The organism is Suipraeoptans intestinalis, from assembly GCF_009696485.1.
In the GTDB taxonomy this organism is placed as follows: domain Bacteria; phylum Bacillota; class Clostridia; order Lachnospirales; family Lachnospiraceae; genus Suipraeoptans; species Suipraeoptans intestinalis.
Map to the genome: position 1 here is coordinate 230,685 of NZ_VULY01000018.1, position 115,343 is coordinate 346,027.

A 115,343-nucleotide genomic window follows, 5' to 3' on the forward strand; every position below is an offset into this window, starting at 1 on the left:
AGCAACCGCAACAGCTATTTCAGAAAAGACTGTGCGGTTGCATTCTCCCTACAATGTTTTAAGGCTCAAGGGATCGTTTTTTCGTGATCACAACGGTTTCCTCATAGCAGCTGAATATGGCGTCCACCTGACTTTTTTCCGGCTTCTTTGTCAAAAGACTGACTGCCGGAACCAGGACCAATCCCAGTATCATGGCGAAAGCGCCTGCATTAATGGGGGAAGGGATGACCGGAACAAACAAATTTCCCACGGTAAATCCTACTCCGGAAAGGAAGCCTGCCCAGACGCCCTGTACCGTCACTCTCTTCCAGTACAACCCATAGAGGAACGGAGCCAGAAATGCTCCCGCCAGCGCCCCCCAGGAAATTCCCATCATCTGCGCGATAAACGCCGGAGGATGCAAAGCAAAAACCACCGATATTCCGATGAACAGAACGATGCAGATCTGCATGGTCAATACCTGTTTCTTTTCGCTCATTTCTTTCCAGATACTCTCCTTCAGAAAATCCAGCGTCAGTGTAGAACTGGAGGTCAGTACCAGAGAAGCCAGTGTGGACATGGACGCCGATAAAACCAGCACCACCACGATCCCGATCAGAACATCCGGCAGAGAAGAAAGCATATGAGGGATCACGCTGTCAAATATCACTTCTCCCGTTTTGCTTCGAATCTCCGATCCGTCAAACAACCTTCCGAATCCACCCAAAAAGTAGCAACCTCCCGCTACTATAACGGCAAATAAAGTAGAGATCACGGTTCCTGTATTAATAGATTTTTCGTCCTTAATGGCATAAAATTTCCCCACCATCTGAGGAAGTCCCCAGGTTCCAAGAGAAGTAAGGATTACAACTCCCGCCAGATTAACCGGATCCGGTCCGAAAAATGAAGCAAAGGCTCCCTTCTGTCCCAGGGTAACCGGAATATCACTGGACAGTTCCGACAGCTGTTTTACCGCTTCCAAAAATCCTCCCTGTCCTTTCAATACCGCCAGGATCACTGCCACAATTCCTGCCAGCATAATGATCCCCTGGATCAGGTCATTGATCGCCGTCGCCATGTATCCGCCCAGGATCACATACACTCCGGTAAATACTGCCATGGCCACCACACAGTAGGTGTAGGGGATGTGAAAAGCCATTCCAAACAGCCTGGACAGTCCGTTATAGATCGATGCTGTGTAAGGGATCAAAAAGCAAAAGACGATAGCGGAAGCCGCAAGCTTTAAGCCCTTATTTCCGTATCTCTTCTCAAAAAATTCCGGCATGGTCCGGGTTTTCAGATGCTGGCTCATAACCCGGGTCCTTCTTCCCAGGATCACCCAGGCCAAAAGGCTGCCGATCAAAGCGTTTCCTATTCCGATCCAGGTGGAAGACAATCCGTACTTCCATCCAAACTGGCCTGCATATCCAACGAAGACAACAGCGGAAAAATAAGAGGTGCCGTAAGCAAAGGCTGTCAGCCAGGGGCCTGCTTTCCTTCCTCCCAGCACAAAACCGTCCACACTGCTGCTATGCTTTCTTGCATAGACTCCAACCACCGTCATACTGGCAAAAAACAGAACAAGCATTATTATCTTAATTTCCACACTCTCATCTCCCTTCTTTCCTGTTCTTCTTCCTTCTTGTTACGTTTCATTCCTGTTCCCTTTAGCTTGATTTTCACTTGAAAGCGTTACGCTTTAAACCGTTGCGCTTTAAACTATTAAAGTAAGCTTGTATCAATTTACCACACATTTTTCTGTCTGTCAACACAGAAACTCTTTTTATGTGAGAAAAATTCTGTGTGGAAAAATTCTGTGAAAAGGATTCTGCACTACAGAATTCCTGCTGTTCTCTGAAATAAAACAACAGAGGAGGCAGCCTTCTCGGCACTCTTCCCCCTCTGTCTTTCTGTGTTTGACCGGTCCGGCCACTTAGGATCCCACCCGTTATTTCATACTCTGCACTCTGTCCTGCACCTTTTTCTGGAAATTCTCCACTCTTCGACTATAGCCTTCTTCCATATACCTGGAATGCAGCATAAAATCAGCAGTAGCCAGATTATTGGCGATGGGAATGTCGTACACCACCGCGATCCGCAGCAAGGCTTTTACATCCGGGTCATGGGGCTGTGCCTCCAACGGGTCCCACAAAAAGATCATAAAGTCAATCTGTCCTTCTACGATCTTGGCGCCGATCTGCTGATCTCCTCCCAGCGGTCCGCTGTTATACCCCTTTACCGGCAGTCCTGTCCTCTCTGCGATCAGCCTGGCCGTCGTTCCTGTTCCACACAAAAAATGTGCCTTTAATATTTCTTTGTTATGGTCGCACCATTCCACCAGTTCTTTTTTCTTCCCATCATGGGCTACCAGAGCAATGTGCTTCGTCTTTCCGATCTCAAATGTTACATAGTCTTCCTGCAGCATAAAAGTCCCTCCTTTTTTCACCGCTTTGGCACAGTCTTCTGCTTTGATGGATCTTTATCACTTTTTTATGACGCATCTGTTACTTCCCTAACGCTTTTGGGCCACTTCTCCCTGTTTTTTGTAAATACTGCCAGCCGGAACACATCCTCTCACACTGGACAGGGGATAAATATTCGTTCCTTTTCCCACTACGCTTCCCGGATTCAGCACCGTTCCGCATCCCACTTCCACATTATCTCCCAGCATCGCTCCAAACTTTTTCAGTCCGGTCTCCATCTGTTCTTCCCCGTTTTTTACTACCACAAGACTTTTATCGGATTTTACATTGGAAGTAATGGATCCTGCCCCCATATGGGCGCGGTATCCCAAAATAGAGTCTCCCACATAGTTATAATGGGGAACCTGAACCCGGTTAAACAAAATCACATTTTTCAGCTCCGTAGAATTTCCCACTACGGCTCCTTCTCCCACCAAAACTTTTCCTCTGATAAAAGCACAGTGACGGATCTCCGCCTCTTTTCCTATAATGGCGGGACCTGTAATACTTGCCGTCGGCGCCACCTTCGCCGATCTGGCGATCCAAACGTCCTCTTTGACCCTTTCATACTCTTCTGCAGAAAGAGTCTCTCCCAAACGGCAGATAAACTCTCCGATCCCCGGAAGGGCTTCCCACGGATACGTCACCGTTTCCAGAAACGTCCTTGCCAGCGTCTCCTCTAGGTTGTACATCTCTCTTATCTGAAATTCTTTCATAATGATCCCCTTTCTTCTGTCTTCGGAGGCAGCCTGCTTTCCTAAAGCCTGTACCTCTTATGCATCTGCTGCCGCCTGTTTCTCTTCTGCTTCTTTTCCAGACGCCCTTTTCCGGGCGCTTCTTTTATGGCTGGCGCCGTTTTCCTGATAGATCTTCTGTACCTGCGCGTATTGTCTCTGAAGCTGAGCCCCATTGTGCAACTGCTTTACCACATTGGTCCGCCGACTGATAAATTCCTTCAGCTTTCTGTCGTATTCCTCCGCTGAGATCTCCCCGTTTGCCACATAGTTCAGTCCCTTCTCCCAACTGGCCGTCAGATCCGGATTCAGCATGGGCGGAATCGACATCCTCACGACGTCATGGATCATCTCTCCCATCATGGTGGGTGTTACGATCTGTGTCTTTTTGTTGAGAGCAAGATATTTGATGTGGAACAGCTTTTTTAAGATCTCTCCTCTGGTAGCGCTGGTGCCGATTCCACTCCCTTTGATCTGTGCCCGAAGCTCCTCATCCTCGATCAATTGTCCTGCATTCTCCATCGCAAGGATCAAAGAACCGGAACTATATCGCTTGGGAGGAGACGTCTTTCCTTCTTTCAGATAGATATCCTCCACCGGCAGTCTGCTTCCTTTTTTCAGGCTGTTCCATTTTGCAAAACGACCGGCCTGTTCCTGCTGGGCATCTTCCGTCTCTTTGCTTCCCACCTTCAGATATCCCTCTTTTTCCAGGACTTTCACAGAAGCCGAAAACTGCTCTTTCCCCACCGCAAAAGCAACTGACAGTTTGTTGTATACTGCTGCCGGATAGAAAATGCTTAGAAAACGAAAAACGATCAGTCTGTAAATATCCCTGGTGATCCCGGAGGTCCGTCCCAGGGCAGAAAGTCCCTGTCCTGTGGGAATGATGGCGTAGTGGTCTGTGATCTGCTTATCGTTGACATATCTGGTTTTCGCCAGGTTTTTATGGGAATTCATGGCAACGATCTCCTGCAGGAAAGGAACTGCTTCCTCATATCCCATCAACCCGTTCAGATTCTTGTGGATCTCCTTGGCTACGGCTGCAGACAATACTCTTGCATCCGTCCTCGGATAGGTGATCAGTTTCTTTTCGTACAGCTCCTGCGCCACCTTCAGCGTCTCATCCGGACTGATCTTGAACCTTTTGGAGCATTCGTTTTGAAGCTCCGCCAGATTATACAGCAGGGGCGGGTTCTTTTTTTCCTTCTTTTTTTCTATTCTTGTGATCGCCGCTTCCAGCGGCTCTGTCTTTTTCAGGATCCGGCAAAATTCCAGGCCGTCTTCTTCCTTTAAAAATCCAATCTCCTTGTAAAGACCCGGCGCTTCGTACCAGTCGGATCCTTCCGACACCTTCCACTCTCCCTCCAGATCCAGATCCTGCAGCTTTGCCAGTGGTTTGTAAAAAATGGTTTCCTGAAACTCTCGGATCTCTCTTTCCCTTCTGACTACCATCCCCAATACGCAGGTCATGACCCTTCCCACAGAAATGACCGTATATTTCCGATTCAGGTATCCGGAGATCCCACGGCCGTACTCCAGCGTTAAAAGCCGCGAAAAATTGATCCCCATCAGATAATCTTCTTTGGCTCTCAGATAGGCGGAAGCCGACAGATTGTCATATTCTGACAGATCTTTCGCCTCCCGGATCCCTCTTCGGATCTCTTCTTCCGTCTGGGAATCGATCCACACCCGCTTTCTGGTTTTGCCCCTGACATCTGCCTGCTGTTCTACCAGGCGGTAAATATATTCCCCTTCCCGTCCCGAGTCCGTACAGACGTAGATACAGTCTACATCCGCCCGGTTCAAAAGTCCGGAAACGACGCGAAACTGCTTGGAAACAGCCGGAATCACCTCATACAAGAAAGTATCCGGTAAAAAGGGAAGCGTTTCCATACTCCATTTTTTGTATTGCTCTCCGTAGGCCTCCGGATAGCTCATGGTCACCAGATGACCTACGCACCAGGTAACGATCGCCTCTTCTGATTCCAGATATCCGTCCTGCTTTCTTGCTTTTATGTGCAGCACCTTTGCAAACTCCTGCGCCACACTGGGCTTCTCCGCAATATAGAGTGCCTTCCCCATTCAGATCCCCCTATCTTTTCCAAAACCTCTTCCACCACGGCAGTTTCTTTTTTTGTGGCCGTTCTTCCATCGCACGATCCATAAATACCTGCTGAGAATCCACCAGAGCGGCCGCCTCCTGCTTTTTCTTCAGGCTTCCGTCCATCTGCATCACCCGCGCTTTGACATTGTCCGACAGCATCACTTTCAGATACCCGCCGATCTGCTGTCTGATCTCCTGATCCAGGATCGGGCAGGTGACCTCCACCCGCTTCTGCGTATTTCTGGTCATCATATCTCCCGATCCGATATAGATCCTCTGGCAATCCCCTTCTCCAAAGGAATAGATCCGGGGATGTTCCAAAAACCGGCCCACGATGGACGTTACCCGTATATTGTCCGTATGTCCCGGAACGCCGGGCAGGATACAGCAGATCCCTCTCACCAGCAGGTCCACACTGACTCCGGCCCGGGAAGCTTTTTCCAGCTTTTTCATACAATCTACATCCGTCAGAGAATTCATCTTCATAATGATCCTTCCCCGACTGCCCTTTTCGATCTCCCGGTCCATCTCATCCAGGATCCTGTTTTTAAAGCCAAAGGGCGCTACTAAGAGTTCCCGGTAATCCCCCTTCAGGTTTCCCGTCGCCATGTTATTGAAAAACTCCGCCCCGTCCCGTCCGATCCGGGAATCTGCCGTCATCAGAGACAGATCCGTATACATGGCGGCTGTTTTCTCATTATAATTTCCCGTTCCGATCTGCGTGATGTACTGTATCTCTCCCTTGTTTCTGTATGTGATCAGACAGATCTTGGAATGCACTTTAAAGTCCTCAAATCCGTAGATTACCCGACACCCTGCCTCCTCCAGGCGTTCTGACCAGTCAATATTGTTCTGCTCGTCAAACCTGGCACGAAGCTCGATCAGCGTCGTCACTTCCTTGCCATTTTCCGCCGCCGCACACAGATATTCTACCAGCTTCGCCTTTTTTGCCAGACGATAGATGGTGATCTTTATGGTCATAACGCTGGGGTCATAGGCCGCCTCCTTGATCAGACGGAGAAACGGCTCCATACTGTCATAAGGATAAAACAGCAACACGTCTTTTTTTCTGATCTGACACATCATGCTGCCCGGTTCTACCTGCTTGCTGGGCTGCGGAGAAAAAGGCGGATATACAAAGGTCTTTCTCATCTCCTCCGGCAGTTTCTCACTTAGGGCAAATACATAGTCCAGCTTCATGGGCATCTTAGTCCGGAAGATCTGCCTGGGTGTGATCTTAAATTTCTGGCAGAAGAACTGCTCCATCTCCGGCTGCAGCTTTTCTGCCGTCTCCAGCCGCACCACAGCCATCCGCTTTCTTTTCGGCAGGGCTTTTCTCATCTGTTTCCGGAAATCCTCCGTTACGTCCATCGCTTCGTCTTCCGGCGAGATATCCGCATTTCTGGTGACGCAGATATAATTGGCTTCCGACACCTCATATGGCTCGAACACGGTGTCCAGATATTCCATGATCACCTTCTCTACCCGGATGTACCGCAGATCCTGCCCCGGAAGGTAGAGGATCTCCGATACGAAAGCAGGAACGGGAACGATCCCCTTCAAAAGCTTTTCCTTTCCGCCTTTCGTCATCTTCAAACTGGCGATCACATACAGCTCCTTATTGACCAAATGTGGGAACGGATGGTTGGCATCAATGATTTGGGGAGACAGCAGGGGAAGAATCTGTTCTTTAAACTGTTTTTTTACATATTTTCTTTCCTGCTGCTTCAATTCTTTAATATCCAGGCCACAAATCCCAAACGGATTTAATTCTTTTTTGATCTCTGCATATACCCTGTCTCTTTCTTTATAGAGAGGCGCTGCTTCCTCAAAAATCCTTTCCAGCTGCTGGGATGCCGTCAGCCCGGATCTGATATCCCGATTCTTTTTGTCTGTCTGGGCCACATCAAACAGGCTACCCACCCGGATCATAAAAAACTCATCGAAATTGCTGGTAAAGATCGCCACAAACTTTAATCGTTCCAAAAGAGGCACCCTCGTATCTTTTGCCTCTTCCAGCACTCTTTGATTGAATCGCAGCCAAGATAGTTCTCTGTTTTGTGCGTACAGCTGAATTTCTTCTGCCATGTTATCCCATCCCCATTTATCCTGCTTGTTGTCTGTATCGTGTGTTTCCGCCTGTTCTTCCCAGATCCGTATTTCTCTCTCTTATCTGCTTCCCACTCTATTTTCTGCCGATGTATCCTTTTGCCGTCAGCGCTTCGGCGCAAAGGACTGCACCGCCTGCCGCTCCGCGTACCGTATTATGGGACAGTCCGATAAACTTAAAGTCATACACAGAATCTTCCCGCAGTCTTCCGACGGATACTCCCATTCCCTTTTCATAATCCACGTCGGCTTTGACCTGGGGACGATTTTCGTCCTCCAAATACTGGATAAACTGCCCCGGTGCGCTGGGGAGCTTTGCTTCCTGTGGAAATCCCTTAAAATTCACCAGACGATCGATCAGCTCTTCCTTGGTTGGTTTCTTTTTAAAACGCACAAATACTGCCGCCGTATGCCCGTTCAGCACCGGTACCCGAACGCACTGGCAGGAGATTTTGGGAAGCGCTGCCTTCTCCACCTCTCCTTTCTTTACCGTTCCCAGAACGCGAAGAGGTTCTTCTTCACTTTTTTCTTCCTCTCCTCCGATGAAAGGAATGATATTTTCCACCATCTCCGGCCAGTCTGCAAACGTCTTTCCGGCTCCCGAGATCGCCTGATAGGTCGTAGCTATCACTTCCTCCGGTTCAAACTCCTTCCAGGCTGCGAGACAGGGGGTATAGCTTTGGATGGAACAGTTAGGTTTTACTGCAATAAAGCCTCTGGTCGTCTGCAGGCGCTGCTTTTGTGCTTCGATCAATTCAAAATGACTGCTGTTGATCTCCGGAATCACCATGGGAACGTCCTTCGTCCAGCGATGCGCGCTGTTGTTGGAGACCACCGGTGTCTCTGTCTGTGCATAGGCTTCTTCGATCTTTTTGATCTCCTCTTTGCTCATGTCTACCGCACTGAACACAAAATCCACTGTCTGGGCCACTTCTTCTATCCGGTTGACATCCAGAACCACCAGTTTCTTTACAGATTCCGGCATGGGAGTTTCCATCTTCCATCTGTCTCCCACCGCTTCTTCATAGGTCTTGCCGGCAGACCTGGGGCTTGCCGCCACCGTTACCACTTCATACCAGGGGTGCTGGTCCAGCAGGGCAATAAACCTCTGTCCTACCATCCCTGTCGCTCCCAGAATCCCTACTCTTAACTTCTGCTCCATTCCTTCTCCTCCTTTGCCGTCTGCTCTTTCTCATAGGTTCCAATAAAGGCTGCATAGTTTTTGATACTCTCTTCCATCGCTTCCTTTGCAGGACCGCCCGTCGTCAGCCTCTTGTTGATACAAGTGTCCATGGAGATCGCCTCATAGATGTCTTCGGCAAATACGGACGAGATCTTTTGGTACTCCGAAAGCTCCAGCTGATCCAGGCTGATTCCTTTTTCTACGCACAGCAGCACCAACGCTCCGATGATCCCGTGAGCATCCCTAAAGGGAACTCCTTTGTTTACCAGATAGTCTGCCGCGTCAGTAGCATTGGTAAACCCATGTCTGGCACTTTCTTCCATTTTCTCCTTCCTGAAACGGATGGTGTCCATCATCCCGGTAAAAAGTTTCAGGCACATACGCGTGGTATCTATGGCGTCAAAGACCTGCTCCTTATCTTCCTGCATGTCTTTGTTATATGCCAGGGGCAGTCCCTTCATCGTAGTCAGAAGACTCTGCAGCGCCCCGTACACCCGACCACATTTTCCGCGGACCAACTCTGCAATATCCGGATTTTTTTTCTGCGGCATGATGCTGCTTCCGGTACTGTAGGCATCATCGATCTCCACAAACTGATACTCGTTGGAATTCCAAAGAATGATCTCCTCGGAAAACCGGCTAAGATGCATCATCAAAACAGACAGATCTGACAACAGCTCCAGAAGATAATCTCTGTCCGATACTCCATCTATACTGTTTCCCGAAGGCTCCTGAAATCCCAGAAGTCTGGCCGTATACATCCTGTCCAGCGGATAGGTGGTCCCCGCCAGCGCTCCCGATCCCAGCGGGCAGGTGGTCATGGTTTCCTCCAAATGCTTCATCCGAAAAAAATCTCTCCGGAACATTTCAAAGTAGGCTCCCATGTGATGGGCCAGGGTAATGGGCTGAGCCTTCTGTAAATGGGTAAATCCCGGCATGACCGTCTCTGTATGCTCCTCCATAATAGAAAGCAGCACCTGCAAAAACCGCAGTAAAAGCTGCTGAAACTTACCGACTTCTTCCCGGACGTAAAGCTTCATATCCAGTGCCACCTGATCATTGCGGCTTCTTCCCGTATGCAGCTTCTTCCCTGCCTCACCGATCCTTTCTGTCAGATTTGCCTCAATAAAACTGTGGATATCTTCATAGGATCCTGAAATTTCAAGGCTTCCCTCTTCTATTTCCAGCAGAAGCTGCCGCAACCCGGAAACGATCATCTCCCGCTCCTTCTCTGTCAGGATCTGCTGTTTTCCCAGCATCTCCACGTGGGCAATGCTGCCTTTGATATCCTGTCTGTACAGCCGTTTGTCAAATCTGATCGAGTCGTTAAATTCTTTTACAAGCTGATCGGTTTCTTTGGTAAACCGACCTCCCCACAATTGTGCCATTATCTCTTCTCCTTCTCGCTGTTTGCTGGTTTCGTGCGGACTGAAAACCTGCACCCGCAATAGTCCTGCCGGTACAGATGATACTGCTTGGAAAGCTCAATGGAACGTTTGTAACCGTTCTTTTTCTTAAAGTCAGACGGCAGATACTGCACTCCATATTCCTCCGCCAGCTTTTTTCCGATGGCATTGAGCTTCTCCGCCGACTTCATAGGACTGACAGTAAGCGTGGTGGTCACAAAATCAAACCCTCCTTTTCTGGCCATATCCACGGCTTCCCGCAGCCGAAGCTCGTAGCAGGCAAAGCATCTTTCCCCGCCTTCTTTCATCTCCTCTTTTCCCCGGGCCAGTTCTTCAAACCTTTCGTTGTCATAGGTCCCCGCGCAAAAGGAAATCGGATGCAAAACCTCCAGCTTATCGATCAGCATCTGCTGCTCTACGATCCTTCTGCTGTATTCCTCCTCCGGAAAAATATTCGGATTGTAAAAAAACAAAGTAACCTGAAAATAACGGCTTAGATATTCCAGAACGGAACTGCTGCAGGGACCGCAGCAGCTATGAAGCAGCAGGGTGGGAACCTTTCCCTCTTTTTTCAGTGTTTCAATGATCTTTTCCATCTCTTTTTGATAATTCATGGTGACTCCTTCCCCAGAAAGTCTCTGCCTTCTGTTTCCATAAAGCAAAAGATACCGGGAATCCCCTCTCCTGGACTCCGGTATCCCCTCTTTTATAAGCTGGAAATCGGACTTGAACCGACGACCCCTTCATTACGAGTGAAGTGCTCTACCGACTGAGCTATTCCAGCATAGATCACATGAAAATCATGTCACAACAACCATTATACCTGATTTTGAGAGATTTGCAAGCATTTTTTCTACAGAAGATCTACGGAAGATCTACGGACAAAACTCTTCCGGATTCGCTCCCGCATACACCTGACACACACTCTCTTATCAACGTGTTTCCTGTACTAAAAAGCTTTTTCTGCAGCAGAAATCTTAACGGAACCCTTTGGCACAAAAAAGGGTGTTTCCCTGCGCTGTGGGATGTATCTCCATCCCGAAGCGTAGTCTGAAACACCCATCTGTATCCTTTTACCAGTATCTGCGGTACCACGGAGAACCGTACACTGCCTGTATCCTGACAACGTCTCCCGGCTGTGGTGCATGGATCATCTGCCCGCCGCCGATATAAATTCCTACATGTCCGCCATAGCAGACCAGGTCTCCCGGCTGCGGATCGCTGACTGCCATACCGCCGCCTCCCTGCGGTCCCGACGTCCTTGGGATGCTGATCCCTGCCACTCTGTGGCAATACTGCGTCAGTCCCGAACAATCCAGTCCTACCCCCGGAGAGGTCCCGCCCCATACATAAGGAACGCCCAACTGTCCGTAGGCTGCATTGAGGATCATCTGAGCCACCGCCGTATTTCCCTGTGCAACCGTTGTTGTCTGCTGCGCCGGCTGATAACTCGTCGTATTGGCAGATGCAGTATTGGTATTAGCTGTACTGGCTGTATTGCTTGAAGCTGCCGGTTGGCTGTTCTGAGCTGCCTGGCTGGCTGCCGCTTCTTCTGCCGCCTTTCTCTCCTGCTCTTCCCTTGCACGTGCCTCTGCTGCCGCCGCTTCTGCTGCCGCCTGAATCTGCTGATCCAGATCCGCCACCTCTGCCTTCTTGCTTTCAATGGTAGCTGCAAGCTGTTCTTCCTGTGCCTGATACTCTTCCTGCATGGATTCCAGCTTACTCTGTTCCTCTTTCAGCGTATCCTTCAAGGTTGTAATCTTATCTTTCGTGGCAACATATTCCTCCAGCTGATCCCTGTCATAATCGTGAACATTCTGGACATACTCCGCCTTGTTCACCAGATCGGAAAAGCTTTCGGCAGATACCAGCGTCTCCAGTACGGTGGCATTGCCTTCCTCGTACATGTACTTGATACGCTTTTTCATCGCCTTGTACTGTTTTTTCTCTTTCTTTTCAGCTGCTGCCAGATCCACCTCCGCCTGTGCGATCGCTTCTCCCTTTTCTACCAGCTGTGCTTCCAGAGAGTTCAGTTTGGTCATCAGATCCGTCAACTGCTGCTGAAGACTGCTGACCTCCTGCTCCTTTGCCGCTTTATTACTTTTCAATTCATCTGCTGACGGTGCTGCCATAACCGGTGTCACGATCAAAGACGCCGCTGCAACTGCCGCCAGAACGCGTACTCCTACCTTATTCATACCTACCACCCTTTTATATTATTTACCTTGTTTCCCTCTCACAAGTTTCCTAACGGTATTGATTATACCTTAAGATTATTGATTTTGCAATATTTTTTAATATTTTTGTAACATTTAGTGCTTTCACATCGGTCTGCGGCTTCCTTCTTATCCGTCGTTTTCTACTCTTTGAAGCAGCACAAACAGGGTTGCTGCTACCGCTGCACAGCCAACCGTCACCCCTCCTATGTACCTGTAGTCCCGCAATAAAAATTCAAACCAGTTGTACCTTGTTCCAACCACAGAAAAAAGATTCATGGCAGAGTGAGCCAGCACCGGAGCCAGCACAGAGCCCTGCTTCTCGTAGAGATATGCCAGCAGTCCTCCCAGGCAGAATCCATACAGCATCTGTACCAGATTGATGTGCATCACCCCAAACACAGCCGCCGATAATCCGGCCGCATACAAAAACCCGTACTGTCCTCGCAAGCGTTTATACAGCAGGCCCCGGAATACCAGCTCCTCACAAATGGGGATCAAAATTCCCAGAGACAGGATCTGGATCACAAAGGAGGAAGCGTACATTGCCTCCATGGTAGTTTTGTAGCTTTCACTGTACTGGGACAGATTCCCGATCAGGATCAGTCCGTTTAAGGCAATCGACGCGGCAAGCGCCATCAAAACCCCCAGACAGCAGACTCCCCCGGATCCTTTTCCTGTCCTCCGGATCCCCTGCTCCTGTTCTCTCCACCTGTCCTGTCTCATGAAAAGCAGCATAATAGGAATCGTGATCAGCGCTGCGATTCCCTCCAGTAATGTGGTGTATTTCACAAATTCCTTCAGAAGTCCGCTGGCAAACAGATTCATCTTCTGCACATCCATCATATAGGAAGCCGCTTCTTCGTAATGTTCTGAAACATACAGAAGATAGAACACAAACATCCCTATGGTGGAAACTCCCGCTGCGATCGCCCACTTGATCAGGATCGGCCCCGCCAGATACCAGATATTCCCTTTTCCGCCTCTGCGAGGTGCATTTTTTTTGTCATCTTTCCATTCCATAACCTGTTCTCCCGCCCTATAAACGTATTTTCACCACGTCCACATCCAGATTCCATAAAAATTTATCCAGATCCTTAAAGGAAAGAAAAACCGTGGCCGTGTTGGTAAGCGGGTGGATTCCCATGCTCTTACAGGAGGACAGATCCTTGTCGATAAAAAACTCTACCCCGTGCTCCTTATCGTTCATCAATCCAAAGGGAGAAACGCTTCCCTGTTTCAGTCCCAGATATTTTTCCAGCCGTTCCTCTGATGCAAAACTTAAGTTTCCTGCCCCTAGAGTTTTACTCAGTTTTTTCAGGTCTACCGTCTTCTTTTCCTCACAGGTGATCAAAAAATGTCGTTTCCCTTTGCTGTCTCTCAAAAAAGATTCTTGCACAAAACTCCCTTTTTATCCAGTCCTTCCCTTTCCATATCTTCCATCGTGTAGACTGGATCATGATCCACCGCCTCATAGCTGATCTTCATTTTTTGTAAAGCGTCATATACCCGCTGTTTTTCCTGCTCCATACCTTTCTCCTTTCATTGCTTTTATCCCTCTATTATAGAAAGACAGGTTTCTCTTGTCAAAACCATTCCGCTCAAAATCCTCTATTTAAAATCCTCTATTCCAAAATCTTCTGTCAGAGTTCTCTATCAAACTCTTTTGGGCAAGTCCTCTGTGTCCAAAGCTTTCTGGGAAACACGTTTCAGATCATATGCGCTTCCGGCTGCTCGTCTTCATATTCAAAAATGCAGTGCCGGTAAGCGTTGATAATGTGCGTCTCCTGATATTTCTGATATCTTTTGTGTTTTCTGCCATAAGAAAAATGCACATGCCCATGGATGAAAAAACGGGGTCGATATTTCTGCATCAGTGTATCAAACACTTTGTATCCCTGGTGGGGAAGATCCTCCCCGTCATTGATCCCATAGGCGGGAGCATGGGTCACCAGAATGTCTATCCCTTTTTTCATACACAAACTGGGCCAAAGCTTCCGGACTCTGCGTTTCATTTCTCCTTCTGTATACTGATGATCTCCTTTGCTGTATCTCATGGATCCTCCCAGCCCCAGGATTCGGACTCCCTGATGAACATAGATACGGTCTTCTATACAGATGCACCCTTCCGGAGGCGTTTCCGCATATTTTGTATCATGGTTGCCGTGTACATAAAGAACCGGTGCGGAAGTGAAGGTGGCCAGAAAGGACAGATAATTTGGATTCAGATCCCCGCAGGAAATGATCAGGTCGATCCCTTCCAGTTTGCTTTTTTCAAAATAGTCCCAGAAATATTTGGATTCTACATCTGCCATTGCAAGTATTTTCATGATTTGTCCTCTTTCTTTTTTCTGGGAAGCCCCTGCTGCAATACCACTGGCCGGAAGCTCTCTTCCAGTTCTTCCAGATCCGGGATCTCTCCCTCAATATTTTCCGCCAGCCAGTCCATGGTGATAATCTCCTCCGGAGATAGGCTATCTCCTTCTCTTCCCCGGAGCACCCCCTCCTGATCGTAAAAAGTTCCGGTAAACGGGTGAAAAATGCCAAGCCGTATGGTTTCCTTCAAAAGTTCCGTCAGCTGTCTCGTTCCTTCCGGAAGGCTTCCGGAGCAGATCACATCCACCACTTCCGCCGACATCCCCCACCAGTAATTGATGGCTTTCGTTCCCTCCGGCGCATCATCATATTTCCAGGTTCCGTCAAAGATCGTCTGGATCAACTGTTCATAAAACCGTCCCCAGTGCCATACAGGCATGGCCAGATTGGCAAAATCCGTCCCCTCTTTTCTGTAAACTCCAAACATCCGGGAATTCGCCTCCGGTATCACCATATCTTTTCCGGATACATAGTCCGCCTCCGACTGCCGGATATATCCGTCCGGATCCGCCCCTTTTCTCGTAAACCACTCCAGGTACACCTTTGCCTTGGGGTTGACCATCCTGACTCCCAATGCAAAGGCGTTGATATTGGCAATTTCCCCATAAATAGGATAGTCTGCCAGATATACGATCCTGTCTTTTTCCGTACTGAGTCCCGCCAGCGCTCCCATGAGAAACTTTGCCTCATACATCCTGGCATAGTAGGTTCTGATATATCTGTGGGAGGTGTTCAAAGAACAGCTTAAAATACGGACATCCGGATTGGCAATGGCAGCTTTTACACTGGCCGTCACAAACACCGGCGTAGTGGTAAAAATCAGGTTGCACCCTGCCCGGATGGCTTCCTCCATCACTTCTTCCACCGTCTGTTCCGTCACATTTTCAAAGACCAGTGTCTCCACCGCATCCGCAAAGCATTCCTCCAGATGCTGTCTGCCCAGTTCATGGGCATATGTCCAGGCGGAAGAGGCCGGCGTCTTATCATACAGGAAGGCGATCTTTAGTTTCGTCTCGTTCAAGGGAAGGAACCGGCTGAAAATAGACGGCTTCTCTTTCGCCGGATCCATCTTCAGATCGATTTCCTTTTCTTCTTCCAGCAATTCAAATTCTTCCCAGCTGTCCGCAATCAGTTTCTTTAATTCACTGATCCCGATATCCCGGATCTCTGCGTATCCATAAAGAGAGAGCAAGGCCAAAAAGGCGTCTCCCGGCAGGACGGACAGCTGATTTTTATTCTGGCTTTGAAACGCTGTCGTAAACCGGGTGTAGGCCGAATTAAAATCCCGCCGCTCTTCTTCCGTCCACGGCTCCTTTTCCTGTTTTCCCACCATCTTCTGCAGTTTGGGAAAACTTCCCACCTTTGAGAACCAGATATTGTTCATGTGAGCCGCCTCATAAAAGTCCAAAAATTCAAAATAGATCCTGTTCTCTGTTTCTTCCGTCTTCTTCGGTATAATACGGACAACAGTTCCCGGAGTATACGCCACATTATAATGTTTCATGACGCTGACTCTCTTATTGCCTTCCTCCACATAAAACCGGTTCATATACTCGTATGCTTTGATAGGCTCACGGATCCCCTCCTGCTCATGGCTGTCGCTCAATCTGGACCACTTGTATGCAAACTCGGTATTTTCCCGCAGGATCGGCATAAAATTGTGGGCAAAAGCACTGCTCCTGCTTTTTGTCTTGGTTCCTACGATCTGATCCATTGGGATCTGCACAAGGCCAAGGGGGACTTCCGACAAGGTTCCTCTGGTGGGAAGCAGTTCATCCAGTACTTCCACCGTCGGGTGCAGTCCTTTCAAAAGTCTTGTCTGATACTCCTTTTTTCCTGATTTGTAAGCCTTCATATATTCAGAAAGTGACATCGTTGCCTCCTTATGCTTCTGTTTTTTGAAACATCCTTATTATACACGATTTTTTTCATGAAAAAAAGCAGAACGCATTTGTATCGAATTTTCATCGAAAAACACTTTCTGCTCTCCTTCATATAGCGACCTCTCCTAGATGTAATACATCAGTTCCTCGCCTTTTTGGTGCCTCAGATAATCTTTTGCCAGATCCTCCAGCGTGATCTCTTCCAGTATCTTCGTTAATCCATCGTTTACCGGATCTACTACCATACTTTGAATCGTCCGGGAAATCGGGGAATCCCCCGTCTCCTCTGCCAGCCTGTACTCTCCCTCCAGCACCTCCAAAATCTGTGAAACCCGGATTTCCTGTGCCTTTTGGGACAAGCGATATCCGCCCTGCGGACCCTTTACACTGTTTACAACCCCCGCCCTTCTCAGACTTCCGAATATCTGCTCCAAATACTGTGTGGAAATCTCATTTCTTTCCGCGATGGTATTCAGCGCAACATACTCTGTTTCCGGCTGGACCGCCAGGTCAATCAACGCTACCAGTCCATACCTGCTCTTTTTTGAAAACTTCATGATCAGCCCCCATATCCTTTATTCTTCAAACAGCGGTGTAGAATAATATCTATCTCCACTGTCAGGAAGTACTGCTACTATAGTCTTCCCCTTATTTTCCGGCCGTTTTGCCAGCTGGATCGCCGCGCTTAACGCCGCTCCGGATGAGATCCCTACCAGGATTCCTTCCTGCTTTCCGAATGCTTTCGATGTTTCAAACGCATCCTCATTTTCTACCGGGATCACCTCCCCATACAATGCTGTATTTAAATTGGTCGGAATAAACCCGGCGCCGATTCCCTGGATCTTGTGTGGTCCTGCCGTTCCCTGGGATAACACCGGAGACGCCTTCGGCTCAACGGCTACCACTTCTACGCTTGGATTCTGTGCCTTCAGGAATTCTCCTGTTCCGGTAAGCGTACCTCCGGTACCCACTCCCGCCACAAAAATATCCACCTTTCCTTCGGTATCTTCCCAGATCTCCGGTCCTGTCGTCCTGCGGTGCACTTCAGGGTTCGCCGGATTATCAAACTGAGCCGGGATATAACCGCCCGGAATTTCCTGTTTCAGTTCTTCCGCCTTCTCAATGGCACCTTTCATTCCCTTTGCCCCATCGGTCAGAACCAGTTCTGCTCCGTATGCTTTGAGGATGTTTCTTCTTTCCACACTCATGGTATCCGGCATCACCAGGATAATGCGATATCCCTTGGCTGCGGCAAGGGACGCAAGCCCGATCCCCGTATTGCCGGAGGTAGGCTCTATGATCACAGATCCTTTCCTTAACAGCCCCTTTTCTTCTGCATCTTCGATCATGGCCTTTGCGATCCTGTCCTTCACACTTCCCGCCGGATTCAGATACTCCAGCTTCACCAGGATCCTGGCTTCCAGTCCAAGAGATGCCTCAAGGTTTTTTGCCTCCAACAAGGGAGTCTTTCCAATCAATTCTATTACGCTTTCATAGACTTTACTCATATTATACCTACCTTTCCTGTCAACTTACTATGTTTTGTTGAAGCCCATTATAAAAGTCATTTTCCTATTTGTCAAGTAGGTTTTTAATTTATTTTACATTTCTTTTCATCTTTTTGCAATCTGTATTTTTATTTTTTGCAGAGATTTTACACGTTTTTCTACCTTCTTGATCCGTTTTCCTTCCGCCGGTTTTCTGATCCTGTATCATGTCTTTTTCTTCCCTGCTGTTCTTGCCTGTCTTTGTCTCCTGATCTCTCTGTTTTTCAAAAAATGTTCTTCCTATTTCCAAAAAACCATAGAATAACCCGTGTAATGATGTTATAATCAGAATAATAAAAGGTTGCAACTCTTCATGCCGAATGTGGCATACACAGTGTTTCCTTTCTTTTTCGCAGATGTACACATCTTGCCTGAGGCCTTTGTGTAAGAGGAGGTTCAGCCGATTCCTACTGCACAGGAAAACTTACCACAGAAGGGGGAATGAACATGAGCAAACGTATCATTACAATTGGACGACAATTCGGAAGTAACGGGCGTCATCTGGGTATCGCGCTCGCCAAACGGCTGGGAATCAACTGTTACGACAGAGAACTGATCGAACTGGCTGCCCAGAAAATGGACATTCCGTTTGACCAGCTGTCCCTCGTTGACGAAAAGCGCGAAAAACCCTGGTCTTATCAGGCTGATGTGGATGCAGCGCTGGATCGGCGGTACCGCTACGAGCATATTGACGAGCAGTTGTTTCATGTACAGTCGGAAGTGATCCAGCAGCTGGCCCGTCAGGAATCCTGTATCATTGTAGGCCGCTGCGCAGACTATGTTCTGAAGGATTCCGATTCTCTTCTCAGCGTCTATTTCTATGCTCCCTACGAGCTTCGTCTCAAAACCGTCATGGAGCGGTATGATCTGGATGAAAAAAAGGCAGAGAAGTTGATGAACAAGGTGGACAAGGACAGAAGCTACTACTATAACTATTACACGGATCAATACTGGGAGGATATGGAAAGCTATCATCTTTGTCTTGATACCAGCGCCTTTTCCGAAGAGGATCTCCTGGATCTTCTGGAGCACGCCTACCGGCAGCTGGAACTAGAATAGACCGTTCCTCTCACCGGACAAAGCGGTCGCGCAATGACCCTCTCAGGAAAACTTCTGATTCTATCAGACACGATTTCCCATGAAACAAATAAGAGCAGTCAGGTTCACAAATGTGATCTGCTGCTCTTGTTTTTTGTCTTGTCTTTTCTGACATCTTTTTCTTTTATTTGGACCTTTTTCTGCTATCTTTTCTTTCGACGTTCTTTTTCAGGACAGAAGCTTTTCAAATCCGATCCTCTCGTCTCCGGCCTCCGGTCCCGCAGCAAGATGGATCGTTCCGCACTTTTGAAATCCGGCCTTTAAAAGTGCAGACTGCATCGGCAGATTTCCCGGATGTGTATCAATCCTGACCGCCGCAAACCCACTTTCTTTTGCCAGCATACATCCATGGGAAAACAGTTGACCTGCCACTCCCCTCCCTCTCGCTTTCAGGGCCACACATACCCGGTGCATGGAAGCATATGGCTTTTCCTGAAGCCATTTCCCCCGGATGCTCCCGTAGGAGGCATCCAAAGTTTCTTGGTAAGCAAACACTCCCAGCACTTCTTCCTCCTCTACGGCCACATAGCCGTTTCTTTCTTCTATATCCCTGACCCACACCTCCCTGCAAGGATATCCTTTCTGCCACTGGGACAGTCCCAGCCCTCTTAAACTTTCCTTCGCTTCCTCCGTGATCCTGCAGATCATCTCCAGATCTTTCGGGGTCGCATGACGAATCCTGATCATAAGTCTCCCTCCTCCTGCAGTTTTTTACGGATCTTCGCAATTTCCTCTTTATGTCCCGCATCATCCAGGGGCGTTTCCAGATAAAACGGAAGATCCCTGAGGCTCGGATGACAGATCACCCGACGCAACGCCTCCCATCCGATCTCTCCTTCTCCTGTCACTTCATGCCTGTCTTTTCTTGCAGCGAAAGGCATTTTGCTGTCATTTAGATGAACCGCCCTCAAAAGATCCAATCCCAGGATCCGGTCAAACTCCTCCAAAACCTTCTCCAGATTCTTCCGGATATCATATCCTGCCGAAAAAACATGGCAGGTATCCAGACAAATGCCCATTCGCTCTTTGTGGGTCACTCCCTCCAGGATCGCTTTCAATTCTTCAAACCTGCTGCCGATCTCCGTTCCCTTTCCACTCATCGTTTCCAAAAGGACCCGGATCTTTTCCTGTCCTGTCAGACCCGCATTCAATCCTCTGACAATGTTGTCGATTCCCTTTTCTATCCCGATTCCTGTATGACTTCCCGGATGAAACACAAACAGGTCGATCCCCAGGCTGTCCATCCGCGCTACGTCCTCCTTCAGGGTGCTGCAGGCAAAGGTGTACACCTCTTCCTTTTCGCTGGCAAGATTCATCGTGTACGGGGCGTGAGCCAGGATCGGCGCAAATCCGTGACTGTCCCGGATTTCCCAAAACCTTCTGATCTCTTCCTCCCCGTACACCTTAAATCCGGATCCCCTGGGGTTCCGGCTGAATATCTGCATGGTATCCGCCCCCATTGCCACAGTAGCCTCCGCCGCCTTTGCGATCCCCCCTGCGATGGACATATGCGTTCCTATTCTTAGCATGCTTCGTTCTCCGCTCTCCTTAAAATATCGTAGACCTCCGCCTCTTCGCTTAACTCTACATATAATTCCTGTTTGGAATGGGGCGCACTTTTCTGCTCCCTTCCTTCCTTGTCCAGGATCCTTTTTACCACCGTCTCCACATTTCTTCCGTCCGGCTTCATGATCTCGATGATCTCCCCTACGGAAAATTTATTTTTTTGCTGAAGCCTGTAGCATCCCTCCTTCACTTCTTCCACCGTTCCCAGATAAGTATATTCCTTAATATAGGTGTTATTGTCGTAAATCTGAGTTTCTTCAGAGGGCTTTCCAAAATAAAATCCTGTCGTAAACTGTCTGTAAGTGCAGTTGGAGATCTGCTCCAGGTACCAGGGCATCTGCTTTCGATACAATTCCTCGTCCTGAAAACAATCGTCTATGGCTTTTCTGTAGGTTCTCGCCACTGTCGCCACGTAAAGCGCTGTCTTCATCCTGCCTTCGATCTTAAAGCTGTCGATCCCGGCCTCCATCATCTGTGGGATATACTCGATCATGCACAGATCCTTTGAGTTGAAAATATAGGTTCCTCTCTCGTTTTCGTACACCGGCATGTATTCTCCCGGTCTTTTTTCCTCCACCAGAGAATACTTCCAGCGGCAGGGATGTGTACAGGCTCCTCTATTGGCGTCCCTGCCCGTAAAATAATTACTTAAAAGACACCGTCCGGAATAAGACATACACATGGCTCCGTGAATAAAGCTTTCAATCTCCATCTCCTCCGGTATATGGTCCCGGATCTCCCGGATTTCCTGCAGGGACAGTTCCCTTGCGGAAACCACCCGCTTTGCTCCCAGCTCCCACCAGAAGCGGTAGGTTCCGTAATTGGTATTATTGGCCTGGGTGCTGATGTGCCTTTCTATCTCCGGACAGATCTCCTTTGCCAGCTGAAATACTGCAGGATCTGCGATGATCAGGGCATCCGGTTGATACTCTTTCAATTCCTGAAAATATTCTGCTACTCCTGCCAGGTCTTCATTGTGTGCCAAAATGTTTGCCGTCACATACACCCTTACTCCGTGGGCATGGGCAAATTCAATTCCTTTTTTCATTTCCTCCGGCGAAAAATTTTTGGCCTTTGCCCGAAGTCCAAAAGCTTCCCCTCCGATGTAAACGGCGTCTGCTCCGTAGATCACTGCCGTTTTCAACACTTCCAGGCTGCTTGCAGGTATCAGCAGTTCCGGTTTTTTCCTATTCATCACACTTCTCCTTTTTCACACTGATGGCCACGCCGTCTCCCACCGGGAGAATGGCCGTCTCCAGTTCTTCCATTCGTTTGATGGTATAAAGATATTCCCGCATCCGGCTATGGATGGTGCGGTTGCGCCTTTCCACCGCAAATCTGGAATCCAGGATCTCTCCTTCCTGCAGCACATTGTCAGACAGGATGATTCCTCCCTGTTCCAATACTCTGAGCACATGGGGCAGATAGGAAAGGTATTGTCCCTTTGCCGCATCTACAAAAATAAAGTCAAACGTCTCCGAAAGCGTGGGAAGGATTTTATCGGCATCCCCCTCCAAAAGAGTGATCCTCTCTTCTGTTCCTGCCCGTCTGAAATTTGCTCTGGCAGCTACGATCCGTTTTTCATATTGTTCAATGGTCACGATCCTGCAGGATTCCCCCAAAAACCGGCTCATAAGAATTGCGGAAAAGCCTACTGCCGTACCGATTTCCAGGATTCTTTCCGGTTTTTTCATTTCCAGAAGTACTTTTAAAAGACTCTGTGTCTCCTTTCGTATGATGGGGACTCCCTCTTTCAGCGCCTCCCTTTCGATGGCCGCGACCACAGCTTCCTCTTCTTTCTCCAGAGAATGCAGAAACGTCGCCATTCTGTCTTCCATGTTCATGTTTCTCTCCTTCTTTCGGGCCGCAGTCCATCCGGCCTCGTTCTGCAACAAAGGAAAGACGCATCCTTTTTCAGGTCTGCGTCTCCTTTTGCTCTTCAAAGACTGTCTATACATCCATGATAATGGGAAGTATCATGGGTCTTCTCTTGGTTCTTTTCCAGATAAACTCGTTCATGCTGTCTCGTAGTACCAGCTTAATCTTGCTCCAGTCTGCATTGTTCTTGTTCTTCAGACATTTTTCAACCGCTTCGCTCATCACATGTCTGGCCTCATCCATCAGGGATTCCGCCTCTCTGACGTAAACAAATCCCCGGGACACGATATCCGGGCCTGCCAGAAGCCGGTTGCTTCTTTTCTCCAGCGTCAGTACTACGATCACAATGCCGTCTTCCGCCAGATGCTGCCTGTCTCTTAGTACGATGTTTCCTACATCTCCAACTCCCAGCCCGTCTACCAGAATGGTTCCTGTCGGTACCTTATCTACTACCTTGGCTTCTTTTTCTGACAGTTCCAGAACGTCTCCTGATTTGATCAGGAAAATATTTTCCTTGGGGATCCCCAGGCTCTGTGCAATCTCTGCATTGGCCCTCATATGCCTGTACTCTCCGTGTACCGGGATCGCATATTTGGGTTTGACCAGAGAGTAGATCAGCTTCAATTCCTCCTGGCAGGCATGCCCTGATACATGGGCATCCTGAAAAATCACAGTCGCTCCCTTAGCAGACAGCTCATTGATGACCCTGGATACCGACTTTTCATTCCCCGGTATGGGGCTGGAACTGAAGATCACCGTATCCCCCGGCAGAATGGTTACTTTTTTATGTATGTCTGCCGCCATTCTGGACAGCGCTGCCATAGACTCTCCTTGGCTTCCCGTCGTAATGAGAACGGTCTTCTCCGGCGGATAGTTCTTCAGGCTGTCGATCTCTATCAGCGTGTGCTCCGGAACATTGAGATATCCCAGCTCCTGCGCCACCTGAATGATGTTGACCATGCTGCGCCCCTCTACCACCACCTTCCGGTCGTATTTACAAGCCGAATTGATGATCTGCTGTACTCTATCCACATTGGATGCAAAGGTTGCAATGATGATTCTTGTATTTCGGTGCTCCGCAAATATATGATCAAAGGTGATCCCCACCGTCTTTTCTGACTGGGTAAATCCCTTCCTTTCTGCATTGGTACTGTCCGACATGAGAGCCAGAACGCCCTTCTTTCCGATCTCGCCAAATCTCTGCAGGTCTATGGCATCTCCGAATACCGGAGTATAATCCACCTTAAAGTCTCCTGTATGAACCACGATCCCGGCCGGGGAATAGATCGCAAGCGCCGCCGCATCCTGGATACTGTGGTTGGTCTTGATAAACTCGATCCGGAACTGTCCCAGATTGATGGACTGCCCATGCTTTACCACCTTTCTTCTGGTACTGCGCAGAAGATTGTGCTCCGTCAGCTTCCTTTCGATGATCCCCATGGTCAGCTTGGTTGCATAGACGGGAAGATTCATTTCCCTCAGCACATAGGACAATGCGCCAATATGATCCTCATGTCCGTGCGTGATCACAAAGCCTTTTACTTTCTGAATGTTGTCCTTCAGATAGGTAACATCCGGAATCACCAGGTCGATCCCCAGCATGTCGTCTTCCGGAAACGCCAGTCCGCAGTCCACAACAATGATACTGTCCTCATACTCAAAGGCAGTGATGTTCATTCCGATCTTTTCCAATCCGCCCAACGGAATGATACGCAATTTTCCTTTACTTTCTTTCTTCAATCCTACACCTCCGTGTGCTCCTCCACACTCTCTTTCTTCTTACAATCCCGGCATTGTCCATAGAACTTCAAATCGTGGTCCGACACACAAAAGCCTGTTTCTCTTTCGATCCGTTCCTCCAGATCTTCCAGCAAATCATTCCGAAAGGAAACAAGTTTTCCGCACGTATTGCATATTAAATGATGATGGCGGTGCTTTCCCTCTTCTCCGAACGTCTCACCGATCTCATATCGAACACATCCATCATTTAAATTGATACGGTCCACCAATTGCATTTCCAGCAACAACTGCACTGTTCGGTAAATCGTGGCCAGCCCTATTTCAGGATAGTCCTCCTTTACCAGTTCATAAATGTCTTCCGCAGTCATATGGGCATCCCTATGAGCTGCAAGTACCTCTAATACAAGTAACCTCTGATTGGTCACTTTCAGTCCCTTTTCTTTCAGCATCTGTATAAATCTTTCTTTACTGACCGGCATAATACCCTACCTTTCAATCGAAACATCTTCCAACAGCTCTTCAAAAATCTTAAGGACTGCCGTCAGTTCCGCCTCGTCTTCCACGGGCTCATACGTCGCTTCTTTTTCTTCTTCCGGCGACGTATCTTTTAGGATCATACACTCCCCGTCGTCTCCTGTAGAATCCGACACCAGAATGTACGAAATCCCGCCTACTCTTGTCTGTTCCAGAACGAAAAACTCCTCTGTCTTTCCGTCTTCAGACACAAATCCTATCTTTTCCATATCTTCTGTTTCCTCAGATCCTATCGTCCAAAATCCAGATATCCCTGCAGAATCAGCATCGCAGCGATCTGGTCTATGTATTTTTTTCTGTCTTCCCGGCGCACTTTCTGCCGGATCAAAATCTCCTCCGCCTCCGCCGTCGTCAGTCGCTCGTCCCAAAAGATCACATCCAGACCGGTGCGCCGCTCAAGCAATCTGGCAAACTCCATGGTCCTTTCCGCACGTTCCCCTACGTCGCTGTTCATATGAACCGGCAGCCCCAGGACAATCTTTTCCACCTGATATTCGCGGATCAGTTCTTCCAGCCTGGCACAGGTTCGCCTCAGCTTATTCTCCTCTTTTCGGAAAATGGTCTCTACCGCCTGCGCAGTGATCCCAAGTCCGTCGCTGACTGCAACCCCCACCGTCCGGGAGCCGTAATCCAACCCCATGATCCTCATCCGTCTAGCTCCACTGCTGATGGGCAATGTATACTTTCAGCATTTCTTCTACCAGCTCATCTCTCTCCACCTTCATGACAAGACTTCTGGCTCCATTATGGCTGGTAATATAAGTAGGATCTCCTGACATCACATATCCTACGATCTGATTGACCGGATTGTATCCCTTTTCCACCAACGCATGGTACACGGTATCCAGCACTTCCTTTGCCTGTATCTGCTGTCCGCTGTCCAAACGGAAAAACTGTGTATTTGTTAATTCTTTCATCGATCCCTATCCTCCAACTTTCTCTTCTTTCCATTCTACTCTATCCTGTCAGAAAATTCAATGTATGATTTGTGAAGGATTCTCAATTTCTATTTCTATTTAGGCGGAACTCTCAGTTTCCCATGATCTGTGCCGGATCTTTAATTTCTATGGGAATCAGCCGGTTTGTCAGATCCTCCCGGGTCTGCACTCCCACCTTCACATACTCTCTGGTATGCCCTACCTGGTAAGGGGTCTCATTCACAAAAACTTCCTCTTCGATCAACACCTCCTGTGTGGTTCCCAGCAGTCTGCTTTCATAGTTCTGCTTCTTTTTCCGGTTCAGCTCTAAAAGTTCACTGCTTCGATCTGCCTTTGTTCCGTCCGGAACCTGATGTGCCATAGAGGCCGCTCTGGTTCCCTCCCTCTTGGAATATTTGAACACATGCGTTTCGTAAAAATCCATTTCGTCTACAAACCTTTTAGACTCTGCAAACTCTTCTTCCGTTTCTCCCGGAAATCCCACAATAATGTCTGTCGTCAGTGCCGGTTCTGCAAAAAATCGCCTCAGCAACTGACATTTTTCCCGATATTCTCCGGTGTCATAGCGCCGATTCATCCGCTTCAGGGTTGCATCACATCCGCTCTGCAAGGAAAGATGGAAATGCGGGCACACTTTTTCCAGCTTCACCAACCGGCTCACAAATTCTTCCGTGATGATCCGGGGCTCCAAAGAACCCAAGCGGATCCGCAAAAGTCCTTTTATCTGATGCAGGCTTTCCATCAGATCTATCAGGGTATCTCCCGTATCCAGTCCGTAGGAGCTTAAGTGAATACCCGTCAGAACGATCTCCTTGCATCCCGATTGTACCAGCTGTCTTGCTTCTTCTTCGATCTGCGCCCTCTTTCTGCTTCTGACTCTTCCCCTTGCAAAGGGAATGATACAGTAAGAACAAAACTGGTTGCATCCGTCCTGTATCTTCATGTACGCCCGTGTGTGGGTGGTCGTATGCCGGATACTCAGTTCCTCGTAGTCCTCTTCCTTTTCCACCTCCGGAACCGCCTGATACAACAGGGTGCTTTCCTCCCTGCTTTGTTCGTATTCTTTCAGGATAGACAGGATGTCTTTTTTTCTGTTATTTCCCACCACAATGTCAATACAGTCATCTATTTCCTTTTGCTCCGTCTGCACGTAGCATCCGCATGCCACCACAATAGCCTCCGGATTCATCTTCCTTGCCCGGTGCAGCATCTGCCTGGACTTTCTGTCCGCCACATTGGTAACCGTGCAGGTATTGATAATGTAAATATCTGCTCCCTCCCGAAAGGGAACGATCTCGTATCCTTCTTTCTCCAGCATCTGCTGGATGGCTTCCGTTTCATAAGCATTGACCTTACATCCCAGATTGTGCAATGCTGCTTTTTTCATAGGTTTTGTTCCTTCCTGGCGATTTCAACTTGTCCTTGACTTTTGCCATCACTCCTCTTAAGATAAAGACGTAAACGATAAAGCAAGGAGGATGATTTTTTATGAAAACAGTACAGATTTCTTTGAACTCGATCGACAAAGTGAAGTCCTTTGTGAACGATATTACAAAGTTTGATTATGATTTTGATCTGGTATCCGGCAGATATGTGATCGACGCCAAATCCATCATGGGAATTTTCAGTCTTGATCTGTCCAAGCCCATCGACCTTAATATCCACGCGGACGATGCAGAGCTGGACGCCGTGCTGGAATCTCTGAAGCCCTACACCATCTAGACGGAACGGTCGGAGTTTTCCTGTCTTTGTCAGCCTCTGATCTTTTTCGCTGTGGTAAACTGCAAGAATCCCTTCCCGGGATTCTTTTTTTATTTCGTGAGATTTTCAGCGGTACTACCTTCCCACCTGCAGGATCTCTGCCGTATCAATAGCCTGCGCCACCATTTCTTCTATTTTTTCCTGCAGGGCTTCCTCCGATCTTCGGATCACCTCCACATTTGGCTTGGTGACCGGATGCTTCGCCACAAAAATGGTGCAGCAGTCCTCAAAGGGCTGGATCGAAGTCTCATAGGTTCCGATCTTTTCAGAGATTTCCACGATCTCCTGCTTATCAAAGCCGATCAGCGGACGATACACCGGAAGGCGACATACGTCGTTGGTGGCTGCCAGACTCTGCATGGTCTGACTTGCCACCTGCCCGATACTTTCTCCTGTAATCAGTCCCAGGCAGCCGTTCCTTCTTGCAAACTCCTCGGCGATCCGCATCATATATCTGCGCATGATGATCGTCAGTTCATCATGCGGACACTGGTCATAAATGTACAGCTGGATCTCTGTAAAGTTGACCACATGGAGCCGTATAGGCCCTGCATATCCTGCGACGATACGCGCCAGATCCACTACTTTTTCCTTGGCTCTCTCGCTGGTATACGGAGGAGCATGAAAATAGACCGCATCCAAAGCCACCCCTCTTTTGGCGATCATATATCCGGCTACCGGGCTGTCTATTCCTCCCGACAAAAGCAGCGTCGCCCTTCCGTTGGTCCCTACCGGCATCCCGCCGGCTCCCGGAATGGTTTGGGAGTATACGTAGATCTCATTGCGGATCTCTACATTTAAGAGGACGTCCGGATGGTGTACATCCACACGTATTTCCGGAAATGCCTCCAGGATCGCCTCCCCCAGATCACAATTGATCTCCATGGAATTTTTCGGATAGCTCTTCCTTGCTCTTCTTGCTTCCACCTTGAATGTGATCTGCTTTTCTTCATACATTTCTTCCATATAGGAGACTACGTCTGCCTGCAATTGTGCAAACCCTTTATCTTCCAGCCGCAGAACGGGACAGATCCCTACCAGTCCAAATACTCTTTTCAGGTGCCGGACCGCTCCTTCATAGTCGTAATCTTCACTGCAGTCCACATAGATCCTGGCCTGAGATTTATAGACCTGGAATTCTCCTTCCACGTCCTTCAGGGCAAGCCTTACCTGCCGGACCAGCGCGTCCTCAAACAGGTATCTGTTTTTCCCTTTGATACCAATCTCTCCGTATTTTAACAAAAATGTACGAAACCTCATTCTTTTTCTCCTATCTGCGTGTGTATCGTCTAAGCATTGGTATTATATTATATAGATTTTCCAGAGTGTAGTCAATCTCTTCTTCTGTCGTAAACTCAGACAGGCTGAACCGCAAAGTGGACTCCCGGTATTCGGCCTTTGCTCCGATCGCTTTCAATACGGAGCTGATCCTGGGATGATTGGACGCACAGGCAGAGCCGGAGGATACAAAGATCCCTTGCTCTTCCAGTGCATGAAGAATGACTTCACTTTTGACTCCTTTAAATCCTGCACTGACGATGTGCGGAGCAGATTCCTCCCCCTCTCCTCCATGCAGGACCGTGTCGGGAAGGCTTTTGATCCCTTCGGACAGCCTGCTCTTTAATTTCCTCATTTTTTCCGTCTTGCTTTTTCTGCCTTCATAGATCTTCTGTGCCGCCACTCCAAGTCCCGCGATTGCCGGCACATTTTCCGTGCCCGGACGGATGTCTTTTTGCTGCCCGCCTCCATACAAAAGAGGACGGAGTTTGACTCCGTTTTTGATGTACAGGGCTCCCACTCCCTTCGGTCCGTGGATCTTATGGCCGCTGACAGAACAAAGGTCTATCTTCTCCAATTTTGGGAACAGCTCATATTTCCCATAGCTCTGGACAGCATCCACGTGAAATAATGTTTCCGGACATTTCTGTTTGATCAGCCTGCCTGCCTCTTCCACCGGCTGTACCGTCCCGATCTCGTTATTGACGTGCATCAGGGAAACCAGAACGGTCTCCTCTGTCAACGCTTCCTCCAATTGAGCCAGGGAGATTTTTCCTTTCGGATCCGTAGGAAGGTAAGTGACAGAAAACCCCTCTTCTTCCAAAGCTGCCATAGCCTGAAGCACCGCCGGATGCTCTACGCAGGAGGTGATCAGATGGTTCCCCCTTCGTCTTCCCGCCTTCGCCGCACCGATAATGGCAAGATTATCTCCTTCTGTTCCGCCGGAAGTAAAGAACACTTCCTTTTCTTCCGCCTTCCAAAGCTTTGCCAGGATCCGCTTTGCTTCCCTGATCTCATGCTCTGCCTCCAGGCCCTTTCGATGCAGGGAGGATGGATTCCCATAAGAACGGCACAGTACCTCCTGCATTTTTTCCGCCACTTCCTGATAAGCCCTGGTGGTGGCAGAATTATCCAGATATACTTCTCTTTTCATGCTTTATTCCTCCATTGCAAACATCAGGACAGAAAGAACGGCCAGTCCTGCCGTCTCCGTCCGCAGGATCCGTTTTCCCAGACTGATCCTTTTAGCGCCTGCTTTTTCCGCTTCTTCCACTTCCGCCTGTTCAAAACCGCCCTCCGGTCCGATGAAGATCCCGACGGAACCTGCTTTTGCTGCAAGAGCCATCCTGTTTCTGCTTTCTTCCATTCCCCGCTCCAGTTCATAGGGCAACAGGATCATATCCAGCTCCTCTGCCTGTCTGACCGCCTCTGAAAATGTCCGGACCTTCCCGATCTGTGGAATATAGCCTCTTCCCGACTGTTTTGCGGCGCTCTCTGCGATCTGCTGCCACCTTTTTTGCTTTTTTTCCGCCTTTTTTTCATCCAGCTTTACCACAGACCGTTTCATTTCCACCGGAATCACGGCAAATACACCTAATTCCACCGCTTTTTGTACGATCCACTCCATTTTCTCCTGCTTCGGAAGCCCCTGGAACAGATAGATCCTGGCAGGCAATTCCCGATCCGTTTCCAGACGGTCTTCTATTGCAAGGATTGCCTTGTCTTCCTCATATCGGTCCAGTCGGCAGCGATAGGTGTTGTTATGCCCGTCACTGACGGATATCTGCTCCCCTTCCCGGATCCGCAATACATTCCTGATATGGTTTACGTCTGATCCTTCTATGAAGATCTCTGTTTCTTCCACCTGACATGGTGTCACAAAAAAATGATGCATGTTCTTCCTCTTATCCTGCTGTGTGATCTGTATGCGGCTTTCTTCCGATCACCGCTCTCCATTCTCCCTGCCGACAGATGTCTATCACCTGAAGTCCTGCCTGCTCCATGGCCTCTGCCACTGTCTGCTCTTTTCCTTCTATGATTCCGCTGGTAATATACACGCCATCCTCTTTCAAAAATCTGACAGCAAACGGTGTCAAGAGTACCAGCACATCCGCCAGGATGTTGGAGACCACCACATCGTAGGTTTCATACTTCATCCTGCCGGGAAGCGCCGGATCCTCTATGAGATTTCCTGACAGCACCTCATACTGACAGGATTCTATCTGATTTTCTTCCATGTTTTCCATGGTGGCTGTAATGGCGCAGGGATCCAGATCGATCCCCGTGAAAAACTGTCCGCCAAATTTGACTGCCAGCATTCCCAGGATTCCGCTTCCGCATCCGATATCCAACAGGGTATCTCCTGACTTGATCCACTTTCGCAGCTGGCGGATACAAAGCTGTGTCGTCTCGTGCATCCCGGTTCCAAAGGCTGTTCCCGGATCAATGTGGATGATCATCTTGTCCTTATCTTCCTGCTTGACCGGCTCCCAGGAAGGCGTGATCAGGATATCATCAATATAAAACTGGTGGAAATACTGCTTCCAGTTATTGACCCAGTCCACATCCTCCGTCTCCGATTCTTCTATCTCTCCATTTCCCACATCGATAAAAGAAGCCAGTTCTTTCAGACCTTCCTTTACCGCTTTCAATATCTGCTCTTTCCCCTCTTCCTCCTCCAGATAAAAGGTTACTACCGCTTCCTCCCTCTCCTGTCCGGTCTCCGGAAGAATATCCACAAACATCTGTGCCTTTTCTTCCCGGGTCATGGGAACACTGTCCTCTACCTGCACTCCCTCTATTCCCAGTTCCATTAATTTATCAATGACCAGATCCTCTGCTGCCACCGTCGTATGGAGACGAAATTGTTTCCATTTCATCTTTCTCCCTCCCTTATCCTGCCTTGCTTTTTACCGAAAGTTCACTACTTCCGGACAGCCTGTCCGTACACAAAGGCTGCTTCCTGTGTTTTTTCATATTCTCACAGGGATTCCTGGGTTTACAATCCCATCTCCAGCCACTCTTTTTCCTTGAATCCGGTTCTGATTCCGGCATCTCCTACGATGACGGGCCTTTTTACCAGCATTCCGTCTGTTGCCAGAAGATCATATTGCTCTTCTTCCGACATGGAAGGCAATTTATCCTTCAACTGCAGCTCCTTATAAAGGTTTCCGCTGGTATTAAAAAATCTTTTCAGGGGCAGTCCACTTTTTTTGTGCCACTGCTCGATCTCTTCTCTGGTGGGCCGATCCAGTTTGATGTCTCGTTCTTCAAAGGCAATTCCCCGGTCCTCCAGCCATTTTTTTGCTTTTTTACAGGTAGTACACTTAGGATAATGTATGAATAGTAAACTCATCTTCTTTTTCTCCTTCCAGATCTTTGATCTCTTCCATAATCGTTTGATGCTGCTCTTCTGTTAAAAATTTTTTGTTGTACAGAAAATACTTCTCACACAGATGGTCTTTCAGGTAATACAGGCTGTAAGATCCGCTGTTGAGGCTGGTAACAAACACTACCATCTCCTGGCTGTCTCCAAATGCTTCCTCCAGAAAATCAAAGGCAGTATCCAGAGAGCGCTGAACGGTTTCCTCTATCTTCTCCAACTGCAGAAGGTCTTTTTGGAAGAAGGCTTTTACGCTGTCCGGTTCCGGCAGATCACTGCCGCTTTTCATCCGCTGCATATCTTCCAGTCTGTCCTGAACCCTCCTGTGCAGATGCCTTTCTTCCGGGAACAGGGCTTCCTCCCTGGTTTGTTTTTTTAGCCACTGTTCTCTTTCTTCCAGGATCTGACAAAGGGAACTCCCTTCCTTGCATCGGCGCAGTTCTTTGTGAAGCTCGGTCACATAGTCCATCTGCTCTTTGTAGCGTCTGAACCACTCTTCCATTTTTCCGTACAAAAGATTTACGATACTGAGTCTTTCGTCAAAGGGGGCATATTTCAACTTCTCTATCGTTTCTTTCCCATATCCGCCTTCCAGTACTTTCTCCAGGCCATAATCTTTTTTGTATTTTGCGTACAGTTCCAGATAGGCCGCAAAATCTTTTGCAATCTTTTCATGCTGCAAGTATTGCCGGATTACCTGTACATCTACTTTTTTCCCCAGATCTTCATATACAAACAACAGTTGGGACAGATCCTCCCAGCCCCGAGCCGTCACAAAAGCCTTCCCATCCACTGTTGTTTCTACGACATAGAAATAGTTTTTCCGCAGCTCCAGATATGCCAGGATCGCAGGATGGATCCCTGCCTGATGTGCATATTCCTTCCAGGCCGGATAGTTTTCTTCCACCTCGATCCATTTGACCCGGTCCAGAGTCACCACATCAAACTCCCGCACAGATTTGTTGTACTCCGGAGGATTTCCTGCCGCTGCGATCACCCAGCCTTCCGGAAGTTTCTGATTTCCGAAGGTTTTACACTGCAGAAACTGCAGCATGGTAGGCGCCAGAGTCTCCGACACGCAGTTGATCTCATCGATAAACAGAATCCCTTCCGCCTTTCCCGTCTGCTCTATTTTCTCGTAGACGGAAGCCAGGATCTCACTCATGGTGTAATCCGTTACCGAGCAGGTCTTTCCTGCGTACACCCTTTCCCGGATAAAGGGAAGCCCCACTGCACTCTGCCTGGTATGGTGGGTGATGGTATAGGAGACCAGGTTTACCCTGCACTCTTTTGCCACCTGCTCCATGATCTGGGTTTTCCCGATCCCCGGCGGTCCCATCAAAAGGATCGGCCTCTGACGGATGGCCGGGATCTTATAGTCCCCGTATGCATCCTTTGCCAGATAGGCCTCCAGGGAATCTTTCATTTCTTTTTTTGCTCGTTTTATATCCACAATTTCTGTTCCTTTCTATCCATTCCACTCCTCTTCCTCCAGGATCAGCCGGATGGCCCACGGCGGTACCGATTCTTCCTGGTAATCCTGTTTCATAAATACAAAAGCCGTCTGATAGGGAGGTTTTCGGGCGGGGTAAATTCCTTTTCCATCTGTAAAATAGATCAGTCCTCTCAGCTTATGAAATTGCTTCTCTGCCACCAGCTTTTCCACATACGCAAATGCCGGTCGAAAATCTGTCCCTCCCTCGCCTACAAGTCGAAATCCTTCCATATATGTTTTCAGTTCTTCCGCCGATGTGATCCGATCATCTGACCGGACCTGATCGTCGCACTGCAGGATGCGGATGTGGATATTCCTGAAATAGCTTTCCTTTTGTGCCAAAATGTCATAGGTCTCTTCCAGAAACCTGCGGACTGTCTCTCCTGAACAGGACATGGAGGTATCTACCACGATCACAAATTCCTCGATCTTTTCTACTTCTTTCCATTCCTGCGGCTCGATCAGCGGCATATTCCCATAAAGAGACAGGCCATAGGTATAAAATCCATAGTCAAAAGAATCTTCATCCATCTGCACTTCTTCTTTCAGCACTGCAAACTTTCTCAGAAACTCCCGATAATCATACCGCTTTCTGTTTTCTATCTGAAGCAGCTTCACTACGGGTTTGCTGGAATCGGCTGATTCTTTCGCAAAGGTCTCCACATCCGTCTGGGTCTGCTCCGAAAGCTGCCGCCAGCGGTTCTCCATCTCTCTGGATTTTTCATCCTCTTCCTTTGGCCAGAGGCTGTGGCTGTCCCGGCGGAATTCCTCTTCCAGGCGAAACATCTCCTCTTCTGAAAGTTCCCATTGCTTCAGCTTCTCATAGGTCCTTTCAGCGGTAAGCACCTTCCCGGCATCCTCCAGTCTGTGATATGTCTGTCTTCTGAGCCAGGCCCGGCCTCTGCGAAGAGGCGGATGGTTCAGACTGTCGATAATGGATTCCACCGCAATATCACAGGCCAGAAAATACAGTCGCTCTTCCCGCCCTTTCCTTCTGGTGAGATGATAAAACAGGCAGTGTAACACCGTATGAAGGTAAAGCCGATTGACCTGTATCGGTTCCTTGCGGTAAAGGGTACACAAAAAAGCCGGGTGGAAATAAAGGACAGCCCCGTCTGTTCCCACTCCCTGCTCCTGCCAATCGGCCTGCGGCAAAAGAGCAGAAAACGCCATATCCAGAAAGCGCATACTAAAATAAAGCTTCGTTCTGGAAAGCTGCAGAATCTTTCTTGCCACCTGCTCTTCTCTTTCCTGCCAGCCCGTCCCTTTCCCTTCTGCTATTTTCTCACCGATCTTCTTTCTTTCCATCCGCTTCCTTTCAGAAGGCTGTCCGTTTTTCTCAAAGAGAAAACCGTTCCTGCAGCCGACTGCCCTTCGTCTGCTTCCTCTTTTCTTCCAGCAGATATCCTGCCGCTTCCGGCAGCCGATAGTCTCCCGCAAGCCGGACGGCAGCTGCCAGCGCCTCTTCTCCCGGCTGTATTTCTCTGATCAAAAACCGGATCCCGTCTATGTCTGCTCTCTCCAGCATCATCTGGATCCCCTGTTCAAATTTTTCTTTCACAAAGACAGTATACATCTTTTTTGCTTCCTCTCCAAGTCGAAAAGGAAAACGCAGACGGTTGACGGCAAGCTTTACCGTGGTCTTTCTCTCTTCCTCTGCCTTTGCATGAAAAAAAGCCAGATCATATTTTCCATAGTCCAGGGTCCGGTCATAAAAGCACTGCCTGTAGTATCCCCCGGATCCATGATGTCTGGTAAACAGCAGTCTGGCCGGCGTATTTTCTACCGCTTCCTCATAATGCTCGGGAAACAGGACCCTTGCCCTTCCCTGCACCTCTTTTGTGTCATAGACCAGCGTAGCGTCTATGGAAAACCGTACCTCATCCACAATAGACTTCAGACAGTTTTTTTCTCCTTCCCAGTGATAGATCTCAATCTTTTCCGGCGCACATCCGGTAAATACACCGCCTCCGACTTCCTGAAGCCTGTCGGAAAGAGTCAATTTTTTCAGGTTTTTACAGCGATAAAAGGCGTACCTTCCCAGATGGGAGACAGAGGCGGGAAGCCAGACTTCCCGTACCTCCTCCCCAAACACAGGATGTACCCCTTCTTCTTTCCAGTTCTGTGGATTCCTCCAGATCCGGCTGTCCTTTCCTGCCTGCCAGGAGGAAAACGCATATGCCTTGACAGACGTCACTGCCCTGCCGCAGATCTCATCCGGCAGGATCAAGATCCCGTCTACAGATTTGCATCCCAGGATCGTCACGCCGTCTTTTCCTTCTTCGTAAAGAACCTCCGGACAGATCTGCCCCTGCTGTTTCTCCCACATGTTATTCCACCGTAACCGACTTTGCCAGATTTCGCGGCTTATCCACATCGCAGCCTCTTCCCACTGCAATATAGTATGCAAACAACTGGAGTGGTATGATAGCGAGAGAATTGGTGAAATAAGGACTGGTCTCTGGAATATAAACGGTATAATCCGCCGATTTTTCCGCTTCCAGGTTCCCTTCCAGTGTCACGCCCATAACAAATGCGCCTCTGGTACGTACCTCTTCCATGTTGCTCATGATCTTTTTGTACAGTTCTTTCTGGGTTACCAGGGATACCACCAGCGTTCCTTCCTCCACCAGAGAAATCGTTCCGTGTTTCAGCTCTCCCGCCGCATACGCTTCTGAATGGATATAGGAGATTTCTTTTAGTTTTAAAGATCCCTCCATGGAGATGGCATAGTCGATCCCTCTTCCGATGAAAAAGATATTCTTGGCTGCCAGGTATCGGTTTGCAAACTTTTGTATCTTTCCTTGGTTGTTCAGCAACATTTCTACCTGTATCGGCAACGCCTTCAGTTCGTCTATCAGCTCTGACAGCATTTCCCTGCTGATCTCGTTTCTCTCATACGCAAACTTCATCGCCAGGAGGTAGACAGCCGTAAGCTGTGCGGAATACGCCTTGGTAGTTGCCACTGCGATCTCCGGTCCCGCCCAGGTATACATCACGTTGTCTGCTTCTCTTGCAATGGAACTTCCCACTACGTTTACGATCCCCAGTACTCTTGCTCCCTGCTTTTTCGCTTCCCGGAGAGCTGCCAGAGTATCTGCCGTCTCCCCCGACTGGCTGATGACCACTACCACAGTCCTGTCGTTTAGAATCGGATTTCTGTAGCGAAATTCCGAAGCCACGTCCACTTCCACCGGGATCCTTGCCATATCCTCAAAAATATATTTGGCGGTATGCCCCACATGGGAGGCGGAACCACAGGCTACGATCATGATCTTCTCCACCTGTCTGATCTCTTCCGGGGACATTCCCAGTTCTTCAATAATGATCTCACCGTTTTTCAGCCGGGGAGAAAAGGTATCTGCAATGGCTTTGGGCTGCTCATACATTTCCTTCAGCATAAAATGTTCATATCCGCCCTTCTCCGCCGCATTCACATCCCACTCGATATGCGTTGTCGCCTTCTGAATGGGCTCTTCATCTACCGTATAAAACTCCATATCCTCCTTCGTCATCCGCACGATCTCTTCATTTTCAATAAAAACCACGTCTCGTGTGTATTTCAGCACTGCCGGTACGTCAGAGGCCAGAATATGTCCGTCTTTTGTCTTCCCTACGATCAGCGGACTGTCTTTTCTTACGGCATACAATTCCGTAGGATGCTCCTTGAAAATGATCCCCAGGGCATAGGAGCCTTCCATCCGGTGCATGATCTTTGTGACCGCTTCCAGCGGATTGCCCTTGTAATAATAGTCCAAAAGATGGGCAATCACTTCCGTATCTGTCTCGGATACAAACACATATCCCTTCTTTTCCAGCTTTTTTTTCAGCTTCAGATAATTTTCAATAATCCCATTATGTACCACCACGATACTTTCTTCCCGGTTAAAATGAGGATGGGCGTTCACATCGGAGGGCGAACCGTGCGTGGCCCACCTGGTATGACCGATCCCCACCGTTCCCTGAAGCATTTCTCCGTCGTGAGTCAGCTCTTTTAATACCTTCAGTCTTCCCCTGGATTTGGCCATCAGGATCTTATCTTCCGAATAGACTGCAACTCCCGCCGAGTCATAGCCCCTGTATTCCAGCTTGGACAGTCCGTCCAGAAGGATCGGCGCCGCCTGTGATTCTCCTATATATCCTACAATTCCACACATGTTATCGTTTCCTTTCTTCTCTGTTTGTACAAACATCCGTTTTTTTTGCACTATCATATAGATTTTACCAAATTTTCTTTTAAAAGTAAATGAAAAAGAGGAGGGCCTCCTTCCGGATCACGCCTCCCCTTTTCTTTTCGTCAAAGGCCGCCTGTATCATCAGCCGTTTTACAGATTGCTCCCTAATCCAGATCTACAAAATCCACCTTGAAGGTATCGTCGTCCTCCATATGCCCTCTCTTTTTCTTGGGCTGATTGCTCAACAGATCGTCCAGATCATCGATCATCTCGTCTTCCTCATCGTAGTTTTCATATGGCGGATATGCTTCTGTTTTGAATTTGTCTTCCGGATCCTCTTCCTCTGAGAAGTCGTCCTCGGTAAACTCATCCATCTCTGCAAAATCTTCAAAGTCGTCTTCTTTAAACTCTCCCTTTACCGGTCTGCGCACCGCCGGGCCCAACGCCTTTCCTCCCACTGTTTCTCTTGCCGGAGTTTCCAAGGCTTCTTTCGGTTCCTCCTCCATATCGATCCCATATTCGTCATAAAGATCGTCCAGTTCCAGGTTTCTGTGGCGAAGCTTCACAGCCACAACAAGAAGGAGCAGAAGAAGCAGGGCAAATAAGGCTGCCACGCCGATTCCTACCAGCTTCAGATGATTTTCCACAAAATCCAACACTTTTCCCAGAAGTCCTGTCCTGGCCGTCTTGGTTTCCTGACTGCTGTCCGCCGTAGGCGCCGTATATCTTTGATACGTTTCATCCACCGTATCATACCGGTACAGCCCTTTGTTTCCGTCTGAATTTAACGCATACACCACATAATAGTCCGGTTCATCCATATTCTGCCATGCTGCAAAATCTTTTCCATTCAGTGTCAAAGTCGTTTCCTGATAGTTTTTGGAAAGCTTCACAGAACCGTCGTTGCGAAGAAGTACGATATATCTCTCCTGAGACAGCAAAACCTGCTCAAAAGGCTGAAAGCTTCCTTTTTCTTTGTCATACAGGAAGAAATCGCTGTCTCCCCCATCCACAGGCGTCAGATAAAATGCCGACAGTCCGCTGGCTTCCTGCGTCACCACCTGACAGGTCTCTCCCTCGTAACTCATCTCTCCTTTAGTGAATCCCTGAGGAATGATACTGTCTGAAAAGTCGTTGCTGATATTGTAAGAAGTTCCGTCCACTTCCACTTTCGGTCCGTCTCCCGACGCTTTGGAGGTGGAAGTCTCTTTGTCTTCTTTGATCTTGGAAGGATCTCCTGCTGCGATCGTAACGGTAGAATTGCCATCTGTGATCTGCATGGCCGCTCCCGATGTATCTTTTGCTTCAGAACTGGAAACCTCTATTTTGGCAGATCCCTCTTTCAGCGCCTGAAATTTCAGCCGAAACGTCAGCTTGGAACTGCTGCCGCTTCCTGTGATCGTAAGATTTCCGTCTCCTCCTGTCGTCTGGTCTCCGCTGATAAACTTCAGCATGGAAGCGTCATAGTTCAGTTTGATATTGGCGGAACTGATATTGGAAGAAGAACCCAGGTTCGCCTCCACTTCCACCTCATCTCCTACCTTGGCAGACGGGTCTGAAAACCACAGCTCCGCAGTTGCCGCATGCACTGTCAGCAGGCTGCCGCAAAACAGTACGCATAACATCATCCATGCCACAATCGTTTTTTTCATTTTTTTCATTCCTATCCTTCTCCTTTTTTATACTTCCCCTGTTAGTATTGCGATGTCTGGTCCACAGAGTTCTGTGGTGCATTTCCGCCGCCCGTGACATCTGTGCCTCCACTTTGATTGCCGCCGGTTCCGCCTCCGGTACCGGTTCCGGTTCCCTGGTTATACTGCTGACTGGTGTCGGTGTTAGAATTATTGTAATTGCCGGTATTTTCCAGAGTGCCCTGATTGTAGTAATACTGGCCGTTATTATAGGTCTCCTCCGGCTGCTTCATGATCTCCTGATTCATCTCATTGGAATCCGCATTACGATCTCCTGCTTTGGACAGGATCTTTCCGTTGATCCCTGCTACCGTGGAGGATGGAGAATAGTCTACGCTGTTCCCGTAAAGAAATTTGTGCAGCTGGATCACATTGTCCTCCAGCGTAACCGGGATGACTACGCTTCCCACCTCATTTAAGGTGTCTGTCGTCTTGTCGAAAGGAAACCCTGTCATCTCCCCTAATTTATAAGAAAATGCATCTTTCGCATAATCAAAGATCTCTGCAATCGTAAAGTTGGTGGATACCTGCGGAAATACCTTGTCAATGATCTTATTGATCTGGGGAAGGCTGGCATGCTGCAACTTCTTGATGATCTCGCTTAACACCACTCTCTGTCTCTCCGCACGCTTGAAATCGTCTCCCGCCGTATAACGGATCCTGGAATAGGCCGTGGCCTGGATCCCGTTCAGCGTCTGCACTCCCGTGGCCTGTACCTGCTGAGATGTCTTCCCTGTTACCCGCATGATCTCATCCGAATATCCGTTGATCAGCTGAACCTCGTCCTCCTGTACATCGATCTCCACGCCGCCTACCGCATCGATCACATCGATCATGGCATTGAAATTGACTGTTACGTAATGCTCAATATCCAGATCCAGATTCTTGTTCAGCATGGCAATGGCTTCCTGCGGTCCGCCAAAGGAATACGCTGCATTAGCCTTGTTCAGGCTTCCGTCATCCTGCTCCAGAAGCGTATCCCGGTACACGGATACGATCTTAACCTCCAACGTCTCCCGGTTCAGACTGGCCACCATGATGGCATCGCTTCTGGTGTCCTCATCCAGCTTATTGTCCCTGGAATCCACTCCAAACAACGCTACGTTTAGATAACCGGTTCCCCGCTCTCTTGCTTCCTTGGAAACATTCAGCTTCTCAGGATTCAGTACTGTCGTCTCCATTTTTGACAGCTTACTTGCTAAAAGAATCGCCCCTGCGGCTGCTACAAGAGCCAGGGTTCCTCCAAAAATGGCTCCAATTTTCTTTCCCAGCGACCATGAAGAAAATCCCCTCTTCTCTCTTCTTCCTCGTCTGTAACGTCTTCTCCTCTTCGCCATTATTGATTGTCCTTTCTGTTCTTTATACATATCTGTATCATTTTACATTATTTCTTTGATAACTTCAAGAAAAACAGGGGAATTCCCCTGTGCCGCCTGTTTTCCTTTCTTTTTCTTCGGTATCTGAAACTTTAAACGGCTTTTTTCTTCTTCCAGTACCACCCACTCCCAGAACACCGGCGTACCAGCCACATAGGCAGCTTTTTATAGCGTTTTCCCAACTGATATCCTAAAAACTTACATCCGGTCTTGTAGAAAAATGGCAGGAGAAGGTAAAACCTTCCTCCGGTAAGCAAATGCCTCGCCGTTTTCTTTACCAGACGGATTCCCTCTCCTTCCGAAGAAACCTTTGAAAAAATCTCCGGGTGATCCGCCTGGGAAACTCCCATGTCAAAATTTCTCCGAAACTGCTGAACCCCGGAATAATTGTGGGAATGTACCACCTTTGCCTCTGCCGTATAAGCTACCTTCCCTCCCTTTTCCAGTAGTCTTGCAGCAAAGATCATATCCTCGTTAAAAATTGCTTTCCTGGGAAAGCCTCCCACATACTCATAGATATCTCTTCTGTAGGCCGCGCACACATCGGAGCAGAAAAATGTCTTGATCCCAAGTTCTTCCAGGTCCTCCCCGCTCTTTACCCGTGACGTTTCCGGGTAGTTAAACTGTCTGGTATACCGCTCTATTTCATCACAGTCCTCACAGGGAAGCTGCCTTCCATAAGATACCCCGATCTTTCCATCCTCCCAGAAGGGCCTAAGAAGCGCCTCTAGCATCTTCTCGTCATGCGGGACTGCATCCTGCGTTAAAAAAGTCAGAATGGGCGCATCTGAAAGCTGAAACGCCAGATCTCTGGTTCCCCCATGGTCAAACTGATCCTGAGGGATCTCGTGTACTTTCACCCCCGGGATCTTATAGAAATCCTCCGGAAAATAATCCGATCTTGTATTGATCAAAAGAATATGGCGGATAGGATAGCTTTGACGTCCCAATCGCCTTATGATCTCTCTGACCCTCTCATCAGGGCGATAGGTCAGGATAACCACGTCCACTGTTACCGGTGTTTTCATCCATCTATCCTCTCTTTTCTTTCTTGTCCCAGCCTACTGCCACATATATGATTCCCGTCAGTAAAAACCAAAGCCAGGTTGCCGGATTGCTGAACCAGGTGGTAAAAAAGGAGAATCCCAGATAGATGGCCAGTTGTCCATAAAACAGGCAGGCAATGGGATTATCGCTTTTCTTCACGAAATTCATCAGTTTTTTGGAAATCCACCCCAGGACCGCCGCAAAAAGAAATACCCCTGCCACGCCAAAATCATAGTATGCATCATAAAACAGGGTCAATGTGGTGAGTTCCGGTTTTGTGATAAAGATCGGCAGACTGGCAACCTGCGGAAAATGGAACTTCAGACCGGTCAGCACAAAAAACGGGAACAGCATACGCAATCCGAAGGAATGCCCTGTCAGTCCCTTTACCAGTACATTAAAGTTGTCATAGTTGTTCGTGATATAAATATAAGGCTGAGAAATAAACAACGGCGTTCCGGTCCATTTCATGGCAAAGATCCTGTTGATGTATTCCAGATCATGCTGTCTGAGCAGCGTGGAGATCACATAAACCGGCAGGATCACCGCCAGAAGCTTTGCCATCATTTTTAAAGACATGCCCTTTCTGGTCATGATATAGGTGATCAGCGCAAAAGAAACTGCAAATACCAGTTGGAAATGTGACAGGCAAAGAGCCGGGATCAGGATCGCCATACTGTTTATGACAGCCAGCAGTCCCCCTCTCGTCCTTTTCTTTTCTTCTGCTATCCTGCTATACAGCACTGTCATGGCCGGAATCAGGATGCAGCTTAGTGTCAGGCTGTGAACGCCTGCCATATGGAGTTCCGAGTAAGCCAGATTTTTAGAAGCCAGAATGGGCAGGAATCCAATGTGGCTGATCTCTATCACAAAGCAAATGGCTGACACAAAAAACAGTACCAGAATACACACGAACATCCGATCCGCCCGCCTTTGCTCTCTGTCCGGCTCTCTGTCTTCTATCTCCTGGTAGTTTTCTTTCCATTCATATCCGATCCCAAAGCCAATATACGCCAGAAAAAAGCAAAGCCAGGTCAGATAATGCCAGTCCGTCTGAATTTCAGACAATTTGAGGCAAGCCAGCCCCTGCCCTCCGATCCAGGCCAGGCTAAACAAGGCGCGCAGCTCTACTAGCTTTTTGCTTTCTCTGACCAGGTGGATGTAAAGATACAGGGCTTCTCCCATTAAAATCAGACCGGACAGTATATAAAGTCCTGCCAAAGACGCAATATAGCTGGCAAAATATGCCAGCATATATGTTCCGTATTCCATTATGATCTTATTGCGATTCCTCATTTGACGCTTCCCCTCCAAAGCTTGTCTGCATCTCTAATGTATCTTCTGTGATTCCGGTCAGGGATATAATATCCGAATGAACTTCCCAGACTTTGGAAGAAGGCTCATACAGCTCGTCCCCGAACAGCGCCGCATGCAGACGTTTTACATTATCCGCCATGTTAATGGGGACTACATAGGATCCTTCGTGGTCCGCCACCTCTTCACTGGTAGTGACAGAATAAGGGAAGCCGGAGGTTTCCACAATGTTATATTTTGCAGCGTTTGCCGCAAATCCCAGCATATTGGGAAGGGTAAGGTTGGTAGAAATCTGCGGAAACACCTTATCTACGATCTTGTTCAGCGTAAAGAGATTTGCCTTCTTCGCCTTCTCCGCCACCTTTTCCAGTACGATCCTCTGACGTTCTGTCCGTTTAAAGTCATTTCCTTCCGTATACCGGATACGGGCATAGGACACCGCATGGACGCCGTCCAGCAGCTGAACCCCCGCCTCCTCTTTGATATCCTTCATTTCCTGCCCCACTACCTTGGACGTTTCTGCCGCATACCCGTTGGTATAGAACGCTTCTTCTGCCGTCAGGTTGACCTCAATCCCGCCCAGCTCATCGATCACATCCACCAGCGCGTTAAAGTTGACGCTGACATAACTCTGGATATCCAAATCCAGATTCCGGTTCAACATACTGATAGCTTCCTGAGGTCCTCCCATGGTGTAGGCAGAATTCGCCTTTTCGTAGCTTCCATTCGACTGCTGCAGCAGTGTATCTCGAAAGACAGATATGATCTTCACATCATTTGTCTGATTGTTGATGCTGGCGATCATAATGGTATCGCTTTGCACTCCGCCGTCCAACTCCCCTTCCCTGGAATCCAGACCAAACAAGGCAATGTTGGTGTACTCTCCGGTGTCCTTATACACCTCCAGCTTTTCTTTGTCCAGTGTCCTGGTATCCAGCATATCCAGCTTGAAGATCCCGTAGGCCACCACGCATAAGACGGACAATATGATAAGTTCAGATATCAGGATAAACGCCCGCTTTCTTCCCCTTTTTTTTCTCAGCTTTCTGCGTTCCTTCTCCGTCATTCTGTCTGTATGTTTTCTACTCATCCTGCTTCTCCTTTAACTGTATGTATCTTCCTCTCAAAGGGATACGCTAGTATGCATTTTTATTGATGAACCCTTTAAAAAATGTCAGGAACAAGATTTTAAAATCAAATCCCATGGTCCAATTTTCAATGTAGTACAGATCATGCTCGATCCTTCCGCTGATAGAGGTGTCGCCTCTGTATCCGTTTACCTGCGCCCAGCCGGTCAGCCCGGGTCTCACCTGGTGTTTGATCATATACCTGGGGATTTCTTCCTTAAACTTTTCCACAAACTGCGGGCGTTCCGGGCGCGGCCCCACCAGACTCATGTCCCCCTTCAGCACATTGATAAACTGTGGAAATTCGTCGATACTGGTCTTCCGTATAAATCTTCCTATAGGGGTCACTCTCGGATCGTTTTTCACAGTCCAGCCCGCCTTTTCGGCAGATGCCTCCTGTACCACCATCGAGCGGAATTTGTACATAGGAAAAGGACGGTTCTGAAGTCCGATGCGCACCTGCTTAAAGATCAAAGGTCCCGGTGACGTCACCTTGATAATGACAGCTACCGCCAGCATGATCGGCGAAAACAAAATCAGTGCCACAAGAGCACCAAAAATATCCACGATCCGTTTCATAAACCCATTGAAAGGATTGCTCAAGGGCACCCTTCGGATATTGATCACCGGAAGTCCCTGCAGATCTTCCGTGTAAGGCTTGGTAGGGATGATATTGTTATAGTCCGGTATAAATTTGGTATGTACTCCTGATTTTTCGCACATTCCCACAATATGAGCCAGCTTATGATACTCTGCCAGTCCCAGGGCAATGGCAATCTCATCCAGCTTGTTTTCCGGCAGTACCACCTGCAGATTTTCCGTGCGTCCCAGTACCTTGACTCCTTTGTACTCTCCTCCTCTGGGAACATTGTCCGCCAGGATCCCCCGGATGATATACCCCCACTCCGGATTGGCTTTGATCCGGTCGATATACTGCTCTGCCGCCCGGCTATAGCCGATCACCAGGATATGTTTCTGGTTGTATCCTTTCCTTCGCAGATCCCGCAGACCTTCCCGGATCAGGTTCCGGACAGTGATCTCCACAAACACATTCACACAAAAAAAGATAAAGATCATGGTTCTGGAGATATCGGAATATTTCAGCAGATACAGCCCCAGGATAAACAGAAGCAGCCCGATTCCATTGGCCTGGATGATATTCCATGCTTCCAGTCGTCTTCCCTGTACCCGCTTTGGTGTGTAAAGCTGAAACAAAAAGTACAGCAGCAGGTAGACCGGAACGATGGCCACAAGGATCTTAGCGTACTCCTTCAAGGAAAAAAACCAGGGATCCAGTTGGAAGATCCCGCTCTTAAATCGCAGATACCATGCAGATATATAAGAAAAAACGATTACGATGCCGTCCAACACCACATGCAGTCTGTTTAGTAGCTTCTGATTATCCTTAATCACGTAATTCACCTGTTTTCTTAAGATTCTGTAGCATTTGACAAGAAAAATCATAAATGTCAACAAACATCATACAATATTTTTCCTCCTACGACAACCCATTGCACATGATTTTCTCTTAACAGTTTCTTAATAATTGTAATATTTGTGAAACACTTGTTTTTTCTCTTCCGCCACTTCCATCCCCTTTTCCGGAAGGGATTCCCTCTTCTTTTCCATTTTTTTATAGAACATTCTTCTGTTCTTTGTTATACTGACATCAGTATTTTATGGAAAGAAGAATGAGGCAATGAACATGAAAGTAACAATCGTGATCCCAAACTATAACGGAAAGCATTTTATGGAGCCCTGCCTTGCGTCTCTGATGCGGCAAACCTACAGGGATTTTGATATTCTGGTAGTAGACAACGCGTCCTCCGACGACAGCGTATCCTACATGAAGGAGCACTATCCCCGGATCCGCCTGATCTGTCTGGAAAAAAACTACGGCTTCAGCAAGGCTGTCAACACCGGGATCTGCCACAGCACCACTCCTTATGTCATTCTTCTGAACAATGACACCACGGTGGATCCTGACTATGTAAAGGAAATGGTGGCCGCCATAGAACAGTCTCCTTCCATCTTTTCCGTCAGCAGCAAAATGATCCAGATGTATCACCCGGATCTGATCGACAGTGCGGGAGATCTTTATACCCTCCTTGGATGGGGCGTATGCCGGGGCAGCGGACGTCCGGTTTCAAATTATAGCAAACCGGATGTTATCTTTACCGCCTGCGCCGGAGCCGCCATCTACCGCAGAGATGCCTTTCAGCGTATCGGACTCTTTGATGAAAGCCACTTCGCCTATCTGGAGGATATTGACATCGGATATCGTGCAAGGATCTACGGATATCAGAACCGCTACTGTCCCACCGCCCTGGTCTTCCATGTGGGCAGCGGAACCAGTGGTTCCAAATATAATTCCTTCAAGGTAAAGCTGTCCGCCCGCAACAGTGTTTATCTGAATTACAAAAATATGCCGTTTTTGCAGCTTTTGCTGAACAGTCCCTTCCTTCTCTTGGGCTATCTGGTTAAATATGCCTTTTTTGTCAGGATCGGTTACGGCAAAGATTACCGAAAGGGATTGTCCGATGGGATCCGCACCCTTTCCACGCAAAAAAAAGTACCCTTTCAGCCCTCTCATTTTTTCCATTACTGTCAGATCCAATGGCAGCTGATCCGGTATACCTTTGATTATGTGAGAGACTGGTTTTCCCGGAAGCTGTTTCACAGATAATCTCTCTTCTCCAAAACACTGCCGCAGGCGTTTTATCCTATAACTCGCAGGCGATCCTTTTTCGTTCTTATTGATCGCCCGCCAATTATCCTGACAGCTAAAAAGACCCGCCGGAGAATATTTCTCCGGCCCGGGTCTTTCTTTTTGGATACCTGTCTGTTCTTTTCCGCAGATGTTCCGTGATTTTAGTAGGTTACGATAGTAGTTCCATAAGGAACAACGTCATAGATCCATTTTGCACACTCGATGGGAAGGCGCACACACCCGTGAGAGGTGCCGATTCCAAGCCGTCCGTCCCAGAGCCGTCCGTTACTCTTCAGATAAGGCAGAGAATGGAACAGATAATCTCCATAGATCTGGGTGTACCAGTACAGGCGCACTCCGCCTGAATCAAAATGATGTCCCTTACTTCCCACGTGGAACACACCTTTGACTGTGGGGGTTCCCGGCGCTCCCGAAGCGCAGTCCCAATACTGTACATTGCTCCAGTTGCCCTGGGATCCATGGAAGATCGCCACCTTGTTGGCGGTACAGTCTACCAGGATCAGGTAAGGCGTGGGGCTGGAATATCCGTTGGCTCTTACCTGCATGGAATATACATCCGAAGAGATCCATTTCCCGGAAGCATCCACCCAGAAGGAATCAATGTAACGATTTTTCGCCATAGCTCCGTATGGTCCTCCTCGCTGGTCCCCCCGCTGATAGAAATAATACCAGGCGCTTCCGACACGCTGCCAGCCAGTCAGCATCTGCCCTTTTCCCGGCGCCAGATAGTACCATTCCCCATCCGGACAGATCCAGCCTTCTGCCATGCTTCCATCCCCATGGAAATAGTAACACGCTCCCGCAATTTCTCTCCAGCGTCCGTGTTCCATTTTATTTCCGTTTTCCGGATCCAGATAATACCACTTTCCTCTTTCCCATGCCCATCCGGCCGCTTCGCTTCCGTCTGTTCTAAGGTAATACCAGTCATTTCCTTTTTGCAGCCAACCGGTACGCATCGCTCCCGATGCATCAAAATAATACATCTGTCCGTCTATCTTCTCCTCTGACTTTAGCAACATAAGCCCTTTGTGGGGGGATTCCTCTGTTCCTTCCATAAAGTAATAGCACTTTCCAGCAATCGAACCCCATCCCTTCAACAGCTTGTCTCCTCCGGTCTTATAATAATACCAGCCTTCCGGAGCCAAAAACCAACCTGTATGCATGCTTCCATCTGCCAGAAACCTATAAGTAGCACCGCCTATCTGCTTCTCCTGATCTTTCAGCATCCTGCCCGGAAGCAGCGGATCCTGCCCATCCAGATAATACCATTTGTTTTTGTGTAAGAGCCATCCATTTGCCCGATCACCTTCCGTGTTATAATAGAGCCAGTCCTCTCCCTGAAGGTACCAGCCTTTTTTCATGACACCGTTTTCATCGAAGCGGTAATACTTTCCTCCAATCTCTCTTTCTCCGGAAACAGCCATCCTGCCAGGGTATTCTGAGTCCTGTCCGTCCAGGTAGTACCACTCTCCCTTATAAAGAAACCAGCCCGCATAACGCTGTCCCTGCACCGCATAATAGTACCAGCCTGACTCCTTTTGGATCCATCCTTTGTAGGTCTTTTCTTTTTCTGCTTCTGATGGATCAGTCCCCTCAGATTCCGATTGTTTTTTTTCAGCAGCCTCTCCAGCCGGCTCCTTCTTTTCTTCCTGTCCGGAAACCACTGCTCCCTCTGTTTTCCCGTCCGCCTGCCCTTCTCCTGATACCTGGCTGTCTGCTTCTGAAGATTCTATCGCATCCTCAGCTACCGGCTGGCTTTTGTTTTCTTCTGCCTGCACATTCCATGAGAGCAGAGCCAGAAATGCTGCCATGCACCACATTCCGATTATTTTATTCCACCATTTTGTTTTTTTCACTTTCACAGCCCTCTTCTTATTCTTCTCCAAAATGAAAGGTCCTGTCGATCCCTTCCCACAGCTGATCCTTTTCGCTTAAAAGCAGAGGCGTCCCGTCCTTCATACAATATCCTTCCGACGAGGCGCTTCCTGCATATGTTCCCGACAGTTCGGGCCACTCCACGCCGATTTCAGGATCGTTCCATGCCAGTCCGCCTTCATCTCCCGGATGGTAAAAGTCTGTGCATTTGTAGCAAAATTCTGCCACATCACTCAATACCAGAAAGCCGTGGGCAAATCCTTCCGGAATATAAAACTGCTTTTTATTTTCTTCCGTCAGCTCTACACCGAACCACTTTCCAAAGGTACTGCTTCCCTTCCTCAGATCCACTGCCACATCAAACACACTTCCCTTAATGGCACGCACCAGCTTTCCCTGTGGAAATTCTTTCTGAAAATGCAGACCACGCAACACTCCTTTTCGGGAGCAGGATTGATTGTCCTGGACAAACTTCATGGACAATCCCGCCTCTTCCATGTCCTTTTGATTATAGGTCTCCATAAAATAGCCTCTGGAATCTCCATGCACGGCCGGTTCAATGATACACAGCCCCTGAATTCCGCCTGCATTTCTTTCTACTTTGATCTGTCCCATACACTTGCTCCTTAATAATCTATTTCTTTCAAATATCTGGCGAGAGCGTCCTGCCATGTGGGCAGAGGCGCAAATCCCGACGCCGTCAGCTTGCTACGGTCCAGCCGGCTATTAAAGGGCCGTGCCGCCTTGGAAACTCCGTATTCTGCCGTAGTCACCGGCGTCACGGTAAGTCTGGACGCATCATAGGCTTCATGCCCCAATTCCCTGGCCTGTCGAAAAATCTCCTTGGTAAACTCATACCAGCTGATGTATTCTCCCTCGTTGGTGGCATGATAGTATCCATACTTTTCTGTCAGGATCATATCTACCAGGAGCCTTGCCAGATCCAGCGTATAGGTAGGCGTCCCGATCTGATCGCACACCACCTTTAAGGTATTTCTGGTCTTTCCCAGATCCAGCATGGTCTTGATAAAATTCTTTCCATTTTTTCCAAAGACCCATGCGATCCGCACGATAAAATATTGATCCAGGCACTCGGAGACTGCCAGTTCTCCCTTTAACTTTGTCTCCCCGTATACGTTGAGCGGAGCATACTCCTTGCAGTCCGGATCCCACGGCTTTTCTCCCTGCCCGTCAAACACATAGTCCGTGCTGATATACACCATTTTGCATCCCAGTGCTTTGCAGGCGCTTGCAATATGCTTCGTACCAAGCACATTCACTTTGTAAACGATCTCTCTGTTTGCTTCTTCTTCCGCCGCATCCACCGCCGTCCAGGCAGCACAGTGCACCACTACATCCGGCGCCGTCTCCGACAGAACTTTTTGCACGGACATCTCTTCCGTGATATCCATCTGTACATAAGGCATACGGGTCACGGCAGTCCCATCTTCCACACCGCTGTAAGTTTCCCGGATATCAGAGCCGATTCCTTCTATTCCACGGGCTGCCAGTTCGTTCATAACGTCATGCCCCAACTGCCCGGCAACGCCTGTTACCAATACCTTCATGCCTACATGCCCTCCCTGTTTCCGTACATCTTCTCGTAATAGTTCTGGTATTCTCCTGACAGGATAGTCTCCCACCACTCTTTATGTTCCAGATACCACCGAATGGTTTTCTGGATCCCGTCTGCAAATTTGGTTTCAGGAAGCCATCCCAGCTCTCTGTGGATCTTAGCCGGATCAATGGCGTAGCGCATATCATGTCCCTTCCTGTCCGCCACATATGTGATCAGGCTTTCCGGCTTGTCCAGCGCCTTACAGATCATCTTTACGATGTCGATATTTGCCATTTCATTATGGCCGCCAATGTTATAGACTTCTCCCACTTTTCCCTTGTGGATGATCAGATCGATGGCTTTGCAGTGGTCTTCCACATACAGCCAGTCTCTGACATTTTCCCCTTTTCCGTAGACCGGAAGAGGTTTATCGTTCAGTGCATTTGCGATCATCAGAGGGATCAGCTTTTCCGGGAAGTGGTAGGGTCCGTAGTTATTGGAACATCTGCTGATGGTCACCGGAAGTCCATAGGTTCTGTGATATGCCAGCACCAACAGGTCTGCCGCAGCCTTGGAAGAGCTATAGGGGCTGCTGGTATGGATCGGCGTTTCCTCTGTAAAGAACAGATCCGGTCTGTCCAGCGGAAGGTCTCCGTATACCTCATCTGTAGATACCTGATGGTATCTCTTGATCCCATAAGTCCTGCAGGCATCCATCAGCACCGCCGTCCCCTTGATGTTGGTATCCAGAAATACTTCCGGATCTTCAATGGAACGGTCTACATGGCTTTCTGCCGCAAAATTAACCACCATATCCGGCTTCTCTTCTTCAAACAGACGGAATACCGCTTCTCTGTCTGTAATGCTGGCCTTAACGAACCGGAAGTTGGGGTTGTCCATAACGGATGCCAGTGTGGACAGGTTCCCTGCGTAGGTCAGGCTGTCCAGACACACGATCCGGTATTCCGGGTATTTGTCTAACATATGAAATACAAAGTTGCTTCCTATAAATCCGGCTCCTCCGGTTACGATTATCGTCATTCTTTTTCTCCTTTTCTCTGCTATATTCCTAATACAGTCCGTCCTGGTACTTTCCATCAATTACGTCTTTCAAGTATTGTCCATACTGGTTTTTCTTTAACACTTCATACACTTCCAGTACATCTTCCTGGGAGATCCATCCATTGAGAAACGCGATCTCCTCCAGGCATGCGATCTTCCGGTGCTGATGGGATTCCACCGTCTTTACAAAGTTTGTCGCTTCCACCAGGCTCTCATGGGTTCCTGTGTCCAGCCAGGTAAATCCCTGTCCCAAAAGCTCCACGTTCAATCGGTTTTCTTCCAGATATACCCGGTTCAGGTCGGTGATCTCCAGTTCCCCTCTGGCGCTTGGCTTCAGCGCTTTGGCATACTCCACCACCTTATTGTCGTAAAAGTACAGTCCGGTCACGCAATAGTTGCTCTTTGGCTTCTGGGGTTTCTCTTCAATGGAAATTGCCCTTCCCTGTCTGTCAAACTCCACGATTCCGAACCTTTCCGGATCATCCACATAATATCCAAACACCGTCGCCCCTTTTCCTGAACTGGCATTTTCCACAGCAGCCTGCAGTCTTTTTTTCAGACCATGACCGGCAAAAATATTGTCTCCCAGCACCATGGCAACGGTATCTTTTCCGATAAACTCCTCCCCAATGATGAATGCCTGTGCCAGTCCGTCCGGGCTTGGCTGCACTGCATAGGACAGCTGCACCCCAAACTGTTGCCCGTCTCCCAAAAGTTCCTGGAACCTGGGTGTATCCTGCGGCGTGGAAATGATCAGGATTTCCCGGATCCCCGCATTCATCAGAACAGACATCGGGTAATAGATCATCGGCTTATCGTAGATCGGCAGAAGCTGCTTCGACGTAACTCTCGTCAGTGGGTAGAGCCTCGTACCAGAGCCTCCTGCCAGAATAATTCCTTTCATGTAAGTTACCTCCTTTAACATCCTTTTATTTATATGGCCTGCCCGCTTTCCCGCAAGAGACACAACCTCTTACAAAAGCCTGCAGCACTTGTCCCTTTCCGACAGGTGTAGATTAAAACAGGGACAGATAGCCTGGATATTCAGCATGTCCTGTCGTCAGCACTTGCCCGTCTACCGTGATTTGTATGCCCATGCAGCCATAGGCAGTCATAAACGTATTGGCCACTCCTCCTATGGTCAGATATTCTCCCGTGGTCCCCAGAGTTCCTACATAATCCTGGAAGGCTGTATTCAGATCCAGGTGCAGCATGGATTGTCCGTCCACCTGTGTCATCTGACAGTCATTTACCTGGATCCCTTCCGGAATCACCCTCTTTTCTGTCAGGCATCTTAATACCTCACCCGCCGTAAGGCTGCTCACTTCCGCCTCCTCCTGTACAAAGCCGTCGGCATTTTCATTGGAAACATAAACGGTTATCTTCTGCACCACCTGCGGTTCCTGAGATGGCTGCTGCGTCTGTTCCTCCGGGTTTCCCTCTTCCTTTGCCTCCTGCGTGTCAGTGCTTTTTTCCTGCTTTTTCTCTTCCGTACTCTTCGTCGTTTTCTTTTCTGTCTTCTCTTCCTGCTGCTTTTGGCATCCAAATGCCAGTACAGCAACCAGACTGATCAAAATCACCCATTTTAATTTCTTCATACCTTTCCCTCCCATCAAAGCAGTTCCTTCTGCTTCTGTATTTGTCCGAGTTCCTCTTTGTTTCCCTGCAGATACCTGCAGTATCTCTGTACCCCGTCTTCAAATCTCAGGATATCTCCCCTGTATACTTTCCGAATTCTGGCATTGTCAAGAATAACACGCCTGACATCCACGCTTCTTGGTTCATTATACACTGTTTCGACGGATTTATCCATATCCGCCAAAATCTTCAGCACCTGATTTTGACTGAGGCCTCTTCCTGAACTGATATGAAACAGTTCCTCTTCTCCTTCATAGTCGATCAATGCCTCCAGCATCCGGCTGACGTCCTCTATATAGATATAATCCCTGATATTTTCTCCGTCTCCCCATATTTCTAATGGTTCCTGCAGGATCGCTTTCTTCACTGCCGCATCTACAAATCCCACGCCCTTTTCATAATCCTGACCGGGTCCAAACGGATTGGAAATCCTGGCGATCCGCATCTTTCTGTGAAACTGTCTGTTGAAAGTGCGGATCACATTTTCGCAGCACAGTTTCATACAGCCATAATGACTGATCGGTGCAGGCATCTCCGATTCGTTGATCGGCTGACATTTTACATCTCCGTATATCGCTCCTCCGGAGGAAATAAAGATCATGCCGGTTTCCTGTCTCATCAGCATATCACAGAGTGTGACCGTCTGTAAAAAATCCCTGCTGTATCCATGCATGTATGTTTCATTGGAATTTCCCGGATTGATGGTTCCCATAGCATGAATCACCAGATCCATCCCTTTCAGTGCCCGCCTTAAAGCGTCATCGTCAAAAAAATCTCCTTCGATTCCGGTAATTCCGTCGGTCTTACTTTTTTTTTGCTTCGTTACATCCAGCGTATATATTTTCAGGTCACTTCTTTTTGCCAGATGCCTTGCCAGATTCCCACCTATAAATCCGTTCCCGCCTATGATCAGTATCTTTCTAATCTTTGTCATCCTCTATTCCTTTTACGAGCATCGTCTGCACTTTGTCTATCGCTTCTTCCCAGGAAGTTCCCTGTGCAAACAAAAATCCGGCTTCTCTGATCGCCGCCAGCTCTTCCTTATGCGTGAGATAATACTCCATGCGCTTTGCAATTTCTTCTACGTCAAATTCCACCAAAACAGAGTTTTCTTCATTGAGAAGCCAGGTACTGTTGTCTCCCTTCGAGCAGACTGCCACAGATCCGGACGCCATGATCTCCAGAGGCAGAAGAGACAGATTGGTGTGAGACAGCACCAGACACAGATCACAGTCTGCATAGACGTCTGAGAGATGTCTCGTGTCCAGAATCCCCAGATCCGTATATGGGAAAGGAATGTCTATCTCTTTTACATCCCATCCTGCAAGCACCACTTCCGTATCCGGCAGTCTCTTCAAAAGTCTGGCAATGGCTAGGATCCCCAGTTCAAAATCCCTCCGCGGCGTAACCGGCCTGGCATAGAAGAATATCCTGTTTTTCCGATGCGTTTTGTGCCCTCTGCGATACACTTCCCTGTCATAAGAAAACCGATAGCTGTCTCCTCTCATTCCAAATTCATTCCACAATTTCCCCTTCAGCCAGTCTCCCGCAAAGATCCCGCGAAATCCAAATTGATAGGTTCGTTTTGCCATTTCAAATTCGCTGCCCCGGGCATAAAAATAAGGTTCATAATCCTGTACAAAGTAAAATTTTGAAATGGTATTGTGAAACCTTCTGAGACAATAGGCTGTATCCCAGGATGTGGCTATCGTGCCATGGGCAAAAGTCATACTCCTTACATCCTGATAGATCTCCGCTCTTGCATCCAGACCGGGGAACTTTTCCCGCAAAAATCTCCGGATCTCCCAGTCGTCTTTGAATTTTTCCGACCGGTAGAGGTAGATTCTGCTGTGAAATCCCCGCTCCTCCAGACCTGAGATAAACCGAAAAATATTGATATGCCCTCCGGAACCCTCTCCCATGTCCGGGATGATCCAGTTTAACAGCATGACAGGACTGTCCGCCATCTCATTATACATCTTTTCATCTAATTTTTCTTCTGTTTTTTCTATAATGAATCCATAATGCCTGACAAAGTCGATTTTGGTCTGTTTTTTTTTCAAATCCGCTGCCCTTCTCTTCCCATCCTGTGTTTTTCCCAGTCTTCCCGGATCCCCTGCTCAAGGATCTGCGCCACCTTCTTTGCTTCTTTTTCCCAGGACGTTCCCTTTGCAAATGTGATTCCGGCCTCTCTGATCTGATGCCGTTCTTTTTCATGGGTCAGGTAGTATTCCATCTTTCCCGCTATCTCTGCAGGATCATATCCTACAAGAACGGCATTGGCATCATTCAGCAGCCACGTGGCATTTTCTCCCCGGGAAGACACTACCACAGAACCGGATGCCATGATTTCCAGAGGCAAAAGAGATAGATTCGTATCAGAAAGTACCAGACACAGGTCACAATTGCTAAATATCTTTGACAATTTCCGAACATCCACAATTTTGAGATTCTGATGGCGAAAGGGAATCTCCACTCCCGTCAGATCCCACCCCGCAAATACCACTTCCACCTGCGGCATCCTTCTGGTCAACTCATAAAGCGCCAGAAATCCTATTTCAAAGCATCGGCGCGGCGTGGTCGGCCTGGCATAGAAAAAAACCCGTTTTCTTTTTCCTTTTTTTTCTCCCACCTTGTACAGGTTCTTGTCATAGGAAAATCTAAAGCTGCTGCAGACCATCCCATGCTCCGCTTCCAGCTTTTCTTTCAGCCAGTCTCCTGCAGTGATTCCTCTGAACCCAAAATCATAAGTCTGTTTTGCCAGCTGATACTGAGAGCCCAGGGGGTAGAAGTAAGGTTCATAGTCCTGCACAAAATAAAATTTTGAAATCGTGTTCTGAAAGCGCCGCACATAATAGGCCGTTTCCCAGGATGTTGCAATAGTGGCATGGGCAAATCCCGCATATTTTGTGCTCCAAAAAGCTTCCACCCTGCTGTCCAGCATAGGGAATTTATCTTTCAGATAATTACGCACCATCGTATTATCAAAATAAAAAGAAGACTGGAACAGATACAGCCTGCTGTGAAACCCTCCATCCTCCAGCAGGGAGATAAACCGGAAGATATTGATATGTCCTCCTCCGCCTTCTCCCATATCCGGAATGATCCAGTTCAACAGCTTCCTCTTTCCGTCTCCCAGCTTCCTGCAGGCTTTTCTGTCAAGCAAAACTTCTGTTTCTTCCAGAAGAAATCTGTAAGGCTGAATCATCTTCAGCTTCTGCTTTTTTAAATGGAGTTTTTCAAAAATTCCCTCCACGCCTCTCCGTCTGATAAATCTGATCCCTCTTCGTATGATATGTATATCCATCTTTTTTCTGTCTATGCCTTTCTCTGCCTGTACTGCTGGGACAGTTTTTCATCCAGGTATTTCTGTTTTTGGGGAGAATAGGTATGATACCTGCTCCCTTTATATCCCCCGTAATATCTTGCATAATTTCTCCGGATCGAATACATCATCCATTTTATTTTTTCTTTTCTGCTGATGGACAGACCTCTCAGATAGCCTGCATCCATCCGCACATGGCGCACCCAGCGGGGAAACAGGCCGATCCAGGAATCTGAAATCTCATATCCATGCAGCTGATACAATCCTTTGTGTTCGTCGTAATACCTCTGATAAAAAGTCCTGCTGTCATAATTATGGGAATGGTAGACTGCCGCAAAGGGGCAATATACTTTTTTGTATCCTGCCTCGATCCTCTCTTTCATCCAGATCTGATCTTCTGCAAACTCTACCTCCTTGTAAGGATGCTGCTCCCAGACACTCCGTCGCAGGCATGCATTGTTATCTGAAAAAAATGCAAGCATATGCCGGTATCCTTCTTCCTGGGCATAACGTTTCGGATCCTCCAGAAAATAGACGGTATCTTCTCTGCCGAAATTATCGAAATGCAAGGCGAGATCCCTCACATCAAAAATATTGCATCCCGGATAAGGCAGATGCTTCCCAAACCCTCCTGCAATGTCCGGATCCTTCTCCATGGCGCAGATCAGATTCTGAAGCCAGAAAGTATCTGCCGGAAGCGCATCCTGGGTCAAAAACACAATATATGTTCCACTCCCTTTGGACGCTCCGAAGTTCCGTGTTTTTCCGTGTCCGAATTCTTCCGGCAAAATTTGATAGAGTCTGCAGGGATATTTCCGGATGATGGGAATCGTCTCGTCTCCGGATCCGGAATCCACACAGATCACTTCATAGGAATACTGTGTTTCCTGACGAAACACCATATCCAGCACCCGATCCAGATACTCTTCTCCGTTTTTGGTAGGGATCACAATTGATACATCCATTTCTCCCCTGTCCATCCTCTCTGCTATCCTGTCCGTCGGACTGTTCCCATTTCCCCCTCCATGACGATGGCTGGAAATGTCCGCCACTGCAAACCAGCAGTATCGTCTGATACTGCTGATACAACTTCTCCGATTATACCATTCTTCTTTTTAAATGGCAAGAATCCTGCATTACCGCTCTGAAAGTGTCTATGTATGTTGCCAGATTGGAGGTGCCTGTTCTTCAAGACATAGGAATGTCTTTAAAACTGGTTTTTCCATGTCTCGATCTCACGGATCGGAATCCGGATCTCTGTCTTCTTTTCGCCTCTGATCCAGTCCTCCAGTTTTTCTTCCATCTCCGCTCTCTCCAGAATAGGAAGCCCTGTATCTGCTGCGATCGCCCGCGCTCTGTTATCCACGCCAATCACCAGAGATCTTTTTTGGAAATTAAGACTTCGGATTCCGGCATGCAGTCTGGTGCCGACGTAATCTGTCTCTTCCTTGCTCAGCACCTCATCCAGCTTCTCCAGAGAAGGCGGAATGATCTGAACTCCCTCCAGATCGATCATTTCCCGGAGATATTCGTAGTCTTTTTGTCCCTGTATCCAGATATGTACCCGCTTGTAGCATTTCTTCAGAAGCTCCAGCATATACCGGTCCTTCTCTGTACATTTCATATAATCTGTCACTGTGGTGACCACCTGCTCTGCCTTCCCTGCCGGAATTCCTGCACAATGTTCCTTTGTCAGTCTCCACATGGTGGGACAGCCTGTATTCAACACATTTCGGATCCCGATCTCTTCCAGACGCCTCTTCGTCTCTTCGTCTCTCACAGAATGCAGATACTTTGTATGCAGCATGTACCGAAGAAGCTTCTTCGTATATGCACTCATAGGCCGCTCTATTCCCAGTTGCTGCATCCCTACTCCCAAGAGGCAGATATGCTTATAATTTTTTATATCCTTTGGAAGCGCCCACTGTCTGGATTCCTCCATCTGTGTGTATATCAGATTGGTCCCGCAAAGGATCTTCACATAATTTTCTATCGCCTCTGCAGCCGGATCATAAATATGAGTGGGAACATGCCGGAAAGTTCGTCCTGAAAACACTTCTTTGCAGACCTTTCCACAATAATCCATAATGATCTCGTCTCCCACATTATCAGATCCGATGGCTGTATCCAGTAGCACGATCTCTTTTTTATCCGTTTTTCTTTTTCGGAAGCGGTCTGCAGAAACTGCCTGCATCAGTTCTTTCTGTCTTTCTTCCAGTTCCTTCCCCTTTAGCTGGCACTGGTAAAAATGTTGCTCCTTTTCCCATTGATATAGATCAAGAAAAGGCTTTATCCGCATTTCCCGTTCTGAAAGCTCTGCCAGAAAATCAACATAGCTGTCAAAATCCAGGTTCTCAACATACGCCTTTGCTTTTGGGAGGATCTCATCTCTCAGTTCTTTATCTAAGAGCAGACGTTCTGTCTGGCTCACAAACCGTTCCAGATCCAGGTTCTCGATCAGAATCCCTCTCCCTTCTTCCAGCATCACCTGGATCCCTCCGGTACCGCAAAATCCGACCACCGGTATCCGGTTGTCCATAGCCTCCAGAATCGTTGAAGGGAACGGATCCTCCCGGGACATGCCCCAAAAAGCTTCCGCATGTTCCAGTACAGTCCGATACAGACCCTCCTCCTGGATAAAAGGGATAAAATGGATTCTGTCCGTATGTCCGCTTCTTGCCACCTGATCCAGCATCCAGCACTTCAGTTCTTCATTATGAAAGTCTCCCGTCCAGACAAAATGTATCTCTTCTTCCTTGTGCCGGTTCAAAAACATGGTTGCCGCGCTGATAAACAGATCTACCCCTTTTCGAAGTTCACAGCTTCCCGAGCTCATGATGATCCTGGCATCTTCCCGAAGTCCCAGCTGTTTCAGACTTCCCTCCGCCGTTTTTTTTCCTCGTTTGAGATACACGCCCTGGGGTCTTACCAAACAGGTTCCCTTTGTTTTCGGAAACAGCTTTCGAAAATCTTCTTTTACAAACGAATTGGGAAATACAATGTAGTCTGCATATTTTTCAACATGTTTCCCGTCCGGTACAAATCCATAGAATGCAATGCTCGTTTTCATCTCATGGATCAGGGAAATGATCTTCATCCCATAGTCTTTCAGAAGCTCTACGTAGGCTCCCGCCACAATGGTATTGGCGATCACAGTCCGGTAGCCGTGCTTCGCCAGCACCCTGGCCACCTTCTTAGAAAAGGAATGTTTCTTTGCCTCACTTTCTGAAGGCTCCTTCTCGTTCAGACTGATATAACCAAATTCCTCTCCTTCTGAGCCCTCCAGTGTGATTACCGGGATTTCTGCCGCTTCATATTTCCTTTCCAGAAAACCATTTCCTTCACGTCCTGCCAGAACGACAACGGCCCATCCTTTTCTTTTCAGACCTTCCGCAATATTGTAAGCCAGGATCGGTGCTCCCGTTTTGGAAAGATCGCGGGTAAGAACCACTATTTTTTTCTGCCCATCTCTTCCCCTGATCCTCTCTCCCAGAGTGTTCTCAATGGTATCCTCTTCTCGTAAAGGACACACGACAAAGCTCTTCATTTCACATTTCCCCGGTGTTTCCGCCGGATCTATCCGAACCTCACAGACAGAAAAACCAAGCCGGATCTCTCTGGTGATCTTTCCGTATTTGGAAACTTCCATCCTGCATGTATTGCTCTCAGAAAAGGGTTCTCCTTCTTTTCTGTAGTAAACGGTCATGTGCTGCCTGGAAGTATCTGCCTCTCCTACTTCGCAGGAGAATCGGAACCCCTGCACCGGTTCTTTAAATCTTATATAAATCTGAGGATCCTGGTCTTTGTAAACCCAGATATTCTCCCGAACCTCTATTCCTGCCGTCCCTACGACCTGTCCTCCCAAAATCTCGCAGCCGTTCATTCTTTCCTCCATGCTATCTCCCTCTCGTTTCACTTTTTGTCTGCTACCTTGTAGCCGTTCTCACATCCCTGTTTTTATTATAAAAAAAAGATGGAAAACATTCCACCTTTTTTCCTGTTTATTTAAACAATTTGTACAGCCATCTCATGAATACTGCAATGTAGATCAAAAAGCTTGCCGTTACCACAAATGTTTCCAGGTCAAACCGATGGGTAACCGTCCGAAACAGACCTATTCCGTCTATTTCGTCACCCTCATAAAAAAGTTCTGCCGCCTCAGACCCGCCTGGTGTGTAAAAGAGCCTTACATTTCCGTCGCCTCCCCTTTCTTTCAGAAAAACACTGAATTCATATTCCTTTCCCTTACAGCCTGTCACCTTCGGAAAACGAACCGAAAAAAATTTCCCGACTTTCAAACGGCTCAGATCCGTTTCCCCTTTTACCACCTGCTTTCCGGAAGCTTTCTCCGTCAGTTGATAGGAAAGACGGATCTTTTTTCTGTCTATCTGATCATCTGCCGCTATTTTGAAGGCAATGGCATCCAGTTGGTCTTCTTCACATACAAACCGCTGGACCACCTCTTTCTTTTCCTCCAAAAAGATCCCCTGAAACAGACTGGCATCACAGTCCGTATCGTAAATCGATCTGTTTTTGTCTATGACAGCGTACACTCCCGCCAGACATAGCATGACCATTCCTATGATGATAATCCTTATTTTCGCTTTCATCCTACTCCCTCTGTCTATGAAGCACTATAAATCTTTGCAATACCCTTTGCTTCTCCAAACATTTTTAAACTTCCCTTCTCCAGCCATACAATCTTGTTGCACAGAGATTCTACCTGTTCGATACTGTGGGACACAAATAGAAGTGTTGTTCCCTTGCTCAGCATCTCTTTTATGCGGTTCTGACATTTTGTCTGAAAATGGAAATCTCCCACAGACAACACCTCATCTACAATCAGAATGTCCGGCGTTCCTATGGTGGCAATGGAAAAACCTAATCGGGACACCATCCCTGATGAAAAATTTTTGACCGGCGTATTCATAAAGTCGCGAAGCTCCGAAAAATCCACGATATCTTCGTAACACCTTTCCATTTCCTGCCGTGAATATCCCAGTAATGCTCCATTCAAAAACACATTTTCCTCTGCCGTCAGATCCATGTCAAAGCCGGCTCCCAATTCGATCAGGGGCGCCACCGAACCGCCCACTGTTACACTCCCTTTTGTGGGCTTCAGAACCCCTGCAATCACCTTCAGCATGGTACTTTTTCCGCTTCCGTTCAGCCCTACCAGTCCTACGGCATCCCCTCTGCTCACACTGAAGCTGACATCCTTCAGCGCCCAAAACTCATCGTATGATAATTGTCTTTTTATCGTCTTGATCACATATTCCTTGAAACTGTCGACTCTTTCCGATGCAAGGCTGAACTTCATGGATACCTGATCCACACGAACGATCTCCTGATTCTCCATCTTTTCTCTCCTATATCCTATACATTCAATATAAACTCATCCTGATTTTTATAGAACACATACAATCCCAACGCCAGCATAACCCCACATTCTACCATGGCGATCAGAATGGAACTAAGGCTGGGGATCGCATTGTACAGCATCACTCCCCGCAGCATCTGCAGGATGTTGGTGAGCGGATTCAGCATGACGATCGGATAAAGCCACTTTGGCAGGATGGAAAGCGGGTAGATCACCGGAGTCAGATACATCAGAGCTGTCACAAATACCGAATATAGGTGCATGATATCTCTGAATTTTACCGTAATGGCTGAAATCATCAGTCCTACTCCCAATGAAAACACAATAATGAAGAACAAAGGAATGGGCGCTAAAAACACCGTATAGTGCAGATCCACCTTTGTCGCAAGCATCACACAGATCAATGCCGTAAAAGAAGAAAGCAGGTTAATGGTACTGGAACACACCCTGGAAATCACAAACAGATATTTCGGTACATAGATCTTTCGGATCAATGCTCCGTTGCTTAGGATCGCCGACATAGAATTGGTGGTGGATTCTGAATAAAAATTGAATATCAATTGTCCGCTCAACAGGTATACCGGAAAGTACTCCACGTCAAATTTGAATAGATTGGAAAACACGACAGACAATACGATCATCATAAACAAGGGATTCAACAGCGTCCATAGTACCCCCAGTACCGACCTCCGATATTTGATCTTAATATCCCTTGCGATCAGTTCCCACAGCAAGGGGCGAAATTTTTTGAAATTTTGTATATAAGCTGACACAGCCCTTCCTCCAACTTTTTTAATGTGTCTTTTAACAATCCCGTACAGTATACCATCTGTTTCCTGATTAGGCAAGCCGGGCAAATGGAACGATTCGCCTACCGGTTTCTTTTGCTGTCTCGTCATCCGGTACGGCCTCCGCGTGTGTCTTTTTTATTTGCCGCCTTCCCCTTTGCCAACGGGCAGAGAACTCTTCCTTTCGGCTCCATACAGGCACAGCACATCTGCCTCAATCCGCTCCCATGCCCGTGCCTCGGCCGTGCGACGGCCGTTCTGATACAATACAGACTGCAGAGCCTCGTCTGTTCGGATTCTTTCGATCAGCGCTTTTGCCTGCCCTAACTCTCCCGCTTCGTACAACATGCAGTTTACCCCATCTTTTAGATACTCTGCATTCCCGCCATTGGGAACGGCCACCACATATCCGCCTGCCGCCATCATTTCTATGGGCGGATAGGAAAAACTTTCCAACAGGCTGGTCTTTAGCAAAATATCGCAGGCTTCATATATGGCAGGCACTTCATGGTAAGGTACCTTATGACAAAATCTGTCGATCCGATACCAGTCTTTCGGTCTCGCATTATAGGACATATACCAGACTTCATACATACTCTGATCCAACCCGTTCGTGATATGAAAGGCCTCGTCCACATTCTTATAGTCCACGGCACAATCCCCTTCCACCAGGATCCGTATTTTCCCTTTCATCTCCCGCCTGTGGCAGGTAAAGCGTTCAACCTCCAGACCATTCGGCGCATAAAAAGCCTCCTGTCCATATTTTTCTTTCAGCCATGACTGGCACCATTTTGATATGGTCAAAAAGCGAACGGAACCTGCCGGACGATAGAACCGATTTGCCTCCAGGCGTAGCGGATCTCCTTTTTTATAAAAATCTGTTTCAAAATTCTGGACGAGATAATACCGATGCAGGACTTTCGCATATTCTTCTGTTACCCCTACTGTCGTCCACATCGTTGCCACCATATGCTGAATTCTCGCCGAAATCTGTGTGTGCTCCAGACTGACTACCGGAAAGCTCCTTCCTTCAAACCGGCACCAGCCATTGTCTCCTTCCAAAACAAACAGCGTCACTTCCTTTCCTGCCTTTTGAAGCACAGCGGCATGTTTCAAAGCAACCTTGATCCCTCCGCTGATCTGCAGTCCCGGCAGAACAAATACATAATTATCGTTTTCTTCATTTTTCAGGATCTCCGCCAGGTACCCTCCCCTGTTTATCGTCGTATGCTTTTCCACACAATAACGGTATGCCTGTTCTCCCATTGCTTTTCTGTACGACTCATCTGTTATCAACCTTTCCAGAGCGCTTTCCCATTCCTCTTTGCTGCTGCATAATATTCCTGTCTTCTCATTTTCTATACAGTCATGGAACGCCCCAACATCGCTGGCAATGGTCGCCACCTTCACCAAGGCCGCTTCCACCCATTTATTTTCTGATTTTGCCCGATTAAATACCGTATCTTGCAAAGGAGCCAAATTCACATCCATCTGTCCCATAATAAAGGGAAGTTTTTTCCAGTCCATAAAGGGAAGCTTCCTTATTCTGCTTCGCAGCCCTTCCATCTGTTTAGGAAGATCCAGTTCTCCCGCCAGGTACAACTCTACCGCCGAATGACGTTTCATAATATCCAGGATCACCGGTCGGATCAGTTCAAAGTCTTCATTATGGGTAATGCTTCCGCTGAAATAGCCGATCTTCACTTTATCCCCGTCTTTTCTGCTATTTTCCAGAGCTTTTTGTGACAGTCTTACCATTTCCTCAGATGCAGCATTCCGATTGATATACACTCTGTCTGTATAGTCCTTCAGTTTTTCTGCCAGACAGTCCGTAGATACGATGGCAGCGTCGCAGTTTTTTAGCATTTTCTTCATCCGTCCTACATTCGCATCATAGGCCTCTTTCTCTTCCTGCTGCATTTCTCTGACATACGCTATAAGATCTGTGTATTTCGTATCCACCACCAAATCGTCTATATCGTAGAAAACTTTCTTGTTCAGCTCTCTTGCCGTTCCTACGAATTTTCCCAGTGTTTCCGTATATGGGCATCTGAACACAACAAACATCCTGTAATTTCGGATCTGCTCTGCTTCAAGATCCAGATAATACACCTCGTCCGTAGAATAATTGTACGCTTCCAGCTGTTCTCTTTGATGAGATACTCTGTACCTTCGCGGATGCGGAAGCTCTTCTTTACAGCCGCTGATAAACAAAATATCCTTATAAACATTCTCCGGCCTTTTCTGTTTTATGATCCGTTTTTTCAGATATTTTTTCGTCCTGGAAGCACATCCTTTGACACCTTCCTTTTTTAAAGAGTGATATGCTTTTTGTAAAATCGTTCCATGTATTTTCTGCATCTTCTTCCCCTTATAATTTGCCGAGTTGTTTTAAGAACGGATGGTAATACTCATCCTGCTTTGAAAGTTTCTCTTTCCAGATTTCTCCAAACTTTCCTTTTTGGCTCCAATGAGCGTACACCTGCTCTTTTCCTTCGTATTTCATCTGAGCGAAACAGGTCCATACATTCCAGTTGTTCTCTTCCCTTCCCCGCAGACACAGGTCTATATCCCCGTAATCTCCTGTTTCCGGACGGTACCCTGAAAATTCCAACATTTTTCGTCTAGATAGCATCATGCATAAAGAGGAAAGAAAAGTCGTATTCTTCACATGCTTCAGATTTGCTTCGTATCCTTCTTCGTTTTGGAGCCGCCCGACGTTTAAGACATGTATTCCGCTTTCTTTTTCCCCGTCCAGTACGCCTCCCGCAAAATAAATCCGTTGTTTTTTATGATTGATCTGCGGTCCCACCGCACATACATCCTGTCTTTGTGCAAACATAAGCAGTTCTTCTATCCAGTTATCCGTTTCCGGTATGCATCGGATGTTGCAATGGACAAAATACTCGCCCTTTGTCTGGGACGATACCCGGTTCAACCATTCATATCGGCCTTCTCTTGCTTTCTTTTCCACGCAAACAAACGAGACCATTTCAAAAAATTCTGTTATTTTTTCTATCGGATAGGGAACTGCGATCTCTAACGGTCTGTACTGTGTTTTTTTCAGGATTTTTTTTGTCTGATCTAAAAACAGCTGCTGTGATCCTTCCCCCCACAGGGCGATCATCACCAGCGGAGTTTCTTTTCTGACATAATCTACTTTGTAGATCGTCTGATATGGCAGATTGGAAGAAACGCTACCCGGTTCTTCCTGTCTGAAAAGCTGGTCAGAAATGGCACGCTTTGCTGCATCTACTGCATACTGCTTTACCGACAGATCCATTGATACAGATCCTCTGTGAACTCTCCAATAGTAAAGCAGCTTGGGAATGTGAGCGATCTTCTGCGCCTTCTCTGTGAGACGCAGTACCATGTCGTAATCCTGGCTTCCTTCACATTCCTGTCTGTATACCCGCTCCATTCCTTCTAAAAGTCTCTTCTGAAATACCACAAAATGGCAGATATAATTATGGGAACGCAGTTCATCTTTTCCGAACCCTGATTTGCACACAATATCTGTTGAATCGCCGATATTATCCCTGAATTTCAGCTCGTCTGTATAGATAAAGTCGGCTCCTCTCTGAATCTTGACTACCACCTCATAAAGGGCCGACGGGTGCAGCAGATCGTCATGATCCAACAGTCCGATATACTCCCCTGTAGAATGTTCGATACACCGATTGGTGTTGCCTACGATCCCCAGATTTTGTTCCAGTTTTCTATACCGGACCCTTCCATCCTGCTCCGCATATTCTTTACAGATTTTCCCTACGTACTCATGCTCTTCATCACTTCCATCCGCCAGGCATAATTCCCAGTTTTTATAAGTCTGGTTTTTTACCGACACCAGAAGTTCTTCCAGAAACCTTTGCGGGGTATTATACAGCGGAGTAATGATGCTGATGCGTGGTGAATTCGAAAAGGCATCCTCCCGCTGCACCTTTAGCATCTCCTCTGAACATATATGATAGCTCCTTACCTTTTCTAAAAAGCTTTTTTCTCGGGCTTTCTTGCCGATATAATAAATAGCAGTCCGCATAACTCCCTGCTGACGGATCAGCAGTCTGACTCTGTCTAATTTTCTGCGCAACATATCTCATCCCCATCCTTTTTATTTCCGTCCAGAAAGCAGACCAGCAGCATCACACGATACTGCTGTCTCTCCTTCGCACAATCTCCGTCTACCATTGTATCATCAGAAAATATCCTGTGCAATCCACATATTTCAGACTAGTTTTTCTTTGTCAGCAGCTGCTCTACGATTTCTTCCAGTGTTTTCGTCGTATAACGGCTCAATACTCTGGCATGGGCATTTTCCGCCAGTGTATCCCGCAGCTTTTCATCTTCTGTGAGCAGATCCAGTTTTTCCTGCCACTCTTCCAGGTTCCTGCAAAGATAACCTGTCTTTCCATCCTCTATTGCAGCCCCCAGTTCCAGATTGTAGGATGCAATCGTCGGAACTTTGACCAGTGCCGCCTCCATCCACTTGTTTTCTGATTTGCAGGCATGGAAAAAAGTGTCTTCCAGCGGCATCAGGTTGATGTCTACCCTCCCTATCAAATCGGGCAGCTTTTTCCAGGATACAAACGCAAAGGTCTCTATTCTGTCTCCAAATTTTTTAAACTCTTCCGGCAGTTCGATCTGACCTCCCACCATAAGATGAACATTCTCGTTCTTTTCCATAGCAGACAAAATGACCTGCTTCACGCTTTCAAAATCTTCATTATGGGTTTTGGAACCACTGAAATATCCCAGGCGTATTTTTCCGTCACGGCCGCCTTTTCTGTTGCTCAGAGAAATCGTTACCATTTCCATGCTGGCAACATTTCTGTTGATGACCACGGTTTTTCCCGGAAACGCTTCCTCTGTCGCCTGCTTTAACTGGTTCGTAGAAACAATATATCCGTCGCACAACGTCATTGTCCGGAAAATATCTCCGGAATATGTCTCAAATCCCACATAATCGGATCCTTCCAGAAAGTGCAGATCTTTTATGGCAGAATAATCAAAAATATAATCATCCATATCATAGTAGACTTTCAGACCCCTTCGATGCGCTCTGTCTATCAGCTTCCCTATTTCTCCATATTTGGAACTGCGATACACAACGACACTTGTATACCCCTCCAGGTCCTGCCTGGAAATCTCCCTAATCCCGATACAGTCCGAAGCAATTCCCCTCCAGATCAGCTGTTCCCGCAAATGATCCACTCTGTATCTGGAGGAAAAGGTAACTTCCTCTACAACAAACAGTACTTTCTGCTTCCGGTCAGGCTTTTCTAAAACTTCTCTGATCAGCGGCTCTTCTTTGACAGATTTAAGAACTGCCTGCGGCGAGATCTCAGGAATGATCAGTCCCTTTTCGTATTTCTTGATCCGTTCGGCAGGCGCTCCGATATCAAAACTCATAACAGGCATTCCCATCTGCATGATTTCTTCTGTCGTGTAGGAAAAGGTCTCCGGCCAAATGGATGGGATCAGGAAAATATCGATATCATTTTCCAGAATCAGCCTTGGAATGCTGTCTCTGGTGTAAGGACCTGTTTCCCTATAAACCGGGCTTTTTATCTTTCTGGAACTGCTTCCAATCAGAATGATCCGAATGTCCAGTCTGTTTCTTTCTATGATTTCCGCCAGTTCCCTGATCAGAGTCCGCCCCTTGTGTTTGGTCAGTACCCCCAGCAGGCCGATATTTAATGTCTTGCTGATTTTATGCTGCTTTTCCACTTTGGGGATGTAGGAGATCTGATGGGGACGCACTGCTATATTCTCCAGCCTTCCAAACGCCTTTTCTACGATCTGTCTGGAATCTTCGGAAAATACCGTCACTTCCTCACATGCTTTCAAAAAAGCTTTCCATTCTTTTCTCCAGCGGAACATCGTTCCATATTCCAGTGCCTGCAAAGATTCCGTATTTTTCAGACAGTTTTCACAGCGCTCCAACTCCGGGATCCTACAGTATTTTCCCGTATCATCCAGCAAGTTGATGGTTGGACATACAGAAAAGAAATCGTGCATCAACATTGTTATTCCTACATCATTCTGTTTCGAAAACTTTTTGATCTCCTCCAGAAAATCGTACAGCTCCGGATATGTAACTAATTCGTTGATCCAGATTTTCCTCACTGCAAGGTATTTCATGATACGAAATAGATCTTCTCTTGTTTTTACACGCAGTTCCACCTTATGTCCCTGACAGTCGTATCGTATCTTATAGGCTTCTTTCAAAAAATCAAATCTGACTGTGACAAATGCATTTCCTGCTTCCGCCGATTCCCTTCTTTTCCCTTCCAGGTAACTGGTGGCTCCGCCTCCCAGACTGTGATCAAATGCCAGGATCGTCCTGCCGCAAGCTTCATGACGCAACAGCAGATTCAGCTTGATAAACTCTCTGACTTCCCTGTTCGGATCCAGACTGCAGAATCTGGAAACATCCTTGTTGTAGTACGGGTGTTTTTTTAATAAGATCTCCCCGTTTCTTTTCAGATATCGTTTTTTATCCTCACTGAGAAAGCTTCCTCCATGATTGTGAAATACAAACAGATTCTCTACCTGAACATTCTTGTAGCCTTGTTCTATCGCTCTTTGACACCAGTCGTTTTCTTCTCCATATCCTTTCCCAAAACTTTCTGCATCAAATCCTCCCACAGACTGCAGTGCATGCCGGCTCATCCCCATACAAAATCCCACTCCTGTAGGCATTTCCGTGTACTTTGGAGGAATCTTTATAAATTCCTCATCAATTTCCTCCACACTCCGGCCTAAAAACAGCGGGTTATCCTGTCCGAATTCCGGAAAACTACAGATCGTACCACAAGTAGTATATGGAGTGGCAGACGCCACCTTCTCGTCCTGGAGAATAGGCAGCATCAGCCTTTCCAGCCACAGGTTCGGAAGCTCTACATCCGTATTGACCAGAGCCACATGGTTCTCACATAGCGAAAGCCCTCTGTTTACCGTTTGAACAAATCCAAGATTTTCCTCATTCTGCAAAAAAACCACATGTTCTTTCTCTTTCGCGTAGGCAGCCAGAAATTCTGCTACTCTGCTGTCCGGACTTTTGTCATCAATCAAAATCAACCGGTATGTCATCCCGGTCAATGGGATCGTTTTTAAAAGCTTATCCAAAAATCGGTATCCATTATATACCGGAACGATAATATCTACCTTCTCCGACTGGAATTTTTCTGGAAACTGAAACTGGTAGCTTTGCTGCTGATCCAACAGATCTGCTATATTGATCGCTTCATCTGTCTTGTCTATCTCTGTTACCCGTCCCGGCATTCCTTCTCTCCGTTTTGATCCGCTCTTCAGCGTTCCCAGATATACTTTATACTGCTTTTCTCCTTTCGCATATGTGATCCACACCTGATATGCTTCAATATCCTCCACAAATGCCTGTGCATAGAATCCACATTTTTTGGCATTGTCCATACGGAATTCCTGATAGACATCTGTACGCTTCAGTCGATAATGTCCGTCTATCCGATGCTCTGTCTTTCCATCTCTTACGATCAGACCTACCTGCTTTAATTCCTGTTGCGGAGAAAAGATCCACCCCTTTACTGTCAGCACATCATTTTCATGCTCCAGCACATCTATTGCCGCCTTGATATGGAACAGTTTTTTTTGTATCCTCAATAACATTTGCTCTTTCTCCTTTTACCTCTTCGTCTTTAACTTAAAATAATCCGGGGCTTCCAGAGTAATCGTTGCCAGATATCCCACCAGAATGCAGATCACACTCAGGATGATCGCTGTAAGAAGGAAACTCTCCTGTGCGATCCGAATAGTCCAGGAACTGTTTTGCAGCAAATTCGCCGCCACTACAAAGTGCCACAGATAAATGCCATATTGATAACGGGAAACAAATAAAATCCCCTTCATAGCAATATTCCGACCGGGAAGTTCCAGCCTGCTGACGGTCCAGACTGTCAGCCCCAAAAACACTGCCAATCCTGTATTCCAGATGTATCCCATTGCCGTATCTGAATACCGAAAAGCTGCCTGAGGCATCACGCACCAGATGACAGTCAGTCCACACGCCACTGCTCCCACTGCCAGATCCCAGCCTGTTTTTTCTTGCCTGCGCATACTATAGTCTGCCAGGAACATCCCTACGATAAAGTTATCCAATGCGGTAAACAACTGTCGCCCATATATGAAATAGTATGACGGTTCTACCTGCTGTACTCTTGGAAATATCACATGAAACACAAGTATCTTGCATGCAATGGTAACTAAGACGGAAACAGCAAGCGCAGTGACCGGACTCCTTTTCACCCATTTGTACAACAAAATGGAAACAAAGTAAAACTGGAAGATAACCCCCATCGTCCACAATACCGTACTGATAGATCCGCATGTAGACGGAAAGAAATTATGGATCAAAAGCGCATGTGTCACAATATGGAAGATCCCCTGCCTGCTCACCATCGCTCCTTGTGTCCCTATAAATATAATGATCAAAAGAGAAAGATAATAGTGCGGCAATACCCGCGCAAACCGTTTTTTCAAAAAGGTGCCCACTGAAAACACATTGTCTTTCTTTCTTCTGTCCAAAGACAGGTAAATCCCATATCCGCTTATGATGAAAAACAGAGTAACTCCCACTTCTCCGCCCATGGAAATAAGTCTGTGTATCAACGGATATGCCTCATACCTGTTACCGCCTACCAGTACATAAAAATGATAGACCAATACTGCCATAACAGCAAACGCCCTTGTTACATCAATCCCAATACTTCGCTTCATATGATTCCATCCCCTTGCTATAAAGTAGTATTTTTATCTTTCTCTCGAAAACCAGATCTTCCGCTTAGGCGATCCAATATCTTTGTATCAACTGGAAAAATACATATATGTACAGTACTGCCTCCAGAAGATAGACACACATACCGACAATGCGTTTATCTACACGGATTTTTCCGGGAAGCAGCAGAAAGAACAGGCTTAAAAACGGAAGGTAATATCTCCCCTGCATCCCGCCTATATACGGGATCTGATACAGAGCTTCCCTGATATGGTAGCCTTTGTTGGCCCATTCATCTCCATACAGGATCACCATGATCGTATGATCTGTTAATGCCATCGTCGTAAACACGGTCAAGATCACACAGACAGCCATCAATACCAAAACATCCCAGATTCTCATTTTCCTCTGTTCCGATCCGCTGTCAACAAAAGAAATACCTATCAAAGAGGCATAAATCAACGCCGCAGCTCCTGCCGGCAGCGTCACCTCCAGCCATCCCAGACCTCCGACTGCCGAAGTCACAATAAACTTCCACCAGGTTTTCCCTGTTACTGCCAAAAGATAGGCGCCTCTTTTCCACTCCATCAAAAATCCATACACAACCTGGACAAATTTATTTTCTCTGAACACATAAAATCCGCCTGCCGCTAAAAGACAGATTAACAGCACGCAGGGAATTCTGATCTTTTTGATGAAGTTTTCATCAATTTTTAAAAGTTTTAAATCTATATGAAACTTCTCCAGTGGAACCAGCAGAACCAGCAACGCCAAAAATACATAAGGCAATTTTACATAGGAAATCACAGCCCATGTCATCAGAAGGATCACGCACTCCTTTATTCCGACGACTTCTTTGTCATACTTCAGATAAAACACATACGACACAAAGAAAAAGCAAAAAGAGATCACAATAGAATCATATCCAATACTTGTTGCCTGCTGCATTGCCATAGGAAGCAGCATAAGCATTGCCATCAGCTCTTTCTTGACAGGCATGATCTTCAGTGCCCGGTAACAGATCAGCGTATACAACAAAAGTGAAAAAAGTTCTCCCATCTGCAGTACCCAATACGCAGGCAGCCCCAGAAGGATTCCCAGATACATTCCTATGATGGACGGAACATGCTTTATAACGGACAGGGAAACTTTCCCAGGCAACATATCCTTTCGGCTATACTGCTGTTTCTCTGTCAAAGCCTCTTTCTGCTTCTCCTTGTCCGGCTTTTCTTTCAGGTTTCCTTCTACCCTTCCATTTTTGATGGGCAGACTATCACATATGTTTTCTGCAAACTTTGGATTTCCAAGAGATCTCCCGATAATTCCCAGATGCGTATGCTCATCCGGCGTCTGCCAGGTCGGGATCATAAAAGACAAAATAAGTCCTATTATAAAAATGACAATCGCAATCCTTTTTTCGCTGAACATGTTTCTGTCTGTCATACGCTTGTTTTCCCCTCTGATTTTTGTACAGTCTCTTTTTCCGAAGGCAGATCTTCTTTTCCTTCTCCGGTCTTCGCTTTTTCTTCCTGTTTTCTGATCTTTTCTTCCAGAAACGCAGTTTCCTGTGCCAACTGCTTTATCCGGATAGACATTCTGGACAAGGCAACCGTCATAACAAAGATCAAAAGCAAAGAAAAGCAAAACCCTGCCAAAAACAGAAAGTTTATCGGACTTGCGATCCCCATTTTTTTTGCGGTCCATGTGGTGACCATGGGAAAACAATTCAATATCAGAATACCGACTCCTGCCCCCAGCCAGGCCAGTGCATAACGCAGTTCCAGCCTTCTCTTCCTTATCATATTAACGATCACAACCAGTAAAAAAATCACCACGATCCCAATGATTATCTGTATTCTCAAGTTCATCTGCCTATCCTCTCCTGATACATTCTATTAAGATTGCCAACGGTACTTTGATCATATAATATACGGATTTCTTCAGGGAAATAGAGGACACGCCTCCTTCTCGTTCTTTCATAACAACTGGTATCTCTCGAACCTGAAATCCGTTATTTAAGATCATTACCACACTTTCCGGTTCCGGATAATCTTTCGGATAATTGTTTGCAAAAATTGTCAGAACTTTTCGATTTACCATCCTAAGTCCCGAAGTAGGATCCGTGATCTTAGCTCCCGTCACCAAACGTATCAGCCCTGTAAAAATCCCAATTCCGATTCTTCTGGCTCTGGAGGACTGAAATCCCTGTTTTTCGATAAAGCGTGAACCGATCACCATATCTGCATCATACTTTGTCATGTATTCCATCATAGACTGAAGAAATTCCGGATCATGCTGTCCATCTCCGTCTACCTGTACAGCTCTTTCATACCCGTTTCTCAGCGCATACTGATACCCCATCTGTACCGCTCCGCCAATCCCCAGATTGATCGGAAGATTTATGTGATGATAACCTCTTTCTCTGCATATCTCACCTGTCCGGTCTGTAGAACAGTCATTGATCACTATATAATCAAACTGACCTTTGTGATTTAATATAGCTGTCACCGTTTTTTCTATATTTTCTTCTTCATTGTATGCCGGTATGATCACTAACAATTTCTTGCCCATTTCACTTTTTACTCCCGCTTATTTTTTCTATACTGTCCGCGACGATTTCCCATGTAAAACACTCTTCGATCCGCTTATAAGTCCTCTTTGCCGCTTCCTGCCGCTCTTCCTTACACATCAACAACCGTTTCAGTTCTTTGTACAGGCCTTCTTCCTCATTATCCGGCAAAACACTTCCATAGTTTTCATCCAGAAGCAGTTCCTTTGCCCCTCCCCGTGCTGTCGTCACAACGTAACATCCACATGCGCCGGCCTCCAGGATCGATGTTGAAAATCCTTCTGAAAAAGATGGCAGACAGAATATATCACTTTCATCCAGAAGACTGATGATTTCCTGAAAGGAAAGGCGTCCGAGAGGGATCAGGAAATCGGATCCCCGTTTTCTGATCTCTTCCTCCATATCGCCGTCTCCTGCGATCATCAGACAGCAGTCTTCCCCCTCTGCATGCAGACGGTCTATCACATTCATCAACTGTGGAAGTCCTTTTTCCTTTAACAGTCTTCCTGTAAATGTGATCACGACTGTCTCCTGCGAGATATGAAATCGCTTCCGATACGTGTGATCTGCCGTCCTCTGAAGCTCCTTTACTTCTCCCAGATCGATGGAATTGTAAAGTACGCCCTTTCCCTTGATCCCAAAATGCTCCAGCCATTTATTGCACGCCAGTGAAACTCCGTAATACTCCTTACAAAAAAGTCGTCCTGCCTGGGTCAGAAAAAACTCATAGACAGCCCCTATCGTATCCCACACTTTATGATGTACCGACAGATGGCTGGTTCCATGTTCTATGGTGATACATGGGATTTTCCTTCTTTTTGACTGGTACGCAGCATACAAAGAATGTATATAAAATCTCGTATTAATAATAACCATGTCATATGGAGTCTCCCAGATTCTTTTATGCAATTTCCGAAATCCCTTGTCGGGCTTTAAGACAGGATACCTTCCGTCCAGCAGACGATAACATGGAATTCTGTAGATAGAAATTCCTTCTGCCTGTTCATAGCTTTCGATATGGTAGGTATTAGAAGTCACGATAGTGACTTCATTTCCTCTTTTCACTAAAGTCTTTGCCAGATTATAGGTATATCTTTCCACTCCGCCCAAATGCGGAAAATACTGTGCTGAAAAAATGCAATATCGCTTCATCTGATTTCTTTCCATTCTCATTTGATCGTGTATACTCACAGTGCCTTATTATATCATATTCTGAAACAAATTTCCATCTGACGCATTCAAAAAGGGAGCTGTCTGGGTAAATCGTTCCCGTTTTTCAACTCCCTTTTCCTCTTTTATGATTCTTGTCATGGGCATTTCATGGGTTTCTCCATGAAACAAGGCATTTTTCTTACCTTCTCCATCTACTTTTTATAAGCTGTACATCGGCTCCAGATAAGTGGAATAAAGGCTAAATCCGTATCCCTTCGCCATTGCCCAACCCATTCTGCCTGCCGGATTGTCCTGAATTCCAAGCGCTTCTACACAGGGAGCGCTTCCTTTGGGCGACACATATTGAAACCGCTTGTCCACTGTTGTATTTTTTAGAGACTCTGTAGAAGCATAGGCTTTTAAATGCTGTACCTGTGCCCGCACGCCCGTCCTGACATCTGCAAACCGTTCACCGGAAACACCGTTTCCGGTAGCTCCCAGTCCCGCAAAATTAAACTGTTCGATTTTTACATCTCCGCCAAACTGAAGATAGCCCGTCTCCTTCATAGCCTGTGCGAACACTACTTCCGCTTTTACTCCTTCCGCTTCTGCTTCTTCATAAACGATCCTGCAAAAGTCCCGGATCGTGGGAGCATTTCCTGCAGACAGCTTTTCTGCCGGATAGTTTCTTCCGCTCTTCGCATACATCTTTACCATCTGTTCTACCGTGACGCCGGTCTTTCCCATAATGGAATGGCCGGTAAAGGTTAGGAGACCTTCCGGAGATTTCTTTTGGTTCAAGTAATACCACATCTCTCCCAGTCTGATCCAGCCGGTACACATCGCCCCCTTAGGTCCATACGGACTGTTTCCCGGATTCAGATAGTACTTTCCTTCCGGCTGTTCCAGCCATCCGGTACGCATCGCCCCTCTGGGGCCGTACTGATCCGCTTTTGTATTCAGGTAATACCAGACCGTTCCGTCCTGAAACCACCCGGTACGCATCACGCCTTTTTTCTGTCCTTCGGAAACGTCCTTGTTCAGATAATACCAGGCTCCGCCTTCCTGAATCCAACCGGTCTGCATCACTCCCTGTGCGTTATAATAATACCAGTCATCACCTACGTTCTTCCATCCGGATTTTTTTTCCGTTTGTTCCTTCTGCCATTCTCCGGAAGCATTGAAGATATGCGTCTTCCCGTCAATGCTTCTGGTTCCTGTTGCCATTTCTCCCGTAGGGAGCAGATAATACTTCTTTCCGCCCAGTTCCAGCCAGCCGGTCTTCATGGTTCCGTCTGTATTCATATAGTACCAGGAACCCTGATACTCTATCCAGCCTGTCAGGGCAGCTCCAACCGGTTTTGCCACTGTCGTCCCCGGATTAAAGTAATACCAGTTTCCTTTTTCCAGGATCCAGCCGGTGCGCATTATCCCTTCCGCCCCGTTCTGATCCGCCTTCTGATTCAGATAGTATCTGTTTCCTCCCTCTGTGACGATCCCGGTACACATAGCGCCCTCCGGTCCGTTTTTATCCGAGGTAGGATTCAAATAATACCAGGCATTTCCATCTTTAACCCAGCCGGTGCGCATCACACCTTTCTTCCCTGCTGCATTGTCTGTCGGATTCAGATAGTACCATTTGCCGTCTTGTTTCAGCCAGCCAACCGCCATCCTTCCCTGTTCGTCATAATAATACCACTGTTTTCCAGAATTTTTCCACCCTGTCTGAGGTTTACTCTGCTCTGTTGTCCATTCTCCCAGGTCATTAAACCGATATGTTTTCCCGGAAATATTCTGTGATCCTGTAGCCATTTCCCCGGAAGGAAGCAGATAATACCACTTTGTACCGCTCTGCAGCCAGCCTGTTTTCATAGATCCATCACTTTCCAGATAATACCAGGCGTTCTGATACTTTACCCAGTCTGTCAAAGCTGCACCAAACGGCTTCACTGTCGTAACGCCCGGATTGAAATAATACCACTTTCCTTTGTCCAGAACCCAGCCGGTACGCATCGCGCCTTCTGCCCCATTCTGGTCTTTCTGAGGATTCATGTAGTATCTGGCCCCGCCATCTGTCACGATGCCGGTACGCATCACACCTTTTCTCCCAAAGCTGTTCTGTTGAGGATTCATGTAGTACCAGTCTCCTCCCAGATTCAGCCATCCGGCTGCCATCTCTCCGTTAACGGCAAAATAATACCATCCGTTTCCAAGTTGCATCCAGTCTGTCCGCATCACTCCGCTACTCTGCAAGTAGAACGTCTTGCTTCCCTGTGTCAGCCAGCCGGTATGCATATATCCTTTGTCATTGAAATAATACCAGCTTCCTCCTATCTGGAGCCACTGGCTTACCGGATAGGAGTTATCCATATAGCGATACCACCATCCGGCTCCATCCTTGACCCAGGTTCCTCCGATCTTTCCGCCTTCCAGGTTTAGGTACTTGATAATTCCAAGCGCATCCGCCTGCCCCAGCTTCTTCAACTTCTCTTCCGAGTTCAAAAACTTTTCATAATCGCCTGCATTATCCAAAAAAGCATGCTCGATCAAAATCCCCGCAATGCCCGCCTTGGTGGTTTCTCTGACCACATGGAATATATCTCCTGCCTTTGTCCCTCGATCATACAGGCCCAAAGCCACCAGTTCTTTCTGAATACTTTGCGCCAGCCCTTTTGCTATGGTTCCCGCATCAGACCCATAAGAGCCTGCCGGGTAGTAGATTTCTGCCCCTTTTCCGGCTCCCGTTCCTGTTGCATTCAAATGGAGGCTGACAAAAATATCTGCATTCACGCTTTTAGCAAAAGCAACCCGGGGAGCCAGATCCGAATTGGCATTCGTGACACCGTTTCCCACCCAGCGGTCGCTGTCCCTTGTCATATAAACCTTCACTCCAGGGCACTGTTCCAGAGCCGCCTTGCAGTAACGCGCGATCTTTAATGCCAGATTTTTTTCTGTTTCTCCAAAATACGCCGCTCCCGGATCTCCGCCTCCGTGTCCCGGATCCAATACGATCACTATATTTCTTTTGGACCCTTCCAGTGGTGCAGGCGCCGGAACTGTTGCTGCGATCTTTGCCGAAACATCTTCCACGCTGCTTCCCACCACACTGTCACTGACGATTTCTCCCTCTGCATTTTCTGATGCCACCGTCACTTCCGTCGTTCCCTTTTCCAGCGGCTCCTCTGTGGTTTTTACCTCTTCCGCCGTCTTGATAGCACCGTCTTCTTCCATATAGGCATCCGGCTGTGTCTCTACACTTCGGTTCACTCCAAATTTTCCCTGAACCTCTTCTTCCTCTAAAGAAAATTCTGTTTCTTTTCCCTGACTTACGATCTTTGCTCCCGTCAGGGAATAAATACCGCTTTCCGACGTATCCACATACTCTTTTTCAAAAAGAATTGCTTCGCCTTCTATCTGAGAAGAAGCGATCTCTCCCGTCTCTCCCGTCTCCTGATTCTTATAAAAAAGAATTCCGTTTTCCGCCGTCGCTCCGTCCTTCAGTGAAAGCACGATCCTCTGCGTGTCAGGTGTGGTAATATAGGGCTTTTCCACATAAAGATACTCAAAAGCCTTCTCTTCCTTCGCCGGATCGCTCTGTGGGGTTTCCACATCGGTTCCCTCTGCCAGCACGCAGTATGAGCCCCATCCTGAAAACATCGTCGCCAATATCAGCAACAAACTCAGCAATACCCTTGTTACCCTTTTCGTTTTTTTCATACATCTCACAGATGCGCTCTCCCTTCACGCACCCATACCCCTTTCCCAAAATCCTGATTATCTACAATCCTCCTCTTTTCTTCGGATCATTCCAAAAGCAAATCACTCCCTCTTCCCAAAGAAATCTATTTACATCTAACGAGTATAACACAATCATCTCTTATTTTTCAAGATTATGCATAAGAACAGTCCTACTTTTCCTCTGCCTTCCCTCTGTTTTTCTTCTGTTTTTCCTGAAACAGCCCAAACCCAAACAAAAGCGTTGTCATAAGAAAGAAAAGCAGCATTGTGCTGGCGTATGATAACGCCGCCCCCTTCATCCCCATACGGAATACCAGGTTCTGCGTCACGATCTTACTGTAAATCCATGTGATTACATATGCAATGATCAAAAGATACTGTTTTCTGATCACTACCAGTACATTATCAAAAGCATTTGCAAACGTATAAATACAGCCTCCCGCAATAAGAATCAAAAGTTCTGTCCGGTACGGAGAAAGTTCCAAACTATACACCACCGACAGGATCGGAATCCCCAGCAACGCACTCCCTGCCAGAATGACCACCGAAATCGCCAGAAGCGCTCCCACCAGACGTCCCAGAATCTTCAGCATCTTCCTTTTTCGATTTGTGCTCCAAAAAACCGCCATGTGTGTTACCAATGGACGAAAAAATATGTAGGCCAGAGTCAAAAAAGAAGCCGGCATGAACAGCACTGTAAATTCTGTCTGTACTCCGTCTTTCAGTCGCCCCATACCGCTTGCTGCATCTATAGCCAGCTTCGGCGCATTTACGATGCTCATCATCAAAAATGCATTTACAAAAAGCGGGAAGCCTTCCACCGCCATCTGAAGCATCCATTTTTTCCCTGTTTTTTCTCTCTTTCGCCGTCGAAAACAGTCTACCAATATCGTATACCGATAATCAAACGCATAAAAACAGACTGCATATGCAGCAGTCAGAGACAAACTGGCAATCATGAGATTTCTAGTCAGAAACAGTCCGGCAGCAAATACCAGCAAGGCGGACCACACCCGCCCTACAATGGCTTTGCTGGCCAGATCCAGTCTCTCTTTTTGCTGAAACCACCCCTCATAAACATCCGCAATACAGTCAATCCCTCGAAACAGAGTGATCACAATTACCACCAAGGCTTTGTACGGCTCATAATGCTTTAGAAGCACATAGCCTCCACAACCGATCATCATCACAACGATCGTTACGATCCTGAACTGCAGATACTGATCAAATGTAAATTTTTCTTCCACATCCGTCGCCTGGAACATCCTGATCTGGAAAGTTCCAATGATAGCCATCAGCTGACTGACCGCCCATGCAAGGGAAAAGATGTCCGCTTCTCTTCCCTCCACGCCTCTGGTTAAAATCATAAAAGCCACAACGGATAGCAATGCGTTGGACATACTCCCAAGCATATTCCATATATAAACAGTCTTACTGTCCGGCTCTTTATTTATACTGCTCACTTTCATTCTCCTATCCTTCTGCTCTTTGCGGGCTATATCCTTTCTTCCTCTCCAAAATCCAACTGCAGGGGCATGTGGTTTACCCTGCTCTCCTCTGGCGGAATCTGCATGTATTCCCCATATATTTTGGTGAGAAACTCATGGTTGCATTTTGGAAGACATACCTCTATCCCCTCGAAACTTCCAGTCTGAAGCGGAAAAATATCTTCTTTTCGAATCATATCTTTCAAACATCCGGCATATTCAAAGGATGTTACATATTCACTTCTTTCTTCCGGCGTATTATAGCGAGTAGAAGCTTTCACAAACTGTCTGTAGATCCACCTTGGACTGATCCGAAGTCCCGCAAGGATCAGATGTATCCCCTGACAGATCCCTTTGTATAAAGTTCCCAAAATACCCTTGGTGGGAATTGACGGTTTTCCCGTTCCGGACAAAAAAAGCAGCCGCCCCCAAAAAATCGCTTTCCTCGCCTGGCGGCTCCGCTTTTTTTCCTCTTTTGCCACGTAATCAAGCGGAAAGATATCCATAAAAATTGCCTGTTCACATTTCAGGTGCTTGGATCCTTCCGTCACAAACACTGTTCCTTTTTTCTGGATGTGGGTTACTGTGCAGGCATATCTTTTATCAATTTCCGGCGTCAGCAGGCTGTATCTTTCCCCCAGTTCTTCCTGAAACACTCCGCAAAATCGATTGTAGTCTTCCCTTAACATTGCCACATCAATATCGTCATCCCAGGGAATAAATCCTTCGTGACGAACCGCACCGATCGCCGTTCCGTATATCACAAAGTATGGAAAGCCGTGTTTCTGACAAACATGAATAAAGTCCTCCAGCATATTCTTTTGCACTTTGTGCAGTTTCTCCAGGCTTTTTGCATCATACTCCCTGTACTTTTCTCCCACAGTCCTGTCTCCTTTTTTATCCATAGCTCTTCTCTCACAGCTTCTGTCAAAAATGTTTCCGTACAGACTTCCCCTGCCACATTTTTTCCTGCCTTCCTATAGCTGTTAACTGCTCCCATTCTAACCCATGCTACTTTCTCTGTCAATCTGGCGGTTTCGGGATGCAAAAGCGGCTTTGCCTATTTTCTCTACCTTTTACTTCTTTCTTACTGGCTCAGATTTGAATGTTTCGTATTCTTCCGTTCCTGCTCTTCTTGCAGATACTTCCTTGCATCCTTGAAAAAGGAAGCCACGATCAATATCACAATGATCCCCACAGGAAACGCCGCTATAACCGCTACTGACTGGAGGTTGTTCATGGAACTCTCCGAAAAGATCAGGGCAATGGGGAAGAGAATAAACAGGATCGCCCAAAAGGTCCGAACTCTCTTATCCGGCTCCTCCTCCGGCTTCAGATACCGGTAGGAATAGGAAGAAACCACCATCGTCAGTGCGTCAAAGGTCGTAGCGTAAAAAGCGATCATGGTAATGACCAGTACCACCAGCACCAGCTTAGCTGCCGGAAGCGTCTTTAAAATATTCAATATCACTTTGGATATCTCTTCTCCTTTTCCCAGCATGGTCACGGCGTCTATCTTTCCCCTCACCTGCTGGGACATCCCATAATTTCCCAGGATGATAAAAGACAGGAAGGTTCCTCCCAGCCCCCAGCCATAGGCACCCAGCACTGTGTTTTTTATAGTTCTTCCCTTACTGATCATTCCGATGAAAAACGGAGTTGCCACGCACCATGCCATCCAGTAAGCCCAGTAAAAGACACTCCAGTTTTGTACAAAGGCTGTTTCCCGCGCCGGATCCATCCAGGTAGCCAGTCCCACAAAATTCTGGATCAGATTTCCTGTGGAAGAAAATCCTGTTTCCAGGATGTACCTGCATTCCCCTCCGGCAAGCAACACATACGCCAGCAAAAAAAAGAACAGGTACGCACAAACTGTAGCCAGCCGGAACACTCCTTCCATCCCAAACCATACCGTCAAAGTATAAACGATTGCAATGGTCACCAAAATAGAGATGGTAAGCCCAAATCCCATTGGCAGACCAAACGCATATCCCAAGGCAGCTGCAAGAAGAGGGGTAGCAAGGGAAAAGGTGGTCGCTGTTCCTGCCAGCAGCGCCAGAACTGCCAGCAGATCGATCATCTTTCCCAGGATTCCGTCCACCCTGTCTCCCAGAATGGGACGGCAGGCCTCTGAAAACTTCTGTTTTTTCCTTCCACGGACATGGATCATGAATCCAAACGCTACTGCCAGCACAATATAAAAGCTCCAGGCAATCGGTCCCCAGTGAAACAAAGAGAAGGTGGGCGCCCATTTCTGCATCCCGCCCAATTCCTTTACGTAGGCTTCCCTGGCATAGATCGCCCACTCACACAGGGAATAGAATAAAATATCTGCTGCCATGGTAGAGGTAAAAATCATCGTTCCCCACTGAAACGTAGTATATTTGGGCTTCTCCTCTCCTCCTAAACGGATTTTTCCATATTTGGAAAATGCCATATACATGGAACAGATCACGGCTGCCACTCCCAGAAACACATAATAAAGCCCCAGGTCATCCCCCAGAAAATTTCGGACAGACTGCAGTGTCACCTTGGATGCTTCCGGAAATTTCATAAATGTGATACAAAGCCCGATGATTAGCAGCAACGGAATGATCATAATCTCCTTGTCCATCTGTTTTTCAATTCTCTTTAACTGATTGTTTTCTTTCATGCTTGGCTTTCCTTCCTTTAGTATGCGACCTTAGCCGCTTCTCTTTTGCCGACATTTTCTCCTGCTCCCGCCTTTTCAGAATGCGCCTTCTCAGATCCGGCAGCGCTCCAGCTTGCCTGATTCATAAAAATATCGGTAGGTCTGTTCCCGCAGCGAAAATGTTACGCCTTTTGCCACCCCGTTTTCTTTCAGCGGAACAAATCCTGTCAGCTCCCCTTCTTCACAGTTCAGAGTCGCCAGGATCTTCTGAAAGATCCGGCTGTCTTTCGCTGCCCGGTACCAGGGAAATGTTTCTCTTAATTCATCCAGACTGTCAAACTCCAGCACCTCTCCCTTTTTCTTTTGCTTCCCGTAAAGATCCATGGTTCCCAGGGAGGACACATACAAATCTTCCCAGTATGTCTGCTTTTCTTCCTCCCGCTCCATGGCCGACTCTAAGAGAGGGATCAGCTGCCGGGAAAATGTTCTGTCAAACAGGACTTCTCCCTGCATGACCCAGGCATCCTTCCCTCCGATCACCACTTTTTGGATTTTCCCGGACTCATCTGTTTCCACACACCACTCGGGGGTTTCTCCCTCCTGATAGGTCAGTCCATAGTAGGGAACCTCTTCTTTTCTTCGGAATGGATTTTGTGCAAAATAGTAATCTCCGCAGGAAATATAGGTATTTTTCAGTTCTTTTCTTGCCACAAACAGGCTGGAATGATTGTTTCGTTCCATGTAGTAGGGATTTTCGATCAGTTTGACTTCAAATTTCTCTTTCAGATACGCAAATTGTTCTTTTTTGTATCCCACGACTATGGTAATATCCCTGATCCCGCTTTCTCTCAGCTGAAGGATCTGCCGCTCGATCAGCACCTCTCCCTCTATTTTCAGAAGAGCTTTCGGTATTTCATAAGACAGGGGCGCCATCCTTGTGGACATTCCTGCCGCCATCAAAATCGCATTTTCTACTTCTATCATGTTACTCTGCCTCCATTTCCGCCTTCGCATACCGGTAATACTCCTTTGCATATCGGTATTGCCTCAGGGAATATTCCCCAAACTCGATTCCACAGGTCTTCTTATATTCGCACCAGTTGCTCCACAGCAGACCGCAAACGGCAATGTAGCAGTAGATCTTTACCCGAACCGCCGCAGAAGGCTCTCCCTGGAAATAGCACGCGATCAGCCAGTCCACCTCCTCCTTGGAATACATGGCATAGATGGCAAACATGGCGATATCTACATGAACATCCTGCATGCCCGCATATTCCCAGTCGATCAGATACATTTTTTCCGGCGTAAGGAGAAAATTGTCGCAGACTGCATCGATGTGACTCAGCGCGATTGTTTTCGGCTGCCTGTCAATGTACGCTTTCAATTCGAATACTTTTTTCTTTGTTTCCTCATAGTCTTCATAGTCCGAAGGGTAATCTCCCCTTAATCTCTCATAGTATTCGATCTGTTCAAACAGCTGGAATGTGTGTCCCACCTGAAGCTTACGATCGTGGAAGGCTTTCAGGTATCTCATACAGTCCTCCACCTCTTTTTTGTCTTCTTTTCTGCAGGGTCGTGCATTCTCTATAAACTTTGTGATCTTATACCCGCTCTCCGGAGATATGTAGACCACCGGATCACAGATGTCTGTCCCTTTCAGGGCTTCATATACTTCAAATTCCTGTCGCCTGTTGATCAGCCTGTCTGTCCCCTCTCCCGGGATCCTGGCAATATAGCGTTCTCCTCTGCAGGAAAATTCAAAAGAGCGGTTCGTCATTCCCTTCTTCAGCGCCTGGATCTCCTGGATCTCCTCCAGTTTGCATGACAGTACCTCTGCGATCTTCTCCAGGATATCTGTCTGCAGATGTCCCGAATGGCTGTCGATCTCCCTCAACTGCTCGTAGGTATTGATCTCGTAGACATCCTCTTCTTTTGCGATCCTGGATGCGATCCACATTTTCGATTCCGCAAACAGCACTTCTTCCCAGAACTTTTGATCGTAGGTTCTCTGTGATGCGTATAGACCAAGCAACTGTTTCAGCCGATCTGCCTCCTGATCCTGTATATAAGCGATTCCCACCATGCGGTGCCCCGACTTTTCTGCCTTGACCCGGACCAGCTCTCTTTTTCGATTGACCCTTACTCCACTGTCCTTTGACTCTTCTTCCGTCATCATATACCAGGAATACCACTCGTAACCGGAAAAGGGATTCTCCCCGCACCAGATATCACAGGGGAGAATATAGCTGTTTCCGATTCTGTCTGCCACTTTGTTTAAAGAGGAGAGATTGTTCTTTCTTCCGTATTCTTCATTAAAGATCAGACGGACATTCCACTTGTCTATCAGATATTCGTATCGCTCTTTCATAAATCCCACTACCACATCGATCTGATGTACACCCGCCTCCCGGAGCTGGCGGATCAGTCGCTCGATCAGCCTCTCTCCGCCAATCTCAAGCAGTCCCTTTGGCACCTCTACATTAATGGGTACCATCCGCATCCCATAGCCTGCTGCCAGGATAACCGCATGCCTCGGACGCTGCTTCTCTGCTTCTTTTTGCGCCTGTTCACTGATCTCCAGCTGCTCGTTCAAATACCCGTCTTCTATCAGTTCTCTCAGACAACCGTTCACCTTCCCCAGGGAAAGCCCTGTCAGGGCAGCCAGCTTCCTTTGATTCTTCTCCGACTTTTTTAAGATCATGTTCAGCAGATCATATTTCGATATGTTCATGTAATTATTCTCCTTCGTTTTTGTGAACAATCTCATTCTATTCCTTCCTTTCCGATTTGTCAACCATGGAATTTCTGGAATAGAATTCTCCATAAAAATCCCCCACAAACAATTTCGGTTTTCTGCTTTCCTTTCACCGAACTGTCTGTAGGGGTTCTTTTTTGTATGTATTCTTTTTTAAAGAGAGGAGGGATACCTTCCTTCCTGCAAAAGTTTTTGGATCGCTTTTACCACCGTATCCTTATCTTCTTTGTAAGTCACTCCAAACCATTCGTCTTCCGAACGCAGAACCGTCACCTCTATCTGTCCGGAGCGCAAAAAGGCATCCACAATATCAGGCAAAAGATACTCTTTTTTGTCCCAGGGATCCACTGTTTCCAAAAATCTTTCAAATCCCTGCTGCAGCCTTTCAAAAATTTCCGGTGAAAATCCCCACATATTCATAGAGACTTCCATATCGCCATCCAGGCTGTAAAAAGAGTCCGTCTGGACCCCGATTCCCTGAGACGTCTTTACAATATGGCTCGTTTCATCCAGTCCGATCAATTGATGCTTCTGGTTCATCCTGCAAAGCCCTCTCGTCACTGCTCCGTTCTCACTGACGGTATGCTTCAGCTGAAACGCTACCATACATGCCGAAAGCACATCTTTCTGCCGCTTCATCCCTGTCAGATGCTCATATGCTTTCCGATAGGCAGATCTCCCATAGTAATCATCTGCATTGATCACAAGAAACGGTTCCTGCACCAGATCCTTGCATACCAGGATAGCCTGTCCCGTTCCCCATGGCTTCTTTCTGCCTGCATACTTCTGACGAAATGGCTGCGGAATATCCTCCACTTCCTGAAACGCGTATTCTACTGCAATAGTTTTTGCGATCCGGTCTCCGATCCTGGCTTTAAATTCTTCTTCCAGATCTTTTCGGATCACAAAGACCACCTTGTCAAACCCCGCTTCTTTCGCATCATAAATGGAATAGTCAATGATCAGCTCTCCACTGGGCCCTACCGGCTCCAGCTGCTTGATCCCTCCGCCAAAACGGCTTCCGATCCCTGCCGCCATGACCACCAAAGTTGCCTTCCCCATAGTTTTTTCATCCTCCTCTATTCTCCCAGGCCTTCTTCGATCAAAGACACCATCGTATGCAGGGCTTCCGTTTCATCTTCCCCGTCACATACCAGTTCAATAGTGTCTCCCTTCTTGATGCATGCGCCCAGTACACTCAGCACACTTTTTGCATTGGCCGTCGTTTCCTTATATCGAAACTCTACCTTGCACCTGAAACTACTGGCTGCATTGCAGAAAACGCCGGCCGGTCTCAGATGCAGTCCTGTAGGATTTATGATCGTAACTTTCTGTGCTACCATACGAATGCCTCCCTTCGTTACTACTTTTTCTCCAGGGTAATGTCAGCCTTTACCTCATTCACCAATGCGCACCCGGCCGGAAGTTCCACGAAAACCGGCACCACATAACTGCCCGGCTCCGTATATCCTTTCAGATCAATACTTGCCTTTTTCGCCAGCTTCAGGCTTTGCAGCACCTCCTCCGGTCCCTGGATCTGAAGCTCCAGATCCACCACATGTCCATAACTTATCTCCAGTCCGTCTGCCAGATTATTGACTGTCAGAGAACTGGTTGACACTTCATAAATCTTTACACCAGGCTGCTCCACCAGAATAGAAACTACGATGTTTTTCGCATTTTCATCCAGAAGTGAAATCCCCTCCGGCAGATAGGCAGAAATATCCACCTGTTTTTCTGTCCGTTCTGTCAGATCCGTAAAACTCAGCTCCTCTGCCGGAACCATGATCTCATCCAGACTTTCCAGATTCTTTTCCGTTCCGGATACCAGGATCTCTTTCGGCTCCGGAGTCACCTTGGCAATGTTATATCCTTCTTTCGCCTGGATCCCGGAAGTATCCAGCGCAATGGGAACCCTTTTTACTTTATTTAGTTTTACTTTTACACTGACACCGTCTTTTCCCAGATTATTGGCCAGGATCGTCTGATCGATCACATTGTCATTGCCGTCGTAAAGCACCAGCCGTGCTTCCAAATCTGTGCTTTCCGATAATCCCGACACGTCTATTTCTGCCGCCACCCGATTGATGCTGTCGATCACCGTCTTAGGACCTCTTATGGTTACTTTTTCCGGATCTGCTTTCAGACTGCCAATGGTATAGCCATCCCGTACCGTTCCTGTGACGGTGGGTGTAATGGGGAAATTATTTTTGGTTTCATCGTCGATCTTAACCTGGAGATTCCTGGGAGAAGAGACAGCGCTTTCGTATCTGCCCTCATATCCCTTGACCGTCACCTGAATAGGAATCTGTGTTCCCAAAAGGAGCTCCTTCATATCCGCCGTTGCCTGGATATCTTCTGCTTTTATTTTGTTCAGCAGCGACCTTTTTGCAGTGACCGTTACGTTGACCTCTCCGGTGCCGTCCACGATCTGATACGTACGGTTACTGTCCTGCACCACTTCTTCATTGAGCACTTTTACCGCAATACCTACATACGTTTTGTCGGAGACCGGATCGTCAATGTTCACCACCATAAACCACATAAACCCTGCGATCAGGAAAGCCAGAATCTTAAGACTCAGATTATTTGTCAGTCTTTTTTTCATCTTTTCGCCTTCCTTTCCACCATTCAGCCACCTTCCAACCGGAAACCGCGGATCTGCTTTCTTTTTTCTCCTGTGCCAAAACCAGTCGGCTACGCAACTCTTCTTCCGTAATGCCCCAGAAAATACTGCCTCCCTGTGCCACAGAAACGGCTCCGGTCTCTTCCGAAACCACGATCACCAGAGCGTCGCTGACTTCGCTCATCCCGATAGCCGCCCGATGTCTCGTACCCAATTCCTTACTGATTCCCATATTATTAGATAAGGGAAGATAACAGGTGGCGGATACGATTCTGTTGCCGCGCACTATAATAGCTCCGTCATGAAGAGGAGTATTATGTTCAAAAATATTCAACAGAACCTGGCTGGAAAGAAGGCAATCCATATGGATCCCTGTCGCTGCGTACTCTGTCAGCTGGATTTCCCGTTCCACCACGATGAGAGCACCTGTCTTCGCCTTTCCCATAGCAAAAGCAGCTTCCACGATATTCTCTCTGGTACTGCCGCTGAACCTGACCTTTTCTTTGCCCGGCTCAAAAGGAAGGACCGAAGCCAAAAGCTTCCTCTCTCCCAGTTTTTCCAGCGCTCTCCGAAGCTCCGGCTGAAACACGATGATCGCCGCCGTTGCCATCACTGTGACAGAGTTCTTAGCCAGGTACAAGATGGTATTCATCCGGAAGATCGCCGCCACCAGAATAAATGCAGCCAGTACCAGAATTCCCTTTAAGAGCATCCAGGCCTTCGTATTTTTGATCCAGAGGATGACCCGGTAGATCAGGAACGTCAGTATCAGGACTTCTACAACATCCATCACCTGGATCCTTGGGATATAAAACGCCCCTGCGATATATTTTGTAATAAATCCCAAAATCCTTTGTTCCATCCTGTCACCTCCTCCTTTGGATCAATTTTTACGTTTTCCCCGCTATGTCCTGCCGTGGTCAAAGTTCTTTGTTCTATTCCTTCATTCCCAGTTCTTTTTTCAGACTCTCTTCTATCAGAGCCCTATCTATCTCTTCTTCCGCAGCGCTGTTTCTTGTTTCTTCTCTGGTGATTTCTGCCGTCTCCTGTCTTTCATGGATCTTCTTTACCTCTTTTTCTGAGGAGGAAAGAGAAATCTTCGGAACCGCCTTCACATAGTAATGATACTCGTCATCTTCAAACTCCAGCGTCTCGCTCCTGGTATAATCCACCGCAAAGAAGAACAGTTCCAGTCCCAGCCCCAGGAGAACTGCCAGCAGACCTGAAAAGATCATCATTCCATAAGAAACATGGATTCCCAGAGCAATATCTCCTGCCGCCGTTGCCACGATCCCTGCAACAACTCCTCCAGCCGCTCCTATCTTCCAGGCATGGTCCATCGCCTGCTTCCGCAAGGTATACACTACCAGAAAACTAATGGCCAATGCTACGATCATGACCCACATTTCCTTGCTTTGAAACACCTGCTTCAGATAGTCGGCCGACTGTCCTATCATATTTTCAAGACCGGCTCCCTGCGCCACTGCTGCAGCCTTTTTGAGATAGCTCAACATATAAAAAGCTATCGTCCCGCAGATGATCGCCACCAGGCAGACAGGCGTCGCCATCAGTCCAAATGCCACCGGGATCACATAAGGAATCTTAAGAGCAAATGCAATAGGTGTCAAAAGCACTACCACCGCCATCTTTGGTGTCAGCCGAAAGTAAAAAATGTACATGACCAAAAACACGGCAGCCGTCAGCACAAACAGCATCGGAGACAATGCAAATACATGGATCAGGACCAATGCCGTCCCCGCAATCACCGTCATTGTCAGAGGCAGAAATGCGCAAATGACCGCCAATCCCAGGGACACTACGGGAGACGCCAGTATCTTCATAAATCCGAAGGTTTGATTGATCACCAAAAAAACGATAAAAGCGAGTAAAAACTGTATCGCCTTTTCATAGATCTTTGAATTCTTTGCGTACATCCTCCGCACATTTTCTCTTATCATAAAAATTGTATCCATCTACTCTTTCTCCCTTTCGTACAGCTTGATCAGTCTGGTCAGGTGGTAATGGTATCGTTTCACGCGCTTTCTGGCATCCCGGTGCCTGCGGTTATAGATCCCTGCGGAAAGTAACAGATATACGGTCAAAACCGCCACATATCCTGCAATCACAGCAAGTCCCAACACCGCCGCCAAAGATACCGACAGATGCTTCAGCAGCACATCCAAAAAGACAATGCCAAGTAGTCCCATCAGGATTCCGTATCCTGCCGTCACCCATAGAAATGCGCAGATATTGTGCAGACCTACATAATCTTTTCTGTAAAACCCGCTGACCTTGAAGTCTTCTTTTCCTTTGGTCTCCTCATAATGAGACAAGTACGTCATGATTTTCACTTTTCTTTCATCCAGCATATCCCACCTCAATCTCCCACTGATCCGAACAATAGTAGTTTCAGTATAGCAAATATCAATTATATTGTCCAATACTTAGCGTCAAAAAAAAGACCTTTCCTGCACCGGATTTCCGCAGGATCCTTGAAGCTTCTTCCATTGTACTTCCCGTCGTATAGATGTCGTCCACCAGAAGCAGATTCCTGCCCCTTATGTCTCCTGCCGTTATTCGAAATGCCTCCTTTAGGTTTTTTCGTCTCCCGGTAGCTGTCAGTCTTTTCTGAGGTATCGTATTCTTCCCCCGTTCCAGCACAGGCAGCACAGGAATCCCCACATATTTTTCCAGCTCTTTTGCCAAAAGTTCACTCTGGTTATATCCCCGCGCTTTTTTTCGCCTGTGATGAATAGGAATGGGGACCAGATAATCGATCTTCCACTGACGGAGCAATTCCTTGTAGTTTTTTGCCAGCTCCCGTCCGTAGATCTCTGCATAAGCTCTTTGATTTTTGTACTTAAATCGGTAGATAGACGTACTAACAGGCGGCACATGTTCCCACACGGCCGCCCCCTGTTCAAAGGAATATGTATGTTCTTCACATTCCCTGCAATATTCTTTTTCTTCCGACAGGATCGATCTCCCACACTTCATGCAGACAGGCTGCCTGATCCGCAGCCTCTCTTCCGTTTCTTTGCATCTCTCACAGATTCCATTGCTGTTTGGTGCTCCACAAAACACACAGACGGTAGGCCATAGCAGGCACAAGAGTTTTTTTCCGATCCCTCTCCTGTCTTTCTTTTGTTTTACACGCCCGTTTTCCACTCTTCCAATTCCCGGATCCGTTCGGTTAAACTGGTGTTTCGCCTCTGTTCATTTCCATTTTGAACCATCTGGTCAAACACCGCTTCACTCCCCACCAAGGTCACACATCGTCTTGCCCTCGTAACTGCCGTATACAACAGATTTCTGTGATACAACTGCCTTGGTCCGTTCAAAAGCGGGATCACAACGGCGGGATATTCGCTCCCCTGTGACTTATGGATGGTAATAGCATAGGCCAACTCCAGCTCGTCCAGCAGTTCATAGGAATACCGCACAAGTTTCCCGTCTTCAAACTCGATCACAATCTCATCCCCGTAGACAGGGATCTCTTTTATGATCCCCATATCTCCGTTGAAAATCCCCTCTCCTTTATCTACCGTCATCCCTTTGGAAGTCCTGATCTCCCAGGGCATCTGATAGTTATTTTTGATCTGCATCACCTTGTCGCCTTCCCGAAAGATCCGATCTCCCTGTAGCTTTTCCTTCTTCTTTTCGGAAGGCGGATTCAGGTATTTCTGTAGCATCTCGTTCAGTTTTTCTACTCCCAGCACTCCCTTTCGCGTAGGCGTCAGCACCTGGATATCAAACGGTTTCGCCTGTACATAGGCAGGCAGCTTTTCCTGTACCAATGCAAGGATCACCCGCATCACCAGTTCCGGTTCCATTCTTTTCAAAAAAAAGAAATCCTTGCTTTTGTTATCCAGACGAACAGGAAGCCCCTGGTTGATCTTATGGGCGTTTACAATGATGTCACTTTCCATCATCTGTCTGAATATCTGTGTCAGCTTGACCACGGCATAGCAGCCTGAATCCACAATATCCTTCAATACACTTCCCGGACCGACACTTGGAAGCTGATCACAATCTCCTACCAAGATCAGCCGCGTCCCCGTCACCATCGCCTTTAAGAGAGCACTCATCAGAGGAAGATCTACCATAGACATTTCATCTACAATGACTACATCGGTCTCCAGAGGCTGCTCCTCATTCCTTTGGAATCCCCGTGCTCCCTTTTCCGGATCCCCGTTGATCTCCAACAGTCTGTGAATGGTCTGCGCTTCGTAGCCTGTGGCCTCCGTCATCCGCTTGGCTGCTCTTCCGGTAGGGGCTGCCAGACAGATATCCAGCCCTTCTCTTCTGAAAAAATGGATCATGGCATTAATGGTGGTGGTCTTTCCTGTTCCCGGCCCTCCGGTCAGAACCAGAACGCCCTTCCTGACCGCCTGTCTCACCGCTTCCCACTGCATCTGATCCAGCTTCATATCTTCGCAGACTTCCACTTCCTCCAGCCTCTGTCTCAGAACCTCTTCCGTTATTTCAAATCGGATATCCAGCGCCTTCAGCATTCCCGCCACATTCCATTCCATCTGGTAATATGCAGATGTATATACTCTTGTCTCATCCCCCACATTTTTTACCACAATCTTTTTTTCCACAGACAATTCTTGCAGATGAAGCCCGGGCTGCTCAATCACCACACCTAGAAGTTGCTCCGTCCGATAGAGCAAAACCTCTTCTCTCAGGTAGATATGTCCCTCTCCCACTCCCTGAAGCAGGATATAAACCATTCCGCATCGGATCCGATAATCCGAGTCTACATGGATCCCTGCCCGCATGGCGATCTCATCTACCGTTTTGAACCCTACTCCCTCTACCTTGTCTGCCATTTGATAGGGGTTTTCCTCCAGGATCCGATACACCCTGTTGCCATAATACTGAAAGATCTTCGCCGCCAATTTGGGAGAAATGCCGTACTTCTGCATGTACAGCATGGACTGCCGCATCTCTCTTTTCTCCTCCAGCTGCTCTGCGATCTCCCTGGCCTTCCTCTCGCTGATTCCCTTGATCTCCGCCAACCGTTCCGGTTCTTCCTCTATGATGCGGAAGGTCTCTTCTCCGAATGCCTCCACAATCTTGCGCGCCGTAGCTTCTCTTAATCCTCTGATTGCCCCCGATCCCAGATATTTTTCTATGGAAAGGGCGTCTGTCGGGGAGCACACTCTGGATGTCTCTACCTGAAACTGACTTCCATACATCTTGTGAACGGTAAAATGCCCATCCAGCTCTACCAGCTCGCCTTCTTCCAGGTAAGAAAGTTCTCCTACACAGGTGAGCTGCTCTTCTTTCTGTTCCAATTGGAACACTGTATATCCATTTGCCTCATTTCGATATACGATGTGATCCACATATCCTTTTATCGTTTCCATGCTGTTACCTCGGCTGTCTTCTTCCTCCGATCACTTCCTCATATCTCCCTGTTCCGATGGCTACCACCTTCATAGGATCATCTGCCACAATGGTATTGACTCCCGTCCTCTCCTGGATCAGTTCTTCCAGTCCGCGCAGCAATGCTCCTCCTCCCGTCAGAAGGATCCCTCTTTCCAGAATATCCGCGCACAGCTCCGGAGGAGTCTTTTCCAAAACCCCTACTACCGACTGGATCAGCTCTTCCGTTACTTCATGCAAAGCTCCTTCGATTTCTCTGGAAGAGACGGATACCTGCTTGGGAAGCCCCGTATCCAGACTCCTTCCTCTGATCTCTATCACCTCTTCCTCGATCAAAGGGTATACTGCTCCTGCATGAATCTTGATATGTTCTGCCGTCTTGTCTCCGATCAGCATATGATGTTCCTTTTTGATGTAATGGATGATCGCCTCATCAAAATCATCCCCCGCTACCCTGAGGGACTTGCTTGCCACCGTCCCTCCCAGAGAAATGACGGCAATATCCGTTGTTCCTCCTCCGATATCTACCACCATGCTCCCTGCCGGCTTTGAGATATCGATCCCGGCTCCTATGGCTGCCGCCACCGGTTCTTCCACCAGGCTGATGGATCTTGCTCCTGCCGCATAAGCCGCTTCTTCTACCGCCTTTTTTTCCACTTCAGTCACCTGGCTGGGAATGCAAATGCTCATAAAAGGCTTTTTCAGCATCCTTTTTCCCATAGCCTTCTGTACAAAATATTTCAGCACCTTTTCCGTCACGGAATAATCGGATATGGTTCCATGGAGAAGGGGCCGCATCGGCACTACGTTTCCCGCCGTTCTTGCCAGAAGCTGCCTCGCCTCCTCTCCAATAGCCTTTACCGTATTGCTATCCTTGTCAAACGCTACCAAAGAAGGTTCTTTTATGATCACACCTTTGCCTCTTACATACACCAGAATGCTGGAGGTTCCCAAATCTATCCCTATATCTGCTATCATCTGCTTCTCTCTTTCTTAAAATCCTCTGAATTTCCGGCACTCCGGAATTGGTTCTGTCATCCCAACTGCTATTATAGAAAAAAATCCACGAAATAAAAAGAGGTTTTTTCTTTTCATCCGCTCTAGCACAGCATCCGGATCCCCCTTTTGGTTTCCGTTCTCCTTCTGGCCTTTTCGTTTTCTAATGCTTCAGAAGAGGCGCAATATAATGACCGGTATAGGATCTTTCGCACAGGATAATCTCTTCCGGTGTTCCGGAGGCAATCACTGTTCCTCCCCTGTCGCCGCCCTCCGGGCCGATATCAATGATGTAATCCGCCGTTTTGATCATATCCAGATTATGTTCGATCACGATCACGGTGTTTCCATCTGCAGACAGCCTCTGCAGGATCTCTGTCAGTTTATGCACATCTGCGAAATGAAGCCCTGTAGTAGGTTCATCCAAAATATATATGGTTTTCCCCGTGCTTCTCTTACTCAGCTCTGTCGCCAGCTTGATCCTCTGGGCTTCCCCGCCCGATAGTGTCGTAGACGGCTGTCCCAGACGGATATAGGACAGCCCCACGTCGTGAAGTGTTTCCATCTTTCTGCGGATAGACGGAACATTTTCAAAAAATGCCAGCGCCTCCTCCACCGTCATATTTAACACATCATAAATATTTTTCCCCTTGTATTTTACCTCCAGAGTCTCCCTGTTGTACCTTTTTCCCTTGCATACCTCACAGGGAACATAGACGTCCGGCATAAAATGCATTTCGATTTTCAGGATCCCATCTCCGCTGCAGGCCTCGCACCTGCCGCCCTTTACATTAAAGCTGAACCTCCCCTTCTTGTATCCTCTGGCCTTTGCATCTGCCGTTGCCGCGAACAGATCTCTGATCAGATCAAACACTCCCGTATAGGTAGCAGGATTCGACCTGGGCGTTCTCCCTATCGGTGACTGATCGATATTGATCACTTTATCCAGCTGCTCCAGCCCTGTTACTTCCCGGTGTTTTCCCGGAATCACCCTTGCACGGTTCAGTTCCCTCGCCAGTTTCTTGTAGAGGATCTCATTTACCAGGGAGCTTTTTCCGGAGCCGGAAACTCCTGTTACGCAGGTCATCACTCCCAGCGGAAAAGATACATCTATGTCCTTCAGATTATTTTCACAGGCTCCTTTCACCTCAATCCAGCCCTGCGGACTTTTCCGTACTTCGGGTACCGGTATCCGCTTTCTTCCGCTTAGATAATCTCCGGTAATGGATCTGCGGTTCTTCATGATCTCTTTGGCCGTTCCTACAGCCACCACTTCTCCTCCGTGTTCTCCTGCTCCCGGACCGATATCCACGATATAGTCAGCCTCTTTCATCGTATCTTCATCATGCTCCACCACAATCACGGTATTGCCCAGATCCCGGAGATGTTTTAATGTGCCCAGCAGCTTGTCATTATCCCGCTGATGCAGGCCAATACTGGGTTCGTCCAGAATATAGGCAACCCCCACCAGACCGGAGCCGATCTGGGTCGCCAGACGGATTCTCTGCGCTTCTCCCCCTGACAGGCTTCCTGTCGCTCTTGCCAGGGTCAGATAGTCCAGCCCCACATCCATCAGAAACCGGATGCGGGAGCGGATTTCCTTTAGAATCTGTTCCCCGATCAGCTTTTGCTGCTGTGACAGCTTCAGTTCCTCCAGGAAGGTGTTCAGCTTTTCTATAGACAGCGCCGTTACCTCTGAAATATTTTTATCTCCGATCGTCACCGCCAAAGCTCCCGGCTTTAACCTCTGGCCCTTACAGGTATGACAGGGGGTGATCCTCATAAACTCCTCGTATTCTGCCTTCATCGTTTCCGATGCCGTCTCCCTGTATCTTCTCTCCACATTTCGGATCAGTCCTTCAAAGGCTACATCATAAACCCCTTCCCCCCGTTGCCCCTTGTAATGCACTTTCAGTTCTTTTCCGTTTGTCCCATGGATCAGCACGTCATAGATCTCCTGGGGATAGTCTCTAAACGGCGTGTCCAGGGAAAACCGGTATTCCTTACTTAAGGCGCTTAACACGGCATAGGTAAAGCTTTTTTTATCCGTGCAGGACTGCCATCCCATTACGGCGATTGCACCTTCCTGTATGCTCAGGCTCTGATCCGGGATCATCAGATCCACGTCAAACTCCATCTTATATCCCAAGCCATAACAGTCCGGGCAGGCTCCGAATGGATTGTTGAACGAAAAACTTCTCGGTTCTATCTCATCAATGCTGATCTCGCAATCCGGACAGGAAAAGCTTTGACTGAAATGGATCTCTGTTCCTCCTATCACTTCCACCGTCAAAGAACCTTCTGCCAGATGAAGTACCGTTTCCACCGAATCTGTCAGTCGTTTTTCCATTCCCTCCCGGATGACCAGACGGTCCACCACCACATCTATGCTGTGCTTGATATTTTTATCCAGCTGGATCTCCTCTGAGAGTTCATAAAGATTTCCGTCGATCCTCACCCGGATATATCCGCTTTTTTTCACTCTTTCCAGGATCTTGGCATGGGTTCCCTTTCTTCCCCTGACCACCGGAGCCAGAAGCTGGATCCTGGTTTTTTCCGGAAGTTCCATGATCTGATCTACCATCTGGTCTACCGTCTGTTTCCGGATCTCTTTCCCGCATTTTGGACAATGAGGAACACCTGCTCTCGCGTAGAGCAGACGAAAATAGTCATACACCTCTGTCACGGTCCCCACCGTTGATCTGGGGTTTTTGTTCGTGGATTTCTGGTCGATAGAGATCGCCGGAGACAGCCCTTCGATACTTTCTACTTCCGGTTTTTCCATCTGTCCCAGAAACTGCCTGGCATAGGAGGACAGGGATTCCATATACCGCCTCTGTCCTTCCGCATAGATCGTGTCAAATGCCAGAGACGATTTTCCTGATCCGCTCAGCCCGGTCAGCACCACCAGTTCTTCCCTGGGAATGTCCAGGTCGATCTGTTTTAAATTATGTTCATTGGCTCCTCTTATCCGGATCCATTGCTTTTGTTCCTGTTTTTTTGCCATGTTTTGTCCTGTGCTGCACGAATTGTGCTGCAATTCCTTTCCCTTATTGGTTTTCTTCTAAAAATTTCTTGGCTTCGACCAGCTGGTCCCTTAGGATGGCTGCTCGCTCAAAATCCAGTTCCGCTGCGGCCTTTTTCATATGCTTCTGCAGGTCTTTTATCCGTTTTTCCAGCTCCTTCTGGCTCATGGATTCCAGATCCTTATCCGGAAGATTCTCTTCTGCCGTCAGCTTTTTCGACACTGCGATCAGATCCCTCACTCCTTTTTTGATGGTGGCCGGCGTGATCCCATGTTTCTGGTTGTAATCCATCTGTATCTTTCTTCTTCGCATGGTTTCCCGGATAGCCAGATCCATGGAATCAGTGATCTTGTCTGCATACATCAGGACTCTCCCTTCAGCATTTCTGGCTGCTCGCCCAATTGTCTGCACCAGAGACGTTTCTGAACGCAAAAATCCCTCCTTATCCGCATCCAGGATCGCCACCAGCGTGATCTCCGGAATATCCAACCCCTCCCGCAGGAGATTGATCCCTACCAGCACATCAAATACATCCATCCGCATGTCCCGGACGATCTCCGTCCTTTCCAGCGTATCAATATCTGAGTGGAGGTACCGGACCCGAATCCCTACCTCCCGCATATAATCTGTCAGATCCTCTGCCATCCGTTTGGTCAGCGTCGTGACCAACACCTTATGTCCACCGGCCGCCTCTTTCCTTACTTCTCCCAGCAGGTGATCGATCTGTCCTTCCACCGGCACCACTTCTACCTCCGGATCCAAAAGACCGGTAGGTCGGATCACCTGCTGTACCCGCAAAAGCTCCTGCTCCTGTTCATAGACGCCGGGAGTCGCTGACACAAACAGCATCTGATTCACTTTCCCTTCAAATTCCACGAAGCTGAGAGGTCTGTTGTCTTTTGCAGACGGAAGGCGAAAACCGTACTCCACCAAGGTGGATTTCCTGGACTGGTCTCCGTGGTACATTCCACTGATCTGCGGGATGGTTTTGTGGGATTCATCGACCATGATCATAAAGTCATCCGGAAAATAATCTATCAGCGTATGGGGCGGACAGCCCGCCTGAAGCCCCGTCAGATGCCGGGAATAGTTTTCGATCCCGGAACAAAAACCGGTCTCCCGCATCATCTCTATATCAAAATTTGTCCGCTCTTCAATCCTCTGGGCTTCCAACAGCTTCCCTTCCCTCTTAAAATATCCGATCCGCTCCTGCAGCTCTTCTTCAATGCAGCGGATTGCCCGTTCCATACTTTCTCTGGAAACCACATAATGAGAAGCCGGAAAAACCGCCACATGACTCAGTTCGCTTTTTACCGCTCCTGTCAAAACATCGATCTGGGTGATCCTGTCTATCTCATCTCCAAAAAACTCTATCCGAACCGCCTCTTCGCCCGAACCTGCCGGAAAAACCTCCAGCACATCTCCCCGTACCCGAAAGGTGCCCCGTTTGAAGTCCATCTCGTTTCTGTCATACTGGATATCTATCAGCTTTCGTATCACATCATCCCGGTCTCTTTCCATCCCCGGCCTGAGAGACAGCACCATCTCCTGATAGTCGATGGGAGAACCCAGTCCGTAAATACAGGATACGCTGGCTACGATGATCACATCTCTTCGTTCAGACAGAGCCGCCGTAGCCGAATGGCGCAGCTTATCGATCTCATCATTGATGGACGAATCTTTTGCAATATAAGTGTCAGAAGAAGGTACATAGGCCTCCGGCTGGTAGTAATCATAATAGGATACAAAATATTCCACTGCATTATTCGGGAAAAATTCTTTAAATTCCCCGTAAAGCTGTGCCGCTAAAGTCTTATTGTGTGCAATGACCAGCGTCGGTCTGTTAAGCTGCTGAATAACATTTGCCATGGTAAAGGTCTTTCCGGAGCCGGTCACTCCCAGTAGTGTCTGGCACTGGTTACCTTCCTGAAAGCCCTTCACCAGTTGTTCGATCGCCTGCGGCTGATCGCCGGTGGGGGCGTATTCTGATACTAATTCAAAATGCTCCATGAAATCCTCCTATGAATCTGCTATCTGCATTTTCTGTTGCCATTATATCAGAATCCAAAGAAAATGTATAGAATGAATCGAATGTTTGTTCTGTTTGTTCCCAAAACTCCGCTCCGCAGATACTTTGTTTCTTCCTCCGTTCCAACTGATCTCGTCGGATACTCCGAAACCGGATAGAACTATTCGGCTTCGGATTCTTTATTCCATTATGCACCTGCCAGACAGAATGTTGCAACCTTCCTTGACAGGATTCCGGGCCGATGACAAAACAGGCTTCCGGATCACTTGAACGTACTCCGGAAACCTGCTCCCACGCAAATAGTATTCTTTTACACCGCAACCGGCTTTTTGAATCCTGCAACTTCCCTTGCTGTATGGAGGATATCCTGTTCCTTTTTCTGCTTAGGGTCCCTCTTCCGTGCCTCCGGTTCAACTAAGGCGCAAACTCACTTTCCACCAGTTGTGTACTATTTTTTCCTGTATGGTTTCATCATTTTTCCATCCGGCAGCAGATAGTACCATGTTCCTTTATATGGAATCCACTTTGAAAAAACTATGCTTCCATCTGTCTCTGCATAATACCAGTCTTCTCCCACCTTGATCCAGCCGCTTTGGCGGTAACCTTCTTCACTAAAATAATAAACCTTTCCTTCGATAGTAACAAACTTATTGCTGGGCCAGGATCCGTCTGCATAGCGGTACCACCAACCCACTGTATCTTTTACCCATTTGTCCCCCTGGATCTCCATGTAGCGTCCTTCTTCGTCCACTTTGTATCCATCGGGAGTCATCTCACTGACTGCCATCCTTCCATCTGCCTTCAAGTAATACCAAACTCCCCGGTAGAACAGCCACTGACTTTTCCGAAGGGCTCCGCTTGACTCTGCATAGTACCAGCTTTCCCCTCTTTTGATCCATCCGGTCTGCATATAGCCTCTTGCATCAAAGCTGTATCTTTCGCCACCGATCAAAGCTATACAATCCTGCGGCCAGGAACCGTTCGGATACCGATACCACCAACCGATCCCATCTTTGATCCATTTCCCCGTCTGAATCCAGACACCGTTTCCATCTACATAATATCCATCATCCGTCACAGCATTGGTCAACATAATATGGTCTGCTCCCAGATAATACCATTTGCCTCCGGAGTTGACCCACTTGAAGGTTGCCAGACTGCCGTCTTCATTGGCATAATACCATTTTCCACTGTCCAGAATCCAACCGGTTGCCATATATCCGTTTGGATGAAAATAATACAGGATTCCGTTTATCTCTTCAAACCCCTGCGCCAAAAATCTGCCCTGAAACCTGTAGCGCCATCCGCCCTGGACATTCATCCAATATCCATCTCGTATCGTTTCCTTCAGGTATCCTCCCTTTAGGTTTACCTGAAACATCCTTGCCAGATTCCTGTCTACTCCTATCAGGCTTCCTTCCAAGTCATCGGGAATATTGTTCTTCAACGTATCGTCCAAATGCACTGTAATCGCAAAATCTGAAGCCATGTCTCCGGCTGCCACCACTCTGGTCCCTTCTTTGAGCAGTTCCAGAATCCCCTCATATGCACTGTGCCATGGATCCTGTGGATCGTTTTCTGCCGATGCATAAGCTGGTGTTGCGATGGGCGCCAGTATGATCCTCGGGTGCAGAGCCTTCACATATTCATAAGTATTGGATCCTGGTACTCCATGATGGTTCATTGAACATACATCTACAGTTCCAATTTCGTTTTTCAATCGGGATTCCACTCCCCAGATATCATTGATATCGCCTCCAATGAACGCTGCTCTTCCATTGCTTCCGGTTATCTTCACGCCCAGAGAGATTTCATTCACATCATACAAGGATCCAGGCTTTATTTCTCTTGCACCGTTGAATATCCGAATCCTTGCACTTCCTAAAGGCACCTCATAAGGGTCTGTCGGAGTATTCAAAAGTATCTCTGCCCCAACCTCCTTGGCAGCATCCAGCATTCTTTCATACACATAGAGGTTATCAAAACAACCAGCCTCACTGAACAGAAACTCATCCTGATACTTGGGCGTTATGACTGTCTTTGGTCGAAATTCCCGGATAATCTCGTCTGCCGATCCGATATGATCAGAGTGTGCATGCGTTCCGATATAATAGTCAAAGTTATCTTCTGTCACTCCCAGTCTGTGCATGTAAGCGATCACTTTTTCTTCAATTCCTTGCCCGATCGTCACTCCCCACCTGGGATTTTGAGGATAGTCTTTATCCTCTCCCGAATCTACCACGGCAAAATGCCCGTCGCATTCCAATATAAATGCATTGGTACTCTGAGTGGAAGTGACCATATGAACCTTTACGATCCCAGTTTCACTCTCTGTATTCACGACATCTGTCTGCTGTGGAACTGTCTCTGCCGCCATGGCTTTCGGTTCGTTTTCAACCGTCACTTCCCGCAGATCTATTCCTTCCATCAAGCCTGGTGCATCTTGCTCTGATGCTTCTGCATCCCTGCTCTGCAAATCACTGTCTTCCGCATATACCGTTGGTATATGTACCGCTCCGGCAGCCACAGCAGCTACCAGTATGATTGCCATCCCTCTCTTTTTCCAGTTTCCTTTTTTCACGTTTCCTCCCTGACCCGCCGATCCACTCCTATTTCTGGCTTTTCTTCACAATTTCCTTGCTTTGCCTGTCGCCCTTATTTCATCTGCAGCACCACCGGACAATGATCCGATCCCATCACATCTGTCAGTATCTGTGCATCCTCCAGCCTGTCTTTCAGTTCCTCTGATACACAGAAATAATCGATCCGCCACCCTGCATTTTTTTCTCTGGCACGAAATCTGTAAGACCACCAGGAATAGATCTCTGTCTGATCCGGATAAAAATAACGGAAAGTATCAATAAAACCTGCCTCTATCAGTTCGGTGAATTTTTGCCTTTCCTCATCGGTAAAGCCTGCATTCTTACGGTTGGTCTTGGGATTTTTCAGATCGATCTCCCGGTGCGCCACATTCAGGTCGCCACAGAAGATCACCGGCTTCATCTCCTCCAGTCGTTTCAGATAGGCAAGAAAGTCTTTTTCCCACTCCATCCGGTAAGAAAGCCTTGCCAGTTCACTCTGCGAATTGGGCGTATAAACGGTGATAAAATAGTATTCCTCGAATTCCAGGGTAATCACCCGCCCCTCCTGATCATGCGCTTCTATCCCGATTCCATACTGTACCGACAGCGGCTCTTCCTTTGTGAAGATCGCGGTGCCCGAATACCCTTTCTTCTTCGCGTAATTCCAGTACTGATGGTATCCCGGAGTCGCAAGCTCCAGCTGTCCCTCCTGCATTTTAGACTCCTGGATACAGAAAATATCCGCATCCGCCTCCTGAAAAAATTCCAGAAATCCCTTCTGTACGCACGCTCTGATCCCATTCACATTCCACGAAACAAACTTCATCTATGTCCTCACTTTCTGTTTTCCTATGTATAGATTCTAGTAATATACCTTACGCAGGAACAATCCTCTTGCCGGCGCCAAAAATCCTGCCAGCCGACGATCTTCTGCCGCGATCACTACGGGAAGCATCGCCGGATCCCGTTTTCCCGTTCCCACTTCCAGAAGAGTTCCTGTCAGGATCCGTACCATGTGATACAAAAATCCTGATCCGTAGTAAGTGATCCGCACCTTTTCTCCCGAACTCAGGATCTTGATGTTAGTAATCTGCCGGACCGGATCGCTGCAATCCTTATCATCTGTAAAACTGGTGAAATTTCTTGCCCCGATCAGATAGGAGGCCGCTTTTCGCATGGCCTGGATATCCAGCTTTTCCGGATAATGATAACAATATCTTCGGGAAAATACATCCGGCTTTTCCCTGCAGTCAATATAATACTCGTACTTTTTTCCTTTTGCGCTTTTTCTGGCATGAAATCCGTTTTTCATCAGCTCTACCTTGATGACCCGGATGTCTTCCGGAAGGTAACGATTCAGGGATTCTCTGAATTCCTGCGTGTCATACAGCCTGCCCAGCTGAACACTTGCCACCTGTCCTCTTGCGTGTACGCCCGCATCCGTCCGTCCCGATCCGTCCACATGTACCCGATATCCCACCAGCTTTCCGATGCTCCACTCCAAGATAAACTGGATGGTGTTATCTGTGGTAGACTGCCTCTGCCATCCTTGAAACCTGCTTCCGTCATAGGAAATCGTCAGTTTATATGTTCTCATCTATATTCACCTTGCCTCTTTTCCATTTACAGTAAAAAGAAAGAAGCATACCTTATCGTACACTTCTTTCATCATTCTACCACCTTTTTCCGGGATTCGCAAATACTTGTTAAGCCCGCTCCGAAGCTTGCTCCAGGGCTGTTCCGAACCTGCCCCAGGCCTTGCGGCTTTGAATCCGGATGGCGGCTCTCTCCCCTTTTCAAGGAGGTTCTCACCGTCTCTTTTCTGTCTTACCCCAGGATCTTCTTCAGTTCGTCCATAAAGGTATTCACATCTTTGAACTCTCTGTACACAGAAGCAAACCGCACATACGCCACCTCGTCCAGCCTCTTAAGCTCCTCCATGACCATCTCACCGATACGGTTGCTGGGAATTTCCTTTTCTTCCAGGCTGAACACCTGCGTCTCGATCCGGTCTACTGCCGCCTTGATGGCTTCTGCTGAAATCGGCCTTTTATAACAGGCGCGCAACACTCCGTTTTCTATTTTGCCACGATCATACTGTTCCCTGTTATTATCCTTTTTGATAATGATGAGTGGGATCGTCTCCACTTTTTCATAAGTGGTGAACCTCTTTTTGCAGATTTCACAGGCTCTCCGTCTTCGGATGGAATTCCCGTCCTCCGTCGGTCTGGAATCCACTACTTTTGTATCCGGGTGATTGCAATAAGGACATTTCATGTTGTCTAACCTCTTCTCATTTTGTTGGTTTCAGTATAGCCTGTCCGGTTCGTGAAGTCAATCCATTGTCCCTTACAGTTCCGGTTCCTTCCGTTTTTCTTCCTTCAAATATCCTCCTATTTAGACATGACCTTCTCACTCTCAAATGCCTTCACGATCACCCCTGTCAAAATCACTCCCAATGCCAGTGTTTCCGCCACCGTGATCCCGTACTGGAACAAGGTGATCTCCTGACTCATGATTCCCTGAATCGCCATGGCATTGTTGTAAAACGGGACAAACCAGAGGCTTTCCTGGGGTTTTCCTGTTGAAAACATGGAGATCAGACCGATGATCAGCACCAGCATATAGGCCGGCATAATATAAGTTCCTGCTTCTTTCACCGTCTTTGCAAACACAGAGATCAGTGCAATGATGGTAGAATACAGGAAGGACATAAACAATAGCAGTACTCCCAGCATAGCGATCTGCCCCGCCTGAATATCCAGGTGGAAGTTTGCTCCCGACAGCTTGTCTTTAAAAATCGTATTCGCCGCCACTGCCAGGGCCGTCACATATACAATTGCGGAAATTCCGGAGATCGTCATAAGCGAAAACACCTTCCCCAGTACAATAGAGCTTCTCTGGATCGGCGTCACCAGAAGGCTGTACATGGTTCCTCTTTCCTTCTCTCCTGCTATCATATCCGTTCCGATTCCCATCGCCCCTGCAAACAAAAAGACGGTTACAAAGTAGGGCAGCATGGTTCCCGCCATCTTGCCTGTCGCCTTCGCCTTATCCTGAATATACATCTGAGAGTTGTCTGTGTTGACTTCAAAAACCGTCAATTGCCTCAGATCTTCCACTCGCTCTACCAGAAGTGTCTGACGATAAGATTCCAGCATTGTTTTCACAAAGGAGGACGTCTTGGCCGAATATTCTTCTGACGGATTTTCGTAGGTATTGACCCAGGGAAGAGGCTCCCCTTCTTTGTAAGCCTTTGTCTGCTCTTCAAATCCATCGGAAAATCTTACGATCAGATCGATCTCTCCCTCTTTGATCTTCTTCTTTGCCGCCTCAAATTCTTTTTCAGATTCAATCTGTGTATATTCGGCCAAAAATCCTGACGCTTCCATCTGTTGCTGAAAGTCTGTCGGCGCGTGAAGTGTATAAATCCTGGATTTGTGTGCCTCGATGTCTTTCTGCTTCCGTTCCGCCATCATTCCCACAACCGAAAAAATAACCAGCATGATCACCACCGGCAATACAAAGACAGAAAATACCATTTTTTTGTCCCTGAATATCCGCGCCATTTCTTTCCCGAATATTTCTCTGATTCCTTTCATGCCGCTACTCCCCCTTCTTTTCCCTGTAAAATTCGAAAAATGCGTCTTCCAGATCCTGTGCTCCGGTCTGCTGCAGAAGTTCTGCCACCGTACCTTCTGCCACCATTTCTCCATCCACAATGATCCCGATCCTGTCACACAGTTTTTGTGCTTCCGACATAATATGGGTGGAAACCACGATCAGCTTTCCTTCATTCCGCAGCTTTTTCAGATAGTCTGTTACCCCTCTTGCCGTGATGATATCCAATCCGTTGGTAGGTTCGTCAAAAATAACGATCCTGGGATCATGTACCAGACTCACTGCAATGGCTGCTTTCTGCTTCATTCCTGTGGAAAGCTCCTTGATCTGCTTATGGGCAAAGCCTTCGATCCCAAAATAGGAAAACAATTCCTCTTTTCTCTGTTGAAGAGTATCTTTTTCCACTTCATGCAGCCGTCCGAAAAAATCAAACATATAATCTACTGTAAACTGCTCATCCAGTTTAATGTCACTGGTCAGAAATCCAATCTGCGTCCTGACTTTCTTGGGCTCCTTCTGCACCTCGTATCCATTCACATAAATCTCTCCTTCGGTAGGAGGAATCAAGGTAGCGATACAGCGGAGCGTGGTCGTCTTTCCCGCACCGTTTGGTCCCAGAAGGCCATAGATCTCTCCCTCTTTCGCCTGAAAGCTCAGATTTCCTACCGCCGTCTTTTTAGGATCCTTCGTCTTTAACTCCATCATCTGCTTTTTGTTCAGACGATACACCTTCGTCAGATTTTTGATTTCTATCATCTTTGCACCCCTCTTCCTGCTCGTTTCTGATATTGTCTTATTGTATTGCTTTGTTGATACAATCATACTTCCTCTCTTTTTTCTTGTCAACCTCTTTTTCTTCCCCGGAGATGCTCCGGACGCCCCGCTTCCTTCCCTCTGGCTTTCTCTGTGCTTTCCCGCATGTTTGCAGGGATTTTCTTTGATTTTCATACTCACATACAATTTCCTGTAAAACAGAACCATCAGCCCTATGAGGTGAACTCCTTTCGTCAGGTTCCGTCTGACAAAAGAGGCCTTCACTGCTGATGGTTTCTGATTGACCCTATTATTTCCAATGTTTCTGGCATGTTTGATATTTGATGGCTTTTTACAGGATCCTTGTCCCTGTTTTTCCCTGAACCGCAGCTTTTACATGATCGAAAGAAGTGATGATCGCCCTTCTTCCCTCCCGTTTCTCCAGAAAGGAAATGGACGCCCGAAACTTCGGAAGCATATTATATACTCCAAAGTGTCCTTCTTCCATATAGCCTTTTGCTTCCTCCACGCTGATCTCCTCCAGCTGTTCCTCTCTGTCTGTCCCCATGTGGATCTTTACCTTTTCCACGCTGGTCAGGATAATCAGTTCGTCTGCATCCGTCTCTTCTGCCAGCTTCCCGGCCGCCAGATCTTTCTCCACTACCGCGCTGGCTCCCTTCAGATGATGCTCCTGCTCCAGCACAGGGATCCCTCCGCCTCCGGCTGCGATCACCACCTGATCTGCATCCAGGAGCGCTTTTATCGCATCAATCTCCACAATGGCAACCGGATTGGGCGCCGCTACGATTCTGCGGAAACCTTTTCCCGGCTCTTCCACCACATAATTTCCCTTTTTCCTCTCCTTTGCAGCCTCCTCTGCGTTCAGATAACGCCCCAACACTTTTGTAGGCGTGTAAAAAGCTTCGTCATAGGGATCTACGATCACCTGGGTCAATACGGTACTGACCGTCCGATAAAGACCTCTATTTAACAATGCTTCTCGAATGGCCTTCTGCAAGTCATATCCGATGTATCCCTGACTCATAGCCGAACACACTGACATGGGCGCTGCCGTATAGTCCTGGTGCTCTTTGCCAAATTCATTCATGGCTGTATGGATCATCCCCACCTGAGGCGCGTTGCTGTGGGTGATCGCCACCTGATACCCTTCTTCTATCAGATCTGCGATCGCTTCCGCCGTCTTTGTTACTGCCTTTTGTTGATCCGGCAGGGTGATTCCCAACGCCCTGTGTCCCAGTGCCAGTACCGCTCTTTTCTTCATTTGCGTTCCTCCTCACAGCTTTCTGTCATGCCGTTTCTATTGAAAATGATTATAACATACCTCTTAATGAAAAATAATACTTGCATTCTTTTTCCAAATTCGCTAGAATAGGTCTATCGGGGTATGGCTCAGCTTGGTCAGAGCGCACGGCTGGGGGCCGTGAGGTCGCAGGTTCGAATCCTGTTACCCCGACTGTAAAGAGAGCATCACACACTTTTGTCTGATGCTCTTTTTTGTTGTCAGCAAAACTACTGCTGCTCCATGCGGCCTCTTCTCTTCCGGTCCCCGCTATAATTGGATCACATCTTCTATCGTATAATAACCTGCCGGCTTCCCTTCCAGAAACGCCGCACAGTCGCAGGCTCCTCTCGCAAAGCATTCCCAGTTATAGGAGTGGTGGGTAATTTCCAAACGCTCTCCCATTCCTCCCAAAAATACAGTATGACTGCTGGGGATATTGCCTGCCCGCAGGGAATGGTATCCCATGGTTCCCTTTTCTCTGGGAGATGCTCCTTCCCGTCCAAAAACAGCCATTTTTTCCCATTCTTTTCCCAATGCCTTTGCCATCGCCTCTCCCAGCTCTCTGGATGTCCCGCTGGGAGCGTCGATCTTCCATTGATCATGCATTTCCAGGATTTCGACATCCGCCTCCGGCAGTAGTCGGACTGCTGTTTCCAGAAGCTTTCGCATAACATTGACCATCCTGGATGTATTTGCTGCGTAAAGAATAGGGATTTCTCCCGCGGCCTGTACAAATTTATTTCTCTCTTCTTCTGAAAATCCGGTAGTTCCACATACCAGCGCTTTTTTATGCCTGCGTGCGGCGTCCAGGACATTCATAGAGGTCTCTCTGGTGGAAAAATCAATGATCACATCACAGTCCTCTATGATCTCCTCCAGATCATCATAGACCAGCTTTCCCAGATTTTCCCCCAGCATAGCCGCCTGTCCCAGGTCTTTGCCTACATAGTCTCTTCCTTTGGGGGCGACTCCTCCCACCAGAATCATATCCTCTCTCTGTGCTGCCGCCTGTGTGATCAGCTTTCCCATTTTTCCTCTCGGTCCTATCACAATCACATTCATCTTTCTTCCCTCCCGTCTTTTCTTTGTTTTCGGATCCCTCTGGTAAAATTATAGCACATGGCAAAACTTCCAAAAATATTTTCTTGCTTTTTATTTTACAAGGATCTATAATTGTATCAAATTTATAATACAGACGAACAAAGGAGGAGTCTCATGATACTAGTAAATACAGATTACATCCCCGGAAAGAAGTTTGAGATCATCGGTCTGGTCAGAGGAACCATGGTACAGTCTGTACACATCGGAAAGGATATCCTGAATTCTTTCAAAACCATCGTAGGCGGCGAATTGACCTCCTATACGGAAATGATGAACGAATCCCGCGCCACCGCCACGCGCCGTATGGCAGAAGACGCCGCTTCCATGGGAGCTGATGCCGTTATCAACATCCGTTACGCTTCCAGTCAGATCGTTCAGAATGCTTCTGAAGTTATGGCCTACGGAACAGCTGTAAAATTTGTAGAATAATCCGGTCACAAAATGTTGCGGCCTTTGGAGCAGTTTTTCTGATCAACAAAAAATTTCAAGAGAGAGCCCTGCAAGTTGTCGCGTACTTGCAGGGCTCTCTCTTTTCCTATCACAGACATACGACGCTGATCCGGACGGGTCTTTGTTCTTTGTCGCCGCCTCTTTTATCAGATCAATGATTTTTCATCCATCCGCATTTTCTCCAGACGGCGTACTCTTTCATCTAGATGACGTTCTTTCATGTATTGATACACGCTGGGAGGTACATAGTCCGCCCACTCCTCTCCCAGAGCTATCTTTCGCCGGATGCAGGAAGAAGATACGCCTTTTTGCTCCGGCGTTTTTCTCCACAAAACCTCCGTTCTGACTCCCAGGCCTTCCAGTATCTCAAGCTTTTCTGCATCCCATTCTTCATACAGCCCCAAAAAATATGTGGCGTCCTTTGGTGCATACTGTAAAATATATTCGGGAAGGTTGATGGGAAACGGAATAATATCAAATTCATTCTCCGGAACTCTGAATTCCCGAAGAGCCATCCGCAGCATTTCATACCGTTCAAAATAGGTAAAGGGATTTGCCGATTTCTCCGACCGGTTCCTATCTGCCTCCGACTCCTTTGTATGCAGTGCATCCGGGTTATTGATCCCAATAAAGAGCTTGGAGCACTTCATCTTTGCCGCCAGAATATATTCCATATGCTTCAAATTCAACACCTGAAACCTTCCGTTTACCACACCTGTTTCTATCACAGCACTCTCTCCTTCCCGATGGAAATCCTGCCTTCCGCCGGGGAAACTATTTCTGATTTGCCGGCTCTACCGCCACTGATTTCCCTTTGATCTTTGTCCGGTTCATGTTGGAAAGGATCTCTCTTGCGTAGGACTCCGGAACCTCTACAAATGTATATTTGTCATACATATCAATGGTTCCTACCAGATCTCCAGGAATATTGCTTTCACCGGTCAGCGCTCCCAGGATATCTCCCGGTCTTGCCTTGTTCTTTTTCCCGATATTGATAAAGAGCCTTACCATTCCCGGTTCTTCTGCTCCTGTATCTCCAAATCCTTCTTCCTCTCCATCCGCTCTTTCTCCAAAGCAGATCTTCAGCAGAGCGGCAGCCATATCCATACTGGTATATTCTGATTCATTTATCTTGGATTGTATCAAATTCAGATAAGATGTCAACTCCCCTTCTTCTATGACTCCTTCCACCCTGTCCATTAAAAGCTCCAGCTTTGTGTTCGCCACATCGTCCAACGACGGAACTTTTTGTGCCAGGATCCTGGTTTTACAATACTTTTGGATCTCCCTCAGCTTGTATACTTCTTTGCCTGTTACAAAAGAGAAGGAGCGCCCCACTCTTCCGGCCCTGCCTGTTCTCCCGATCCTGTGCACATAATATTCATCGTCCTGCGGAAGATCATAGTTGAACACCGCTTCTACTTCATCTACATCGATTCCTCTGGCCGCCACATCTGTCGCTACCAAAATATCTGTCTTTCCTTTTCGGAACCCTTCCATCACCCGGTCTCTCTGTGTCTGTTTCATGTCTCCGTGAAGACCTGCTGCAAAATAGCCTCTTCCCAGCAGTCCATTTACCAAAAGATCCACCTGCTTTTTCGTATTACAAAATACTACCGAGAGCTTCGGGGTATAGATATCCAGCAGTCTGGAAAGCACTTCCTCTTTGTTCTTCGGTCTGACTTCATAGTAGAATTGTTCAATATTGGGAACGGTCAGTTCCTTTTTTGTCACTTTGATGATCCTGGCCTGTTTCTGGAAGCGTTTTGTCAGATCCAGAATGGGCTTTGGCATTGTAGCAGAAAACAGGACAGTCTGCCTTTCTTCCGGAACTCCCTCCAGAATCGTCTCAATGTCTTCCCTGAATCCCATATTTAACATCTCGTCTGCCTCATCCAGCACCACTGTATGAACCCCGTCCATTTTCATGGTCCGGCGCCGCATATGGTCCATCACACGCCCCGGGGTCCCTACTACCAGCTGAGCCCCTTGTTTCAGGGAACGGATCTGTTTCACGATCTCCTGTCCCCCGTATACCGGCAGGATCTTTATTCCATGCAGATAGGCTGCCAGATTTCTGATCTCATCTGCCACCTGGATCGCCAGCTCACGGGTCGGACATAAGACTACCGCCTGCAGCTTCTTATTTTTGGGGTCTATCTTCTCCAAAAGCGGGATTCCGAACGCAGCCGTTTTTCCGGTTCCTGTCTGCGCCTGACCGATCACATCCTGTCCTTCCATGACAGCCGGAATCGCCTGTGTCTGAATCGGCGAAGCCTCCTCAAAGCCCATTTTTTTCACTGCCTTTAAAATTTCGGGGCAAATCCCCAGTTCCTCAAATCTTACTGTTTCCATTCTCTAACCTGTTTCTTCCTTTCCAACGAGATCCTTCTACCTCATTTCGACCCTGACGCCATCCTTTGGCGCAGATCATTCATGCCATCCTAAAGCTTTCTCTCCTGCCTGCTTTCTCATATCTTTCCATGCCGCATCCCAAAAAACGGCAGATGCATCATATCTTTCATATTTTTCAACACTCGTTCTCCGCAAGATGCACAAAGCTTGACGGAATTTTCGTCCTATGGGATGCAATTTCCCATGAAATAAAAATACCCTCTACCCGAACCAGGTAAAGAGTACCTACATTTTCCTGTGCCATCATAGCACAGATTCCCTTCGGCTGTCTACTTTTTTCTTGAAAACTGCCGGCTTCTTCCCTTATACTAGTGCCAGTCAATACTGTTTTTACAAAAAAAAACATCCTGTTTACTTTTATAAAACCAAACATATTATCAAAGGAGATCTTTATGGAACAGCCTCATATTCCTACCGTACTCGCCGAACATCTGCCTTTTTGGAAGCAATTAACAGAACAGCAACGCTCGATTCTGATATCCGGCACTTCCTGCCTTTCCTACTCTGCAGATGCTACCCTGCACAGCACCGACTCCCAGTGTATCGGGATGCTGCTGGTGTTATCCGGTTCTCTGCGGGTCTATCTGCTGTCTGAGGAAGGCAGAGAGATCACATTGTATCGGATCTATCAGGATGAAGTCTGCGTGCTGTCTGCCTCCTGCGTCTTAAAATCCATTACGTTCGATGTGTTTATCGACGCTGTGGAGAACTGCCAGGTTCTGCAGCTGACCGCCTCTTCCCTGAATCGGATCGTAAAAGAAAATATCCATGCAGAATGCTTCTCCTACAAGATGGCAACAGAACGCTTCTCTGACGTGATGTGGGCCATGCAGCAGATCCTGTTTATGAGCTTTGACAAGCGCCTCGCCATCTTCCTTCTGGATGAATCGGCGATGTATCAGTCGGACGAACTCTCCATGACGCACCAGCAAATCGCCAGACTTATGGGAACCGCCCGTGAGGTCGTGACCCGTATGCTGCATTACTTTTCCTCGGAAGGTTACGTAGAGCTGTCCCGCGGAATCGTCAGATTAACCGACAAACCCGGACTGCGGAAGCTTTTATAGTCTTCCACAGTCCGGGGTTCCTGTACGCACTTTTCTTTCTAATCCCATTCTTCCTCAAAAGAAGCTTCTTCAAGGCTTGTCTGTTTCGCCTCGCCGGATACCACCTGATCCATCCAGTTCAGAATATCCTGAAAGACCTCTCTGCGATCCGTCTCATTTAGGATCTCATGTCTGTCCTCCGGATAAAGCTTCATCTGCACCTGGCGCATCTTTGCGTTCTGATAGACGTCTGACAGCTTCTGAATCCCTTTTCCGTATCTTCCCACAGGGTCAGCCTCACCGGATACCAGCAGGAGGGGCAGTCTTTTTGGAATCCTGCCTATGTTGCCCAGCTTCTGCGCCTGCTCTATACTGTGAAACAGATGATAGTATCCGTTTACTGTAAACTGAAAACTGCACCACGGATTCTCCAGGTAAGCGTCCACGATCTCCTCTTCTTTGGTCAGCCAGTCCATCTCTGTCCTTTTGGGAGAAATTCTGGATAAATATCCTGCAAATGCAATTTTTTCCAGGAGATTGCTTCTGTGTTTCCAGCCTTTGACTGCTAAAAGTATCTGGCTCAACGCTTTTCCTGCCCAGATGGCAGGTAGCGGCTGCCAGCCTGATCCCATTACGATCAGCCCCGACAACTGTCTCCCATACATAGAGGCATATTGTCTGGCCAGAAAAGAACCCATGCTGTGGCCAAGAAGAATATACGGAACATCGGGATACTTTTCCTTCGTGATCTGATGCAGTCTGTGAAGATCCTGCAGCACAAAGGCATTGCCCCGGGTTTCATGAAAATACCCGTAACACGTTTCATCTGCCACCGATCTTCCATGTCCCAGATGATCATTTCCCACCACATAATATCCATGTTTTGCACAGACTTTTGCAAATTCATCATATCTGCCGATATACTCCTTCATCCCATGGCTGATCTGAAGAACTCCTATCACCTGACCCTCCGGCTTCCATTCTATCCCATGGATCCTGGTCACCTTGTCTGCTGAAAGATACGTAAATTCTCTCCTCATCACTATACTCCCCCTCCTGTTTTCCATTACACGCATCGGAAATGCCAAAAGTGCCTTGCCGGTTCATAGATAGCCGCCAAGGCTCCCTGCAAAATCCGGAGCTTTGACTCTTTATAACCGCAAAAAGACAGAGGTGTGGAATCCTCCACGACACCCTGTGCTTCCTGCGCCGACTTCCTTTGTCCTGCTTCTATCTTTTTCCATCCGGCTCTTTAGCCTTCCGTCATTTAAGCCTCCTGCTGTAAAAGCTCCAAAAGCTCTCCCTTGCTTTTTCCGCCTACCACTCTCTTTACCGCCTCACCGTTACGGAACACGATAAGAGTGGGTACAGACATCACTCTGAACTTTCTTGCCAGCTCCGGACTCTCATCCACATCCAGCTTACAGATCTTTGCGTCTGTTACCTCTCCGGCCAATTCATCGATCACCGGTCCCAATGCCTGACATGGTCCGCACCAGGTTGCCCAGAAATCTACCAGCACCGGAACTTTCGCCTCTAACACCTCTGCCTGAAAATTATCGTTATTTACATGAACTACTGCCATCTCTATCTTCCTTTCTTGTTTGAATCCTTGTGATTGTTGTTATCTGCCACCCATTATAGCACATTTTTATGAAAAAACTGTGATTTGGTCACAATTGTAGATTTTTTCCATCCAGCTGCGCTTCCAGCAGGCAATCCTCGGCATCATAGACCAGCTTCAGAGAAAAAAAGCTGTCTCTTTCTCGCAGCAGCTTCAGAAAGATCCTGTCTCCCTCCCAAAGGCTAAGACTGTCGATCTCTTCCAGCGGAACCCATTTCAGCTCTCCCTCATCGCAGGAAATCTCCTGTCCGGTAAATCCGTCTCCGGTAAACAGCGACATATACTCCGTTACACCCTTCCCTGAAACAAAGGTAACCAGCCCCCGAAACCGAAAAGAGTACAGCTCGTATCCTGTCTCCTCCCGGACTTCCCGGATCAGGCACTCTTCCGGGCTTTCATTCGCCTCAAAATGGCCGCCGACTCCGATCCATTTCCCTGCATTTACGTCCTTTTTCTTCTTGATACGGTGGAGCATCAGGTAGGCATCGTCTTTTTCCAGATAACAAAGGGTACTCAGACTCACATTCTGTTCCATC

The 115,343-nt window shown here is 47.5% G+C and carries 99 protein-coding genes and 2 tRNA genes; 6 read left to right on the forward strand and 95 right to left on the reverse strand.

Annotation, left to right across the window (positions count from 1 at the left end; all coding sequences use genetic code 11):
• Positions 1-58: 58 nt before the first annotated feature.
• The 18 genes from FYJ34_RS01805 to FYJ34_RS01885 form a co-directional block, all read right to left on the reverse strand.
• Complete coding sequence (locus FYJ34_RS01805; RefSeq protein ID WP_330582498.1) at positions 59-1,585, reverse strand: sodium:solute symporter family protein; 1,527 nt, start codon at positions 1,583-1,585, stop codon at positions 59-61.
• 342 nt (positions 1,586-1,927) lie between these two features.
• Complete coding sequence (locus FYJ34_RS01810) at positions 1,928-2,404, reverse strand: methylglyoxal synthase (RefSeq protein ID WP_154475725.1); 477 nt, start codon at positions 2,402-2,404, stop codon at positions 1,928-1,930.
• A gap of 87 nt (positions 2,405-2,491) precedes the next feature.
• Positions 2,492-3,157, reverse strand: coding sequence for an acyltransferase (locus tag FYJ34_RS01815; RefSeq protein WP_154475727.1), 666 nt, complete (start codon positions 3,155-3,157; stop codon positions 2,492-2,494).
• Positions 3,158-3,214: 57 nt separating this feature from the next.
• Positions 3,215-5,257 carry a DNA topoisomerase gene (locus FYJ34_RS01820; RefSeq protein ID WP_154475729.1) on the reverse strand — a complete coding sequence of 681 codons (2,043 nt, stop codon included), beginning with the start codon at positions 5,255-5,257 and terminating at the stop codon, positions 3,215-3,217.
• A 10-nt stretch (positions 5,258-5,267) separates the two neighbouring features.
• A complete protein-coding gene (ppk1, locus tag FYJ34_RS01825; protein WP_154475731.1) occupies positions 5,268-7,367 on the reverse strand; it encodes a polyphosphate kinase 1 in 2,100 nt (699 codons plus the stop codon).
• Between the two features lie 97 nt (positions 7,368-7,464).
• Entirely contained in the window at positions 7,465-8,550 is a 1,086-nt protein-coding gene (asd, locus tag FYJ34_RS01830; RefSeq protein WP_154475733.1) for an aspartate-semialdehyde dehydrogenase, read from the reverse strand.
• Positions 8,535-9,959, reverse strand: a complete 1,425-nt coding sequence (gene argH, locus FYJ34_RS01835; protein WP_154475735.1) for an argininosuccinate lyase — start codon at positions 9,957-9,959, stop codon at positions 8,535-8,537. Before argH ends, asd begins: the two co-directional genes overlap by 16 nt.
• Complete coding sequence (locus tag FYJ34_RS01840) at positions 9,959-10,591, reverse strand: epoxyqueuosine reductase QueH (RefSeq protein ID WP_154475737.1); 633 nt, start codon at positions 10,589-10,591, stop codon at positions 9,959-9,961. The genes argH and FYJ34_RS01840 overlap by 1 nt, the downstream gene beginning before the upstream one ends.
• 97 nt (positions 10,592-10,688) lie before the next feature.
• Positions 10,689-10,761 (reverse strand) — tRNA-Thr (locus FYJ34_RS01845).
• 289 nt (positions 10,762-11,050) lie between these two features.
• Positions 11,051-12,175, reverse strand: a complete 1,125-nt coding sequence (locus FYJ34_RS01850; RefSeq protein WP_154475739.1) for a C40 family peptidase — start codon at positions 12,173-12,175, stop codon at positions 11,051-11,053.
• Between the two features lie 147 nt (positions 12,176-12,322).
• Positions 12,323-13,216: a CPBP family intramembrane glutamic endopeptidase gene (locus FYJ34_RS01855; RefSeq protein WP_154475741.1), complete on the reverse strand. Its 894-nt coding sequence runs from the start codon at positions 13,214-13,216 to the stop codon at positions 12,323-12,325.
• A gap of 16 nt (positions 13,217-13,232) precedes the next feature.
• Positions 13,233-13,577: a YbaK/EbsC family protein gene (locus FYJ34_RS01860; protein ID WP_235899181.1), complete on the reverse strand. Its 345-nt coding sequence runs from the start codon at positions 13,575-13,577 to the stop codon at positions 13,233-13,235.
• Entirely contained in the window at positions 13,574-13,723 is a 150-nt protein-coding gene (locus FYJ34_RS13065; protein WP_235899183.1) for a YbaK/EbsC family protein, read from the reverse strand. The genes FYJ34_RS01860 and FYJ34_RS13065 overlap by 4 nt, the downstream gene beginning before the upstream one ends.
• Before the next feature lie 179 nt (positions 13,724-13,902).
• Complete coding sequence (locus tag FYJ34_RS01865; protein WP_154475743.1) at positions 13,903-14,523, reverse strand: metallophosphoesterase family protein; 621 nt, start codon at positions 14,521-14,523, stop codon at positions 13,903-13,905.
• Entirely contained in the window at positions 14,520-16,442 is a 1,923-nt protein-coding gene (locus FYJ34_RS01870; RefSeq protein ID WP_154475745.1) for a BMP family ABC transporter substrate-binding protein, read from the reverse strand. Before FYJ34_RS01870 ends, FYJ34_RS01865 begins: the two co-directional genes overlap by 4 nt.
• A 135-nt stretch (positions 16,443-16,577) precedes the next feature.
• Entirely contained in the window at positions 16,578-17,009 is a 432-nt protein-coding gene (locus FYJ34_RS01875) for an RrF2 family transcriptional regulator (RefSeq protein ID WP_154475747.1), read from the reverse strand.
• 18 nt (positions 17,010-17,027) lie between these two features.
• Complete coding sequence (gene cysK / locus FYJ34_RS01880) at positions 17,028-17,960, reverse strand: cysteine synthase A (protein WP_154475749.1); 933 nt, start codon at positions 17,958-17,960, stop codon at positions 17,028-17,030.
• An 88-nt stretch (positions 17,961-18,048) separates the two neighbouring features.
• Positions 18,049-18,363 (reverse strand): hypothetical protein, encoded by a 315-nt coding sequence (locus FYJ34_RS01885; RefSeq protein WP_154475751.1) that lies wholly within the window; start codon positions 18,361-18,363, stop codon positions 18,049-18,051.
• 83 nt (positions 18,364-18,446) lie between these two features.
• Between FYJ34_RS01885 and FYJ34_RS01890 the strand changes: the two genes are divergently transcribed.
• Positions 18,447-19,058, forward strand: coding sequence for a cytidylate kinase-like family protein (locus FYJ34_RS01890; RefSeq protein WP_154475753.1), 612 nt, complete (start codon positions 18,447-18,449; stop codon positions 19,056-19,058).
• Between the two features lie 207 nt (positions 19,059-19,265).
• On the opposite strand, the gene FYJ34_RS01895 is transcribed toward FYJ34_RS01890, so the two are convergent.
• The 10 genes from FYJ34_RS01895 to mtaB all read right to left on the reverse strand — a co-directional run bounded on the left by FYJ34_RS01895 (position 19,266) and on the right by mtaB (position 27,140).
• Positions 19,266-19,784, reverse strand: a complete 519-nt coding sequence (locus tag FYJ34_RS01895; RefSeq protein WP_154475755.1) for a GNAT family N-acetyltransferase — start codon at positions 19,782-19,784, stop codon at positions 19,266-19,268.
• On the reverse strand, positions 19,781-20,626 hold the full coding sequence (locus FYJ34_RS01900; RefSeq protein ID WP_154475757.1) for a deoxyribonuclease IV: 846 nt from the start codon (positions 20,624-20,626) through the stop codon (positions 19,781-19,783). Before FYJ34_RS01900 ends, FYJ34_RS01895 begins: the two co-directional genes overlap by 4 nt.
• Entirely contained in the window at positions 20,620-21,858 is a 1,239-nt protein-coding gene (locus tag FYJ34_RS01905) for a peptidase U32 family protein (RefSeq protein ID WP_154475759.1), read from the reverse strand. The genes FYJ34_RS01900 and FYJ34_RS01905 overlap by 7 nt, the downstream gene beginning before the upstream one ends.
• Positions 21,851-22,507 carry an O-methyltransferase gene (locus FYJ34_RS01910; protein ID WP_154475761.1) on the reverse strand — a complete coding sequence of 219 codons (657 nt, stop codon included), beginning with the start codon at positions 22,505-22,507 and terminating at the stop codon, positions 21,851-21,853. The genes FYJ34_RS01905 and FYJ34_RS01910 overlap by 8 nt, the downstream gene beginning before the upstream one ends.
• Before the next feature lie 106 nt (positions 22,508-22,613).
• Entirely contained in the window at positions 22,614-24,281 is a 1,668-nt protein-coding gene (locus tag FYJ34_RS01915) for a ribonuclease J (RefSeq protein ID WP_154475763.1), read from the reverse strand.
• A 2-nt stretch (positions 24,282-24,283) separates the two neighbouring features.
• Positions 24,284-24,760 (reverse strand): Fur family transcriptional regulator, encoded by a 477-nt coding sequence (locus FYJ34_RS01920; protein ID WP_154475765.1) that lies wholly within the window; start codon positions 24,758-24,760, stop codon positions 24,284-24,286.
• A gap of 6 nt (positions 24,761-24,766) precedes the next feature.
• Positions 24,767-25,024 (reverse strand): DUF1292 domain-containing protein, encoded by a 258-nt coding sequence (locus tag FYJ34_RS01925; RefSeq protein ID WP_154475767.1) that lies wholly within the window; start codon positions 25,022-25,024, stop codon positions 24,767-24,769.
• Between the two features lie 20 nt (positions 25,025-25,044).
• On the reverse strand, positions 25,045-25,464 hold the full coding sequence (gene ruvX / locus FYJ34_RS01930; protein ID WP_154475769.1) for a Holliday junction resolvase RuvX: 420 nt from the start codon (positions 25,462-25,464) through the stop codon (positions 25,045-25,047).
• A 4-nt stretch (positions 25,465-25,468) separates the two neighbouring features.
• Positions 25,469-25,732 (reverse strand): IreB family regulatory phosphoprotein, encoded by a 264-nt coding sequence (locus tag FYJ34_RS01935; protein ID WP_154475771.1) that lies wholly within the window; start codon positions 25,730-25,732, stop codon positions 25,469-25,471.
• Between the two features lie 112 nt (positions 25,733-25,844).
• On the reverse strand, positions 25,845-27,140 hold the full coding sequence (gene mtaB / locus FYJ34_RS01940) for a tRNA (N(6)-L-threonylcarbamoyladenosine(37)-C(2))-methylthiotransferase MtaB (protein ID WP_154475773.1): 1,296 nt from the start codon (positions 27,138-27,140) through the stop codon (positions 25,845-25,847).
• 101 nt (positions 27,141-27,241) lie between these two features.
• Here mtaB and FYJ34_RS01945 point away from each other — a divergent pair, with 101 nt between their 5' ends.
• Positions 27,242-27,475, forward strand: coding sequence for an HPr family phosphocarrier protein (locus FYJ34_RS01945; RefSeq protein ID WP_154475775.1), 234 nt, complete (start codon positions 27,242-27,244; stop codon positions 27,473-27,475).
• A 114-nt stretch (positions 27,476-27,589) separates the two neighbouring features.
• Here FYJ34_RS01945 and thiI read toward each other — a convergent pair whose 3' ends face one another.
• The 15 genes from thiI to FYJ34_RS02020 all read right to left on the reverse strand — a co-directional run bounded on the left by thiI (position 27,590) and on the right by FYJ34_RS02020 (position 45,812).
• Entirely contained in the window at positions 27,590-28,774 is a 1,185-nt protein-coding gene (thiI, locus tag FYJ34_RS01950; protein ID WP_154475777.1) for a tRNA uracil 4-sulfurtransferase ThiI, read from the reverse strand.
• Between the two features lie 10 nt (positions 28,775-28,784).
• Positions 28,785-29,945, reverse strand: coding sequence for a cysteine desulfurase family protein (locus tag FYJ34_RS01955; RefSeq protein WP_154475779.1), 1,161 nt, complete (start codon positions 29,943-29,945; stop codon positions 28,785-28,787).
• Between the two features lie 3 nt (positions 29,946-29,948).
• Complete coding sequence (locus tag FYJ34_RS01960) at positions 29,949-30,686, reverse strand: 16S rRNA (uracil(1498)-N(3))-methyltransferase (RefSeq protein WP_154475781.1); 738 nt, start codon at positions 30,684-30,686, stop codon at positions 29,949-29,951.
• 10 nt (positions 30,687-30,696) lie between these two features.
• Positions 30,697-31,671 carry a 50S ribosomal protein L11 methyltransferase gene (prmA, locus tag FYJ34_RS01965; RefSeq protein WP_154475783.1) on the reverse strand — a complete coding sequence of 325 codons (975 nt, stop codon included), beginning with the start codon at positions 31,669-31,671 and terminating at the stop codon, positions 30,697-30,699.
• Between the two features lie 119 nt (positions 31,672-31,790).
• Positions 31,791-32,147 (reverse strand): Spx/MgsR family RNA polymerase-binding regulatory protein, encoded by a 357-nt coding sequence (locus FYJ34_RS01970; RefSeq protein WP_154475785.1) that lies wholly within the window; start codon positions 32,145-32,147, stop codon positions 31,791-31,793.
• Entirely contained in the window at positions 32,119-33,627 is a 1,509-nt protein-coding gene (locus FYJ34_RS01975) for an ATP-binding protein (RefSeq protein ID WP_330582499.1), read from the reverse strand. The genes FYJ34_RS01970 and FYJ34_RS01975 overlap by 29 nt, the downstream gene beginning before the upstream one ends.
• A 15-nt stretch (positions 33,628-33,642) precedes the next feature.
• Positions 33,643-34,977 carry a vWA domain-containing protein gene (locus FYJ34_RS01980; protein WP_154475795.1) on the reverse strand — a complete coding sequence of 445 codons (1,335 nt, stop codon included), beginning with the start codon at positions 34,975-34,977 and terminating at the stop codon, positions 33,643-33,645.
• Positions 34,978-35,008: 31 nt separating this feature from the next.
• Positions 35,009-35,998 carry a leucine-rich repeat protein gene (locus FYJ34_RS01985; protein ID WP_173017043.1) on the reverse strand — a complete coding sequence of 330 codons (990 nt, stop codon included), beginning with the start codon at positions 35,996-35,998 and terminating at the stop codon, positions 35,009-35,011.
• Between the two features lies 1 nt (position 35,999).
• Entirely contained in the window at positions 36,000-37,826 is a 1,827-nt protein-coding gene (gene glmS / locus FYJ34_RS01990) for a glutamine--fructose-6-phosphate transaminase (isomerizing) (protein ID WP_154475799.1), read from the reverse strand.
• Between the two features lie 182 nt (positions 37,827-38,008).
• Positions 38,009-39,505, reverse strand: a complete 1,497-nt coding sequence (locus tag FYJ34_RS01995) for a cohesin domain-containing protein (RefSeq protein WP_154475801.1) — start codon at positions 39,503-39,505, stop codon at positions 38,009-38,011.
• Positions 39,506-39,537: 32 nt separating this feature from the next.
• Positions 39,538-40,872 (reverse strand): LCP family protein, encoded by a 1,335-nt coding sequence (locus FYJ34_RS02000; protein WP_154475803.1) that lies wholly within the window; start codon positions 40,870-40,872, stop codon positions 39,538-39,540.
• A 131-nt stretch (positions 40,873-41,003) separates the two neighbouring features.
• Positions 41,004-41,939: a glycosyltransferase family 2 protein gene (locus FYJ34_RS02005; RefSeq protein ID WP_154475805.1), complete on the reverse strand. Its 936-nt coding sequence runs from the start codon at positions 41,937-41,939 to the stop codon at positions 41,004-41,006.
• Positions 41,940-41,943: 4 nt separating this feature from the next.
• Entirely contained in the window at positions 41,944-43,254 is a 1,311-nt protein-coding gene (locus FYJ34_RS02010; protein WP_154475807.1) for an O-antigen polymerase, read from the reverse strand.
• Positions 43,238-44,362: an LCP family protein gene (locus tag FYJ34_RS02015; RefSeq protein ID WP_154475809.1), complete on the reverse strand. Its 1,125-nt coding sequence runs from the start codon at positions 44,360-44,362 to the stop codon at positions 43,238-43,240. Before FYJ34_RS02015 ends, FYJ34_RS02010 begins: the two co-directional genes overlap by 17 nt.
• A 46-nt stretch (positions 44,363-44,408) precedes the next feature.
• Positions 44,409-45,812, reverse strand: coding sequence for an undecaprenyl-phosphate glucose phosphotransferase (locus FYJ34_RS02020; RefSeq protein WP_276959454.1), 1,404 nt, complete (start codon positions 45,810-45,812; stop codon positions 44,409-44,411).
• Between the two features lie 292 nt (positions 45,813-46,104).
• Here FYJ34_RS02020 and FYJ34_RS02025 point away from each other — a divergent pair, with 292 nt between their 5' ends.
• Entirely contained in the window at positions 46,105-47,085 is a 981-nt protein-coding gene (locus FYJ34_RS02025) for a glycosyltransferase family 2 protein (RefSeq protein ID WP_154475811.1), read from the forward strand.
• A gap of 185 nt (positions 47,086-47,270) precedes the next feature.
• Here FYJ34_RS02025 and FYJ34_RS14110 read toward each other — a convergent pair whose 3' ends face one another.
• The 46 genes from FYJ34_RS14110 to arcC all read right to left on the reverse strand — a co-directional run bounded on the left by FYJ34_RS14110 (position 47,271) and on the right by arcC (position 108,150).
• Positions 47,271-48,986: a L,D-transpeptidase family protein gene (locus tag FYJ34_RS14110; protein ID WP_154475813.1), complete on the reverse strand. Its 1,716-nt coding sequence runs from the start codon at positions 48,984-48,986 to the stop codon at positions 47,271-47,273.
• A gap of 16 nt (positions 48,987-49,002) precedes the next feature.
• Positions 49,003-49,620 (reverse strand): dTDP-4-dehydrorhamnose 3,5-epimerase, encoded by a 618-nt coding sequence (gene rfbC, locus FYJ34_RS02035; protein ID WP_154475815.1) that lies wholly within the window; start codon positions 49,618-49,620, stop codon positions 49,003-49,005.
• A gap of 11 nt (positions 49,621-49,631) precedes the next feature.
• Entirely contained in the window at positions 49,632-50,573 is a 942-nt protein-coding gene (gene rfbD / locus FYJ34_RS02040) for a dTDP-4-dehydrorhamnose reductase (RefSeq protein WP_154475817.1), read from the reverse strand.
• 2 nt (positions 50,574-50,575) lie between these two features.
• On the reverse strand, positions 50,576-51,604 hold the full coding sequence (rfbB, locus tag FYJ34_RS02045; RefSeq protein WP_154475819.1) for a dTDP-glucose 4,6-dehydratase: 1,029 nt from the start codon (positions 51,602-51,604) through the stop codon (positions 50,576-50,578).
• Between the two features lie 28 nt (positions 51,605-51,632).
• On the reverse strand, positions 51,633-52,529 hold the full coding sequence (rfbA, locus tag FYJ34_RS02050) for a glucose-1-phosphate thymidylyltransferase RfbA (RefSeq protein WP_154475821.1): 897 nt from the start codon (positions 52,527-52,529) through the stop codon (positions 51,633-51,635).
• A 112-nt stretch (positions 52,530-52,641) separates the two neighbouring features.
• A complete protein-coding gene (locus FYJ34_RS02055) occupies positions 52,642-53,223 on the reverse strand; it encodes a GerMN domain-containing protein (protein ID WP_154475823.1) in 582 nt (193 codons plus the stop codon).
• A 14-nt stretch (positions 53,224-53,237) separates the two neighbouring features.
• On the reverse strand, positions 53,238-54,197 hold the full coding sequence (locus FYJ34_RS02060; RefSeq protein ID WP_154475825.1) for an NAD-dependent epimerase/dehydratase family protein: 960 nt from the start codon (positions 54,195-54,197) through the stop codon (positions 53,238-53,240).
• Entirely contained in the window at positions 54,184-55,326 is a 1,143-nt protein-coding gene (locus FYJ34_RS02065) for a glycosyltransferase family 4 protein (protein WP_154475827.1), read from the reverse strand. The genes FYJ34_RS02060 and FYJ34_RS02065 overlap by 14 nt, the downstream gene beginning before the upstream one ends.
• The gene (locus FYJ34_RS02070; protein ID WP_154475829.1) at positions 55,323-56,570 is read right to left on the reverse strand and encodes a rhamnosyltransferase WsaF family glycosyltransferase; all 1,248 of its coding nucleotides are present in this window, start codon (positions 56,568-56,570) and stop codon (positions 55,323-55,325) included. The genes FYJ34_RS02065 and FYJ34_RS02070 overlap by 4 nt, the downstream gene beginning before the upstream one ends.
• 11 nt (positions 56,571-56,581) lie before the next feature.
• Positions 56,582-57,568 carry a glycosyltransferase family 2 protein gene (locus FYJ34_RS02075; protein WP_206671415.1) on the reverse strand — a complete coding sequence of 329 codons (987 nt, stop codon included), beginning with the start codon at positions 57,566-57,568 and terminating at the stop codon, positions 56,582-56,584.
• Between the two features lie 227 nt (positions 57,569-57,795).
• Complete coding sequence (locus FYJ34_RS02080; protein ID WP_154475831.1) at positions 57,796-60,483, reverse strand: polysaccharide pyruvyl transferase family protein; 2,688 nt, start codon at positions 60,481-60,483, stop codon at positions 57,796-57,798.
• A gap of 106 nt (positions 60,484-60,589) precedes the next feature.
• Entirely contained in the window at positions 60,590-61,198 is a 609-nt protein-coding gene (locus tag FYJ34_RS02085) for a hypothetical protein (protein WP_154475833.1), read from the reverse strand.
• 14 nt (positions 61,199-61,212) lie between these two features.
• The gene (locus FYJ34_RS02090) at positions 61,213-61,947 is read right to left on the reverse strand and encodes an ABC transporter ATP-binding protein (protein WP_154475835.1); all 735 of its coding nucleotides are present in this window, start codon (positions 61,945-61,947) and stop codon (positions 61,213-61,215) included.
• 17 nt (positions 61,948-61,964) lie between these two features.
• The gene (locus tag FYJ34_RS02095) at positions 61,965-62,741 is read right to left on the reverse strand and encodes an ABC transporter permease (RefSeq protein WP_330582500.1); all 777 of its coding nucleotides are present in this window, start codon (positions 62,739-62,741) and stop codon (positions 61,965-61,967) included.
• Positions 62,742-62,894: 153 nt separating this feature from the next.
• The gene (locus FYJ34_RS02100) at positions 62,895-65,117 is read right to left on the reverse strand and encodes a glycosyltransferase (protein WP_154475839.1); all 2,223 of its coding nucleotides are present in this window, start codon (positions 65,115-65,117) and stop codon (positions 62,895-62,897) included.
• 10 nt (positions 65,118-65,127) lie between these two features.
• Positions 65,128-66,849 carry a glycosyltransferase family 2 protein gene (locus tag FYJ34_RS02105; protein ID WP_154475841.1) on the reverse strand — a complete coding sequence of 574 codons (1,722 nt, stop codon included), beginning with the start codon at positions 66,847-66,849 and terminating at the stop codon, positions 65,128-65,130.
• 137 nt (positions 66,850-66,986) lie between these two features.
• The gene (locus FYJ34_RS02110; RefSeq protein ID WP_154475843.1) at positions 66,987-70,403 is read right to left on the reverse strand and encodes a glycosyltransferase; all 3,417 of its coding nucleotides are present in this window, start codon (positions 70,401-70,403) and stop codon (positions 66,987-66,989) included.
• Between the two features lie 15 nt (positions 70,404-70,418).
• Positions 70,419-71,510 carry an acyltransferase family protein gene (locus FYJ34_RS02115; protein WP_154475845.1) on the reverse strand — a complete coding sequence of 364 codons (1,092 nt, stop codon included), beginning with the start codon at positions 71,508-71,510 and terminating at the stop codon, positions 70,419-70,421.
• A 64-nt stretch (positions 71,511-71,574) separates the two neighbouring features.
• Positions 71,575-72,951 (reverse strand): DUF2142 domain-containing protein, encoded by a 1,377-nt coding sequence (locus FYJ34_RS02120; protein WP_154475847.1) that lies wholly within the window; start codon positions 72,949-72,951, stop codon positions 71,575-71,577.
• A complete protein-coding gene (locus FYJ34_RS02125) occupies positions 72,948-73,376 on the reverse strand; it encodes a DUF2304 domain-containing protein (protein WP_154475849.1) in 429 nt (142 codons plus the stop codon). The genes FYJ34_RS02120 and FYJ34_RS02125 overlap by 4 nt, the downstream gene beginning before the upstream one ends.
• A gap of 4 nt (positions 73,377-73,380) precedes the next feature.
• Positions 73,381-74,079 (reverse strand): glycosyltransferase family 2 protein, encoded by a 699-nt coding sequence (locus FYJ34_RS02130; RefSeq protein WP_154475851.1) that lies wholly within the window; start codon positions 74,077-74,079, stop codon positions 73,381-73,383.
• Position 74,080: 1 nt separating this feature from the next.
• Positions 74,081-75,229: a glycosyltransferase family 4 protein gene (locus FYJ34_RS02135; RefSeq protein ID WP_154475853.1), complete on the reverse strand. Its 1,149-nt coding sequence runs from the start codon at positions 75,227-75,229 to the stop codon at positions 74,081-74,083.
• Between the two features lie 219 nt (positions 75,230-75,448).
• Positions 75,449-78,946 (reverse strand): N-acetylmuramoyl-L-alanine amidase, encoded by a 3,498-nt coding sequence (locus FYJ34_RS02140; RefSeq protein ID WP_235899451.1) that lies wholly within the window; start codon positions 78,944-78,946, stop codon positions 75,449-75,451.
• A gap of 191 nt (positions 78,947-79,137) precedes the next feature.
• Entirely contained in the window at positions 79,138-80,430 is a 1,293-nt protein-coding gene (locus FYJ34_RS02145; RefSeq protein ID WP_206671416.1) for a lipopolysaccharide biosynthesis protein, read from the reverse strand.
• A 32-nt stretch (positions 80,431-80,462) separates the two neighbouring features.
• On the reverse strand, positions 80,463-81,359 hold the full coding sequence (locus FYJ34_RS02150) for a LicD family protein (protein WP_154475857.1): 897 nt from the start codon (positions 81,357-81,359) through the stop codon (positions 80,463-80,465).
• Between the two features lie 182 nt (positions 81,360-81,541).
• Complete coding sequence (locus tag FYJ34_RS02155) at positions 81,542-83,107, reverse strand: BCCT family transporter (RefSeq protein WP_154475859.1); 1,566 nt, start codon at positions 83,105-83,107, stop codon at positions 81,542-81,544.
• Between the two features lie 90 nt (positions 83,108-83,197).
• The gene (locus tag FYJ34_RS02160; RefSeq protein WP_173017044.1) at positions 83,198-84,070 is read right to left on the reverse strand and encodes an NTP transferase domain-containing protein; all 873 of its coding nucleotides are present in this window, start codon (positions 84,068-84,070) and stop codon (positions 83,198-83,200) included.
• Position 84,071: 1 nt separating this feature from the next.
• Positions 84,072-85,817 (reverse strand): NTP transferase domain-containing protein, encoded by a 1,746-nt coding sequence (locus FYJ34_RS02165; RefSeq protein WP_154475863.1) that lies wholly within the window; start codon positions 85,815-85,817, stop codon positions 84,072-84,074.
• Between the two features lie 177 nt (positions 85,818-85,994).
• Positions 85,995-86,903: a nucleotidyltransferase family protein gene (locus tag FYJ34_RS02170; protein ID WP_154475865.1), complete on the reverse strand. Its 909-nt coding sequence runs from the start codon at positions 86,901-86,903 to the stop codon at positions 85,995-85,997.
• A 17-nt stretch (positions 86,904-86,920) separates the two neighbouring features.
• A complete protein-coding gene (locus tag FYJ34_RS02175; protein ID WP_154475867.1) occupies positions 86,921-87,184 on the reverse strand; it encodes an HPr family phosphocarrier protein in 264 nt (87 codons plus the stop codon).
• A gap of 20 nt (positions 87,185-87,204) precedes the next feature.
• Positions 87,205-88,449, reverse strand: a complete 1,245-nt coding sequence (locus FYJ34_RS02180; protein ID WP_154475869.1) for a CdaR family protein — start codon at positions 88,447-88,449, stop codon at positions 87,205-87,207.
• Positions 88,427-89,329, reverse strand: coding sequence for a diadenylate cyclase CdaA (gene cdaA, locus FYJ34_RS02185; protein WP_154475871.1), 903 nt, complete (start codon positions 89,327-89,329; stop codon positions 88,427-88,429). The genes FYJ34_RS02180 and cdaA overlap by 23 nt, the downstream gene beginning before the upstream one ends.
• A 73-nt stretch (positions 89,330-89,402) precedes the next feature.
• Positions 89,403-90,440: a hypothetical protein gene (locus FYJ34_RS02190; RefSeq protein ID WP_154475873.1), complete on the reverse strand. Its 1,038-nt coding sequence runs from the start codon at positions 90,438-90,440 to the stop codon at positions 89,403-89,405.
• Positions 90,441-90,809, reverse strand: a complete 369-nt coding sequence (locus FYJ34_RS02195) for a hypothetical protein (protein ID WP_235899453.1) — start codon at positions 90,807-90,809, stop codon at positions 90,441-90,443.
• Positions 90,810-90,891: 82 nt separating this feature from the next.
• Positions 90,892-91,635 carry a double zinc ribbon domain-containing protein gene (locus tag FYJ34_RS02200; protein WP_154475877.1) on the reverse strand — a complete coding sequence of 248 codons (744 nt, stop codon included), beginning with the start codon at positions 91,633-91,635 and terminating at the stop codon, positions 90,892-90,894.
• On the reverse strand, positions 91,617-93,842 hold the full coding sequence (gene recD2 / locus FYJ34_RS02205) for an SF1B family DNA helicase RecD2 (protein WP_154475879.1): 2,226 nt from the start codon (positions 93,840-93,842) through the stop codon (positions 91,617-91,619). The genes FYJ34_RS02200 and recD2 overlap by 19 nt, the downstream gene beginning before the upstream one ends.
• A 4-nt stretch (positions 93,843-93,846) precedes the next feature.
• A complete protein-coding gene (mreB, locus tag FYJ34_RS02210) occupies positions 93,847-94,839 on the reverse strand; it encodes a rod shape-determining protein (RefSeq protein ID WP_154475881.1) in 993 nt (330 codons plus the stop codon).
• A gap of 181 nt (positions 94,840-95,020) precedes the next feature.
• A complete protein-coding gene (gene uvrA, locus FYJ34_RS02215; RefSeq protein WP_154475883.1) occupies positions 95,021-97,864 on the reverse strand; it encodes an excinuclease ABC subunit UvrA in 2,844 nt (947 codons plus the stop codon).
• A gap of 43 nt (positions 97,865-97,907) precedes the next feature.
• Positions 97,908-99,893 carry an excinuclease ABC subunit UvrB gene (gene uvrB, locus FYJ34_RS02220; protein WP_154475885.1) on the reverse strand — a complete coding sequence of 662 codons (1,986 nt, stop codon included), beginning with the start codon at positions 99,891-99,893 and terminating at the stop codon, positions 97,908-97,910.
• Between the two features lie 467 nt (positions 99,894-100,360).
• Complete coding sequence (locus FYJ34_RS02225) at positions 100,361-102,493, reverse strand: MBL fold metallo-hydrolase (RefSeq protein ID WP_154475887.1); 2,133 nt, start codon at positions 102,491-102,493, stop codon at positions 100,361-100,363.
• Between the two features lie 74 nt (positions 102,494-102,567).
• Positions 102,568-103,320, reverse strand: a complete 753-nt coding sequence (locus tag FYJ34_RS02230) for an exodeoxyribonuclease III (protein ID WP_154475889.1) — start codon at positions 103,318-103,320, stop codon at positions 102,568-102,570.
• A 36-nt stretch (positions 103,321-103,356) separates the two neighbouring features.
• Positions 103,357-104,091 (reverse strand): tRNA pseudouridine(38-40) synthase TruA, encoded by a 735-nt coding sequence (gene truA, locus FYJ34_RS02235; RefSeq protein ID WP_154475891.1) that lies wholly within the window; start codon positions 104,089-104,091, stop codon positions 103,357-103,359.
• A 230-nt stretch (positions 104,092-104,321) separates the two neighbouring features.
• Positions 104,322-104,771, reverse strand: coding sequence for a transcriptional regulator NrdR (nrdR, locus tag FYJ34_RS02240; protein ID WP_154475893.1), 450 nt, complete (start codon positions 104,769-104,771; stop codon positions 104,322-104,324).
• Between the two features lie 116 nt (positions 104,772-104,887).
• Complete coding sequence (locus FYJ34_RS02245) at positions 104,888-106,096, reverse strand: ABC transporter permease (protein ID WP_154475895.1); 1,209 nt, start codon at positions 106,094-106,096, stop codon at positions 104,888-104,890.
• Positions 106,097-106,100: 4 nt separating this feature from the next.
• Positions 106,101-106,871 (reverse strand): ABC transporter ATP-binding protein, encoded by a 771-nt coding sequence (locus FYJ34_RS02250; protein WP_154475897.1) that lies wholly within the window; start codon positions 106,869-106,871, stop codon positions 106,101-106,103.
• Between the two features lie 349 nt (positions 106,872-107,220).
• Positions 107,221-108,150, reverse strand: a complete 930-nt coding sequence (arcC, locus tag FYJ34_RS02255; protein ID WP_154475899.1) for a carbamate kinase — start codon at positions 108,148-108,150, stop codon at positions 107,221-107,223.
• A 117-nt stretch (positions 108,151-108,267) separates the two neighbouring features.
• Between arcC and FYJ34_RS02260 the strand changes: the two genes are divergently transcribed.
• Positions 108,268-108,342: transfer RNA gene (locus FYJ34_RS02260), tRNA-Pro, on the forward strand.
• Between the two features lie 96 nt (positions 108,343-108,438).
• On the opposite strand, the gene dapB is transcribed toward FYJ34_RS02260, so the two are convergent.
• Positions 108,439-109,233 (reverse strand): 4-hydroxy-tetrahydrodipicolinate reductase, encoded by a 795-nt coding sequence (gene dapB / locus FYJ34_RS02265; RefSeq protein ID WP_154475901.1) that lies wholly within the window; start codon positions 109,231-109,233, stop codon positions 108,439-108,441.
• 153 nt (positions 109,234-109,386) lie between these two features.
• On the opposite strand from dapB, the gene FYJ34_RS02270 reads away from it, so the two are divergent.
• The gene (locus tag FYJ34_RS02270; protein ID WP_154475903.1) at positions 109,387-109,701 is read left to right on the forward strand and encodes a YbjQ family protein; all 315 of its coding nucleotides are present in this window, start codon (positions 109,387-109,389) and stop codon (positions 109,699-109,701) included.
• 167 nt (positions 109,702-109,868) lie between these two features.
• Here FYJ34_RS02270 and FYJ34_RS02275 read toward each other — a convergent pair whose 3' ends face one another.
• Positions 109,869-110,450, reverse strand: coding sequence for a hypothetical protein (locus FYJ34_RS02275; protein WP_330582502.1), 582 nt, complete (start codon positions 110,448-110,450; stop codon positions 109,869-109,871).
• Between the two features lie 46 nt (positions 110,451-110,496).
• A complete protein-coding gene (locus FYJ34_RS02280; protein ID WP_154475905.1) occupies positions 110,497-112,077 on the reverse strand; it encodes a DEAD/DEAH box helicase in 1,581 nt (526 codons plus the stop codon).
• Between the two features lie 452 nt (positions 112,078-112,529).
• Between FYJ34_RS02280 and FYJ34_RS02285 the strand changes: the two genes are divergently transcribed.
• Positions 112,530-113,204 carry a Crp/Fnr family transcriptional regulator gene (locus FYJ34_RS02285; RefSeq protein WP_154475907.1) on the forward strand — a complete coding sequence of 225 codons (675 nt, stop codon included), beginning with the start codon at positions 112,530-112,532 and terminating at the stop codon, positions 113,202-113,204.
• A 38-nt stretch (positions 113,205-113,242) separates the two neighbouring features.
• Here FYJ34_RS02285 and FYJ34_RS02290 read toward each other — a convergent pair whose 3' ends face one another.
• The 3 genes from FYJ34_RS02290 to FYJ34_RS02300 form a co-directional block, all read right to left on the reverse strand.
• Complete coding sequence (locus FYJ34_RS02290; RefSeq protein WP_154478779.1) at positions 113,243-114,223, reverse strand: alpha/beta fold hydrolase; 981 nt, start codon at positions 114,221-114,223, stop codon at positions 113,243-113,245.
• Between the two features lie 227 nt (positions 114,224-114,450).
• The gene (gene trxA / locus FYJ34_RS02295; protein ID WP_154475909.1) at positions 114,451-114,768 is read right to left on the reverse strand and encodes a thioredoxin; all 318 of its coding nucleotides are present in this window, start codon (positions 114,766-114,768) and stop codon (positions 114,451-114,453) included.
• 88 nt (positions 114,769-114,856) lie between these two features.
• A complete protein-coding gene (locus tag FYJ34_RS02300) occupies positions 114,857-115,342 on the reverse strand; it encodes an NUDIX hydrolase (RefSeq protein ID WP_235899190.1) in 486 nt (161 codons plus the stop codon).
• Between the last annotated feature and the right edge of the window lies 1 nt (position 115,343).

Coding starts and splice junctions, on each gene's coding strand:
- FYJ34_RS01810 (WP_154475725.1), bottom strand. CDS start 2,404: ATGCTGCAGGAAGACTATGTAACATTTGAGATCGGAAAGACGAAGCAC.
- FYJ34_RS01815 (WP_154475727.1), bottom strand. CDS start 3,157: ATGAAAGAATTTCAGATAAGAGAGATGTACAACCTAGAGGAGACGCTG.
- FYJ34_RS01820 (WP_154475729.1), bottom strand. CDS start 5,257: ATGGGGAAGGCACTCTATATTGCGGAGAAGCCCAGTGTGGCGCAGGAG.
- ppk1 (WP_154475731.1), bottom strand. CDS start 7,367: ATGGCAGAAGAAATTCAGCTGTACGCACAAAACAGAGAACTATCTTGG.
- asd (WP_154475733.1), bottom strand. CDS start 8,550: ATGGAGCAGAAGTTAAGAGTAGGGATTCTGGGAGCGACAGGGATGGTA.
- argH (WP_154475735.1), bottom strand. CDS start 9,959: ATGGCACAATTGTGGGGAGGTCGGTTTACCAAAGAAACCGATCAGCTT.
- FYJ34_RS01840 (WP_154475737.1), bottom strand. CDS start 10,591: ATGAATTATCAAAAAGAGATGGAAAAGATCATTGAAACACTGAAAAAA.
- FYJ34_RS01850 (WP_154475739.1), bottom strand. CDS start 12,175: ATGAATAAGGTAGGAGTACGCGTTCTGGCGGCAGTTGCAGCGGCGTCT.
- FYJ34_RS01855 (WP_154475741.1), bottom strand. CDS start 13,216: ATGGAATGGAAAGATGACAAAAAAAATGCACCTCGCAGAGGCGGAAAA.
- FYJ34_RS13065 (WP_235899183.1), bottom strand. CDS start 13,723: ATGGAGCAGGAAAAACAGCGGGTATATGACGCTTTACAAAAAATGAAG.
- FYJ34_RS01865 (WP_154475743.1), bottom strand. CDS start 14,523: ATGAAAATACTTGCAATGGCAGATGTAGAATCCAAATATTTCTGGGAC.
- FYJ34_RS01870 (WP_154475745.1), bottom strand. CDS start 16,442: ATGTCACTTTCTGAATATATGAAGGCTTACAAATCAGGAAAAAAGGAG.
- FYJ34_RS01875 (WP_154475747.1), bottom strand. CDS start 17,009: ATGAAGTTTTCAAAAAAGAGCAGGTATGGACTGGTAGCGTTGATTGAC.
- cysK (WP_154475749.1), bottom strand. CDS start 17,960: ATGAGTAAAGTCTATGAAAGCGTAATAGAATTGATTGGAAAGACTCCC.
- FYJ34_RS01890 (WP_154475753.1), top strand. CDS start 18,447: ATGAGCAAACGTATCATTACAATTGGACGACAATTCGGAAGTAACGGG.
- FYJ34_RS01895 (WP_154475755.1), bottom strand. CDS start 19,784: ATGATCAGGATTCGTCATGCGACCCCGAAAGATCTGGAGATGATCTGC.
- FYJ34_RS01900 (WP_154475757.1), bottom strand. CDS start 20,626: ATGCTAAGAATAGGAACGCATATGTCCATCGCAGGGGGGATCGCAAAG.
- FYJ34_RS01905 (WP_154475759.1), bottom strand. CDS start 21,858: ATGAATAGGAAAAAACCGGAACTGCTGATACCTGCAAGCAGCCTGGAA.
- FYJ34_RS01910 (WP_154475761.1), bottom strand. CDS start 22,507: ATGAACATGGAAGACAGAATGGCGACGTTTCTGCATTCTCTGGAGAAA.
- FYJ34_RS01920 (WP_154475765.1), bottom strand. CDS start 24,760: ATGCCGGTCAGTAAAGAAAGATTTATACAGATGCTGAAAGAAAAGGGA.
- FYJ34_RS01925 (WP_154475767.1), bottom strand. CDS start 25,024: ATGGAAAAGATAGGATTTGTGTCTGAAGACGGAAAGACAGAGGAGTTT.
- ruvX (WP_154475769.1), bottom strand. CDS start 25,464: ATGAGGATCATGGGGTTGGATTACGGCTCCCGGACGGTGGGGGTTGCA.
- FYJ34_RS01935 (WP_154475771.1), bottom strand. CDS start 25,732: ATGAAAGAATTAACAAATACACAGTTTTTCCGTTTGGACAGCGGACAG.
- mtaB (WP_154475773.1), bottom strand. CDS start 27,140: ATGAAAAAAGCAGCATTGCACAATCTGGGATGTAAGGTCAATGCTTAT.
- FYJ34_RS01945 (WP_154475775.1), top strand. CDS start 27,242: ATGAAAACAGTACAGATTTCTTTGAACTCGATCGACAAAGTGAAGTCC.
- thiI (WP_154475777.1), bottom strand. CDS start 28,774: ATGAGGTTTCGTACATTTTTGTTAAAATACGGAGAGATTGGTATCAAA.
- FYJ34_RS01955 (WP_154475779.1), bottom strand. CDS start 29,945: ATGAAAAGAGAAGTATATCTGGATAATTCTGCCACCACCAGGGCTTAT.
- FYJ34_RS01960 (WP_154475781.1), bottom strand. CDS start 30,686: ATGCATCATTTTTTTGTGACACCATGTCAGGTGGAAGAAACAGAGATC.
- prmA (WP_154475783.1), bottom strand. CDS start 31,671: ATGAAATGGAAACAATTTCGTCTCCATACGACGGTGGCAGCAGAGGAT.
- FYJ34_RS01970 (WP_154475785.1), bottom strand. CDS start 32,147: ATGAGTTTACTATTCATACATTATCCTAAGTGTACTACCTGTAAAAAA.
- FYJ34_RS01980 (WP_154475795.1), bottom strand. CDS start 34,977: ATGGAAAGAAAGAAGATCGGTGAGAAAATAGCAGAAGGGAAAGGGACG.
- FYJ34_RS01985 (WP_173017043.1), bottom strand. CDS start 35,998: ATGTGGGAGAAACAGCAGGGGCAGATCTGTCCGGAGGTTCTTTACGAA.
- glmS (WP_154475799.1), bottom strand. CDS start 37,826: ATGTGTGGAATTGTAGGATATATAGGAGAATCACAGGCGGCGCCGATC.
- FYJ34_RS01995 (WP_154475801.1), bottom strand. CDS start 39,505: ATGAAAAAAATGAAAAAAACGATTGTGGCATGGATGATGTTATGCGTA.
- FYJ34_RS02000 (WP_154475803.1), bottom strand. CDS start 40,872: ATGGCGAAGAGGAGAAGACGTTACAGACGAGGAAGAAGAGAGAAGAGG.
- FYJ34_RS02005 (WP_154475805.1), bottom strand. CDS start 41,939: ATGAAAACACCGGTAACAGTGGACGTGGTTATCCTGACCTATCGCCCT.
- FYJ34_RS02010 (WP_154475807.1), bottom strand. CDS start 43,254: ATGAGGAATCGCAATAAGATCATAATGGAATACGGAACATATATGCTG.
- FYJ34_RS02015 (WP_154475809.1), bottom strand. CDS start 44,362: ATGAGTAGAAAACATACAGACAGAATGACGGAGAAGGAACGCAGAAAG.
- FYJ34_RS02025 (WP_154475811.1), top strand. CDS start 46,105: ATGAAAGTAACAATCGTGATCCCAAACTATAACGGAAAGCATTTTATG.
- rfbC (WP_154475815.1), bottom strand. CDS start 49,620: ATGGGACAGATCAAAGTAGAAAGAAATGCAGGCGGAATTCAGGGGCTG.
- rfbD (WP_154475817.1), bottom strand. CDS start 50,573: ATGAAGGTATTGGTAACAGGCGTTGCCGGGCAGTTGGGGCATGACGTT.
- rfbB (WP_154475819.1), bottom strand. CDS start 51,604: ATGACGATAATCGTAACCGGAGGAGCCGGATTTATAGGAAGCAACTTT.
- rfbA (WP_154475821.1), bottom strand. CDS start 52,529: ATGAAAGGAATTATTCTGGCAGGAGGCTCTGGTACGAGGCTCTACCCA.
- FYJ34_RS02055 (WP_154475823.1), bottom strand. CDS start 53,223: ATGAAGAAATTAAAATGGGTGATTTTGATCAGTCTGGTTGCTGTACTG.
- FYJ34_RS02060 (WP_154475825.1), bottom strand. CDS start 54,197: ATGACAAAGATTAGAAAGATACTGATCATAGGCGGGAACGGATTTATA.
- FYJ34_RS02070 (WP_154475829.1), bottom strand. CDS start 56,570: ATGGATATACATATCATACGAAGAGGGATCAGATTTATCAGACGGAGA.
- FYJ34_RS02075 (WP_206671415.1), bottom strand. CDS start 57,568: ATGGACAGGGGAGAAATGGATGTATCAATTGTGATCCCTACCAAAAAC.
- FYJ34_RS02080 (WP_154475831.1), bottom strand. CDS start 60,483: ATGGAGGAAAGAATGAACGGCTGCGAGATTTTGGGAGGACAGGTCGTA.
- FYJ34_RS02085 (WP_154475833.1), bottom strand. CDS start 61,198: ATGAAAGCGAAAATAAGGATTATCATCATAGGAATGGTCATGCTATGT.
- FYJ34_RS02090 (WP_154475835.1), bottom strand. CDS start 61,947: ATGGAGAATCAGGAGATCGTTCGTGTGGATCAGGTATCCATGAAGTTC.
- FYJ34_RS02100 (WP_154475839.1), bottom strand. CDS start 65,117: ATGCAGAAAATACATGGAACGATTTTACAAAAAGCATATCACTCTTTA.
- FYJ34_RS02105 (WP_154475841.1), bottom strand. CDS start 66,849: ATGTTGCGCAGAAAATTAGACAGAGTCAGACTGCTGATCCGTCAGCAG.
- FYJ34_RS02110 (WP_154475843.1), bottom strand. CDS start 70,403: ATGTTATTGAGGATACAAAAAAAACTGTTCCATATCAAGGCGGCAATA.
- FYJ34_RS02115 (WP_154475845.1), bottom strand. CDS start 71,510: ATGAAGCGAAGTATTGGGATTGATGTAACAAGGGCGTTTGCTGTTATG.
- FYJ34_RS02120 (WP_154475847.1), bottom strand. CDS start 72,951: ATGACAGACAGAAACATGTTCAGCGAAAAAAGGATTGCGATTGTCATT.
- FYJ34_RS02125 (WP_154475849.1), bottom strand. CDS start 73,376: ATGAACTTGAGAATACAGATAATCATTGGGATCGTGGTGATTTTTTTA.
- FYJ34_RS02130 (WP_154475851.1), bottom strand. CDS start 74,079: ATGGGCAAGAAATTGTTAGTGATCATACCGGCATACAATGAAGAAGAA.
- FYJ34_RS02135 (WP_154475853.1), bottom strand. CDS start 75,229: ATGAAGCGATATTGCATTTTTTCAGCACAGTATTTTCCGCATTTGGGC.
- FYJ34_RS02140 (WP_235899451.1), bottom strand. CDS start 78,946: ATGAAAAAAACGAAAAGGGTAACAAGGGTATTGCTGAGTTTGTTGCTG.
- FYJ34_RS02150 (WP_154475857.1), bottom strand. CDS start 81,359: ATGGATAAAAAAGGAGACAGGACTGTGGGAGAAAAGTACAGGGAGTAT.
- FYJ34_RS02155 (WP_154475859.1), bottom strand. CDS start 83,107: ATGAAAGAAAACAATCAGTTAAAGAGAATTGAAAAACAGATGGACAAG.
- FYJ34_RS02160 (WP_173017044.1), bottom strand. CDS start 84,070: ATGATAGAAGTAGAAAATGCGATTTTGATGGCGGCAGGAATGTCCACA.
- FYJ34_RS02165 (WP_154475863.1), bottom strand. CDS start 85,817: ATGAACATATCGAAATATGATCTGCTGAACATGATCTTAAAAAAGTCG.
- FYJ34_RS02170 (WP_154475865.1), bottom strand. CDS start 86,903: ATGGGGAAGGCAACTTTGGTGGTCATGGCGGCAGGGATCGGAAGCCGT.
- FYJ34_RS02175 (WP_154475867.1), bottom strand. CDS start 87,184: ATGGTAGCACAGAAAGTTACGATCATAAATCCTACAGGACTGCATCTG.
- FYJ34_RS02180 (WP_154475869.1), bottom strand. CDS start 88,449: ATGAAAAAAAGACTGACAAATAATCTGAGTCTTAAGATTCTGGCTTTC.
- cdaA (WP_154475871.1), bottom strand. CDS start 89,329: ATGGAACAAAGGATTTTGGGATTTATTACAAAATATATCGCAGGGGCG.
- FYJ34_RS02190 (WP_154475873.1), bottom strand. CDS start 90,440: ATGGATACAATTTTTATGATAAGAGAAAATGTGCGGAGGATGTACGCA.
- FYJ34_RS02195 (WP_235899453.1), bottom strand. CDS start 90,809: ATGACGTACTTGTCTCATTATGAGGAGACCAAAGGAAAAGAAGACTTC.
- recD2 (WP_154475879.1), bottom strand. CDS start 93,842: ATGGAAACGATAAAAGGATATGTGGATCACATCGTATATCGAAATGAG.
- mreB (WP_154475881.1), bottom strand. CDS start 94,839: ATGATAGCAGATATAGGGATAGATTTGGGAACCTCCAGCATTCTGGTG.
- uvrA (WP_154475883.1), bottom strand. CDS start 97,864: ATGGCAAAAAAACAGGAACAAAAGCAATGGATCCGGATAAGAGGAGCC.
- uvrB (WP_154475885.1), bottom strand. CDS start 99,893: ATGGAGCATTTTGAATTAGTATCAGAATACGCCCCCACCGGCGATCAG.
- FYJ34_RS02230 (WP_154475889.1), bottom strand. CDS start 103,320: ATGAAGTTTGTTTCGTGGAATGTGAATGGGATCAGAGCGTGCGTACAG.
- truA (WP_154475891.1), bottom strand. CDS start 104,091: ATGAGAACATATAAACTGACGATTTCCTATGACGGAAGCAGGTTTCAA.
- nrdR (WP_154475893.1), bottom strand. CDS start 104,771: ATGAAATGTCCTTATTGCAATCACCCGGATACAAAAGTAGTGGATTCC.
- FYJ34_RS02245 (WP_154475895.1), bottom strand. CDS start 106,096: ATGAAAGGAATCAGAGAAATATTCGGGAAAGAAATGGCGCGGATATTC.
- FYJ34_RS02250 (WP_154475897.1), bottom strand. CDS start 106,871: ATGATAGAAATCAAAAATCTGACGAAGGTGTATCGTCTGAACAAAAAG.
- arcC (WP_154475899.1), bottom strand. CDS start 108,150: ATGAAGAAAAGAGCGGTACTGGCACTGGGACACAGGGCGTTGGGAATC.
- dapB (WP_154475901.1), bottom strand. CDS start 109,233: ATGAATGTGATTGTGATAGGACCGAGAGGAAAAATGGGAAAGCTGATC.
- FYJ34_RS02270 (WP_154475903.1), top strand. CDS start 109,387: ATGATACTAGTAAATACAGATTACATCCCCGGAAAGAAGTTTGAGATC.
- FYJ34_RS02280 (WP_154475905.1), bottom strand. CDS start 112,077: ATGGAAACAGTAAGATTTGAGGAACTGGGGATTTGCCCCGAAATTTTA.
- FYJ34_RS02285 (WP_154475907.1), top strand. CDS start 112,530: ATGGAACAGCCTCATATTCCTACCGTACTCGCCGAACATCTGCCTTTT.
- FYJ34_RS02290 (WP_154478779.1), bottom strand. CDS start 114,223: ATGAGGAGAGAATTTACGTATCTTTCAGCAGACAAGGTGACCAGGATC.
- trxA (WP_154475909.1), bottom strand. CDS start 114,768: ATGGCAGTAGTTCATGTAAATAACGATAATTTTCAGGCAGAGGTGTTA.
- FYJ34_RS02300 (WP_235899190.1), bottom strand. CDS start 115,342: ATGGAACAGAATGTGAGTCTGAGTACCCTTTGTTATCTGGAAAAAGAC.